This window comes from Ahrensia kielensis DSM 5890 (assembly GCF_000374465.1).
Lineage (GTDB): Bacteria > Pseudomonadota > Alphaproteobacteria > Rhizobiales > Rhizobiaceae > Ahrensia > Ahrensia kielensis.
Map to the genome: position 1 here is coordinate 59,924 of NZ_KB894530.1, position 115,343 is coordinate 175,266.

The 115,343-nt window shown below is 48.5% G+C and carries 111 protein-coding genes, 1 other RNA gene and 1 pseudogene (2 of these 113 running past the window's edge); 64 read left to right on the plus strand and 49 right to left on the minus strand.

Annotated features, from left to right (window positions below):
- The 5 genes from C504_RS0109645 to C504_RS0109665 form a co-directional block, all read right to left on the minus strand.
- Positions 1-408: the 5' portion of a DoxX family protein gene (locus C504_RS0109645; protein WP_018689125.1), read on the minus strand. Its footprint begins 102 nt before the window's first position; the window shows 408 of its 510 coding nt (coding positions 1-408); the start codon lies at positions 406-408; the stop codon falls past the left edge of the window.
- A gap of 15 nt (positions 409-423) precedes the next feature.
- Positions 424-1,203: an HvfC/BufC N-terminal domain-containing protein gene (locus C504_RS0109650; RefSeq protein ID WP_018689126.1), complete on the minus strand. Its 780-nt coding sequence runs from the start codon at positions 1,201-1,203 to the stop codon at positions 424-426.
- A gap of 4 nt (positions 1,204-1,207) precedes the next feature.
- The gene (gene bufB, locus C504_RS0109655; protein ID WP_018689127.1) at positions 1,208-2,179 is read right to left on the minus strand and encodes an MNIO family bufferin maturase; all 972 of its coding nucleotides are present in this window, start codon (positions 2,177-2,179) and stop codon (positions 1,208-1,210) included.
- A gap of 40 nt (positions 2,180-2,219) precedes the next feature.
- Positions 2,220-2,528: a BufA1 family periplasmic bufferin-type metallophore gene (locus C504_RS0109660; RefSeq protein WP_018689128.1), complete on the minus strand. Its 309-nt coding sequence runs from the start codon at positions 2,526-2,528 to the stop codon at positions 2,220-2,222.
- Between the two features lie 172 nt (positions 2,529-2,700).
- Positions 2,701-3,747: a threonine aldolase family protein gene (locus C504_RS0109665; RefSeq protein WP_018689129.1), complete on the minus strand. Its 1,047-nt coding sequence runs from the start codon at positions 3,745-3,747 to the stop codon at positions 2,701-2,703.
- Between the two features lie 518 nt (positions 3,748-4,265).
- Between C504_RS0109665 and gltB the strand changes: the two are divergent.
- The 4 genes and pseudogenes from gltB to C504_RS0109685 all read left to right on the plus strand — a co-directional run.
- Positions 4,266-8,888: pseudogene (gene gltB / locus C504_RS0109670) on the plus strand (glutamate synthase large subunit); the annotation flags it as partial.
- 3 nt (positions 8,889-8,891) lie between these two features.
- The gene (locus tag C504_RS0109675; RefSeq protein ID WP_018689131.1) at positions 8,892-9,221 is read left to right on the plus strand and encodes a heavy metal-binding domain-containing protein; all 330 of its coding nucleotides are present in this window, start codon (positions 8,892-8,894) and stop codon (positions 9,219-9,221) included.
- An 11-nt stretch (positions 9,222-9,232) separates the two neighbouring features.
- Positions 9,233-10,693, plus strand: coding sequence for a glutamate synthase subunit beta (locus tag C504_RS0109680; protein WP_018689132.1), 1,461 nt, complete (start codon positions 9,233-9,235; stop codon positions 10,691-10,693).
- Between the two features lie 148 nt (positions 10,694-10,841).
- Positions 10,842-11,114 carry a DUF2312 domain-containing protein gene (locus C504_RS0109685; RefSeq protein WP_018689133.1) on the plus strand — a complete coding sequence of 91 codons (273 nt, stop codon included), beginning with the start codon at positions 10,842-10,844 and terminating at the stop codon, positions 11,112-11,114.
- Positions 11,115-11,177: 63 nt separating this feature from the next.
- On the opposite strand, the gene C504_RS17565 is transcribed toward C504_RS0109685, so the two are convergent.
- Together C504_RS17565 and C504_RS0109695 are read right to left on the minus strand one after the other, a co-directional pair.
- Positions 11,178-13,088, minus strand: coding sequence for a peptidoglycan L,D-endopeptidase MepK (locus C504_RS17565; RefSeq protein ID WP_018689134.1), 1,911 nt, complete (start codon positions 13,086-13,088; stop codon positions 11,178-11,180).
- Between the two features lie 251 nt (positions 13,089-13,339).
- Positions 13,340-14,869 (minus strand): sigma-54-dependent transcriptional regulator, encoded by a 1,530-nt coding sequence (locus C504_RS0109695; protein WP_018689135.1) that lies wholly within the window; start codon positions 14,867-14,869, stop codon positions 13,340-13,342.
- A gap of 170 nt (positions 14,870-15,039) precedes the next feature.
- Between C504_RS0109695 and C504_RS0109700 the strand changes: the two genes are divergently transcribed.
- The 7 genes from C504_RS0109700 to hemH all read left to right on the plus strand — a co-directional run bounded on the left by C504_RS0109700 (position 15,040) and on the right by hemH (position 24,331).
- Positions 15,040-16,863, plus strand: a complete 1,824-nt coding sequence (locus C504_RS0109700) for a M3 family oligoendopeptidase (RefSeq protein WP_425393377.1) — start codon at positions 15,040-15,042, stop codon at positions 16,861-16,863.
- Positions 16,864-16,877: 14 nt separating this feature from the next.
- Positions 16,878-17,759 carry a heme-dependent oxidative N-demethylase family protein gene (locus C504_RS0109705; protein WP_018689137.1) on the plus strand — a complete coding sequence of 294 codons (882 nt, stop codon included), beginning with the start codon at positions 16,878-16,880 and terminating at the stop codon, positions 17,757-17,759.
- A 76-nt stretch (positions 17,760-17,835) separates the two neighbouring features.
- Positions 17,836-18,930 carry a carboxynorspermidine decarboxylase gene (gene nspC, locus C504_RS0109710; protein ID WP_026317367.1) on the plus strand — a complete coding sequence of 365 codons (1,095 nt, stop codon included), beginning with the start codon at positions 17,836-17,838 and terminating at the stop codon, positions 18,928-18,930.
- A gap of 136 nt (positions 18,931-19,066) precedes the next feature.
- The gene (locus tag C504_RS0109715) at positions 19,067-20,305 is read left to right on the plus strand and encodes a saccharopine dehydrogenase family protein (protein WP_026317368.1); all 1,239 of its coding nucleotides are present in this window, start codon (positions 19,067-19,069) and stop codon (positions 20,303-20,305) included.
- Positions 20,306-20,482: 177 nt separating this feature from the next.
- A complete protein-coding gene (locus tag C504_RS0109720) occupies positions 20,483-20,848 on the plus strand; it encodes an Omp10 family outer membrane lipoprotein (protein WP_156815916.1) in 366 nt (121 codons plus the stop codon).
- A gap of 200 nt (positions 20,849-21,048) precedes the next feature.
- On the plus strand, positions 21,049-23,133 hold the full coding sequence (locus tag C504_RS0109725) for a 5'-nucleotidase C-terminal domain-containing protein (RefSeq protein WP_018689141.1): 2,085 nt from the start codon (positions 21,049-21,051) through the stop codon (positions 23,131-23,133).
- A 139-nt stretch (positions 23,134-23,272) separates the two neighbouring features.
- A complete protein-coding gene (gene hemH, locus C504_RS0109730; protein WP_018689142.1) occupies positions 23,273-24,331 on the plus strand; it encodes a ferrochelatase in 1,059 nt (352 codons plus the stop codon).
- Here hemH and C504_RS0109735 read toward each other — a convergent pair whose 3' ends face one another.
- Positions 24,332-25,312, minus strand: a complete 981-nt coding sequence (locus tag C504_RS0109735) for a KpsF/GutQ family sugar-phosphate isomerase (protein WP_018689143.1) — start codon at positions 25,310-25,312, stop codon at positions 24,332-24,334.
- Positions 25,313-25,496: 184 nt separating this feature from the next.
- On the opposite strand from C504_RS0109735, the gene C504_RS0109740 reads away from it, so the two are divergent.
- The 3 genes from C504_RS0109740 (at position 25,497) to C504_RS0109750 (ending at position 29,559) form a co-directional block, all read left to right on the plus strand.
- Positions 25,497-26,960, plus strand: a complete 1,464-nt coding sequence (locus C504_RS0109740) for an outer membrane beta-barrel protein (protein WP_169385106.1) — start codon at positions 25,497-25,499, stop codon at positions 26,958-26,960.
- A 77-nt stretch (positions 26,961-27,037) separates the two neighbouring features.
- Complete coding sequence (locus tag C504_RS0109745) at positions 27,038-28,252, plus strand: lytic murein transglycosylase (RefSeq protein WP_018689145.1); 1,215 nt, start codon at positions 27,038-27,040, stop codon at positions 28,250-28,252.
- A 74-nt stretch (positions 28,253-28,326) separates the two neighbouring features.
- Positions 28,327-29,559: an SGNH/GDSL hydrolase family protein gene (locus C504_RS0109750; protein WP_018689146.1), complete on the plus strand. Its 1,233-nt coding sequence runs from the start codon at positions 28,327-28,329 to the stop codon at positions 29,557-29,559.
- Here the strand turns inward: C504_RS0109750 and C504_RS0109755 are convergent.
- Positions 29,556-29,864: a DUF1244 domain-containing protein gene (locus C504_RS0109755; protein ID WP_018689147.1), complete on the minus strand. Its 309-nt coding sequence runs from the start codon at positions 29,862-29,864 to the stop codon at positions 29,556-29,558. The genes C504_RS0109750 and C504_RS0109755 overlap by 4 nt on opposite strands.
- 248 nt (positions 29,865-30,112) lie before the next feature.
- Here C504_RS0109755 and C504_RS0109760 point away from each other — a divergent pair, with 248 nt between their 5' ends.
- Positions 30,113-30,556: a DUF1036 domain-containing protein gene (locus C504_RS0109760; protein WP_245555177.1), complete on the plus strand. Its 444-nt coding sequence runs from the start codon at positions 30,113-30,115 to the stop codon at positions 30,554-30,556.
- An 18-nt stretch (positions 30,557-30,574) separates the two neighbouring features.
- Positions 30,575-32,011 carry a pyruvate kinase gene (gene pyk, locus C504_RS0109765; RefSeq protein ID WP_018689149.1) on the plus strand — a complete coding sequence of 479 codons (1,437 nt, stop codon included), beginning with the start codon at positions 30,575-30,577 and terminating at the stop codon, positions 32,009-32,011.
- Positions 32,012-32,042: 31 nt separating this feature from the next.
- Here the strand turns inward: pyk and C504_RS0109770 are convergent, their stop codons facing one another.
- The 6 genes from C504_RS0109770 to C504_RS0109795 form a co-directional block, all read right to left on the minus strand.
- A complete protein-coding gene (locus tag C504_RS0109770) occupies positions 32,043-33,137 on the minus strand; it encodes an alpha/beta fold hydrolase (RefSeq protein ID WP_018689150.1) in 1,095 nt (364 codons plus the stop codon).
- A gap of 69 nt (positions 33,138-33,206) precedes the next feature.
- Positions 33,207-33,890 (minus strand): tetratricopeptide repeat protein, encoded by a 684-nt coding sequence (locus C504_RS17570; RefSeq protein ID WP_018689151.1) that lies wholly within the window; start codon positions 33,888-33,890, stop codon positions 33,207-33,209.
- Between the two features lie 92 nt (positions 33,891-33,982).
- Positions 33,983-34,108, minus strand: coding sequence for a type B 50S ribosomal protein L36 (gene ykgO / locus C504_RS0109780; RefSeq protein WP_018689152.1), 126 nt, complete (start codon positions 34,106-34,108; stop codon positions 33,983-33,985).
- Positions 34,109-34,253: 145 nt separating this feature from the next.
- Positions 34,254-35,339: a 5-(carboxyamino)imidazole ribonucleotide synthase gene (locus C504_RS0109785; RefSeq protein WP_018689153.1), complete on the minus strand. Its 1,086-nt coding sequence runs from the start codon at positions 35,337-35,339 to the stop codon at positions 34,254-34,256.
- 3 nt (positions 35,340-35,342) lie between these two features.
- Positions 35,343-35,834 (minus strand): 5-(carboxyamino)imidazole ribonucleotide mutase, encoded by a 492-nt coding sequence (purE, locus tag C504_RS0109790; protein WP_018689154.1) that lies wholly within the window; start codon positions 35,832-35,834, stop codon positions 35,343-35,345.
- A 20-nt stretch (positions 35,835-35,854) separates the two neighbouring features.
- Entirely contained in the window at positions 35,855-36,058 is a 204-nt protein-coding gene (locus C504_RS0109795) for a YdcH family protein (protein WP_018689155.1), read from the minus strand.
- Between the two features lie 158 nt (positions 36,059-36,216).
- On the opposite strand from C504_RS0109795, the gene C504_RS0109800 reads away from it, so the two are divergent.
- The 7 genes from C504_RS0109800 to C504_RS0109830 all read left to right on the plus strand — a co-directional run bounded on the left by C504_RS0109800 (position 36,217) and on the right by C504_RS0109830 (position 42,171).
- On the plus strand, positions 36,217-36,405 hold the full coding sequence (locus C504_RS0109800; protein WP_018689156.1) for a YdcH family protein: 189 nt from the start codon (positions 36,217-36,219) through the stop codon (positions 36,403-36,405).
- A 351-nt stretch (positions 36,406-36,756) separates the two neighbouring features.
- The gene (locus C504_RS0109805; protein WP_018689158.1) at positions 36,757-37,416 is read left to right on the plus strand and encodes a thiamine phosphate synthase; all 660 of its coding nucleotides are present in this window, start codon (positions 36,757-36,759) and stop codon (positions 37,414-37,416) included.
- On the plus strand, positions 37,416-38,399 hold the full coding sequence (locus C504_RS0109810) for a tetratricopeptide repeat protein (RefSeq protein ID WP_018689159.1): 984 nt from the start codon (positions 37,416-37,418) through the stop codon (positions 38,397-38,399). Before C504_RS0109805 ends, C504_RS0109810 begins: the two co-directional genes overlap by 1 nt.
- A 146-nt stretch (positions 38,400-38,545) precedes the next feature.
- Positions 38,546-39,112, plus strand: coding sequence for an elongation factor P (gene efp / locus C504_RS0109815; protein ID WP_018689160.1), 567 nt, complete (start codon positions 38,546-38,548; stop codon positions 39,110-39,112).
- 71 nt (positions 39,113-39,183) lie between these two features.
- On the plus strand, positions 39,184-39,987 hold the full coding sequence (locus tag C504_RS0109820; RefSeq protein ID WP_018689161.1) for an inositol monophosphatase family protein: 804 nt from the start codon (positions 39,184-39,186) through the stop codon (positions 39,985-39,987).
- 117 nt (positions 39,988-40,104) lie between these two features.
- Positions 40,105-41,139, plus strand: a complete 1,035-nt coding sequence (locus tag C504_RS0109825) for a hypothetical protein (RefSeq protein ID WP_018689162.1) — start codon at positions 40,105-40,107, stop codon at positions 41,137-41,139.
- Positions 41,140-42,171, plus strand: coding sequence for a peptidoglycan -binding protein (locus tag C504_RS0109830; RefSeq protein ID WP_018689163.1), 1,032 nt, complete (start codon positions 41,140-41,142; stop codon positions 42,169-42,171).
- A gap of 82 nt (positions 42,172-42,253) precedes the next feature.
- Here the strand turns inward: C504_RS0109830 and C504_RS0109835 are convergent, their stop codons facing one another.
- Positions 42,254-44,044, minus strand: coding sequence for an ABC transporter transmembrane domain-containing protein (locus C504_RS0109835; RefSeq protein ID WP_018689164.1), 1,791 nt, complete (start codon positions 44,042-44,044; stop codon positions 42,254-42,256).
- A gap of 208 nt (positions 44,045-44,252) precedes the next feature.
- On the opposite strand from C504_RS0109835, the gene rpmE reads away from it, so the two are divergent.
- The gene (rpmE, locus tag C504_RS0109840) at positions 44,253-44,474 is read left to right on the plus strand and encodes a 50S ribosomal protein L31 (protein ID WP_026317374.1); all 222 of its coding nucleotides are present in this window, start codon (positions 44,253-44,255) and stop codon (positions 44,472-44,474) included.
- Positions 44,475-44,581: 107 nt separating this feature from the next.
- On the opposite strand, the gene rcdA is transcribed toward rpmE, so the two are convergent.
- Together rcdA and C504_RS17575 are read right to left on the minus strand one after the other, a co-directional pair.
- The gene (rcdA, locus tag C504_RS0109845; RefSeq protein ID WP_018689166.1) at positions 44,582-45,097 is read right to left on the minus strand and encodes a protease adaptor protein RcdA; all 516 of its coding nucleotides are present in this window, start codon (positions 45,095-45,097) and stop codon (positions 44,582-44,584) included.
- Between the two features lie 370 nt (positions 45,098-45,467).
- Positions 45,468-45,656: a DUF1192 domain-containing protein gene (locus C504_RS17575; RefSeq protein ID WP_018689167.1), complete on the minus strand. Its 189-nt coding sequence runs from the start codon at positions 45,654-45,656 to the stop codon at positions 45,468-45,470.
- Positions 45,657-45,748: 92 nt separating this feature from the next.
- Between C504_RS17575 and C504_RS0109855 the strand changes: the two genes are divergently transcribed.
- Complete coding sequence (locus C504_RS0109855) at positions 45,749-46,747, plus strand: NAD(P)H-quinone oxidoreductase (RefSeq protein ID WP_018689168.1); 999 nt, start codon at positions 45,749-45,751, stop codon at positions 46,745-46,747.
- Positions 46,748-46,800: 53 nt separating this feature from the next.
- On the opposite strand, the gene C504_RS0109860 is transcribed toward C504_RS0109855, so the two are convergent.
- Positions 46,801-49,017: an esterase-like activity of phytase family protein gene (locus C504_RS0109860; RefSeq protein WP_018689169.1), complete on the minus strand. Its 2,217-nt coding sequence runs from the start codon at positions 49,015-49,017 to the stop codon at positions 46,801-46,803.
- Positions 49,018-49,228: 211 nt separating this feature from the next.
- On the opposite strand from C504_RS0109860, the gene C504_RS0109865 reads away from it, so the two are divergent.
- On the plus strand, positions 49,229-49,942 hold the full coding sequence (locus C504_RS0109865; RefSeq protein WP_018689170.1) for a DUF1013 domain-containing protein: 714 nt from the start codon (positions 49,229-49,231) through the stop codon (positions 49,940-49,942).
- Positions 49,943-49,999: 57 nt separating this feature from the next.
- On the opposite strand, the gene C504_RS0109870 is transcribed toward C504_RS0109865, so the two are convergent.
- The 6 genes from C504_RS0109870 to C504_RS0109900 form a co-directional block, all read right to left on the minus strand.
- Positions 50,000-50,710: a helix-turn-helix transcriptional regulator gene (locus C504_RS0109870; protein ID WP_018689171.1), complete on the minus strand. Its 711-nt coding sequence runs from the start codon at positions 50,708-50,710 to the stop codon at positions 50,000-50,002.
- A gap of 12 nt (positions 50,711-50,722) precedes the next feature.
- On the minus strand, positions 50,723-51,121 hold the full coding sequence (locus C504_RS0109875; protein WP_018689172.1) for a VOC family protein: 399 nt from the start codon (positions 51,119-51,121) through the stop codon (positions 50,723-50,725).
- An 84-nt stretch (positions 51,122-51,205) separates the two neighbouring features.
- Positions 51,206-52,021: an SDR family NAD(P)-dependent oxidoreductase gene (locus C504_RS0109880; RefSeq protein ID WP_018689173.1), complete on the minus strand. Its 816-nt coding sequence runs from the start codon at positions 52,019-52,021 to the stop codon at positions 51,206-51,208.
- 164 nt (positions 52,022-52,185) lie between these two features.
- Positions 52,186-52,830, minus strand: coding sequence for a hypothetical protein (locus C504_RS0109885; RefSeq protein ID WP_018689174.1), 645 nt, complete (start codon positions 52,828-52,830; stop codon positions 52,186-52,188).
- A 700-nt stretch (positions 52,831-53,530) separates the two neighbouring features.
- Positions 53,531-54,880, minus strand: a complete 1,350-nt coding sequence (locus C504_RS0109895; protein WP_245555178.1) for a reverse transcriptase domain-containing protein — start codon at positions 54,878-54,880, stop codon at positions 53,531-53,533.
- 1 nt (position 54,881) lies between these two features.
- Complete coding sequence (locus C504_RS0109900; RefSeq protein ID WP_018689177.1) at positions 54,882-55,463, minus strand: SLATT domain-containing protein; 582 nt, start codon at positions 55,461-55,463, stop codon at positions 54,882-54,884.
- 308 nt (positions 55,464-55,771) lie between these two features.
- Here C504_RS0109900 and C504_RS0109905 point away from each other — a divergent pair, with 308 nt between their 5' ends.
- Complete coding sequence (locus C504_RS0109905; protein WP_018689178.1) at positions 55,772-57,160, plus strand: aminotransferase family protein; 1,389 nt, start codon at positions 55,772-55,774, stop codon at positions 57,158-57,160.
- Here C504_RS0109905 and C504_RS0109910 read toward each other — a convergent pair.
- From C504_RS0109910 to tkt, 9 genes are all read right to left on the minus strand, one after another.
- A complete protein-coding gene (locus tag C504_RS0109910; protein ID WP_018689179.1) occupies positions 57,157-57,873 on the minus strand; it encodes an SGNH/GDSL hydrolase family protein in 717 nt (238 codons plus the stop codon). The two genes, C504_RS0109905 and C504_RS0109910, sit on opposite strands and share 4 nt — an antisense overlap.
- A 95-nt stretch (positions 57,874-57,968) precedes the next feature.
- On the minus strand, positions 57,969-58,862 hold the full coding sequence (locus tag C504_RS0109915) for a fructose bisphosphate aldolase (RefSeq protein ID WP_018689180.1): 894 nt from the start codon (positions 58,860-58,862) through the stop codon (positions 57,969-57,971).
- Between the two features lie 281 nt (positions 58,863-59,143).
- Entirely contained in the window at positions 59,144-60,346 is a 1,203-nt protein-coding gene (locus tag C504_RS0109920; protein ID WP_026317377.1) for a phosphoglycerate kinase, read from the minus strand.
- Between the two features lie 69 nt (positions 60,347-60,415).
- A complete protein-coding gene (locus C504_RS0109925; RefSeq protein WP_018689182.1) occupies positions 60,416-61,036 on the minus strand; it encodes a LysE family translocator in 621 nt (206 codons plus the stop codon).
- A gap of 59 nt (positions 61,037-61,095) precedes the next feature.
- Positions 61,096-61,662 carry a DUF924 family protein gene (locus C504_RS0109930; protein ID WP_018689183.1) on the minus strand — a complete coding sequence of 189 codons (567 nt, stop codon included), beginning with the start codon at positions 61,660-61,662 and terminating at the stop codon, positions 61,096-61,098.
- Between the two features lie 330 nt (positions 61,663-61,992).
- On the minus strand, positions 61,993-63,030 hold the full coding sequence (locus C504_RS0109940) for a hypothetical protein (protein WP_156815917.1): 1,038 nt from the start codon (positions 63,028-63,030) through the stop codon (positions 61,993-61,995).
- Positions 63,031-63,482: 452 nt separating this feature from the next.
- Entirely contained in the window at positions 63,483-63,764 is a 282-nt protein-coding gene (locus C504_RS0109945) for a hypothetical protein (RefSeq protein ID WP_018689186.1), read from the minus strand.
- Between the two features lie 286 nt (positions 63,765-64,050).
- Positions 64,051-65,064 (minus strand): type I glyceraldehyde-3-phosphate dehydrogenase, encoded by a 1,014-nt coding sequence (gene gap / locus C504_RS0109950; RefSeq protein WP_018689187.1) that lies wholly within the window; start codon positions 65,062-65,064, stop codon positions 64,051-64,053.
- A gap of 141 nt (positions 65,065-65,205) precedes the next feature.
- Positions 65,206-67,194 (minus strand): transketolase, encoded by a 1,989-nt coding sequence (tkt, locus tag C504_RS0109955; RefSeq protein ID WP_018689188.1) that lies wholly within the window; start codon positions 67,192-67,194, stop codon positions 65,206-65,208.
- A gap of 325 nt (positions 67,195-67,519) precedes the next feature.
- On the opposite strand from tkt, the gene C504_RS0109960 reads away from it, so the two are divergent.
- The 5 genes from C504_RS0109960 (at position 67,520) to C504_RS0109980 (ending at position 71,028) form a co-directional block, all read left to right on the plus strand.
- Positions 67,520-67,792 carry a DUF4164 domain-containing protein gene (locus C504_RS0109960; protein WP_026317379.1) on the plus strand — a complete coding sequence of 91 codons (273 nt, stop codon included), beginning with the start codon at positions 67,520-67,522 and terminating at the stop codon, positions 67,790-67,792.
- Entirely contained in the window at positions 67,792-68,145 is a 354-nt protein-coding gene (locus C504_RS0109965; RefSeq protein WP_018689190.1) for a cell division protein ZapA, read from the plus strand. Before C504_RS0109960 ends, C504_RS0109965 begins: the two co-directional genes overlap by 1 nt.
- 95 nt (positions 68,146-68,240) lie before the next feature.
- Positions 68,241-69,644 carry an HNH endonuclease signature motif containing protein gene (locus C504_RS18325; protein ID WP_018689191.1) on the plus strand — a complete coding sequence of 468 codons (1,404 nt, stop codon included), beginning with the start codon at positions 68,241-68,243 and terminating at the stop codon, positions 69,642-69,644.
- A 225-nt stretch (positions 69,645-69,869) separates the two neighbouring features.
- Complete coding sequence (locus C504_RS0109975) at positions 69,870-70,499, plus strand: TetR/AcrR family transcriptional regulator (RefSeq protein ID WP_018689192.1); 630 nt, start codon at positions 69,870-69,872, stop codon at positions 70,497-70,499.
- 4 nt (positions 70,500-70,503) lie between these two features.
- Positions 70,504-71,028: a GFA family protein gene (locus C504_RS0109980; protein ID WP_018689193.1), complete on the plus strand. Its 525-nt coding sequence runs from the start codon at positions 70,504-70,506 to the stop codon at positions 71,026-71,028.
- 35 nt (positions 71,029-71,063) lie between these two features.
- Here C504_RS0109980 and C504_RS0109985 read toward each other — a convergent pair whose 3' ends face one another.
- Positions 71,064-71,765, minus strand: a complete 702-nt coding sequence (locus C504_RS0109985) for a YoaK family protein (protein ID WP_018689194.1) — start codon at positions 71,763-71,765, stop codon at positions 71,064-71,066.
- Between the two features lie 172 nt (positions 71,766-71,937).
- On the minus strand, positions 71,938-73,911 hold the full coding sequence (locus C504_RS0109990) for a bifunctional 2',3'-cyclic-nucleotide 2'-phosphodiesterase/3'-nucleotidase (protein WP_018689195.1): 1,974 nt from the start codon (positions 73,909-73,911) through the stop codon (positions 71,938-71,940).
- A gap of 158 nt (positions 73,912-74,069) precedes the next feature.
- Here C504_RS0109990 and C504_RS0109995 point away from each other — a divergent pair, with 158 nt between their 5' ends.
- Positions 74,070-74,459, plus strand: a complete 390-nt coding sequence (locus tag C504_RS0109995) for a hypothetical protein (RefSeq protein WP_018689196.1) — start codon at positions 74,070-74,072, stop codon at positions 74,457-74,459.
- Positions 74,459-75,259 carry a class D beta-lactamase gene (blaOXA, locus tag C504_RS0110000; RefSeq protein ID WP_018689197.1) on the plus strand — a complete coding sequence of 267 codons (801 nt, stop codon included), beginning with the start codon at positions 74,459-74,461 and terminating at the stop codon, positions 75,257-75,259. The genes C504_RS0109995 and blaOXA overlap by 1 nt, the downstream gene beginning before the upstream one ends.
- On the opposite strand, the gene C504_RS0110005 is transcribed toward blaOXA, so the two are convergent.
- Together C504_RS0110005 and C504_RS0110010 are read right to left on the minus strand one after the other, a co-directional pair.
- Positions 75,239-75,880, minus strand: coding sequence for a Pr6Pr family membrane protein (locus C504_RS0110005; protein WP_018689198.1), 642 nt, complete (start codon positions 75,878-75,880; stop codon positions 75,239-75,241). The genes blaOXA and C504_RS0110005 overlap by 21 nt on opposite strands.
- Positions 75,880-76,287 carry a hypothetical protein gene (locus C504_RS0110010; protein WP_018689199.1) on the minus strand — a complete coding sequence of 136 codons (408 nt, stop codon included), beginning with the start codon at positions 76,285-76,287 and terminating at the stop codon, positions 75,880-75,882. Before C504_RS0110010 ends, C504_RS0110005 begins: the two co-directional genes overlap by 1 nt.
- A 141-nt stretch (positions 76,288-76,428) precedes the next feature.
- Between C504_RS0110010 and C504_RS0110015 the strand changes: the two genes are divergently transcribed.
- The 4 genes from C504_RS0110015 (at position 76,429) to C504_RS0110025 (ending at position 78,427) form a co-directional block, all read left to right on the plus strand.
- Positions 76,429-76,653 carry a hypothetical protein gene (locus C504_RS0110015; RefSeq protein WP_018689200.1) on the plus strand — a complete coding sequence of 75 codons (225 nt, stop codon included), beginning with the start codon at positions 76,429-76,431 and terminating at the stop codon, positions 76,651-76,653.
- A 132-nt stretch (positions 76,654-76,785) separates the two neighbouring features.
- Positions 76,786-76,943, plus strand: a non-coding RNA gene (gene ssrS, locus C504_RS19100) — 6S RNA.
- Positions 76,944-77,038: 95 nt separating this feature from the next.
- Positions 77,039-77,596, plus strand: a complete 558-nt coding sequence (locus tag C504_RS0110020) for a 5-formyltetrahydrofolate cyclo-ligase (RefSeq protein WP_041951686.1) — start codon at positions 77,039-77,041, stop codon at positions 77,594-77,596.
- Between the two features lie 9 nt (positions 77,597-77,605).
- Positions 77,606-78,427 (plus strand): TIGR00282 family metallophosphoesterase, encoded by an 822-nt coding sequence (locus tag C504_RS0110025; protein WP_018689202.1) that lies wholly within the window; start codon positions 77,606-77,608, stop codon positions 78,425-78,427.
- A gap of 33 nt (positions 78,428-78,460) precedes the next feature.
- Here the strand turns inward: C504_RS0110025 and C504_RS17590 are convergent, their stop codons facing one another.
- The 4 genes from C504_RS17590 to C504_RS0110045 all read right to left on the minus strand — a co-directional run bounded on the left by C504_RS17590 (position 78,461) and on the right by C504_RS0110045 (position 80,212).
- A complete protein-coding gene (locus tag C504_RS17590) occupies positions 78,461-79,258 on the minus strand; it encodes a GGDEF domain-containing protein (RefSeq protein ID WP_018689203.1) in 798 nt (265 codons plus the stop codon).
- A gap of 73 nt (positions 79,259-79,331) precedes the next feature.
- The gene (locus tag C504_RS17595; protein WP_018689204.1) at positions 79,332-79,655 is read right to left on the minus strand and encodes a hypothetical protein; all 324 of its coding nucleotides are present in this window, start codon (positions 79,653-79,655) and stop codon (positions 79,332-79,334) included.
- A gap of 89 nt (positions 79,656-79,744) precedes the next feature.
- Positions 79,745-80,029 (minus strand): hypothetical protein, encoded by a 285-nt coding sequence (locus C504_RS0110040; protein WP_018689205.1) that lies wholly within the window; start codon positions 80,027-80,029, stop codon positions 79,745-79,747.
- Between the two features lie 3 nt (positions 80,030-80,032).
- Complete coding sequence (locus C504_RS0110045; RefSeq protein WP_018689206.1) at positions 80,033-80,212, minus strand: GFA family protein; 180 nt, start codon at positions 80,210-80,212, stop codon at positions 80,033-80,035.
- Positions 80,213-80,332: 120 nt separating this feature from the next.
- Here C504_RS0110045 and C504_RS0110050 point away from each other — a divergent pair, with 120 nt between their 5' ends.
- Together C504_RS0110050 and C504_RS0110055 are read left to right on the plus strand one after the other, a co-directional pair.
- Positions 80,333-81,085 (plus strand): YebC/PmpR family DNA-binding transcriptional regulator, encoded by a 753-nt coding sequence (locus C504_RS0110050; RefSeq protein WP_018689207.1) that lies wholly within the window; start codon positions 80,333-80,335, stop codon positions 81,083-81,085.
- A 134-nt stretch (positions 81,086-81,219) separates the two neighbouring features.
- Positions 81,220-82,710: a methyl-accepting chemotaxis protein gene (locus C504_RS0110055; protein WP_018689208.1), complete on the plus strand. Its 1,491-nt coding sequence runs from the start codon at positions 81,220-81,222 to the stop codon at positions 82,708-82,710.
- Positions 82,711-82,728: 18 nt separating this feature from the next.
- Here C504_RS0110055 and C504_RS17600 read toward each other — a convergent pair whose 3' ends face one another.
- A complete protein-coding gene (locus C504_RS17600; RefSeq protein WP_169385107.1) occupies positions 82,729-83,493 on the minus strand; it encodes a sulfite exporter TauE/SafE family protein in 765 nt (254 codons plus the stop codon).
- A gap of 271 nt (positions 83,494-83,764) precedes the next feature.
- Here C504_RS17600 and ruvC point away from each other — a divergent pair, with 271 nt between their 5' ends.
- The 5 genes from ruvC (at position 83,765) to C504_RS0110090 (ending at position 86,994) form a co-directional block, all read left to right on the plus strand.
- Entirely contained in the window at positions 83,765-84,277 is a 513-nt protein-coding gene (gene ruvC, locus C504_RS0110070; protein WP_018689211.1) for a crossover junction endodeoxyribonuclease RuvC, read from the plus strand.
- Positions 84,274-84,888 (plus strand): Holliday junction branch migration protein RuvA, encoded by a 615-nt coding sequence (gene ruvA, locus C504_RS0110075; RefSeq protein ID WP_018689212.1) that lies wholly within the window; start codon positions 84,274-84,276, stop codon positions 84,886-84,888. The genes ruvC and ruvA overlap by 4 nt, the downstream gene beginning before the upstream one ends.
- 22 nt (positions 84,889-84,910) lie before the next feature.
- Positions 84,911-85,306, plus strand: a complete 396-nt coding sequence (locus C504_RS0110080) for a hypothetical protein (protein WP_018689213.1) — start codon at positions 84,911-84,913, stop codon at positions 85,304-85,306.
- Positions 85,306-86,349, plus strand: a complete 1,044-nt coding sequence (gene ruvB / locus C504_RS0110085) for a Holliday junction branch migration DNA helicase RuvB (RefSeq protein ID WP_018689214.1) — start codon at positions 85,306-85,308, stop codon at positions 86,347-86,349. The genes C504_RS0110080 and ruvB overlap by 1 nt, the downstream gene beginning before the upstream one ends.
- Positions 86,350-86,439: 90 nt before the next feature.
- A complete protein-coding gene (locus C504_RS0110090; RefSeq protein WP_018689215.1) occupies positions 86,440-86,994 on the plus strand; it encodes a peroxiredoxin-like family protein in 555 nt (184 codons plus the stop codon).
- Here C504_RS0110090 and C504_RS0110095 read toward each other — a convergent pair.
- On the minus strand, positions 86,991-88,298 hold the full coding sequence (locus C504_RS0110095) for a glycoside hydrolase family 5 protein (protein ID WP_018689216.1): 1,308 nt from the start codon (positions 88,296-88,298) through the stop codon (positions 86,991-86,993). The genes C504_RS0110090 and C504_RS0110095 overlap by 4 nt on opposite strands.
- On the opposite strand from C504_RS0110095, the gene C504_RS0110100 reads away from it, so the two are divergent.
- The 13 genes from C504_RS0110100 (at position 88,297) to serA (ending at position 103,157) form a co-directional block, all read left to right on the plus strand.
- Positions 88,297-88,779 carry a YbgC/FadM family acyl-CoA thioesterase gene (locus C504_RS0110100; protein ID WP_018689217.1) on the plus strand — a complete coding sequence of 161 codons (483 nt, stop codon included), beginning with the start codon at positions 88,297-88,299 and terminating at the stop codon, positions 88,777-88,779. The genes C504_RS0110095 and C504_RS0110100 overlap by 2 nt on opposite strands.
- Positions 88,780-88,985: 206 nt before the next feature.
- Positions 88,986-89,681 (plus strand): protein TolQ, encoded by a 696-nt coding sequence (gene tolQ / locus C504_RS0110105; RefSeq protein WP_018689218.1) that lies wholly within the window; start codon positions 88,986-88,988, stop codon positions 89,679-89,681.
- Between the two features lie 5 nt (positions 89,682-89,686).
- Positions 89,687-90,133, plus strand: coding sequence for a protein TolR (gene tolR, locus C504_RS0110110; RefSeq protein ID WP_018689219.1), 447 nt, complete (start codon positions 89,687-89,689; stop codon positions 90,131-90,133).
- 4 nt (positions 90,134-90,137) lie between these two features.
- A complete protein-coding gene (locus C504_RS0110115; RefSeq protein WP_018689220.1) occupies positions 90,138-91,208 on the plus strand; it encodes a cell envelope integrity TolA family protein in 1,071 nt (356 codons plus the stop codon).
- A gap of 101 nt (positions 91,209-91,309) precedes the next feature.
- Positions 91,310-92,593, plus strand: a complete 1,284-nt coding sequence (tolB, locus tag C504_RS0110120; RefSeq protein ID WP_245555180.1) for a Tol-Pal system beta propeller repeat protein TolB — start codon at positions 91,310-91,312, stop codon at positions 92,591-92,593.
- Between the two features lie 229 nt (positions 92,594-92,822).
- Entirely contained in the window at positions 92,823-93,302 is a 480-nt protein-coding gene (gene pal, locus C504_RS0110125; RefSeq protein WP_245555181.1) for a peptidoglycan-associated lipoprotein Pal, read from the plus strand.
- 137 nt (positions 93,303-93,439) lie between these two features.
- On the plus strand, positions 93,440-94,315 hold the full coding sequence (ybgF, locus tag C504_RS17605; protein WP_018689223.1) for a tol-pal system protein YbgF: 876 nt from the start codon (positions 93,440-93,442) through the stop codon (positions 94,313-94,315).
- A gap of 51 nt (positions 94,316-94,366) precedes the next feature.
- Positions 94,367-95,431, plus strand: a complete 1,065-nt coding sequence (gene tilS, locus C504_RS17610) for a tRNA lysidine(34) synthetase TilS (RefSeq protein WP_018689224.1) — start codon at positions 94,367-94,369, stop codon at positions 95,429-95,431.
- A gap of 141 nt (positions 95,432-95,572) precedes the next feature.
- Positions 95,573-97,501 carry an ATP-dependent zinc metalloprotease FtsH gene (ftsH, locus tag C504_RS0110140; protein WP_018689225.1) on the plus strand — a complete coding sequence of 643 codons (1,929 nt, stop codon included), beginning with the start codon at positions 95,573-95,575 and terminating at the stop codon, positions 97,499-97,501.
- A gap of 144 nt (positions 97,502-97,645) precedes the next feature.
- Positions 97,646-98,986, plus strand: a complete 1,341-nt coding sequence (glmM, locus tag C504_RS0110145) for a phosphoglucosamine mutase (RefSeq protein ID WP_018689226.1) — start codon at positions 97,646-97,648, stop codon at positions 98,984-98,986.
- 309 nt (positions 98,987-99,295) lie between these two features.
- On the plus strand, positions 99,296-100,138 hold the full coding sequence (locus C504_RS0110150; protein ID WP_018689227.1) for an outer membrane protein: 843 nt from the start codon (positions 99,296-99,298) through the stop codon (positions 100,136-100,138).
- Between the two features lie 181 nt (positions 100,139-100,319).
- Entirely contained in the window at positions 100,320-101,486 is a 1,167-nt protein-coding gene (locus C504_RS0110155) for a phosphoserine transaminase (RefSeq protein WP_018689228.1), read from the plus strand.
- Between the two features lie 75 nt (positions 101,487-101,561).
- Positions 101,562-103,157, plus strand: coding sequence for a phosphoglycerate dehydrogenase (gene serA, locus C504_RS0110160; RefSeq protein ID WP_156815920.1), 1,596 nt, complete (start codon positions 101,562-101,564; stop codon positions 103,155-103,157).
- A gap of 220 nt (positions 103,158-103,377) precedes the next feature.
- Here the strand turns inward: serA and C504_RS0110165 are convergent, their stop codons facing one another.
- The gene (locus C504_RS0110165; protein ID WP_041951668.1) at positions 103,378-104,295 is read right to left on the minus strand and encodes a DMT family transporter; all 918 of its coding nucleotides are present in this window, start codon (positions 104,293-104,295) and stop codon (positions 103,378-103,380) included.
- A gap of 181 nt (positions 104,296-104,476) precedes the next feature.
- Between C504_RS0110165 and C504_RS0110170 the strand changes: the two genes are divergently transcribed.
- Together C504_RS0110170 and C504_RS17615 are read left to right on the plus strand one after the other, a co-directional pair.
- Complete coding sequence (locus C504_RS0110170) at positions 104,477-105,772, plus strand: adenylosuccinate synthase (RefSeq protein ID WP_026317386.1); 1,296 nt, start codon at positions 104,477-104,479, stop codon at positions 105,770-105,772.
- Positions 105,773-105,809: 37 nt separating this feature from the next.
- The gene (locus C504_RS17615) at positions 105,810-108,053 is read left to right on the plus strand and encodes an MSCRAMM family adhesin (RefSeq protein ID WP_018689232.1); all 2,244 of its coding nucleotides are present in this window, start codon (positions 105,810-105,812) and stop codon (positions 108,051-108,053) included.
- A gap of 41 nt (positions 108,054-108,094) precedes the next feature.
- Here C504_RS17615 and map read toward each other — a convergent pair whose 3' ends face one another.
- From map to C504_RS0110195, 4 genes are all read right to left on the minus strand, one after another.
- Positions 108,095-108,862, minus strand: coding sequence for a type I methionyl aminopeptidase (gene map, locus C504_RS0110180; RefSeq protein ID WP_018689233.1), 768 nt, complete (start codon positions 108,860-108,862; stop codon positions 108,095-108,097).
- Positions 108,863-109,069 carry a ParD-like family protein gene (locus C504_RS0110185; RefSeq protein WP_026317387.1) on the minus strand — a complete coding sequence of 69 codons (207 nt, stop codon included), beginning with the start codon at positions 109,067-109,069 and terminating at the stop codon, positions 108,863-108,865.
- Positions 109,070-109,219: 150 nt separating this feature from the next.
- On the minus strand, positions 109,220-110,128 hold the full coding sequence (rpoH, locus tag C504_RS0110190; protein WP_018689235.1) for an RNA polymerase sigma factor RpoH: 909 nt from the start codon (positions 110,126-110,128) through the stop codon (positions 109,220-109,222).
- Positions 110,129-110,291: 163 nt separating this feature from the next.
- The gene (locus tag C504_RS0110195; protein ID WP_018689236.1) at positions 110,292-111,296 is read right to left on the minus strand and encodes an RluA family pseudouridine synthase; all 1,005 of its coding nucleotides are present in this window, start codon (positions 111,294-111,296) and stop codon (positions 110,292-110,294) included.
- 55 nt (positions 111,297-111,351) lie between these two features.
- Between C504_RS0110195 and C504_RS17620 the strand changes: the two genes are divergently transcribed.
- The 4 genes from C504_RS17620 to C504_RS0110215 form a co-directional block, all read left to right on the plus strand.
- Positions 111,352-111,693, plus strand: coding sequence for a hypothetical protein (locus tag C504_RS17620; RefSeq protein ID WP_018689237.1), 342 nt, complete (start codon positions 111,352-111,354; stop codon positions 111,691-111,693).
- Between the two features lie 142 nt (positions 111,694-111,835).
- Positions 111,836-112,930 (plus strand): ABC transporter ATP-binding protein, encoded by a 1,095-nt coding sequence (locus C504_RS0110205; RefSeq protein ID WP_018689238.1) that lies wholly within the window; start codon positions 111,836-111,838, stop codon positions 112,928-112,930.
- 88 nt (positions 112,931-113,018) lie between these two features.
- Positions 113,019-114,155 (plus strand): extracellular solute-binding protein, encoded by a 1,137-nt coding sequence (locus C504_RS0110210; protein WP_018689239.1) that lies wholly within the window; start codon positions 113,019-113,021, stop codon positions 114,153-114,155.
- Positions 114,156-114,247: 92 nt separating this feature from the next.
- A protein-coding gene (locus tag C504_RS0110215; protein WP_018689240.1) for an ABC transporter permease crosses the window boundary here: on the plus strand, positions 114,248-115,343 show its 5' portion. It continues 188 nt past the right edge of the window; 1,096 of the gene's 1,284 nt are visible here — the first part of the coding sequence; the start codon lies at positions 114,248-114,250; its stop codon lies off the right edge, out of view.

Sequence of the window (115,343 nt, forward strand, 5' to 3'; positions counted from 1 at the left end):
GCCGGTTGGAACTGTCAGCTGAATGATGACAGTCATTGCTAAAATGCCAAGGGCTGCAAAGCGCGTGAATATGCCAAGCACGAGCAAAACGGGTAGAATAATCTCTCCAAGGCCGGCACCAAATGCAACGGCATAAGGGAACGGGAATGGATATGTGCTGCCTAAAATGTGCAGCTGAAACTCATTTTCAAACAGGAGCGGTGCAATTTCTGAAAGCTGCAAAAAGCCATCCCACTTCAAATCGCCGGATTTCCAAAATGGAACAGCAACGGCCACACGCAGCACCAGTTGCGTTATATCTTTTTGCGCGATGGTTTGGATCAGGTTCGATGCTTTTCCGATGATGCCTGCTGGTGTGGCATTGTCCATAGCGGCTGATTTTTCTTCATGAGCAGAAATTGTGGTCATTATTCTATCCCTCCATTATATCGCTTGGCCGTCCAAATTTATTTGGATGGTTGCTCCGGATGCCAGAAGCATTTGCAAATTGTGATTAAGATCGAAACTGATGTCAGTTTCGGTTGCTAAAGCGGATGCATCACCCAAAGTTTTGCCTTTGAGAATTGCATCCATGAAAACATGCTCGCCCACGCTCAGAAGTATAAGCCGCGTGTCTGTTTGGGGCCGCGTCAACATAAGCGCTTGCGGGTTGCTCATGTCGACTTTGGCAAGTTCCATGAAACCGCGGTTCATGAGAAAAATATCATGAACCGGAAAATCAGAATTGATGATGTAGCTTGCCGGATGCGGGGTGAAGCTTATGTCCGCCAATCTTTGCGGATCAACCATGCCAAGGCGGGCAGGATCAAGCGGTGCTAAATCTGCGGCGTGATAGGCGGTTAGCCAAGCCCGTTCGATACGGGCAATATCACCAAGATAGGGAAGCGTTTTTGCAGGCTCGAAACGATCAATAAAATCGCCAAAATTTTGGCCATATAAAAAGAGCAGGGGGGACTTTGGTGGATGTGCCCGCACATATTCACGGGCCATGGCACGGAAATATTCTTCGCCGACAATTTTCTGTACGGCTGGATAAATATCTGCAACCGCATTGATAAGGCTTACAGTCACATTGTTGCGGTAAACATTGTAGCGTTTGTCTGCTGCTTTACCGTTTGGGCCGATGATTTCATCGGGCTTTGGCGCAGCAGGGTTGAGCATACCGGCTGCAAAAGCCTTCGTTTCATATGAATTATCAGCCATAGCGTTAAACCGAACTAGCATGGCGTTTTCCAAGCGGTGCCATATCGTGCATTCGCTGCGCGCGTTTTAAAATTGCGTTTGCACTACCAGCTTCAGCGCGCAAAATGGGCCATTCGGGTAATTCAGAATCCCATTCCACAAGCGTTGGAATACATCCGGCAGTCTCTATAACGTCTTCATAGAGCGACCATACGGGATCAGAGACAGGGCGGTTGTGACTATCAATTAGAAGCGTTTGGCCTTCATCATCTTCTTGCTCGGTATGGCCTGCCAAATGAATTTCGCCGACATGCTCAAGCGGAAATGCGTCCAGATATTCAAGAGCGGAAAATTTATGGTTGGTTGCGGATACAAAAACATTATTGATGTCGAGCAACAGGCCGCAGCCAGTACGTTTTACGATCTCGCGCATGAAATCGGTTTCGCTCATGGTCGAGTTTTCAAAGAGAACATAGGTCGCAGGATTTTCAAGAAATATTTGACGCCCCATGACATCCTGCATTTGGCTGACATGCTGCGAAACATGGTCAAGCGTTTGTGCGGTGTATGGCAATGGGAGTAAATCGTTGAGGAAAACATCCTCATGGGTGGACCATGCCAAATGTTCAGAGATCATGGCAGGTTCATAGCGATCAACGAGCATTTTAAAGCGTTGCAAATGATCTTGGCTTAGCGGCTCGGGACCACCGATTGACATGCAAACACCATGTAATGAGATTGGAAAATCTTGTCTTACGCGTTCTAATGTGCGGTGCGGATAGCCGCCATCGCCCATATAGTTTTCTGCGTGAACTTCCAGAAAGCCAACATCGCCTGGATCATTGAGAATAGCCTCAAGGTGATCGTGCTTGAAGCCGACACCGGCTGATGCCGATGCCAGTTTGTTGTTTGGTCTTGCTGCAAACCGTGAGTGTGAAGCATCAGACGATGCTGCTGAAACTTCATCACGATGACGCAGGGGGGGACAAGATGTCATTGTGTGTTCTCCGGTTTGCAACAAGTTATTCGCGATCTGCTTAAGCAGGAACATCGCGTGTGAGCGCTGTCAAAGAGCCAGCTTTGTTGTCGCCAACGCTCATTGTTTCGCATGAACCAGCTTCAACATATTTCCAGGCATTGCCCTGATAATCGATTGTTGATGTGCCTTGGCATGTTGTGCCTGGGCCTGCTGCACAATCGTTCTGGCCTGCAAGTGAAACGCCAAAGCATTTTTCTTTTGCTGCGTGCGCGTCGTTGATTGTGCCAAGGTTTACACCTGCAATTGCTGCTGCAACGGCAGAAGCCATTACGGCTGCTGATACGGTAGATTTAACTGCATTAGACATGAGTAACTTCCTTTTATCGTTTTATAATTGCTGTTTCGTGGACCGTAGCCTCCGCGCCGGTCTTCAACAGAGTTTCAAAAAACGTAATCAAAAGGAAATGAAGAGGATGCGAGAATCCCGCACGTCATCCTCACGAAATGGTGAGCTTATCGATCGTAATTGTGTGAAAAAGCTACATTAGCGCTGCGAATTGCTCAATTTGTGCCGGTGTTGTTGCAAAGCTGGTCACCAAGCGCACGAGATATTCATCGTCTTTAACAAGGTTATCCATGCCATAGGGCGCTGGCCAATCATAAAATTGCGCGCCCGCCGCTTTGGCTTTATCAGCATGGTCTTTCTTCATAATGGCAAACACTTCATTGGCCTGACATGGCCATGCCATGCGCATTGTGGTGCTACTATCTATTTTGTGTGCCAATAGGGCGGCCATTTTATTGGCGTGACCCGCAAGCTCTAACCACAGATTGTCTTCTAAATAAGCATCAAATTGTGAGGCTATGAAACGTGTTTTAGAAAACAATTGCGCCGAACGCTTTTGTAGATATGGCACGTCGCTTGTGTAGGTTTGGTCCATATAAATGAGTGCTTCTGCGCACCAACAACCATTTTTCGTTCCGCCAAACGACAAAATATCAACGCCGCTTTCCCACGTCATTTGTGCTGGTGTGCAGCCAAGCGCTGCAATTGCATTGGCAAAGCGTGCACCATCCATATGCAGCGGCAGGCCATATTGTTTGGCTATTTTTGAAATCTCTTTAATTTCAGCCAATGTATAGAGCGCGCCGACTTCGGTGGCCTGCGTAATCGTAATCGCCATGAGCTGTCCGGCATTTAGTGAGCCTTGGGGAAACTGCTCCAAAGCCTTTGCCAAATTCGCCGGATCGATTTTGCCAAGTGGACCATCAACCGCGCGAAGGCGTGCACCATTTGTGAAAAATTCAGGTGCGCCGCATTCATCTTCCATAATATGGGCTTCGCGGTGGCTAAATGATATGCCGCCCGTTTTGTTCACAGATGCAAGCGCCAGTGAATTGGCCGCTGTGCCTGTGGCGACGAAATAAACATTTACGTCGCGCTCAAACAGTTGATTGAACCTAGCGTTCACTTTGTTATCGACTTCGCTATTGCCGTAAGATGGTTGAAAACTGCCAGCCTGCTTAGCTGTTGCGTTTGCAATTTTCTCATGGGCGCCTGCCCAATTATCCGATGCGAAGAACATAAAACCTGACCTTGAATATGGTGATTATCTATTCGGTACTCCCATAATAACGCTATTAAGACACGCTAAAACTGCTTATATCTGCACTTAATTGGATTTTTTTCGATTGCACCGCAAAAAAGTAGCTATCAATCCAGTTGTGTCGCCTTGTTTTTTTTTAGAAGTCTGCCATAGATCAGGTCAGCAATGCTGTCCTAATTTGGAATTCGTGTGATTGTCTTCGATGATTGCACGTTTTAGTGCCTAAAATTTGGGCATACAAACTCCAACAAGGCGATTGACTTGAGGACGCCGCTGGATATTTCCAGTGACGAGACAGGTTACGCCGCATTGTCATATATAAGTGTGGGTGTTTCTGTTTTTCTAAAGCAGAATATGTCGAACGGTCCAAGCTGGACCATCTTTGTAAATGCCGGAGGGTTATGATGACGAAATTGACGCCATCTTTGAATGCAACTGAACGCGATTTTTCTGCGGACAAACGCACGGCCACGGCACATAAGGATACGATCAATCGCGGTATGCCTGCAGCGCAGGGTCTTTATGATCCGCGCAATGAGCATGATGCCTGCGGTGTTGGCTTTATTGCCAATATGAAAGGCAAAAAGTCTCACGAGATTGTCTCTCAAGGTCTGGCAATGCTGGAAAATCTTGAGCACCGCGGTGCGGTTGGCGCAGACCCACTTATGGGTGACGGCGCTGGCATGCTGGTGCAAATTCCAGATACGTTTTTCCGCGAAGTTTTAGCAGAAGATGATGTCTCGCTTCCTGAAGCGGGCGCTTATGCTGTTGCACATATATTTATGCCGCAAGAAGAAGATCTGCGTGCGCATTGCATGGGTATTATTACCGAATGTGCGATGGCCGAAAATGTTGATCTGATCACTGTACGCGATGTGCCTGTTAACAATGGCATGCTTTCTAAAGCGCCGGAAATTGCAGCCAGTGAGCCTTGGCACATTCAGGTTTTCTTTGCTTGTCCTGAGGGCTTGGACGAAGATGCATTTGAACGCCGTCTTTATGTCTTGCGCAAAGTGATTTCGAACCGGATTTTCCAAGAAACGCAAGGCCGCGACAATGGCTTCTACATTGTTTCAATGTCGTGCCGCACAATTGTTTACAAAGGCATGTTTCTGGCCGATCAGGTTGGGCCTTATTATACAGACTTAACCGATCCGCGTTTTGAAACAGCGGTCGCATTGGTGCACCAGCGCTTTTCAACAAATACATTTCCAAGCTGGAAGCTCGCACACCCTTATCGCATGGTTGCGCATAATGGTGAGATCAACACGTTGCGCGGTAACGTCAACTGGATGGCTGCACGTCAGGCTTCTGTTTCCTCGCCGCTTTTTGGTGATGAGATCGCAAAGCTTTGGCCGATTTCTTATGAAGGCCAGTCTGATACTGCATGTTTCGACAATGCATTAGAATTTCTTGTTCAGGGTGGTTATTCACTAACCCACGCTGTCATGATGCTTATTCCAGAAGCATGGTCGAACAATGATTCAATGGATGAAGGCCGCAAAGCTTTCTACGAATATCACGCTGCATTGATGGAGCCTTGGGATGGGCCAGCTGCGGTTGCCTTTACAGATGGCCGCCAAATCGGTGCGACGCTAGACCGTAATGGTCTGCGACCAGCGCGTTATATCGTGACCAAAGATGATCTTGTTATCATGGCGTCTGAAGCCGGTGTCATTGAAGTTCCAGAAGAGCGTATCGTTACCAAATGGCGTTTGCAGCCTGGTAAAATGCTGCTCATTGATATGGAGCTTGGCAAAATTGTTTCTGATGCTGAAATCAAGCAGCAGATGGCCGATGCTAATCCGTACCAAAAATGGTTGCAGGACACGCAGCTTATTTTGGAAGACTTAAAGCCGGTTGCTGCGCGTGAGCCTAACACCGATGCGTCTTTGCTCGATCGTCAGCAAGCCTTTGGCTATACGCAGGAAGATACAAAAATCCTGATGTCGCCGATGGCAACCACGGGTCAGGAAGCCATTGGTTCTATGGGAACCGACACGCCAATTTCTGCGATGAGCGACAAGTCAAAAATGCTCTACACGTATTTCAAGCAGAACTTTGCGCAGGTTACGAACCCGCCGATTGATCCAATCCGCGAAGAACTGGTGATGAGCCTTGTTTCATTCATCGGTCCGCGTCCTAATCTTTTGGATTTGCAAGGTGCGTCTTCTCACAAGCGCCTAGAGGTTCGCCAGCCGATCCTCACCAATGGTGATTTGGAGAAAATTCGTTCAATCGGTCATACGGAAGATCTGTTTGACACCAAAACGATTGATTATACCTATCCGGCGGCAAACGGTGCCGATGGCATGGAAGCTGCAATCGATCAATTGTGTGAACGCGCTGAAAAGGCGGTTCATAGCGGCTATAATATTATCGTTCTTTCAGACCGTAAAATCGCTGCGGACCGCATTGCAATCCCTGCGCTTTTGGCAACGGCTGCCGTGCATCATCACCTTATCCGCAAAGGGCTTCGCACATCTGTTGGTCTTGTGATTGAGACAGGTGAACCGCGTGAGGTGCATCATTTCTGCTTGCTTGCTGGTTATGGCGCAGAAGCAATCAACCCATATCTGGCTTTCGACACTTTGCTTGATATGCATGAGAAGGGCGAGTTCCCGCCAGAGGTTGATGCGTATGAAGTTGTCACGCGCTATATAAAATCTATCGGCAAGGGTATTTTGAAAGTTATGTCCAAAATGGGCATCTCGACTTATCAATCCTATTGCGGCGCGCAAATTTTTGATGCGGTTGGCCTTCGCCAATCATTTGTTGATCGCTTCTTCTTTGGCACAGCAACAACGATTGAAGGTGTTGGTCTTGCTGAGATTGCAGAAGAGACTTTACGCCGCCATGAGCTCGCATTTTCAAATGACCCTGTCTTGCGCAATGCGCTGGATGTTGGCGGTGAATATGCTTTCCGTATGCGCGGTGAAAACCACACTTGGTCGCCGGATGCGGTTGCGAATTTGCAGCATGCTGTGCGTAAAGATTCCTATAGCACCTATAAGGAATTTGCAGCTGAAGTGAACGCTAAGACCGAGCGTGCGAACACCATTCGCGGCCTGTTTGACATTAAGACGTCTGATAATCCTATTTCAATTGATGAAGTAGAATCGGCAGCCGATATTGTTAAGCGCTTCTCAACTGGTGCGATGAGCTTTGGCTCAATCTCGCGTGAAGCCCACACAACACTTGCACGTGCGATGAACGCCATTGGCGGTAAGTCAAACACGGGTGAGGGCGGCGAAGAGCCAGACCGTTTCATGCCGACACCGGATGGGAAAGCAAACCCTGAGCGCTCTGCGATCAAGCAGGTTGCATCGGGCCGTTTTGGTGTAACGACAGAATATCTTGTCAATGCGGACATGATTCAAATCAAGGTTGCACAGGGTGCAAAGCCAGGTGAAGGCGGCCAGTTGCCGGGTCACAAAGTTGACGCGACAATTGCTAAAACCCGCTATTCAACACCGGGCGTTGGTTTGATTTCACCGCCGCCGCACCACGATATTTATTCAATCGAAGACTTGGCACAGCTGATCTATGATTTGAAAAATGTGAACCCTGCGGCTGATATTTCTGTCAAACTGGTATCAGAAGTTGGTGTTGGCACGGTTGCTGCTGGTGTTGCTAAAGCACGTGCCGACCACGTTACAATTTCCGGTTATGATGGCGGCACGGGCGCGTCACCGCTTACATCGCTTAAACATGCTGGTTCTCCATGGGAAATGGGGCTTGCTGAAACACATCAGACACTTGTGATGAACGGACTTCGTTCGCGCATCGCACTTCAGGTTGATGGTGGTTTGAAAACAGGCCGCGACGTTATTATCGGCGCTCTTCTTGGGGCTGATGAATTTGGTTTCTCAACAGCGCCGCTTATCGCTGCTGGCTGTATCATGATGCGTAAATGTCATCTGAATACATGTCCGGTTGGTGTTGCAACGCAGGACCCTGAATTGCGCAAGCGCTTTAAAGGTGCACCAGAGCATGTGATCAATTACTTCTTCTATGTTGCTGAAGAAGTGCGTGAATGGCTGGCTGCAATGGGCTACCGCAAGCTTGATGACATTATTGGTCAAAGCGAAATGCTAAGCCAAGCGCAATTGATTGAGCATTGGAAAGCCAAGGGTCTTGATTTCACAAAATTGTTCTTCAAGCCAGATGCTGAAAAATCAGAGACTTATTGGACGCAGCGCCAAAAGCATCCGATTGACAAAATCCTTGATCGCAAGCTGATCGAGCAAGCAAAGCCTGCGCTTGAAAACAGGCAAGCTGTGCAAATCGAAACACCGATCCACAATGTTGACCGTTCTGCAGGGGCAATGTTGTCGGGTGCTGTTGCGAAAGCATTTGGTCATAAGGGGCTGCCTGACGACACAATTCATGTGACACTAACGGGTACAGCGGGACAGAGTTTTGCAGCATTCTTGATGAGTGGTGTGACGTTTGACCTTGTTGGCGATGGCAATGACTATGTGGGCAAAGGCCTATGTGGTGGCCGGATTGTTGTGCGTCCGCCAGAAAATTCAAACATCGTTGCGAAAGATAGCATCATTGTGGGTAACACTGTTTTATACGGTGCGATCCAAGGTGAAGCCTATTTCCGCGGTGTGGCAGGCGAGCGCTTTGCTGTTCGTAACTCAGGCGCAGTGACTGTTGTTGAAGGCTGCGGCGACCATGGCTGTGAATATATGACAGGCGGTGTGGTTGTTGTTCTTGGCAATACGGGCCGTAACTTTGCGGCAGGTATGTCTGGCGGCGTTGCTTATGTGCTTGATGAAGATGGCACGTTTGAAAAACGCTGTAACATGGCGATGGTTGAACTTGAGCCAGTGCCGGAAGAAGATGATATTCTTGAGCAGCTTCATCACCATGGCGGCGACTTGGCGCATAAAGGCCGTGTTGATGTTACGGGCGACATGACACGCCACGATGAAGAGCGTCTTTTGCAGCTGATCACGAACCACAAAATGTACAGTGGCTCACTACATGCAGCGCAGATTCTGGATAATTGGGAAGAGTATCGTCCTAAGTTCCGCAAAGTGATGCCGGTAGAATATCGTCGTGCTTTGGAAGAAATGGAAGCAATGCGCGGCATGGTCGCGGCGGAGTAAGTCATGATTATATCAACGACAAACTCTATAGAAGGCGCGCGTATTACTGATTACAAAGGCGTTGTGACTGGGGAAGCAATTCTGGGCACCAACATCTTCCGTGATTTTTTTGCTGGTATTCGCAATATCGTCGGGGGCCGATCTGGCGCCTATGAAAAGGCGCTACGTGAAGCGCGCGAAATCGCTATATCCGAGATGCAAGCTGAAGCACACAATTTGGGTGCTAACGCGGTCATTGGTGTGGATATAGATTATGAGAATATAACAGCGGGTGATAGCGGTTCCATGTTGATGGTGTCCGCAACCGGTACAGCCGTTGTGCTGGCTAGCTAAGGATTTATGATATGGGTAAAGTGACAGGCTTTTTGGAAATCGACCGTCAGACGGCCAAATATGCGCCGGCCTCGGACCGTATCCGCCACTTTAAAGAATTTACAATTCCGCTCAATGATAGCGAAGTTGTCAAACAAGCAACGCGCTGCATGGATTGCGGCGTGCCTTATTGTCATGGACCGACCGGCTGTCCAATTCACAACCAAATTCCCGATTGGAATGATCTGGTTTATAATAAAAACTGGAAAGAAGCTGTTCGCAATTTGCTTTCGACGAACAACTTCCCAGAATTTACGGGTCGTATTTGTCCAGCGCCATGTGAAGAAGCCTGTACGCTTAACCTTGAAAATGCGCCGGTAACAATCAAGACGATTGAACAAACGCTGGCTGACAAGTCAGAAGAATATGGTTTCTTCGAGCCGCAGATTGCGGAAGAAAAAACAGGCAAAAAAGTTGCGATTATTGGCTCCGGTCCTGCGGGTCTGGCAGCAGCTCAGCAGCTTTCGCGTGTTGGTCATGATGTTCATCTTTTTGAACGTGAAGCACGTATCGGCGGCTTGCTGCGATATGGTATTCCAGACTTCAAAATGGAAAAACACCATATTGATCGCCGCGCTAAACAGATGGAAGGCGAGGGCGTAACCTTCCACACCAACGTGAATATTGGTGTCGATAAGACCATTGAAGAATTACAAGCCGAATTTGATGCAATCATTTATTGCGGTGGTTCTGAAGTGCCGCGTGAAGCGGGTATTCCGGGCGATGATTTGTTCGGTGTTCATCCGGCGATGAACTATCTTGTTCAGCAAAACAAACGCGTGGGCAAAGAAACGTCAATTGAAAGCGTTGCTTGGCGTTCAGAGCCTATTTTAGCATCCGGCAAACATGTTGTTGTTGTGGGCGGCGGTGATACTGCATCTGACTGCGTTGGCACGGCATTCCGTCAGGGTGCTGTGAAAGTAACGCAGCTTGATATTCGCCCGCAGCCACCGGAAAAAGAAGATAAGCTTACAGTTTGGCCTTATTGGGCAACAAAGATGCGTACATCTTCTTCGCAGGCCGAAGGCGCAACGCGTGAGTTTCAGGTGGCGACACTCGAATTCATCGGCGAAGAAGGTCAGCTAACGCATGTTAAGTGCTGCGAAGTTGATGAAAAGCGCGAGCCTGTTGCAGGTTCTGAGTTTTATATTCGTGCCGACCTCGCTTTCATCGCGATTGGCTTTGCTGGCCCGCTGGAAGATAGCGGCGTTGTGAGTGAACTTGGTGATGCCATTGAAATGAACACGGACCGCCGTGGTAACCGTTCTGTCAAAGCCAATGACAAAGATTATAAAACATCTGTCGATAAGGTTTTTGTTGCTGGGGATGTGCGCCGCGGCCAATCCTTGGTTGTTTGGGCTATTCGCGAAGGACGCCAAGCAGCGCGTGCTGTGGACGAATTCCTGATGGGATCATCCATCCTACCACGCTAACAGCTTGGCTAAATTGAAGGGCAGCTTCGCGCTGCCCTTTATTTTGCGTTGCGTTTCAATTCAGCTAAATATTTCTTTTGTTTTTGCTTGACCCGTTCGATTCGCTACGGCAATTGAAGCCTTCAATCATTCCAGTGGAGTTTTCAAAATGTCTGATGTTCAGGGTGTAGCAAGTGATCAGCTTCGTGCGTTTGTCGAGCGGATCGAACGTCTTGAAGAAGAAAAGAAAACGATCGCAGACGACATAAAAGAAATTTATGCGGAAGCTAAAGGCAATGGCTTTGACGTCAAAGTTCTTCGCAAAGTTGTAGCGCTTCGTAAGCAAGACATGAATGAGCGTTTGGAGCATGAGGCGGTTCTTGACCTCTATCTACATGCGCTTGGTATGGCGCCAGCAGATACGACGCCTTCTGACGAATAAGGTTTTTACCCGAACCAAAAAAAGGCTGCCAATTGGCAGCCTTTTTTATTGCTTAGATTTTAATTAGTTCGGTACGCGAATTTGAAGCGGTTCACCGCGTCCTTCACCGCCATTACCTTCGAACTTTGCAACAGCAAGAAATGTTACTGCATTGCCGCTGAACGAATTTGTATTCGGCGGCGGGTCTTTAGAGAAGCCAGATGTGTAAACCACATTTGGCACAGCGCGGGTTGCATTTTGAATGAAATCAGGGCGTTCGCTTGCGCGTCCTTCTTGCGTTATCGATGCGCTTGCTGTGGTCCATGATCCAAAGCGTGACTTATCAATCTCTTCAACGGGAATAATCTTTGCCGCTGGTGCAGCCGTGCTAGCAATGTCTTTTGCTGTCGGGCGTGAACCTTTGGCTGTTGAAGATGTTTGATCGGAAACATTAAGCGATGCCACTAATGTTTCGACAGGTTTAGTTGCAACAGGCTCAGCTGCGGGTTTCGTTGGAGCAGGGCTTGCTGCTACAGGCGTTTGAGGCACGGTCGCTGTCGGGATTGTGATGCCTCTGTCTGGCGGTGCATAAGCTGCAATCGTTTCAGTAGGGCTCGTCTCATTGCTTGTCGCGCGCTCTAATGGTTTTGGCGTTGGCAAGCTGGCAAGTTCAACTGTTTCACGCACTGCACGCTGCGGCGCTGGTGTCGGGATCGGAATTGCATAAGCAAGCTCTGTTTGTTCTTGCTCTGGCGTTGCTTCTACATTGCTGTTGATTGCAGCAGCAATTGCAACATTGCCATCAGGTGCTTGTGGCTGGGCCTGCGGCGCTTGGTTTGCACGCGCTAAAGCGTTTTCTAAATCTTGCGCGGATTGCCTATCAACAGGCGGCTCGGCACGCGCGATCAAAACGGTAGGACGGCTTGATGGAACGGGAATTTGATATGTTGGTAGTTCCGGCGCGCTGGCAATTTCAACTTGTGGAACAGGAGTTGGCGCAGGTGCTGGAATAGGTGCAGCAACCGGCGCAGAAATTGCGACAGGTACAGCGCTCTCAGTTGCCCGGTTTCTAGGGGCAGAAGACGGGACTGGCAAAGAACGGGTTGGCAATGACGCAAGAAGCGTTCCTGGCGTGTCTGCTGGTCTTGGCGTTGCTTTTGCACGAGCCGGAGCTTGTGGCGCGGCGACTGTTGTTTCTTCATTGTCTTCTTCTTCGTCACGTCCACCGAAGAGAGCAGTCAAAAGATTGCCACCACTACGCTTTTTATCTTCAATAACAGGTCCGCCGCCATTGCGTTTACCTGCTTTGTAATCAGCAAGGGCTTTGTTGTATCCAGGCAAAGGTTTGCCATCGGGTGGTAAATGCAAAGTACCACCGCGCGGGAAGAGCCTTGTTAATTCGCTGCGGCTCATGCGCGGCCAAGCACGCACATTGCCTGTATCTAAATGAACGAATGGCACGCCTGAACGCGGGTAATAGCCAACGCCGCCGCCGCCGAGTTTAAAGCCAATTTCACGTAGTTTTTTTACTGGTACGCCGGGGATATAAAAATCCATCGCTTTGCCAAGCATGTGCTGGCTTTTGGTCGCTTGTCCGCCGCGCGTTTTACGCAACATCGCGTTGGTTGCAGGTGAACGGTAGGCTGAAACAACGTGAATATATTCACGCGAACCGGATGCACGATATGCTTCCCAGACGAGATCTAAAAGCGCAGGATCCATTTTGGTTGGTTCATTACGGCGCCAATCACGCAGAAAGCGATTGATTTTTGTCAGGCCGCTAGAAACATATCGTCCGTTCTTTTTGAAAACGATGTTTTCTTTTTCTTTTGTATGGATGTAATAAAGCTTGAGCGAGCGGGTTTCAGCCGATGCTTCGACCGCAAAACTGACGCTTGCGAGAACCGAAATGGTGAACACGGCAATAAATCTGGCTAGAAAGCTTCTGCCAGAATTACACGATATTTGGTTTTTAAATTTATTATCAAAAATCAAGGCACGCTGCTCTTAGTTGTTATAAACCAGAACTGAATACATCATTATGGTTAACCGGCTCTTAGCGTTGTGCCATTGTGAGTTTTCAATTGCAAACGCCTTAACTTACATAGAGAGCCTGTGGCCAAAGTCCACCATCAACAGTCCATTTCAATCAATGTAATCAACGCAAAATGCGGTGGAACAATGACGAAAAGGGCTATTGGGGGCCGTATTCGGTTTATGGTTAGCAGATGCTTAACGTTGGATAGCTATTCGACCAGTGTTTCTGGTTCGATCCCAAATTCCTTGAGTTTGCGATAAAGTGTCGAGCGACCAATGCCCAAACGCCGTGCAACTTCACTCATTTGCCCGTTATAATGGGTGATTGCATGTTTTATGGCGAGTCTCTCAATCTCTACAAGAGGGCGTATATGGCCATCATTTTCGAGCATTAAATTGTCTATGCTTGAAAGCTCAGTATCAAAATCTGATGGCGCTATATCAACATCGCTTCGCCCGACTGGATAGTTGGGTGCAAGTTCGGGCGCATTCACGGCCTGAATTTGGCTGTGCTGCTGTGTTGCTGCCGGTAAATCGACTTGCGCTGCGATATGTTGAAAGTCTTGCAGGTCGAGCGTGAGACGATCACATAATACCATTGCACGGAAAATCGTGTTTTCTAGTTGGCGTATGTTGCCCGGCCAATCATAGCGCTCAAGCAAGTGGATGGCTGCATCAGAAATGGCCTGTGCTGCGAAGCCTTGCTGACTGGCATTATGGCGCGCGATAAAATGCTCGGCCAAGCCTCTAATGTCGCCGCGGCGGTTGCGCAGCGGTGGCACCAAGATTGGAAATACATTGAGGCGGTAATAAAGATCTTCGCGGAAACGGTTTTCGCGCACTGCTGCAATAAGATCGCGGTTGGTCGCAGAAATAAGCCTGATATTGACTTTGCGGCTGGTGCTTGAGCCAACCGGTTCGACTTCGCCTTCTTGAATGGCGCGCAGTATTTTAACTTGCGTGCTAAGTGGCAATTCACCGATTTCATCAAGAAACAACGTGCCGCCATTGGCTTCGACAAATTTGCCCGTGTGTTTTTCTGTTGCGCCGGTAAAGGCTCCCTTTTCATGGCCGAACAAAATGCTCTCGACCAAATTTTCTGGGATTGCGCCACAGTTAACAATGACCAGTGGTTTGTTTGCTCTGTCACTGCTGGCTTGAATGGATTTTGCGATTAATTCTTTTCCGGTGCCGGATTCGCCTTCAATCAGGACAGGGATATCGCTGTTTGCAGCACGTTTCACCAGCTCCGCGACACGGTTCATGGTGTCTGTCGACGCAATCATTTTTTGCGTATTGGCACGGTTGAATGTTGCTTCGATGTGCTGCTTCTTTGGTGTGCTTTTAACAGCTTCAATTTTAAGGGCGTCGCACAGTGAGGATTTCAGCCGATCAGGCGATACGGGTTTAATAACGAAATCAAACGCGCCTGCACGCATTGCTTTGACCGCTGTTTCCATGCCGCCTTGTGCCGTTTGAACGATCGTTGGCTTGTTGATCCCGTGCTCGCGCATGAACTTTAGAACGCCGTGACCATCAATGCCTGGCATCATCAAATCCAAAACCATTGCGTCGATATCACAGGAGTGATTGCCGGAAAGCGCATCAATTGCTGCTTCGCCATTTTCGCAGCACCAAGTCTTATAGCCCATATTTTCAATTGCCGCTTGCAAGATGCGGCGTTGCACCGGATCATCGTCGACAATTAAAATCGTAGATTTGTTGACTTGCGCTGACAAATTCTGTCCTTAAGCTTAATAACGAAGTTGAATTTCAAGTTCAGCAACAAACTGGCACAAACGGCTAAATACGGCCCTAACTTAAACGGTAAAATTGCAGCTATCTGTCTGCTAAAGTCCGCAAAATGGGAAATGGTATGTCTCCAATGACTAAAGATGTGATTGAAATAATGAAGCCTCAAAATTGGGCAGCAGTCACTGAAAGCGGTGCTCACACATTAGATGAAACGCGCTTGCCAAAATGGAAGTTGGAAGATTTGTATCCGTCGCTGGATTCAAAAGAATTGGCTGACGATTTTGACAAGGTGAAAGCGGGCAGTGCCGAGTTTGAAGAGGCATGGAAAGGCAAGTTGGCTGTTGCTGTTGCCAATGGAAAGTTAGGCCAGGCGGTCAAGCAATTTGAAGAAATTCAAGAAATCGCAGGTCGCATCGGCTCTTATGCTGGTTTGCTCTATGCTGGTGATACGTCTGATCCAGCGCGCGCGAAATTTTATGGCGATGCACAGCAAAAATTGACCGATGCTGGCTCGCATCTCTTGTTTTTTGGCCTTGAGCTAAATTTGCTTGAAGATGAGCAATTGCAAAAAGCAATTTCAGAAGATGAGTTGGCGGCGCATTACAAGCCGTGGCTTGAAGATTTGCGGAAAGATAAGCCTTACCAGCTGGAAGATCGCATTGAGCAACTCTTCCATGAAAAATCCTTAACCAGCCGCGGGGCGTTTAACCGTCTTTTTGACGAAACGTCTAATGCGATGCGCTTTGAGGTCGATGGCAAGGAACTGCCTTCCGAGCGTGTGTTCAATTTGCTTCAAGAACCGGATGGTGAAATCCGCAAAAAAGCGTTTGAAGCGATTGCGAATAAGTTCGGCAAGGACATTCGCCTTTTCACTTTGATCACGAACACGCTGGCGAAAGACAAGGAAATTTCTGACCGTTGGCGCGGCTTTGAAGATGTGGCCGACAGCCGCCATCTAGATAACCGCGTTGAGCGCGAGGTTGTGGACGCATTGGTTACAGCCGTGCGTGAGAGCTTCCCGCGTATTTCGCACCGCTATTATGCGATGAAAGCAAAATGGCTGGGCATGGAAAAGCTCAATTCATGGGACCGTAATGCACCGCTGCCTGAAACGCCCAATGCTGTTGTTGCGTGGGACGATGCGAAAGAGACCGTCCTTGCTGCCTATAATGGATTTTTGCCTGAAATGGCGGATATCGCGCAATTGTTCTTCGATAATAATTGGATTGATGCACCTGTTCGCGAAGGCAAGGCATCGGGTGCTTTTTCTCACCCATGCGTGCCGTCGGTTCACCCCTATGTATTGCTCAATTATTTGGGCAAGCCGCGCGATGTGATGGTGATGGCGCATGAGCTTGGACATGGCGTGCATCAGGTGCTAGCCGGTGACCAAGGTGCGTTGATGGCATCGACACCGCTTACATTGGCTGAAACGGCTTCTGTGTTCGGCGAGATGCTGACATTCCGCTACATGCTGTCAAAGGTTGAAGATCGGCGTGAACGAAAAGCAATGCTGGCGCAAAAAGCCGAAGACATGATCAATACGGTCGTGCGCCAAATCGCATTTTACATGTTTGAACGTAAAGTCCATGAAGCGCGGCGTGAAGGGGAAATTACCTCTGAACAGCTTGGGCAGTTCTGGATGGAAGTGCAGGCGGAAAGCTTGGGCCCTGCGGTAGAACTCAATGAGGGCTATGAAAATTTCTGGGCCTATATCCCACATTTCATCCATTCGCCGTTTTATGTTTATGCCTATGCATTTGGTGATTGTTTGGTGAACTCGCTCTATGCGGTTTATCAAAATGCCGAGAGCGGATTTCAAGATAAATATATGGATATGTTGCGCGCGGGCGGCACTAAACATCATTCAGAATTGCTTGCTCCGTTTGGCCTTGATGCCTCAGGTCCTGAATTTTGGAAAAAGGGTTTAAGCGTTATTGAAGAGATCATTGATGAGCTTGAAGCGATGGAAGAGTAGGCTCAGCCTTCGTCATGCGTGATCGTTCCTCACAATTGGAAGCTTTGCCTAAAGCATTTGAAATTGGTGTCGCGCCGACAACGCGCGATGCTCAATGGTTGCGACCTTTCGAGGGTATGGGAACTTATCTGACTGAAAAATCGCGCTTGCTGGCATGCGATTTTGATCTGGTGTTCGCCGATATTGGCGGCACAGATGATGGCCAGAGACAGGTACTGGAGCTGGTTAGCGAGCATTTGCTGAAGCAGTTTCCAGAAACATATCTGGCGGCGGGCGATGACATAGTTGTCACGGTCGATGGGGCACAATTTAATGTGCCGATTAAAACGGCTGAAGCGCCGCTTGTAACGGCATCCAAGCTTCTTGCTGATGATCTCGTTATCATGCGCAAAAGTAATGATGGTTGGCAGCTTGCTTGCGGCTGTGTTTGTTTCCCGTCAGCTTGGAATGTCAGGCAAAAAATCGGCAAAATAATGTCGGATGTTCATGCGCCTGTACCAGACTTCGCACAAGGCTCGCGAAAAGCAACAATCATTGAGCGGATGTTTGATGCTTTGCAAATTGGCGCAACTGTTGAGCGCTACAACTGGTCACTTCATTCGGTTGATGATTTGCATTTGCCTGAACCAGAAGACGGCGACTATCTGGATATGGACGATCTGGCGCGTTTGTTTTTTCGCGGTGAGGTGCAAACACTGACCAAGCTACCTTCCGGGTCTGATATTCTTTTTACCATTGGCGTTTATGTCGATCCGCTTGACGTTTTGCGGCGTAACTCTGAACTCATTGGCGATTTAAACATGCAGTTGATGGCCCTTAATGGGGAACAACTTGATTATAAGGGGTTGCGCGGCGTGCGCGATCGCCTACATGGACATCTTAATTCGATGGGCTGACCTAAAAGCCCATTTGTCATAAGATTGTATCATTGATCGCCTCTATGCTGGCGTAAAGCCAAGGGCAAACAGGAACCTGATGGAAACACCTTACTATTTGATCGACCGGTCCAAGCTGGCTGCTAATATGGCAAAGATGGACTATTTGCGCGAAGCTTCTGGCGCCAAATGCTTGCTTGCATTGAAATGTTTTGCCACATGGCCTGTTTTCGATACGATGCGCGATCATATGGATGGCACAACGTCGAGCAGCCTTTATGAGCTAAAGCTTGGCCGTGAGAAATTCGGCAAAGAAACCCATGCCTATTCTGTCGCGTGGGCCGATCATGAAATTGATGAAGCGGTTTCTTACGCCGATAAGATCATCTTTAATTCAGCCAACCAGCTTGAGCGGTTTGATAATAAAACCGCAAATATCAAGCGCGGCTTGCGTTTGAATCCGGGGTTTTCGACCTCTGGTTTTGATTTGGCAGACCCATCGCGCAAGTTCAGCCGTTTGGGTGAATGGGACGTTGAAAAATTGCATCTTTATGCTGATCGCATTTCCGGTGTGATGATCCACTATAATTGCGAAAACGATGATTTTGATAAGTTTTCCAAGCAATTGGAGCGTATTGAGAATGAATTTGGTTCGTTCCTGCAAAAGCTTGAGTGGGTAAGCCTTGGCGGCGGTATTCATTTTACGGGCGAGAATTATCCGCTCGACAAGCTGGCGGCGCGCCTCAAAGCATTTGCCGAAAAGTTTGGTGTGCAAGTCTATCTTGAGCCAGGCGAAGCGGCGATCACCGGAACGGCAAGCTTAGAAGTCACGGTTCTTGATCTTTTGGAGAATGAAAAGAAACTGGCGATCGTTGATAGTTCGGTTGAAGCGCATATGCTGGACTTGCTGATTTACCGCGAAAGCGCGCGCATGGAGAGCGAAGGCGAGCACGCCTATATGATCTGCGGCAAATCATGCTTAGCAGGTGATGTGTTTGGAGAGCGCTCATTTAAAGAGCCGCTTAAAATTGGCGACCGGCTGTCGATTGGCGATGCTGCTGGCTATACACTGGTTAAAAAGAACTGGTTTAACGGCGTAAAAATGCCGTCCATCGTCATCAAGGAACTAGATGGTTCTTTGACTTTGTGCCGTGAATTTGGCTACGACGAATTTGAAAGCAGCCACGGTTAGAGCAAGATGCGAAAAAGCGGGAACTGGTTTTTCGCAAAAATCTTGCGGCAATAATTTTTAGAGCCGCTTTGCGGTTCAACCTGATTACAAAGGCCCCTAAAGGTCGGTTGTAATCCTCAAAAGGAGTATTTGAGCGTTGAAAAAGAACTGTTTGATTGTCGGTGCGGGCGGTGTTGCACAGGTTGTGGCGCATAAATGTGCGCAGAACAATGATGTGCTTGGCGATTTGCATATTGCCAGCCGCACGGTGTCCAAATGCGATGAAATCATTGCATCTGTTCACGAAAAATCAGCAATGAAAGTTGATGGCGTGTTCAAAGCCCATGCGCTGGATGCAACCGATACAGCAGCGGTTGCCGCGCTGATTAAACAAACGGGCTGCGAGATCGTTATCAATGTTGGCTCTCCCTTCGTGAATATGACCGTCTTGCAAGCGTGTATCGACACGGGCGTTGCCTATATGGATACGGCTATCCATGAAGAGCAGGATAAAATCTGCGAAACGCCGCCTTGGTATGGCAATTATGAATGGAAGCGCCGCGATGCTTGTAAAAGCGCCAATGTGACCGCAATTCTTGGCGTTGGTTTTGATCCAGGTGTTGTGAACTCTTACGCGCGTTTGGCTGCCGATGATTACCTTGATGTTGTTGAAAGCATTGATATTGTTGATATTAATGCAGGATCGCACGGCAGATGGTTCTCGACAAACTTTGATCCGGAAATCAATTTCCGTGAATTTACGGGTACTGTTTACAGCTGGCAAAAAGGCGCTTGGCAATCGAACAAAATGTTTGAAGTGGGCCAAGAATATGACCTGCCAGTTGTTGGCAAACAAAAGGCCTATATGACGGGCCACGATGAGGTTCACTCACTTTCAAATCGCTACCCTGAAGCTGATGTACGCTTCTGGATGGGGTTTGGCGATCATTATATCAATGTATTTACGGTGCTGAAAAACCTTGGCCTTTTGTCGGAGCAACCGGTTAAAACGGCCGAAGGGCTGGAAGTTATTCCGCTGAAAGTGGTCAAAGCTGTTCTTCCTGATCCTTCAAGCCTTGCGCCGGATTACACGGGTAAAACCTGTATTGGCGATATTGTTAAAGGCACGAAAGACGGCAAACCTGCGGAAGTTTTCATCTATAATATTTCCGACCATAAAGAAGCTTATAACGAAGTTGGCAGTCAGGGTATTTCCTATACGGCTGGCGTTCCACCTGTTGCTGCTGCGATGTTGATCGCCAATGGTACATGGGATGTGGGCGAAATGGCCAATGTGGAAGACCTTGATCCGAAGCCGTTTTTGAACCTTCTTAATGAGATCGGCTTGCCGACACGCATTAAAGATGCGGATGGTGATCGCGCGCTTACATTCTAGGTGAAAAGTGGGGCGGCGCTTTAGTGTCGCTCACATAATACGCTATAATATCAGGCGAAAATCGACGTGCATACGTTAAATATAAACTTATGTTTCGTAAATTTTGCTGTTGATTTAGTTTAAATTGATTTAAAAGAGTAGCCACAAAGAAAGTTCTAGAAGGTAGAAAAGATGCGGATGATGAAATCGACTGTGGCCATTGCGGTTGCTGGCATTGTGTTGAGTGGCTGTGTCGCGACAGGGCCTTCTGGCCCATCACAGCGCCCTGCACCAGGGCCGACATTTGCTGAAGGTAACTGGAATCAGGGTGGCTTGGCGTCATATGTTTTCGGCAACGGTAGCTTCGTTGGAACAGCTGCTGATACCGGCAATAAAGTTGCTGACGGAACCTATCGCTATGTCAACAATAATACGATCCAGATTTCGTCTTATTCAAGCGTTCAGCAAAAAACGATTGTCGCGAATTGCCTGCTTGTAGCTGGCGGCACGTTGATGAATTGCACAAATGACTCAGGACTGAACTTCTCGCTCACACGCGCATAAGAACGCTCCTAACTGTCTCAAATTGTAACAGTTTGATTTCATTATCCCGTATACGGCGAGTATGCGGGATTTTGTGTGTTTGGATGGCGTTTCTTCGTTGACGAGCGTGCTGATTCATTGCCACATTGATTTACGGTATTTGTCTATCGCGCTGCCAAGATAAGGCGCCGCGATATTTAATAGGCTTAAGGGAGACTATCATGAAGAAGATTGCTGCAATCGCTGCGATGAGTGTTTCAGCATTGGCGCTGAGCACAAGCTTCGCGGCTGCTGATTATGAATTAAACATTTTGCATATTAACGATCTGCATTCGCGTATTGAATCGATCAACAAATATGATTCTACCTGCGGCGCTGAAGATGAAGCCGAAGGCGCTTGCTTTGGCGGTGTTGCCCGTGTGCAAACTAAAATTGATGAGCGACGCGCCGCTTTGAAGAGCGAAGAAAAGAACGTTCTTCTTCTTGATGCTGGCGATCAATTCCAAGGCTCTTTGTACTACACCACTTATAAGGGTGATGCTGCTGCTGAATTCATGAGTGGCATGGGCTTTGATGCGATGGCTGTTGGCAATCATGAATTTGATGATGGTCCAGAAGGTTTGAAAAAGTTTCTAGGCAATGTCAATTTTCCAGTGATTTCTGGCAATACAATGGCTGGCCTAAGCACAGGCATTGAGGGCGGTATTACGCCTTACGTGATTAAGGAACTTGGCGGCGAGAAGGTCGGTATTTTGTCTGTTTTGGCAACTGATACCGATGAAACATCTTCCCCTGGTAAAGATGTTCTTTTCCTTGATGAAGTGCGCTATTTGAAAGGCGCTGTTGCTGCACTTGAAGCGGAAGGCATTAACAAAATTGTGTTGCTTTCTCACGTTGGTTTGACGCGCGATAAAGAGATTGCTGCAGCCGTGGACGGCATTGATGTGATCGTTGGTGGCCACAGCCACACACTTTTGTCCAACACGGATGAAAATGCAGCGGGCACCTATCCGCTGAATGTTAAAAACCCATCTGGCAAAGATGTGCCGATTGTTCAGGCTTATGCCTATTCAAAATATTTGGGCGAGCTGAAAGTTGTTTTCGATGATGAGGGCAATGTTACTTCTGCTAGCGGCGATCCGCATCTCTTGGATGCGTCCGTTGAGCCAAATGCCGATGTTCTTGCACGTGTTAAAGAGCTTGGTGGCCCAATTGAAGAGCTTAAAGTTCAGGTTATCGGTGAAAGCACTGATGTGATCGACGGTAGCCGCGATGTTTGCCGTGCGGGTGAATGTTCAATGGGCACGCTCGTTGCGGACGCTCTGCTTGATCGCACCAAAGACCAAGGCGTTGTTCTTGCCATCACAAATGGCGGCGGTCTTCGCTCGTCAATTGATGCTGGTGAAGTGACAATGGGCGAAGCGCTATCTGTGCTTCCTTTCCAGAACACACTTGCAACATTTGAGACAACAGGGGCTAATCTTCTGGCTGCGCTTGAAAATGGTGTTGGTCAGATCGAGGAGGGTGCTGGACGTTTCCCGCAAGTTGCGGGCATGAAATACACCTTCGATAAGAGTGCTGAACCGGGTAGCCGTATCACCGAAGTTATGGTTGCTGACGCAGAAGGTAATTTCTCTGCACTTGACCCTGACGCGACATATTTGGCTGCAACCAATAATTATGTGCGTAATGGCGGTGACGGATACAGTATGTTTGTTGATGCTGCCAATGCCTATGATTTTGGTCCGGGCTTGGAGCAAGTTCTTGCTGATTATCTAGCCAAAAATAACCCGTACACGCCTTATACGGACGGGCGTATTTCAGAAGCTTCTTCTATGGAAAAAGCTGAAATGGAAAAGCCTGCTGAAGAAGCTGCTGCCGAAACAGAAATGAAGGCAGAAGTTGAAGTGACGGTTCCTGAAACAACTTTGGGTGCTGGTGATTTGTCAGTTTCGAGTCCGGTAATTGAAATTGCGCCACCGGTTGATATGGTCAAAGACGCTGAAGTAGACGTTGCCGTTCCTGAAACAACGCTGGGTGCCGGTGATCTTTCAACTAGTAGCCCCAAAATTGAAGTTGAAGCGCCAAAAGCTGAAATGGCTGAAGGCGAAGAAATGAAGAAAGAGGAAGTGGCTGAAGAGGCTATGGAGATGAAAACCCATACAATCGCAGCTGGTGATACTTTGTGGGATTTGGCCAAAGAATTCTATGGCAAAGGTCAAATGTACACCAAACTTCAAGAAGCAAACCCACAGTTTAAAGCAGGCGACTTGGAAATTGGCGCAACATTGAACGTACCGAAGTAAGTTCTCTTTCTTACTTGTTGCATCCCCGTCAGGCTTAAGCTTGGCGGGGATTTTATTTATCACGCGGACCATTTTGACGCATTGAAACATTGGTCCCGAGGTCTATTTACCGTCTGACCTGAAGCTGCACTGAAATGAAATGTCTATTATGATTGATCCTGATTTGGCTAAAGCCGTCGGTCCGCTCCCTGCGGATCACCCGAGTGTTAAAATCCACAAGGTGGGTGTGCTGCTCGTCAATCTGGGCACGCCAGATGGTACAGACTTTAAGTCGATGCGCCGCTATTTGCAGGAGTTCCTTACCGATAAGCGCGTCATTGAGTGGCCAAAAGCGCTCTGGTATCCAATTTTATATGGTATTGTGCTCAATACGCGGCCCGGTAAAGTCGGCAAGGCTTATGAGACGATCTGGAATAAAGAACTGGATGAAAGCTATTTGCGCACCTATACGCGGTCGCAATCTGACAAATTGTCAGCTGCTTTAAAATCGCATGAAAATGTCATCGTTGATTGGGCAATGCGTTACGGCAAGCCATCGATTGATGAGAAAATCACGGCTTTGCGAGATCAGGGCTGTGACCGGATTGTCGCTTTTCCACTTTATCCGCATTATGCGGCTGCGACGACTGCCACGGTCAATGACAAAGTTTTTGAATCATTGATGAAAACGCGGTTCATGCCAGCTTTGCGTACCGTGCCTTCGTATCATGATGAGCCAATTTTCATTGAGGCAATCGCGCGTTCTATTGAAGAACATTTGGCTGGTCTTGATTGGGAGCCTGAACGCCTCATTGCTTCGTATCACGGCATTCCGATGAGCTATTTCAAAAAAGGCGATCCCTATCATTGCCAGTGCTTGAAAACATCGCGCCTTCTTGAGGAACGTCTTGGCTGGGAAAAGGGTAAATTAATGACGACTTTTCAGTCGCGTTTTGGCCCAGAAGAATGGTTGCAACCCTACTTCGATAAAACGGTAGAAGCATTGCCAAAACAAGGCATTACGAAAATCGCGACGATCAATCCGGGGTTTGTTTCAGACTGTCTTGAAACATTGGAAGAGATCGCCGTAGAGGGCGCAGAAATCTTCGAAGAAAATGGCGGCCATCATTACACGCATATACCGTGCTTAAACGATAGCGAGGGCGGTATGAGCGTTATTGAAGCGATGGTTCGGCGCGAGTTACAGGGCTGGATCTGATCAAGCAACGCCGATACGCAGTAAATCATGCAGATGAAGAATGCCGACAGGTTTTTTGCCGTCCACCACCATCAAGGTTGTGATGCCTGATTCATTGACGATGGTCAGTGCGGTGGCGGCCAAATGATCGGGTGTGATCGTCTTTGGGCTGACGGTCATTACATCATCAACGCACATGGACAGCAGGTCGCCTTCGATGTGACGGCGTAAATCACCATCGGTGATAATGCCTGACAAGCTACCGTCTTTTGCAACAACGCCAGCGCAGCCAAAGCCTTTTTGACTGATTGTGATGATTGCTTCACGCATATGCGTGCCTGCAGCCACCAGCGGCAATTCGTTGCCTGTGTGCATAATTTCTGCAACCCGCTTCAAATTTGCGCCAAGCTGTCCGCCGGGGTGGAATTTTTCAAAGTCGGTTGCTGTAAAGCCGCGCTCTTCCAAAAGTGCAACCGCTACCGCATCACCGAGCGCCATTTGCATGATTGTGGACGTCGTTGGTGCCAATCCATGCGGGCAGGCTTCTTCGCTTTTAGGCAGTGCCAATATGATATCGGCTTCTTTGGCCAAGGTTGAATTAATGCCGGATGTGACGGCGATCAGCGGAATTTCAAAGCGCCGTGAATAATGCAAAATGCCGCCCAGTTCGCGCGACTCGCCTGACCATGACATGGCAATAATCGCATCACCTCTAGCAATCATACCCAAATCGCCGTGGTTGGCTTCAGCAGGATGAACGAAATAAGCAGGCGTGCCGGTTGATGCGAGCGTTGCTGCAATTTTTGAGCCGATATGACCGCTTTTGCCTACGCCTGAAATAATCACGCGGCCTTTGATGTTTTTGAGCAATTCAATTGCTTTTGAAAAAGGTTCACCAAGGCCGTTTTCGAGTGCATTTTTGACAGCATCCAATCCCGCTTTTTCGATATTCAGCGTACGTAGTGCTGAAGCGACGCCGGTTTTTTCGGATGAATGAGCCATGATTTTGCTTTCCCGTTTTTGAGAGGGCTACGTTACACAGAATAATTTGTCCATGCGGCAAGCTGTGACAGACGAAATTCTTCAGATTTTACGTAAATTTGGTGCCGTTTGGCACCTTTATCAACAGTTCATTAACCGCTCTTGTTTACTTCTAATTAAGCAAAGCGAGGTTGTGCACGTCATCATGTCTGCGAAATACAGTGAAAATATCGGTTATGGAATGCGTGGGCGCAATGCCCTGCGTGTTTTGTTGCTCTGTATGCTGTGTTCAACTGCGGTGATTCCAGCTGTCGCTCAAGAAATTGAAGCCGAGGAAGATACGCTGGTCATTGGTGATGCCGGTGAAATCGGTACGCTAATTGAAGATGATGGAAGTGCCGAGGATGTGCTTGCTGAGCCGGTTGATACAACAGGGCGCATTGCGGCTGTTGGCGGTGTCGATCAAGGCACAATGATTGATGAAGGCGATCCTTATGCCGCGCAGGGCATACGGCTTGGGAATTTCACATTCCGACCTTCTGTTGAAATCGGTTATTCGGCGACTAGAACAGTTTCCAGCTTTGATGCGGGCGGCACCATTGGCACGTCGACCAGTACTCAGAGTTCGGTTGAAAGCTCGCTTCGGATGCTTATTAATTCTGATTGGAGCCGCCACGCGCTACAGCTGAATATGGGCGGATCGTTTCCCAAGCAGCTTACAGGCGAGGAACAGGACCCTGTTTATGATGCCAATGGTAGTTTGCGTCTTGATCTGACGAATTCAACGACATTGACGCTTGGCGGACAAATTAACGTATCACGCGATGATCCGCAGTCTGCTGGATACTTCACGGCGACAGATCCTGTGCTTTTTCCAGGAGTTGTTGGTGTTAACGATCCGCAGACCACGGCATATGGCGGTTCTGCTGCTTTAGCGCATGATTTTGGCGGCGTGACCGCTGCATTGACTGCTGCTATACAGCGTTTGGAATATAGTGCTGCACGTTTGAGCGATGGCAGAACGATCTCGCAGTCTGACCTCAATGCGACCAATTATGATATTGCATTGCGCGGCGGTTATGCACTGTCCGGGATTATATCACCATTTGCCGAGGTTAATTACGGGCAAAGAATTATGGATGAAGACCTTGATAGCGCTGGTGTTGATCGCAATGCCGTGCGTTACGGTTTACGTGTTGGCGCTGAAGTTGATATGGGCGAAAAGCTCCAAGGTGAAGTCTCGGTTGGTTATGGCTTGGAAAAGCTTGCTGATCCGCGCTTTGATGCCATTGCCGGTGCAACCGTTGGCACAGAATTTACTTGGTCTCCGCTTCGCGGCACAGATGTAACTTGGGCGACCAACACATCGTACCAGACAAGCGGCGACGAAAATGTTGCAGGGTCAATACTCTATGCAACTGAGCTTGGTCTACAGCACCGTATTTTATCTAATTTGACTGCAACAGCCGCATTGGGTGCAAGTTATGAAACCTTTACGGGTGCGCAGGCCGACGAAAATACACTGAGCGGCCAAGTTGGGTTGGTCTATAATCTGAACCGTTATGTCGCTCTTACAGGCCGTGTGCGGCATGAAGAGACATTCAGTTCAGATGCCACGGCACGCGGAAACACGACCAGTGGTTTTGTTGGTTTGAGATTGCAGCGATAATTCGCTGCCAAAATTTGTCCACTAATGTGCGTAAAATCGAGTTGAGATATATGTTTGATATATCCGGGAGCAAGAAAATGTTAAATCGCCGTAATTTGATGATCGGTGCAGCCGCGACACTCATTAGCGCGGGCACTATGGTTTCAACTCCTGCCTTTGCAGATGCAGGCTTTCAGCAATGGATACGTGATTTTCGCGGTGTCGCTGCTAAAAATGGTGTTTCAACAAAGATCTATGATCGCGCCTTTGCAAATGTGAAAACGCCCGATGAGGAAGTTTTACGCAAAGCGCGCTTTCAGCCAGAGTTTAAAGACGAAGCGTGGCAATATATTGATAGCCGCGTGAATGAGCGCACCGTTGCTACTGGCCAAGAGATGGCGCGTAAATATAAGCGTTTGCTCGATCAAATCGAAAGCCGCATGGGCGTTAGCCGTTATATTGTGCTGGCGATTTGGTCGATGGAATCCAGCTACGGCGAGGCCCTTAAGGACCCTGAGCGTTTGCATTATGTGCCCCGTGCATTGGCAACGCTTGGTTATGCGGACCGCAGACGCGCGAAATTTGCACGCTCACAGCTTATTAGCGCATTGAAGATTGTGCAGAATGGCGATGTTTCACTCAATGGCCTGACCGGATCATGGGCAGGTGCGATGGGCCATACCCAGTTTATTCCAACCAGCTATCAAGCTTTTTCAATGGATGGCGATGGTGATGGCCGCAAAGATATCTGGAACTCGATTCCTGATGCTCTTTATACCGCGGCGAACTTGCTTCGTAAAAACGGTTGGCGGTCAGGTGAGACATGGGGATATGAGGTTTCTCTTCCTTCAGGACGCAAATTCCCGGGCGGTTCGGTCAGCCTTTCTCAATGGGAACAAATGGGCCTTCGACGTCCAAACGGCAAAGGGTTTCCTGCGCCTTCACGCAATGCCGAACTCAAAGTTTTGCAAGGGCGCGATGGACCAGCCTTTTTGATGACAAAGAATTTCTTCGTCATCAAGCGCTACAACAATGCGGATAAATATGCGCTGGGCGTTGGGCTTTTGGCCGATCAAATTGCCGGTTTTGGTGAGCCTAGCAAAGATTGGAAGCGACCTTATACGCGCATTTCTGTCGCTGAGGCTGAAGAACTGCAACAAAGATTGAAGCGCAGCGGTTTTTATGACGGTGCGATTGATGGCAAGCCTGGGCCGCAGACCCGTACAGCGATTAAAGCGTTTCAATCGCGTTATGGATTGGCGCAGGATGGATATCCATCAATGGAAGTGCTAAGTGCATTACGTCGCAGATAGCGGCGTTATCTAACTTAGCGAGTGCTGGTTCATTGGTTCAATTGATGAAGTCGTTAGCGTTGAGCATACGGCATATGGCAAAATTATTATGTGTGTTTGTTTGCGCCGTGGCATTGATGCCGTTTGCGCAAGCAATTGCTCCTGTACCTGCATTTGTTGCGACCAGTTTTGTTCAGCAAGCACAAGCGCAAGAGCGCCCGAAAACACTTTTAGACCTATTGTTTAAGCGGCGAGATAAGCCAGACAAGCGTATTCAAACAGCTCCCAAGGCAAGTAAAAGAAAAGCTGCGCCACGCAAAGCCGCCGTGCCGCGTCAGAAAAAAGCAGTGCGCAGCAGCGCGCAAAAAGCAACTGCGAGTGCGCGTGCGGTATCGACGCCGCAAGTTGAGAAGGCCGAAAATGCGCGCCGCGTTCTGGTGATCGGCGATTTCACGGCTGATGGTATGAGTGATGGCCTGAAAGATGCTTTTGAAGGCGTTGCCAATGTCGTTGTTGAAACACGCACCAATGGCTCATCTGGCCTTGTGCGCGACGACTTTTACAATTGGCCCAAAGAGATACCGGCCATTATTGAGGAAATAAAACCGGTAATCGTTATTGTTATGCTTGGCTCGAATGACCGGCAAATCATGCGCATTGATAATAAGTCTGTGAAGGTTGGTCTACCTGAGTGGGAAGCTGAATATGTTTCGCGTGTGAACTCTTTGATTGGTACAATTCGTGCAACCAATACGCCCGTCATGTGGGTCGGTAGCCCGCCTTTCAGGTTTCGGGCGATGTCTGCTGATATTTTGTTGTTTAATGAAATATACCGTAAAGCTGTTGAAGCAGCTGGCGGGTATTTCGTTGATATTTGGGATGGCTTTGTTGATGAAGCAGGAAACTTCATTGCAACTGGTTCAGACATCAAAGGCCAGCAAGTAAGGCTACGCGCCAGTGATGGAATCAATTTTACTGCGGCAGGCAAGCGTAAAATGGCATTTTATGTCGAGCGCCAACTCAAGCAATTGCTTGGCGATGCTGCATCTCCGCTTTTGACCTCGCTTGCAACAGACAATGTGCCCATGTTGACGCTGCCGCCTTTGCAAAATGAGGCAGATTTAGAGCGCACCAATCCGATTTCTATGGATGACCCTGATTTTGATGGGGGGAGCATTTTGCTTGGGGACGTTTTGCAGATTCGCGAGCCTGTTGTGGACAACCCATTGATTGCCAAATCGGTGCGCCAGAGATTGATTGAAGACGGCGTGCCACCGCCTTCACAGCCAGGCCGTGTTGATGAATTTAAATGGAGCGACGACGGTTAATCGTGCTTTGGCGCGCTTTGTGAAAAGGCCGTTTTTTGCTCTGCCGTTGCTTCTGTTTGATATTTACCGCGCCATTCATCGTAAGGCATTCCGTAAACAATCTCACGCGCTTCCATCTTGCCCAGTTCGATGCCTTGCTCTTCGGCCGCATCCTTATACCAATTGGATAGGCAGTTACGGCAAAATCCCGCAAGATTCATCATATCGATATTTTGCACATCTGTGCGGGTGCGCAGGTGAGACGTTAAACGGCGAAAAGCTGCTGCTTCAAGTTCGGTTTGTTGCTCTTTTGATAGGTCAGCCATAATCAATGCCTTTTTGCTTGCTGCGTACTATATCGACGTCTTTGGGTGCTCATTCAAGGTGATGTTAAGATTCTAAAGTGGGAATTCAGTGAGCGAAGGCACTGAATTGCTAAAATTGCATTGACTTGTCATACAGCCATGCCAAAAACAAATACGATGTCGAACCGGTAGAATTTTGAAATTTTGTCGGTATAAATTGGGTAATGTACGACTTGTTTGGACGATTCCATAGTTTAATACGCAATGCACTGGCCACTTCGGTGGTGCTGGCTGGTTTAACCGTCGGTTTTACCGTCGGTGCAACGACCATTGCTCATGCAGATTTTCGCGTTTGTAATGCAACGCAAGAGCTGGTCGGTGTCTCTATCGGTTACAGAGCGCGAACTGGCTGGATTACAGAAGGCTGGTGGCATGTGGAACCTACAAAATGCAAAACCCTGATTGAGGGACCGCTCGCGTCACGCTATTATTACCTTTATGCGGAAGATGCTTTGCGCGGTGGACGCTGGGATGGTCCAGTTAATATGTGCGTTGCCGAACGAGAATTTAAAATAACTGGCGTGAACGATTGTTATGCGCGTGGTTTTCAAAAATCCGGTTTTCGCGAATATGATACCGGTAATCAGCAAAGCTGGATGGTGCAGCTTATTGATGAAGCGCAATCCAGCGACACGAATACAAACACACAATAACCTTTAAGGGGAATCCCATTGAAACGTGGTCGCAAAGTCAAAATACTTGCCACTCTCGGGCCTGCTTCGAACACCGAAGAGATGATCGAGAAGCTCTACACGGCAGGTGCGGACGTTTTCCGCATCAATATGAGCCACTCCAGCCATGATATGATGCGGGACTTGGTTCAGAAGATTCGGAATGTAGAGAAAAAAGTTAAACGGCCAATTGCTATCCTTGCAGACTTGCAGGGTCCTAAATTGCGTGTTGGCATGTTCAAAGACGGCTCAGTAGAACTTAAGCCGGGCCAGATATTCACAATGGATGACAATCCAGCTGAAGGCGATAATACCCGCGTTCACCTGCCGCACCCTGAAATTCTGGAAGCTGTGCAGCCTGGTCACCGTCTGTTGGTTGATGATGGCCGCTTGAGCCTTATCGCGGAAAGTTCAGATGGAAAATCCATCACTTGTAAAGTTGTTTCCGGCACAAAAATATCAAACAAAAAAGGTGTCAGCCTTCCTGATACGACACTTGCAACAGGTGCGTTGACTGAAAAAGATCATGCCGACCTTGAAGCGGTGCTTAAAGAGCCTGTCGACTGGGTTGCGCTATCGTTCATTCAGCGTCCTGAAGATTTGGCAGAAGTTCGCAAGATTTCTAAAGGCCAAGTAGGGCTTCTTTCTAAAATCGAAAAGCCGCAAGCTGTTGAACGCATTGATGAGATCATCGAGCTTTCGGATGCTGTTATGGTAGCGCGCGGCGACCTTGGTGTTGAACTGCCGTTGGAAGCTGTTCCGGGTATTCAAAAACAGATTACACGTAAAGCCCGTGCCGCAGGCAAGCCTGTTGTTGTTGCAACGCAGATGCTGGAATCAATGATTTCTGCGCCAGTGCCAACACGTGCCGAAGTGTCTGATGTTGCAACGGCTGTTTTTGAAGGGGCCGATGCTGTGATGCTTTCTGCGGAATCTGCAGCTGGTGATTATCCTGTTGAAGCTGTGACGATGATGTCGCAAATCGCTTCAAAAGTTGAAAAAGACCCGACTTATCCAGGTATTCTAAACGGCCAGCGCGCTGCACCAGAGGCAACCGGTTCTGATGCGATTTCTGCTGCATCTCGCCAAATTGCTGAAACGCTCGATTTAAGTGCAATTCTTTGTTTCACTTCATCGGGTACGACTGGACTTCGCGCTGCGCGTGAACGTCCATCAGTGCCTATCATTGCGCTATCGCCAATCGTTGAGACTGCTCGCCGCCTTGCTTTGACTTGGGGTCTTTATTGTGTGGTGACACGTGATGCGACAGACTTGGATGATATGGTCGACCTTGCATGCCGCATTGCTTATGATGAGGAATTTGCCAAACCGGGTGACCGCATTATCATTTCTGCGGGCGTGCCGCTTGGAACACCGGGTTCAACCAATATGCTTCGCATTGCCTATATCGGCTCTGATGGATTGTCCGGTATTTAATTTGAAGATTTAATATAATAACGGTCGCAGACTAACTGTCTGTGACCGTTTTTTGTTCGAGTTCCATACGGACTTTGTCGCGGAACTCTTCATTGTCGAGACAATTTTCGACAGGGCCAAATGCATCATTGGCAACTTTGAGCTCCAGTGCATCGCGCATGGCAAATAGGTCATTTGATGCACCAGCCAGATTTTCCAATGCAGCGACCATGATGTCAGAGGCTATGTAGTCTGATTTGTGCCCGACATTTTTAATCCAAACCAATGTTGAGTTTTCAATGTCAGCATCCAGTCCGCGTGAATGAATTTCAGGTAATACGATTGCGTCTCTGTTCCCTGTGACAATGATAGACGGTGTTTTAATCTCTTTGTAGCGCGGTGAAATTTCGCTGACATAATCATAAAGCCCTGCGACATCGGCCGCGTTATTGCGGAAATGATAGGGCCGTAAAACGAGCCGCACGGCAGTCTTGTTGGTATAATCTGGCGTTGGCTCATTTGGCGCAAACACACAGGCCGTGCCGCCTGCCAATTGGCGTCGTCCGGCAGGCAGGGCCAGTGTTTCGCTAAATATATGCCCGATGATCGGCATTGCTGTTAAATTATAATACCAGCTTACGCCGCCTGGCCATGGATGGCTGACAGGTGACATCAACAATGTGCCAATTGTCTTGTCTGGATGATTAAGCGCAAAGCTGAGCGTGACAATGCTGCCAAAAGAATGACCGGCTATTATCGCCTTTTCAATCCCAAGGCTATCCAGTAATGCTGCAATGGTGGCAGCTTGTCCGTCAGGGCGGTCATTGGTTGAGGGGCCACGCTTTGAGTAGCCGTGGCCGGGGCGATCTATAAAGAGCATCTCGGCGCGGTCTTTAAGAGTGTCGCCATAGATAGACATTTGGTCGCGTAAATTGCCGCTGGCGCCGTGGAGAAAAACAATAGGCGGCATATCTGTACCCGCATCGTTTTTGATGTGAACATAATGCAGCTTCGTGTTGTTGACGGTTTTGAACCTGCCGATGGGCGGGTTAGCGCGTTCGATCTGCCAAACGCCAAATCGCGTTATGCCTGCAGCCAAAAACAAAAGCGCCGCAAGGAAGAATGCGAGGGCGTATATAATATTCATATCAGTCACTTATTTTATGTAAGGGCACAGTGGTTACGCTTAGCGCTGCCAAATAGTTTCTTTATCAGGTTAAGCTGGATCGCCGCTCAGTTCATCATAAAGGCGGATAACGGCATTTTGGCCGGGACGCATGGCTGGGTATATATCAAGCACACGCTGCCAAGCATCAAGCGCGGCTTGTTTGTTGCCTGATTGCTCAAGAATATTAGCCATGCCTGACAGGGCGCCGAAATGGCGTGGTTCCAACGCCAGCACTTTTTGTATGTCAGCCATCGATTTATTGTAGTTTGACATCGCATAGTGCAGCGTTGCGCGCCTGTTCCAGCCTTCTGCATAGTCGGGTTGGCGCGTTATAACTTGGTCAAGGAGGTCGAGCGCAATGTTGAAGTCCTTGCGCTTGGTTGCCTCATCTGACCACTGCATCAGAAGATCAATGCTGGCGCTGCCAGAGCGAAACCATTCTGACCAAATATTGCTGGCCAAACGATTTGCTGCGCCCGGTGTACGCGTCTTTTTCAATTGGGTAAAAAAATCATCTATGCGCTTTTCGCGCTCTGATTTTACCGCTTCGCTAGCAAGGGGAACGTCGTCAACCTGCGGTATGATCGAATCATCGGGTGGCTGAACCGATTCTAACGGTTCATCAAATGGCAGGGTTAGCTCATCATCTAGCGCTTGCGCATAGACAGGGCTGCCGGTGGTTGAAACCAGTGATAAAAAGCAAATCGAAAATGGCAAAGCAAAAAAGCGCATAAAACCAATCTATGGTTTAGATGCGCTTCGTCAAATGCAAATATTTGTGATCGCCGCAAAAGTTGGTACTTTGCGGCAATTAAAATAACAAATTAGCCCTGGCGTGCTTTAAAGCGCGGGTTTTGCTTGTTGATGATGTAAACGCGACCTTTACGACGAACCAGACGGTTGTTGCGGTCACGGCCTTTTAACGCTTTGAGCGAATTTGTAATTTTCATTTTCTTTGCTCTGTCTTGGTTTAGTTGACTTGAGTCAAGCCAAACAAAAACGCGCCATTGGCGCGCAGAATTAAGTTGCTGGTGGATACATATATTTGATGGCACATGTCAACCGGTATCGCTGAAAATATAGCTGAATTTACCGCTATTTATGAGTCAGCAGCCGTGTGAAATGACCCATTTTGCGGCCATCACGTGCTTCAGCCTTGCCATAATTGTGCAAAACAACGTTCGATTCGTTGGCCAATGTGATCAATTTTTCAATGTCGTTGCCAAGTAAATTTTCCATGACGCAATCGCTATGGCGGTGCTGTTTTGCCAGCGGCCAGCCGATACAGCAGCGAATGTGTTGCTCAAATTGGGAAACGCTACAGGCAGCCTCCGTCCAGTGGCCGGAATTATGCACGCGCGGTGCAAATTCGTTCGCAATCAAGCTGCCATCGGCCATGACGAAGAATTCTAGTCCCAGCGTGCCGACATAATCGAGCGCGTTTATCAGGCGCGTTGCTTCACCGATTGCCTCATTCTTTGTGGCTTCTGATACGGAGGCGGGAACGGTGGACGAAAACAGAATACCATTCTTGTGGATGTTTTCTGCCGGTTCAAAACACGTCACGCTGCCATCACGACCACGGCTCGCAATGACAGAAATTTCGCTGGTAAAATCAACAAAACCTTCAAGGATCGCCGGTGCGTCTTTGAAGTCTTCGATCGCTTGGGCGGGTGATAAATCGCTTTTCTCACTTGAAAAGCGGATCTGGCCTTTGCCATCATAGCCGAAACGGCGAGTTTTCAAGATACCGCGTCCACCAAACTCTAACAGTGCAGCTTCAAGTGCATCTGCGTTTTCAATGTCACGATAAGGTGCTGTTTTAAGACCTGATTGTTGTAGAAATTCTTTTTCAACCAGACGGTCTTGGGAAATGCGTAATGCGCGTGCTGCTGGATAAACTGCAATGTTTTTCGCAAGAGCTTCGACAGCGGCAACGTCGATATTTTCAAACTCATAAGTGACTACGTCGCTCATTTCAGCAAGACGTGCTAAACCATCTGCATCATCATAAGTAGCTTGGATATGGGTGTTTGTGACTTGTGAAGCGGGGCAATCTTGCTGCGGCTCGAGCACAACTGTCTTAAATCCAAGGCGTGCTGCTGCTAGTGCCAGCATACGTGCCAATTGACCGCCGCCAATAATACCGATTGTTGAACCGGCGGGGAGGGGCTTTGTCATGATCTAGCTTTCGTTTGATGGATATTGTGAAACACGGGCAGTATTTGCGGCGCGCCAATCATTCAGGCGGTCAGCCAGTTCATCATCCGTGATCGCAAGAACGGCAGTTGCTAATAATGCTGCATTAATAGCGCCAGCTTTGCCGATTGCCAGTGTTCCAACCGGAATGCCGGCCGGCATTTGAACGATAGAGAGGAGCGAATCTTGGCCCGATAGTGCTTTACTTTGAATAGGAACGCCAAACACAGGAAGCGTTGTGAGCGCAGCTGTCATGCCCGGCAAATGCGCAGCGCCGCCTGCACCAGCAATAATAACCGAAAAACCTTCTTCTTTGGCTGTTTTGGCGAATTCATACATGCGCTCAGGTGTGCGATGGGCTGAAATGATGCGTGCTTCATAAGCAACATCCAAATCGTCCAACATATTGGCGGCATGTTCCATGGTTGGCCAATCAGATTGGCTGCCCATAATGATCGCGACTTTGTGTTCAGTCATAAGAGGCGGTCTTTCTGGTTTTAAGCGATGATATCTGGCAGGATTTGGTCTTCCAACTGCTTAAGCTTGTCCTTTATGGCAAGTTTTTTCTTCTTCATGCGTTGGATTTGTAGTGGATTACAGCCTGCAGCCACCATGGCGGTGATAGCAGCATCAAAGTCAGCGTGTTCTGTTTTGAGACGTGCATGAGACAAGCGCAGCTCAGCTTCATCCTGATCTGACATGGTTGTTTTCCTGCTTGGCTTGCTGTGATTCAATAACTGTTAAGCGTCCCTTTATCATAGAATTAGAGAATAGAAAATCCTACTAAGAAGGGTTCGACAAAGTGCGGATTATCTGACAACATTTTAATGTTATCAACGTCACAATTGGAGGTATTTATATGTCTATATCAGGCCATCTTGATTCATTGCAGCGTAAACACGGGGCATTGGAAGCGGAGATTGCAGACATTAGCGCGAGTCCTTTACCGGACCAAACGCGGGTCAGTGCACTGAAAGTGAAAAAACTCCATTTGAAAGAGCAAATCGAAAAACTAAAATCATCACAAATGGATGAAACGAAACACTAATTCCTAAAACATGTAGACCGAACTAGGTCACAAATAACATGCAGCTGCATATATCTGAGATCAATGATTTCATATATGCGGCTGTTTCTCTTTAGATTTATAGATCAAGCAGGGTCTCAAATTTTAAGCGCTGAACCCGCTGGGCATAAATCGCCAATCCTTCAAATATCACCCCAAACCACACCGTGGCGGCTTAATTCATCCATAAAATGAAGCTGATTGGCCGTGCCAGTGGTTACAGTCCATCATTCTAACGTTGCCAAAGCTCTAAATTTGAGCAAAACGTCATCGCGCCGCATTGCGGTCGAGATTGACCTGCAAAATATTGCGTAACAAATTGTGAGATTGACTATGACAGACAGCATCGAAAACCGCCCACGTCTGGTGTTAATTACACCGTCAGATATTGGCGATGATGTATTAATTACACAAATTCAGGCAGCTTTATCGGGCGGTGATGTCGCTTCAATTATCGTGCCTCAATATGAGCTTGATGAAGACCGCTACCAAAATTTGCTCAGCGCGATCGTGCGCGATGGCCAAGCGGAAGGCGTTGCTGTTGTTTCTGCTGGTGACACGCGCATTGCGGGCCGCTGCGAAGTTGATGGTACGCATGTTGTTGGTGGATATTCAGAAGTGCGCACAGCGCTTAAGGAGTTTGGCCATAAGTGGATTGTTGGTTCAGGCGGGGCTGAAACCAAGCATGCCGCTTTGATGATGGGTGAAGAAAATCCCGATTATGTTTTCTTTGGCCGATTTGGGCAGGATACACATAGCGAACCGCATAAGCGCAATTTGGAATTGGCGACATGGTGGTCTTCGGTCGTTGAAGTGCCGTGTATTCTTATGGGCGGCAATGATTTGGCGTCGCTTGAAACGGCTGCGCAAACAGGTACGGATTTCGTTGCGCTTTCGGCAGCCATTCTTGGCGATGGCATTGATGCCAAGGCGGCATGTGCGCAAGCTAATGAAGTTTTACAGACATTTGTTTTTGCTGACGGTGAGGATTAATGATCAAATTGGTTCCAAAGGTTCGTTTGTATCTTGTGGCTTTGTGCCTTGTCGCGCAGCCATCTTTTGCTGCCGAAAACCCTTTTGAACCTGCACCTGTGGGCGTTGAGAATCCTAAGGGCAATGAACCGGCGTTATCGCGGTTTGGTGAAAAACCTGCGGATGAAGCCTACGGCGCTTTTCAGCGCGGATATTATATAACAGCGCGCAATCTTGCGCTTCCGCGCGCTGAAAAAGGCGATGCTGCTGCACAGACACTTCTTGCGGAGATTTATTCGCGCGGTCTTGGTATTCCACGTGATCCAGAATTGGCCGGAGAGTGGTATGAAAAAGCGGCGGCTCAAGGTGTGCCCGAAGCGCAATTTCAATATGCTCTTTTATTGTTGGAACGCGGCGATGCAGATTCAGTACCGCGTGAAGAAGCGGTGCGCCTGATGAAAGCTGCGGCTGATGCTGGTAATGCGATGGCGCAATTCAATTATGCCCAGCTTATTATTGCGCACAGCCCTGGCTTTAAGGGGCAGGTTGATGCGTTTAAATATTACCGCCGTGCTGCAGAGCGCAATGTGCCTGATGCACAATATGCGGTTGCTCAATATTATACAGCTGGAACGGGTGATGTGCAGGTCGATCTTACCGAAGCACGCAAATGGTTGGCACGCGCAGCCGTTCACAATTTCGATTCTGCACAATTAGAACTGGGTAACATGCTGCTGAGCGGCATTGGCGGTGAACGGGACTTGAAAGCTGGTTTTGGCTGGATAAAACGTGCTGCTGTGACCGGAAATGTCGCTGCGCAGGTTGCGTTGGCGAAACTATATTGGGCCGGCATTGGTGTTGAGGCTGATTCAAAAGAAGCAGCAGCATGGTATGTTCTTGCGCGCCGCGCTGGCATGCGCGACCGTGTGTTGGATGATTTTTGGGAAGGCATATCGGGCGAGGTTCAGCAGGCTTCTATCGAACGGGCGAACCGTTTGCGATAAATTCAGGCAACCCAAAAATGCGTGCCCATCTTGCATATTTGCGGCTTTTATGGTCATGAACCGCAAAATGATGTGCTGAAGCACCATTGACCAATTTAACGTAAGAGTGCGCAGCGTCACTCTGCTAATCATAAACGAGATGAGCTATGAAGATTAACGGCAACGAAATTAAGCCGGGCAATGTTATTGAGCACAATAAAAGCCTGTGGGTCGCGGTTAAAACCAATGCGGTGAAACCGGGCAAAGGCGGCGCGTTCAATCAGGTTGAATTGAAAAACCTGATCGATGGCTCAAAACTCAATGAACGTTTTCGCTCTAGTGAAACAGTTGAAAAAGTTCGCCTTGAGCAAAAAGACTATCAGTTTCTTTATGAGCAGGATGGTGCACTGGTTTTCATGGATTCTGAAACCTATGAACAGCTTGAACTTCAACGTGATTTCGTTGGTGACCGCGCAGCATTTTTGCAAGACGGCATGATTGTTACGGTTGAAAGCCACGAAGAAAAGCCAATTGGTATTCAATTGCCGGGTCAAGTGACGCTTGAAATCACTGAGGCTGATCCTGTTGTTAAAGGTCAGACAGTGTCTTCATCATATAAGCCTGCAGTGCTGGAAAATGGTGTGCGTGTTATGGTGCCGCCATTCATTACTGCTGGCGAAAGAATTATCGTGGATACGACGGATGTTACTTATGTAAAGCGTGCTGAAAGTTAAGCTTGCCTGCTGATATCTTTATGCCGGTTACTCGGTGTCCACTTACTTAAAAAACGTTTTAGGAATATAAAATGGCTCGTTCTGCCCTGATGAATGTAATGGTCCAGGCCGCTGTGAAAGCTGGCCGCGGACTGTCACGCGACTTCGGCGAAGTGCAAAATTTGCAAGTGTCCGTGAAGGGACCGGGCGATTTTGTTAGTCAGGCGGATACACGCGCTGAGAAAATTCTTTTTGAAGAATTAGAAAAAGCACGTCCTGCATTTGGTTTTCTTATGGAAGAGGGCGGTGTTAAAGAAGGCACCGATCCTCAAAGCCGTTGGATCATTGACCCGCTCGATGGCACCACTAACTTTTTGCATGGTATTCCGCATTTTGCGATTTCCATTGCGCTAGAGCGGCACGGCGTTATTACAGCTGGCCTTATCTACAATCCCGTTACTGACGAAATGTATACCGCTGAACGTGGGGGCGGGGCATTTTTGAATGACCGCCGTCTTCGCGTTGCCGCACGACGTGAACTAACAGATTGCGTTGTTGCTTGCGGCTTGCCGCATCTTGGACGCGGCGATCACGGAAAATTCTTGATTGAGCTACGCAATGTTATGAACAATTGTGTTGGTGTGCGTCGCGGCGGTGCAGCTTCACTTGATTTGGCTTATGTTGCTGCTGGCCGTTATGATGGCTATTGGGAAAACCATTTAAGTGCTTGGGATATTGCTGCAGGTATTATTCTGGTGCGTGAAGCCGGTGGTTTCGTCTCTGACGTCAATGGTGGGCAAACGATGCTGGATGCAGGCAATATTCTTGCAGGCAATGAATATATTCACAAGCAGCTTGGTGAAACTGTTCGTAAGCCGCTCAAAACAGCAAAATAGTAATTATCGACTTCTCTTGCCATTGACGCTTTCAATTTAGCCATAGTTTCTACTATGGTTGGTTTGTGAATTTGGTGCAGGTGCTTCGGCACCTCTAAGAGTGGGAGACGATGATCGATGGCGATCAATGGTCCTGACGATCAGGTGGCGGCAGATACGCGCCGTAAATTCGATCCGTATAGGCTTTCAAATCCGCAGGTATTCCTGCTTTCGATGGTGATATTCCTCGTTATTGTTGGCTTTTTAGCTGCTATTTTATATCGCCAAATATCGACAGCCTTTGTTACCAATCCCGGCTTGAACGGCCTTATTCTTGGTGTTCTTTTCGTTGGTGTGGTTCTCGCATTTCTTCAAGTTGTCAGGCTTTTCCGTGAGGTTGGCTGGGTCAATTCTTTCAAATCTGGCGATACGGTCAATGCGGCACGCAAAGAGCCTGTGCTCTTAGCGCCTATGCGTTCGTTGCTGAGCCGTCAGCAATCGGTGTCCATCAGCACGGTTTCGATGCGTTCCATTTTGGATTCCATCGGTACGCGCCTTGATGAAAGCCGCGATACCTCACGCTATCTCATTGGCTTGCTCGTGTTCCTCGGCCTTCTGGGCACGTTTTGGGGGCTATTGCAGACCATTGGTTCGATTGGTGCAACCATTCAGTCGCTTGATCCTGGCTCTGGCGATGCCAATGATATTTTGGATGCGCTGAAAGCTGGTCTTGCTTCGCCTTTAGAGGGCATGGGCACAGCGTTTTCTTCATCCTTGTTTGGTCTGTCCGGCTCTTTGGTTCTTGGCTTTCTTGATCTGCAAGCAGGACGCGCACAAAACCGTTTCTACATAGAGCTTGAAAACTGGCTTTCTTCTGTCACGGACCCCGATTCAGGTGCAGCTCTTGCTGTTGCAGGTGGTGATACCTCAAACTTGAAAGCGATTACTGACCGTTTGACTGCAATGCAAAGTGAAAGCGGCGGTGGAAACCAACGCCAGAATGCAGCACTTGGTTCGCTTGCAGAGGGCATACAGGGGCTGGTTAAGTCGATGCGCAGTGAACAGCAAATGATGCGTGATTGGGCTGATGCACAAGCAAAAGAGCAAAAAGCAATTCGCGAAACATTGACTGAATTATCTCAAGCAATTCAGAAGCTGTCAAAGGACAAATAGATGGCTTTGGCACGCAGAAGACGCGGTAACTCTCAGGTCGATTATTGGCCAGGCTTTGTGGATGCTTTATCCACATTGCTGCTTGCGATCATGTTTCTTCTGTCTGTTTTTGTGCTGGCGCAATTTTTACTCAGCCAGGAAATTACCGGAAAAGATGCTGTTCTTAACCGGCTAAACGCCCAAATCAATGAATTGACCAGCTTATTAGCGCTTGAGCGATCTGATCGTCAGGATGTTGAAGATCAATTGCTCAGCTTGCAAAGTTCTTTGCAAACCAATGAAGCAGAGCGCTCGCGCCTACAGCAATTATTGGCTGGCGGTGCAGGTGCAGCACAAGAAGCCAATGAACGCGCCGGGTTGCTATCAGAAGAGCTGGATGACGAGAAACAAATTAGCCAGCGTGCGCTTAGTCAAGTTGAGCTTCTCAATCAGCAAATTTCTGCCTTGCGCAAACAGATTTCTGCGCTGGAAAGTGCGCTTGATATTTCTGAGAAACGTGATGATGCCGCGAACGCCAAAATTGCCGATCTTGGCAAGCGTTTGAACGTTGCTCTGGCCCAGCGGGTGCAGGAGCTTAACCGTTATCGTTCAGACTTTTTTGGACGGCTGCGCGAAATTTTGTCAGACCGCGAAAATATTCGCATTGTTGGCGACCGTTTTGTTTTCCAATCCGAAGTGCTTTTCTCTTCAGGTGGCGCTGAAATCAATGATGCAGGCCGCACAGAAATGGCAAAGCTGGCCGATGCTATCAAACAGCTAGAGACCGAAATTCCCGAAGAGATTAATTGGGTTCTGCGTGTTGATGGTCACACCGATGATGTGCCGTTATCGGGCAATGGGCGTTACCGCGATAACTGGGAGCTTTCATCGGCGCGTGCGACATCTGTTGTCAAATTCTTGATTACGCAAGGTGTGACTCCGCGCCGCTTGGTTGCGGCTGGGTTTGGCGAGTTTCAGCCGCTTGTTGAGGGTGATACGGATAGCGTTCGCAGTCGTAACCGCCGCATTGAGCTTAAACTCACCGAGCGATGAGTTAGCGACAAGGCAGTATTCTATTTGAACGTTTGGGGCCATCGCCGATCAGTCGATTATATATCCGCGCTCCGGTTTTTCATCATGCAGCTTTGCCAGCGTTAAATTGTAACTGTGCTAAACGCGCATAAACGCCATTTTCCTTGGCGGACAGCGTTTCGTGATTGCCGGTTTCAACAATTTGGCCATCATCCATGACAAGAATACGGTCTGCCTTTAGAATTGTTGCCAAACGGTGGGCGATGACCAAAGTTGTCCGCCCTTCCATCAGTTTTTCCAGCGCCTTTTGAACTAGCGTTTCATTTTCAGCGTCCAGCGCTGATGTTGCTTCATCGAGCAGAAGGATAGGCGCATCGCGCAGGATAGCGCGTGCAATGGCAAGGCGCTGTCTTTGGCCGCCAGAAAGCGTTACGCCGCGTTCACCAACTTGCGTGTCATATCCCTCAGGCAGGGCTTCAATGAAGCCTTGGGCCTGTGCTGCGATGGCTGCTGCTTTGATTTCTTCTGCCGTGGCATTCGGCTTACCAAAGGCGATATTTTCCGCCACCGTTCCTGATAGAATTGTCACATCTTGCGGCACAATCGCCATATGTTCACGGGCTTGTTTTAGATCGAGGTCACGCACATCAAGTCCATCAATTTTAATGGTACCTGTTTGCGGATCATATTGGCGCATTAAAAGGCCGAAAAGCGTGCTTTTACCTGCGCCCGACGCACCAACAATTGCAACGCTTTCGCCGGATTTAATATCAAATGATAAGCCTTTTAGCGTTCTATCTTGCGGCCGTGTTGGGTAGGCGAAGGTTACATTTTCAAAGCCGACAGTGCCAAGCGCAGGTTGCGGTAATGGCAATGGAATTTCGGGGCTTTTGATGTCGCTCTGTTCAACAAGCAATTCGCTCAAGCGCTCTGCTGCGCCCGCAGCCAATTGCATTTCGCCCCATATTTCAGACAATGCGCCCAATGCACCTGCTGCAAAAATGGCATAAAGCAAAAACTGGCCAAGGGTTCCGGGCGTCATTTCATCAGAAAGCACGCGGTTTGCACCAATCCACAAAACGGCGACCACGGATGAGAAGACCATGAAAATGGCAAAGGCGGTGAGGATTGATCGTGCGCCAATGGCAGAACGTGCGGCTCTAAAAGCTGTATCAACGGCATCTGAATATTGATTTGAGGCCGCGGTTTCATTGGTAAATGCCTGAAAGCTGCGCACAGCGCCAATTGCTTCGGATGCATAGGCCGAAGCGTTGGCCAAAGTGTCCTGCGCTGTTCGGCTCTTGGTACGTACGCGCCGTCCAAAGGCGATAAGCGGCAGCACGATAAGAGGAATAACACCAACGACGATACCAGCCAGTGACGGGCTTGTGATAACCATCATAATCAATGCGCCAACGCCCAAAATAGTATTGCGCAGAGCAAGCGATGCTGTTGCACCAACGGCGGATTTGATCTGTGTGGTGTCCGCGGTCAGGCGCGAGACAATTTCGCCAGACTGGGCTGTGTCATAAAAAGTGGATGAAAGCGTCATCACATTTTGAAAGACATCGCGGCGCACATCAGAAACAACGCGCTCGCCAAGCGTGATCACAAAGAAATAGCGACATGCGCTTGCGGCAGCTAAAAGCATCGCAATAGCAAGCAGCATGGTAAAATAGCTGTTGACGAGGGCTGCGTCTTCACCGCTAAAACCGTGATCAATCACGCGGCGCACAGCTGTCGGCAATGCCAATGTGGTAATGGCTGCCATGAACAATGAAATAATCGCACCAGCGACCAATTTTTTGTAGCGGGTCAGATATGGCAGTAGAGCAGCAAGAGGGCGAACAGATTTCGATTTGGCACGTTGGCCGCGTTTAACATCGTTACTCATAGTCACTCGCTTGTTTGCTCTATAGACAATTTAAATTCATTGTTATGAATCGCTGCCAACAGTCTTGTGTCAGAATTATCCCTGATGTATAGGCACCTCAACAATTTTCAAAGCCGTGGGCGTTGAGTTCGCGGCTTTTCCTTTGAAACTTTGGTGGGTGCGCGACGAAATGTCCGCAATAGCACTATTAAATATTGGAGTTTTCGACATGAAAGCAGATATCCATCCTGACTACCACATGATCAAAGTGGTCATGACTGACGGTTCAGAATACACGACTTATTCAACGTGGGGTTCTGAAGGCGATACTATGAACCTTGATATTGATCCATCATCACACCCGGCTTGGACCGGTGGTAACCAGTCTATGCTGGACCGTGGTGGCCGCGTTTCTAAGTTCAAGAAGCGTTTCGATGGTCTTGGCCTCTAAGCTTTTACAGCTTTAAAGACATTAAAACCCCGTTGAGCAATCAGCGGGGTTTTTGTTTGTTCTAATGATTTCGATTAAATAGTCGCGCTTTTAAGCGAAATTCGGGTCTAATTAGACCCGAATGCAGTTTTAAGCAGGTTCACCTGATTTAGAACCGGATTGTCTTGGCTGTAGCTTGGATCTTCGGATACATCCTTGCCGTCGTCCATTGTGCGCACGCGCGCTTGGAGCCTCAGCGAACGGCGCACCAAATCAGTAAACTTTTCCGGTAGTTCATTCCAAGCGGTCACGTCTTTATTGCTTGAATTTGTGTCGAGACGGATTTTATCCTTCTCGGACCTGACTTGGTCTTCAGACATTTCGCCTGAGTTCAGTGCGCGTTGCAATAACAGCCATGAGGCAAGTTGCATGAGGCGCGTCGTCAACCGCATTGATTCTGCAGCATAAAGCGTAGCGGCAACGCGGCTAAGTTTTTTGGCCTCTTCACGGCCTTCAGTTTCCAAATAGGCGGCAGTTTCTTCAACAAGCGCCATTCCTTCAGAATAAAGTTTTGTGAAGGCAGGTGACGCAGCCTTGCGGCTCGAAAATTGGATGGTGTTCTTTTGGTCTGCGTTGTTGTTCATTACCTACCCTTAGAATACTTGCAGTTGCTCAATAGCGCTTCGCTGCGCGTGTTGCACGACCACATTCCATATTCCCACAGGATCGCGCAACAACATACTTAATGCAAGGTTAACGGCCGCATGCCTGATAAACAGTGTTCAGCGTGAAAATGGCTGCTTTAAGGGGATTTGCGTTTTAATGTCTGTATTTTAACAGGAATAAACAGCGCAAAAAAAGAGAGCCGCAAAAGCGGCTCTTGAAGATATACAGGGGAGGCGTCAAACAAAGCCAAAGCCTTGATTGAGTTCGAATAAATCCGAACAAAATGGTTAATATCTTATAAGGGTTAATATGGCGTTAGCGCAGGCAATCATTTTTATTTAGGCCCGTTCAGCTTTTGAACAGAGCCTCTGCTGCACCCAAACTTTTATTTTTTGCATCTGCTTCATTTTCAAGACGAGTAATTTCTGCTTTTAGATCGCCGATGAGTTCTTTCAAATCGCCGACGGAAAGCTCATCAATCTTTTGGCCCAGCTGATAAGGCTTTTTTCTCTTAGGTTCGTTTTCGTCGTCAAACATGATGTTATCCTCACTTTTAAAAACTGTCGTAAGATTAAACTCGCCACAATGCGGTGCCAAGTGAATAAGCATGTGACTAAAAGGAAGATGCGATGACCAATACAAAAAAGATGACGGCAGTAGAAATCACTGAGCCGGGTGGTCCAAAAGCGCTGAGTGTTTGCAAACGCGATAAACCGCAGCCTGCATCTCATGAAATATTGATTGAGGTGAGGGCCGCAGGCGTGAACCGGCCTGACGTGTTGCAACGTATGGGGGCTTATCCGCCGCCAAAGGGCGCATCAGACCTTCCGGGCCTAGAGGTCGCAGGTATTGTTGAAGCGGTTGGCGAGGATGTTACGCGCTTTCGTGTGGGTGATTCGGTTTGCGCGCTCACTGCCGGTGGCGGCTATGCTCAATATGTCAGCGTGGATGAGGGTAGCGTTTTGCCTGTGCCTGCGGGTTTAACAATGACGCAGGCCGCTGCTCTGCCTGAAACCTTCTTTACCGTTTGGCACAATGTTTTCGAGCGTGGCGGTTTGCGCAAAGGCGAGGTCTTTCTTGTGCATGGTGGAACCTCTGGCATCGGCACGACCGCTATCCAACTGGCCAAAGCGATTGGCGCGATCGTCATCACGACTGTTGGCTCGGCTGAAAAAGCAGAAGCATGCAAAAAACTTGGTGCTGATCATGTCATTTCATACCGCGACGAAGATTTTGTGTCTGTCGTCAAACAGGTAACGGACGGGCGCGGCGCCGATGTTATTTTGGACATGGTTGGTGGCGATTACATCAACCGCAACTATTCTTGTGCTGCTATGGATGGCCGTATTGTTCAAATCGCATTTTTAAGCGGTGCTAAAACAGAAGCCGACTTCTCAAAACTGATGATGAAGAGATTGATCCATACGGGTTCAACTTTGCGTGCTCGTCCGCTTGAAGTTAAAGCTTTGCTTGCCAAGCAACTTGAAGAACATGTGTGGCCTTTGATTGAAAACGGCCAGATTGCACCTGTGATGGATATGATTTTTCCGCTGGCAGAAGCGTGGCGCGCCCATGACCGAATGGAAGAAGGATCGCATATCGGTAAAATCGTTTTGGACGTTACATAGACCTATCATAAAAGGCGGAGCATAAGCCCCGCCTTTAAGTTCGTATGGTGTAATCAGTTTGTGGAAACTTCCAGTGGGCCTAAATTAAGGAACAATGTTTCGCCATTGGAATCATCGATGCCGTCATTGTCGGTCACTGCAAATGCGTTGCCATTTTTGTCGATTGCAAAACCTTCAATCTTGTCCACGACATAACCGCCTGTTGATTTAAGATCGGGCAGGAAGTCACGCACCAATGTCTTTTCCATAACAGGAAGTTCTTCGCCAAGTTTGGCTGGATTTAGCTGATCAATAGAAACGCTGTAGAGTTTCTTGAGTTTGGCAGCTTCGCCGATTTGGTTGTCACGCTCGACGATATAAACGTGATCACCATATGCTGTGATCTCAGAAAGGCCAACCCAGCCAGCACCTTTTTCATCCAATGGATAGCTGACAGCGCCCCATGTTTTATCGGCAGTGTTATAGGCTACCAACTTAACAAAACCGGCTTTGTCGTCCTGCCATTCGCGCTGTATGGCCACCCATAATGTGTCGCCAATTTTGGTCACGCCTTCTGCGCCAAAACGTTTTTCCACAGCCAGCAATTCAGCTGGGAATACAACTTGCTCTTTAATCTCGCCATCAGCGTTTACATGGTAAAGACCGTGCGGGATCATACGGTCAGTGCGTCCTTCTGATGCGAGCCAGAAACCGCCTTCACCGTCTGTTGTGATGCCTTCTAAATCAAGCAATTGAGCATTTGCACCACCGCGCGTGACACGCGTTGCTTTGGTGATTTTTGCCGGTTTCTGATTGGCATCAATTGTGAAAATTGTCGGCTGCATCGCATAGAAGCTGTCATTGACTGCGTATAAAATGCCTGGTTTTTCAAGGTCTGCGGTTAGGCCTGATAGAGCGCCCCAACCGATTGGTCTGCCTGTATCATCCATGCCTGATACGATCATCGGATAGGATGCTTCGCCTTCAGCATATTCATACAGTGTAACATGGCTGCGCACGCCGCCATCTTCGATTAAATCTGCTTCATTGGCGATGGCCAAAAGATTGCGACCTTTGATCGCGACAGCGCCTTCTGGTGCAAGCGCCGTTGGCAAAAGCTGCGCTAATTCAGGGGCTTTGCCTTCGCCCATATCTTTGTACGCGCCGACGATTGATCCGCGTTCAGACAGAATGAAAATAAATTGCTGGCCGTCAAAAGTGCCGACTTCCAAACCTTCTGGTTCTGCGCCCTTATTGCCTGAGCGTTTTTCAGGATAATGGCCAGCCATTGCAATTTCATATTCGAGCGAAAGGCCGCTGTCGAAAAGAATTTCGCCCGTTTTGCTCATGATTGTGAAGCCGCGCGAGCCGCCTTTATAGTCGCCTTCATTGGCCATAACGAGGCGATTATTATCAAGCCATTTCATTGCATCTGGCTCACGGGGAACATCTTTTAATGTGCCGTCGAAAGTCAGCGCGCCTTCTTCGTCTGTGTCCACGTTTTCAAGGTCGACAGTGCCCGCTGAAAAGTGGGAAATGATGTCGCCGGTAGATCCATTGAATACCACCACATGGTTATTCTCCTGCAATGTGACTGCCACTTCATTGGCGTCATTGATGGTTACAAATTCTGGTTCAGGATCGGTCGGTGCAATTTCTGCCAGACCGGTCATATCGGCCATGACTTTACTGTCGCAATCGACCGCGCCATTGTTCAATTTATACGTCAAAACGAAACCCGCTGGCATTTGCGGGATAATGCCATCGTTCAAATCTTCGTCGCGCTCGTTTTCAATCGCAACGGCGATCAAAGAACCATCTGGCGATATGGCAACTGAATCTGGCTGCCCGCCAAGATCGCAGCTTTGCGCGATCGATTGATCGGCAAGATTGATGCTTAATAATTTGCCGCTTGGCTGCGTAAAGTTCTCAGATGTATTAACCGCGACAAGTGCGTTGCCGCCTTGAACGGCAACTGATGTTGGCTCGCCATCGGTGGCAATAAAGCCTGCTGGCTTTGGCGCTTTAGGGTCGGCAATATCAACCATGCCAATGCCGCCCAGAGGGCTGTCGGAATAAACAAGCATCATGCCGTCTTCGCTCACGTCGATAATTTCGGCAGAGCTCTCAGAAGTCTGTTCCATATTCTCAGGAATATTCGTGTTTACCGGAAATGAAGCGATGCGGTTAAAAACTTTTGCGCTCGTTTCTTCAGCATTAACAGTTGTTGCGGCGGCGCTTGCGACCGCAATAATGGCAACGCTGCTTAATAATTTTCCTAGTTTTGGCATGTTTATCTCCTAGCCCTCATTGTTGCCAAGGCTCTGCCGCAAATCGGTGAATGTTGCATGACACTCCAATGACAGTTTGATGACGGTCCGCAAATGCGTAAATTGGTTGCGCTCGGCGCGCGGTTTTGATATGCGGAAGGCATATTCCGGACATTAGTGGTTTAAACCACGCCCGCGGCACCGGCGCGGACGAACAGGAAAGGTATATCTCATGGCAACTTTGCTAATGCCAAAAGCGACAGCCGTATGGTTGGTCGATAACACTGCACTGACATTCAATCAGATTGCGACGTTCTGTACGTTGCACCCGCTTGAAGTCAAAGCGATTGCCGATGGCGAATCAGCGCAGGGCATTAAAGGTCTTGATCCTATCAATACCGGCCAGTTGACGCGTGATGAGATTGCTCGGGCAGAAGAAAATCCTGACCACGTTTTGAAAATGCAGGAATCAAAAGTGCGCGTTCCTGTGCTCAAGAAAAAAGGCCCGCGTTATACGCCGGTTTCAAAACGTCAGGACCGCCCAAACGCAATTTTGTGGCTGGTTCGTAACCACCCAGAATTGAAAGACTCACAGATTTCTCGTCTTGTTGGCACAACCAAGAATACGATCCAGCAAATTCGTGAGCGTACGCACTGGAACTCATCGAACCTTCAGCCGATTGATCCGGTTGCTCTTGGTCTTTCATCGCAGATCGATCTTGATTTTGAAGTCAATAAAGCTGCTAAAAACCGTCCGGCTGAGCTTGATGTTGAAGTTGCTGGCGATGCATTGTTGCCTGCTTCACATACGGAAGGCATGGCTCTTGAAGATGAATCTCGCAACTACAAACCTGCGAAACCAGAAGAAGATGAAATTGATGCCGATGCAGTTTTTGCAAAACTGAACGCGCTAAAATCCAGCGACGATGATTCATCAGAAGACTAAATCGTCAGTATAGAATATTTAAAAGCCGGGTGGATAAACGCCCGGCTTTTTTGTTGTCTAAAGCTTTCCTTGATCTGGCGGAATATCGCCGCAAGCCTCCATCTTGCTATAAAAGTCGCGCAGCGTTTTGCCGCGTTCTATTTTGAATATGCTTCCAGTGTCGATGAAGTTTGAAATTCTGTCGATACGAAACATACGAAAATCCTCGCGCAATTCGCACCAACCAACAAATGTCCAGCCGCCGCCCCAAAACCAAAGCCCAAGGGGGCGCACGGGACGGGTTGTCTCCTGATTATTTGCATCAGTATAAATAATCTGGATGCGTTGCCGCTTGTCGGCGGCTCTTTCCAGCGCGTCAATCATTTCGCGATCATTTTGCTTCATGCGGTGTGTCGGCGCATGAATTTCGACGGCGTTCAAATTGTTGCGGCGGTCTATCGGCAGAACTGATTCAATTTTGATAAGTGCTTCTTCTGCCGCACGCGCCATCGCCGCGCCGCCCCAAGCTCTGGTCATGCGTGCGCCCGCGACAAGCGCCACGACTTCATCGCGCGTGAACATTAGCGGCGGCAGATCAAAACCTTCGCGCATAATATAGCCAACGCCGGCCTCGCCATCGATTGGCACGCCGGTTGATTGCAGGTCGGCAATATCGCGGTAGATTGTGCGTTCGGAAACTTCCAATCGGTTCGCCAGTTTGGCAGCAGTGACAAGTCTGCCACCGCGCAGGTGCTGTACGATTTGAAATAGGCGATCTGCGCGGCGCATGTCAGTACTCTCTTAATTCACGTTGAACAGGCCGATAGAATTACCGTCTGGATCTGTGATGTACACGAACCGGCCCGCCGGAATTGGGATGATGGGTGAAACGACTTTGCCGCCAGCTTTTTCAACGCGCGGCATTGCATCTTCCAATGTGTCTACGCTGGTTAAATGGATTGTGTTGCCTTCGCCTTCTTTGGCAGGTTTTCCTGGGTAAATATGACCAAATACGCCTTCGGAATCAAAGCTTTTGAACCAAACAACATCGTTTGGTTGATCGTCGCTTTTCTCTGTCTTGAGCATTTTAATGCCGAGAACAGCTTCATAAAATTTCTGGCTGCGGTCTAAATCCGTGGATGGGATTTCAAACCAGCAAGCTTCGCCAGATTTACTCTTTGTGTCAGTTGGGGCGCTCATGTTCATTTCCTTTTTGGTTGATGATGAACGCACATTGGCACAGGGCTCCTGACAACATCATGTCAGGAGGGTTGGGAAATATTTTTAATCCTCGTCGTCATCTGCGGCGGCATCATCATCGGGAATTGGCACGGTATAGTTGAGCGCCATGCGCCCGCCGTCCACATGCACAATTTCTCCGGTCATATAGGATGCCTCGTTTGAGGCTAAAAATGCGACCACAGAAGCGACTTCCGATGCTTTGCCGATACGGCCCAAAGGTGTGCGCGATAAGATGCGGCCGCGCGCTTCAGGATCATTGTTTACCGATGAAAGCATCTTGGTCATGATTGAGCCTGGCCCAACGGCGTTTACCCTGATGCCATGGGGGGCAAGCGAAAGCGCCATGACTTTTGTTAGCTGATTGACCGCGCCTTTGGAGATTGAATAAGGTACCTGATCGGCGAGCGCGAAGTGTCCATTGATCGATGACATGTTGACGATTGCGCCAGCTGGACCACCATTTTTCACTTTGTCGACCATGAATTTTGCAACGCCTTGGCCGCATAAAAATCCACCCTTGATATTGACGCGCATGACGCGGTCGAAATCGTCTTCGGAAACCGTCAGAAAATCTTCGCCATGAACAACGCCCGCATTGTTGACCAGAATATCAATGTCCCCGAATTGCTCGACAACGGCAGCGATCAAATTATGCACATCAAGCCGATTGCCAACATCGGTGTGGATGAAATGCACAGGCCCGAGCGCGGATAATTCATCGACAGCTTTGCGGCCTGCCTGTTTGTCGATATCGGCGATGGCGACTTTTGCGCCATCCAAAAGCAAGCGCTTTGTAATGGCATAGCCGATGCCTTGCGCCCCGCCGGTTACGATTGCGATTTTACCATCAAGTGCCATTTTAATTTCCCTTATTACTGGCTGTGAAACTAAGGGAATGTGGCGGTGGATGGAAGGGCGGCGGCAATGTTTATATTAAGGTGGATTTTGTCTCACATTATGGACATGCGTGTGCGTTCCTGCCCGATAAGAGCAGGTTGCGTTTGCGGAAAATTATCCAACATTTATGGCGGCGCTGCCGGCGCTTGAAGCGCCAGTGCGTGACATTCTTTTAAAATTCTATCGACTTCATGAGCGGGGTTTGACCTATATCCAGGCGGCAGGCCGGGCCGTAGCGGCGGCACGCGCCTTGGCCCAGCGGGGGCAGTCTTTCGTTTATCGAGTTGCCGCGCCAAACGCTTTGCCTGTTTGGGTAAATCGCTCAGCACATCTTGCAGGGCTTTGAGCCGCGCGGTGAGGGCTGCTGCGTTAAGCGAATGATTTTGTGGTCGCGGTGCAAAAGCCGGAATGGACACGCCGATCACGCTTATGCGTGGCAGTGATTTGTTCGGCAGTTTGAACGCTTGCGGGTGGCGCGCGGCAAACCGTTTGCGGGGATCGAACAGTTTAAAGCGCGGCGTGTGCTGCGCGGTGTTTGGTTGAAATTGTGCAAAATTGGGCAGGGTGCCTGTGCTGGCTTTGACCTTGGCGTTGCAAAACCGTGCCGCGATGACGATGAGCCGCCGCGCGGCGCTTTCTGCCGGACGCAGCACGCGCAAAATAGCATTGCGGCTTTGGCGCGATAGGTGCGGCGCGGCGATTGCCACCAGCGCGGCCAGCACACGCAGCAATGCATCACGATTAAGATTGATTGCCGCCTGCCAGTTCATACCGCCCTCATTGTTTGGGTCGCATTATGGGGGCGGGTGTGTGGCGGTGGATAAGTTGGCGTACCTTTTCCTCTCCCGCCAGCGGGAGAGGGATGTGAGGCTTCGCGCATTTGCGCGTTAGCCGCAACTGGGTGAGGGGAATTGGATGCGGCCCCTCATCCGTCTACTCGCTATCGCTCGTATCCACCTTCTCCCGCGAGCGGGAGAAGGGAAGGTGCTAACCGCCTCCTCCCATTTATGGGGGAGGCAAGCGATTGGGTCGCTTGCGGCCCAGAGCTGGTGGGGGTGGAATGCAGTTTGTTTGAATAACCCCCACTCTGTCCCCTTAGAAAGTGGGAGAGAGGTGCGTGTTCGGCCCATCGTCGTCATCCTGTTTGCTTTGTATAAGTGGTTGTGGGGTGGGGAGTGGCCTCTGATCTTCCTTCTCCCGCTTGCGGGAGAAGGTGGCCGAGCGCAGTGAGGTCGGATGAGGGGGAGATAAGTTGCTTAGGGACTTTCCCCTCTCTTGCACATTCTAGCACTTAGATTTCGCGCTGCTCATCTAAGACGCTTAATTTGCGTTCTCTCCCGCAAGGGGAGAGAAAATGAATTCTTGGCGCAGCACAGCAAGCCTTAGAATTCATAAGAGAGGGGTTTGCGTAGCGACGTCGAAGGATCCATTCCGTGAAGGTGAAGAATCTTGCATGGACAGACAGATTTTTTATGAGAATGATTCAAACATGTCACGCTCCAGATCGCGAATTTCATACGCAATTGTTTTATCAAATTGTCGTTTTAATTCTTCAGATGTTAAAGCATCTAAATATTCATTTGTATAAAAATTGGGTTTTAAAATTGCTAACTCAGATTTCATCTGCTCGTCGTCAAATTGGTCAAAATTTGGAAAGTAATTGGACGTCGCGGAATTAAAACGAATTTCTCTATAGCTTTTTTTAAAAGTCTTAATGCGAGGGTCTGGGCTTGCAATTTTAGAGTTTATACTTTGCTTGAGTACGAAAGCATCTAGCTGGTTTAGCTGCTGCCAATTCTGAGTTTGCGAAAAATAGAATAACCAACCAATACGTCTTCCATTATATATACAGCCCGTTATTTTTAAATTTATCGACCAGATCACTCTCGTTTTATTTTGGCTATTTTTCAATTTTGTGAAGACGCCTATAAGTATACGAAACATCTTTTTGAAAGATTCATTGCGTACGCTTATTTCTGTGCGTTTGAATTTATAACCTAAATACTCTACTCCCTCGATGATTGGCACAATCTCGCTTTTGCCGGCGGTACCAATTTCATGAATCTGTAGTTTACGATTAATGAGCAAAGCATTAGATATAGACGAGGCTATTTTATCTGCTTTTTCCGGTGAGCATACAATTAGGATGTCATCAACAAATCTAAAATAGCTATAATCTGGATTGCTCCCAAAATCGTCATCGAGATCTTCTAAGTAAATCGAAGCCAGTATATTTGCTATGCTTAAACCTTGCGGAATGCCTTTTTTGTTTATGATTTCGCTTTTTTTGTTTGCTCCAGTAGGGTTTTTAATTGCTCTATTGATTAACCCAACAATTGCCTTTGACCGACATTTTTTAGCGAGTATTTTGGATAAGATGTCGTGATCTACACTTGGATAAAAGTCTTTGATATCTAAGCGAATATAAACTGAAGTTTCGGGTGAGTTCTCTGATGCTACATGTACCTTTTTAATAATTGAATGAGGAGGGATCGAGCTGTGATTAGGAAAAATTTTTGCTAAGACTAATGATAGCAATTTCAAAACTAGCTTATCACGAACCGTTGGAATTGATATTTGACGAGGGAGCTTGTTTACGCCTTTAGAAAGCAGTTTTTCTCGATAAGGCGAAAATTGAAAAGTTCCAATTTTCAATTTCCTGATAAGGGTGGTTGCCTCCCAATCAAGATTAGTTTTAAATGCTTTCGTGGATTGACCGTCTACTCCAGGCCCTGCTTTTCCATCAATATAGAGTTCAAAAACTTCAAACAAAAAACCTTTGTTTAAATGTGTCTGAAATAATTTTGTTGGGCTCGACACTTTATCCAATGGCAGCCCTTATAAGAAATGGTCCAAATAGAGCAAAGCCAACTACAATTATAATTGCCAGCCACGGCAATAATAGGTTCACCAAGAACATAAAAAGATATGCAAAGTTCCACTTCACGTCATTGTCATTTGTATCAGTCAGTTTCCCGCTACCAAACAGTGTTGTATATATTATTAAACTTGTTCGATCTGATGAAGCGTGGTTTGGATATGACGCTAATATTTCGTGATATTTTGAAACTAATAATGGGGTTTCGATATTGGAGTCAGCTATAGCTTGTAGTTTTAAATAACACTCTCGATGTAATACGGCCTTTTCTCCGAACTTAAAGTTAAGTAAAACTAACGAGAGCACAGTGATGAGCACTGATAAGGTGATTAAATGTTCATCCCGGTGTAAATTGTCGGAAAAGGTATCATTATATAAAGTTAGCCCAATTAAAAGCACTGACACCAATGCCACGCTGATGTGAGCAAGCCTATCGTACGATCTCAGTCTTTTTTCAGATTGCATTCTGATCTTAGAAGTCCACCAAATCCTAGTGAGAATTTTATCTTTTTGGAAATCGCTCATTTTGAAGACCGGACGTATAATTTCAATAGCATTATTTCCTCCGAAGAAGATAAGATAAACCTCAGATAAACCGATTTTCTAAGTTGAGCCGAATTTTTAATCAGCTAGCGAAAAAATCGCTCCGTCCTTTCTTCACTTTATACTTAAATCATAGATTTTCTAGGTGTGAATTGATTACTAACAGCTTACTCCCCCCATCTGGTCCCTATTCATAAAATATCTGGACCTAAACCTTTTGCTTGTTTTAACGTGATGCTTCAGTATCAATTTAAGTCGCGAGCGCAGGGCCGCGTAATCGGGAGATCACAATGAATAAGCCAACCAATATCAACGATTACACATCTGTCGTTGAGGCTGACAAAGCCCATATCTGGCATCACCTTAGCCAGCACAAGAAGTTTGAAACCGTTGACCCGCTGATGATTATTGAGGGCAAGGGCCTGCGGGTGTGGAACCAAGCGGGGCGCGAGCACCTTGATGCCGTATCGGGCGGCGTGTGGACCGTGAATGTGGGCTATGGCCGCGAAACCATTGCCGATGCGGTGCGCGACCAGCTTGTTAAAATGAATTTCTTTGGCGGCACAACCGGCTCTATTCCGGGGGCGAATTTTGCTGAAATGCTGATTGCCAAAATGCCGGGCATGAGCCGCGTTTATTATTCAAACTCTGGTTCTGAAGCCAATGAGAAAGCCTATAAATTTGTGCGCCAAATCGCGCATCAAAAATATGGCGGCAAAAAGCATAAGATTCTTTATCGCGAGCGCGATTATCACGGCACGACCATTACCGCGCTATCATCGGGCGGGCAGGACGAGCGCCGCGACCTTTACGGCCCTTACACGCCAGGTTTTGTGCCTGTGCCGCATTGTCTTGAATATCGCTCGCAGTGGGGCGATGTGGACGATTATGGCATTCGCGCCGCCAATGCGATTGAAGAAGTGATCTTGCGCGAAGGCGCGGACACTGTGGGCGGGCTTATTCTTGAGCCAGTGACAGCGGGCGGCGGCGTGATTGTGCCACCGCAAGGCTATTGGGACCGTGTGCAGGAAATCTGCAAGAAATATGATGTGCTGCTGATCATCGACGAAGTGGTTTGCGGCATGGGCCGCACGGGCACATGGTTTGGCTATCAGCACTATGGTGTGAAGCCTGACATTGTGACGATGGCGAAGGGGGTTGCTTCTGGCTATGCGGCGATTTCTTGTACCGTGACAACCGAAGAAGTGTTTAACGAGTTTAAGTCTGATGCTGCTGATCCGCTGAACTATTTCCGCGATATTTCCACCTTTGGCGGCTGTACGGCTGGCCCTGCGGCGGCGATTGAAAATATGCGTATTCTGGAAGACGAGAACCTTTTGGAAAACACCACCAAGATGGGCGAATATATGCTGGAAAGGCTCGAAGAGCTGAAAGCCAAGCATGTGCTGATCGGTGATGTGCGCGGCAAGGGGCTGTTTGTTGGCGCCGAACTTGTGAGCGACCGCGACACCAAAGAACCCGTGCCGGAAAGCGTGGCGCAGGCCGTTGTTGCTGATTGCATGAAGGAAAATGCGGTTATCATTGGCGCGACGAACCGTTCGCTCAAAGGCTTTAACAATACGCTGTGTTTCTCACCGGCGCTGATTGCCACCAAGTCAGATATTGACGAGATTATTCATGCGGTTGATGGCGCGTTGACGCGCGTTGCGGCTGGCTAGTCTTTTACAATATAGCGGCTTAAATGCTCGCCCCAGATGCGATAACCATCGGGGCCAGCATGAAAGCCATCACGGGCAAAGCCGCTTACATCTTCAATCGGGATAGGCTCTGAATAGAGCGCGCCTCGCTCCTCGCATAATTGTTTGCCCTTGGCGTTAATCAGCGCTGCGCGGTAGCTCAGCACTTTTGCAAGGCCGCTTGGTAGCGAGGGAAATTTCGTCATGTCGGCAACGGGCGTCCAGATGATTTGCGCCTGCGGAAAGCGCGTGCGCACGGCATAGAGCAATGTGCCAAAGCTTTTCTTGAAGGTCGGTATGGCGTGGAAATTCTTCATATCGTTGGTGCCAACGGCGATAATCACATGGGTGAAATCACGCTCTTCAATATGCGGCAAAATATAATCGCGCACCAGATCTGCGGTTGCAGAATTGCCGCCAGCCGAGCGCCAAGCGACGCTTTTTCCAGTCTTGTCATGAACCGCTTTTGCAATGTTGAAGGTGAGGGTGTGTTCCAGCTCTTCCATGCCGACACTGGCAACGGTGCTGTCGCCAAGGGTGAGGATTTTGAACGCTGGATCACCGTCGCCCAATTGACCGCTATGGGGCAGAAAAGCCGGCAGCAAGCGCTCGATGCGCCTGCGCAATTGAATGCCCTGCCAAGCATAGACCGGAAACATGAGCCAGCTGAGAAGTGATGATCTGGTGTTCGACATGGGAGTTCCGACAGGTTGCTTGTAGATAAATGCCCATAAAGCAAAAAGCCCGCAGCAATGCTACGGGCCTTTTGTCACAATTTTGTCAGTTACACTTATGCAGCTTTAGAAGCTGAAAAAATGCTGTCGATTGTTTCAGCCAGTGCGCCATCAAAATCAGGGTCAGGCTGATGGGCGGACAGACCTTCTGTCAATGCGCGTGAGAAGCTGGCGATCATGCCCACATTGAGGCTCAGAAGGCTGTTGGCCTCGTTGCGTGAATAGCCGCCGGAAAGTGCGACAACGCGCATGACGCGTGGATCATTGATCAAAGGGCGGTAAATATTGGCTTTTGTTGGCAATGAGAGCTTTAGCATAACTTGTTGGCCAAGCGGCACGCTATCAAGTTGCTTGGCGATTTGCTCAAGCAGGATTTCTTCAGCTTGGGCTTTGTCAGCAATCGAGATTGTGATTTCTGGCTCAATGATTGGCACAAGACCATGGTCAAGGATTTGACGGCCAACTTCAAACTGCTGGGCGACATTGGCCGCGATGCCTGTTTCATTGGCCCCATTAATGACCGAGCGCATTTTTGTGCCGAAAACATTTTTAGACGCAGCGCGTTTAAGAAGCGTGCCTAAATCATCCATCGGCTTCATCAGCTGAACGCCGTTTTCTTCAGCCATCAAGCCTTTGTCGACTTTCAGGAATGGCACGACATTACAATCTTGCCAAAGGTAATCGGCTGTAGGTTTGCCGTCGACATCGCCGTCCATTGTGCGCTCAAAAAGGATCGCGCCAATAACTTTGTCGCCGTTAAAGGCAGGAGATTTCACAATGCGGCTGCGCATTTGGTGAATGAGCGCGAACATTTCGTTTTCATCGCGGTAGGCGTTTTCTTCAATGCCGTAAAGCTTGAGCGCTTTGGGCGTTGAGCCGCCTGACTGGTCAAGCGCAGCAATAAAACCATCATTCTTGGCGATTTTTTGAGCCATCAAATTATCAGACATGCGATTTTCCCTATCGTGACATCAACATTAGTGTTGCTCAAAATGAGCTGTTGGAACGCCATAACAGTGGATTTCAAAAATTTAAACAGGCTTTAAAATACTTAAAACGATTAAATTTTATTCAATCGTTTTAAGTGCTTAGAATTTTTCAAGTAAGGTTAAGAAGGCTTGGATATGTCCACAGAAATTCTGTGCATCGATGCAGCTTATTGCCGAATCGAAACGGCCACCATGAATGACAAATCCATGATGGCCGCAAAATTGGTAAAACTGAGTAGGGCTTAGCCGAGCGCTTTAACGCCTGGCAATTCTTTGCCTTCCATCCATTCAAGAAACGCACCGCCTGCGGTGGAGATGTAGGTAAAGTCGCCTGCAACGCCAGCCTGATTGAGTGCGGACACGGTATCGCCGCCACCAGCAACGGAAATCAAACGGCCGGACTTTGTTAATGCGGCCGCAGCTTTCGCCGTTGCCATTGTTGCTGTGTCGAAAGGCGGCATTTCAAACACGCCAAACGGGCCATTCCAGATGAGCGTGTTGAGCTTGTCGAATTCAGCGATTACGTTTTTGACCGCTTCGTCGCCTGCATCAAGTGACATTTGGTCGTCGCGCAGTTTTGTTTCGCTATCAAAGGTGATGCTTTCCGTTGGTGCATTGGGCGCGAATTCTGTTGTTACGCGGCCATCAACGGGCAGCACGATGCGGCAGCCGCTTTTTTCTGCTGCGGCCATGATCGCTTTGGCTTTGTCATGCATATCGGCCTCTTGCAGCGAGGCACCCATTTCAGCGCCATTCGCAGCGATGAAAGTGTTGGCCATGCCGCCGCCGATGATGAGCACATCCAGCTTGCCGACGAGGTTTTCTAAAAGGTCGATCTTGGTTGAAACCTTTGCGCCGCCAACAACGGCACCAAGCGGACGCTTTGGATCGCCAAGGGCTTTGTTCAGTGCGTTAAGTTCGGCTTCCATTGTGCGGCCAGCAAAGGCCGGTAGCAAATGGGCAAGGCCTTCGGTTGAGGCATGGGCGCGGTGTGCTGCAGAAAAGGCATCATTGATATAGATATCGCCGTTTTCAGCCAATGCTTTGGCAAATGCCGCATCGTTTTTTTCTTCGCCATCGTGGAAGCGTGTGTTCTCTAACAGAACAATATCGCCGCCTGTCATTTCGCCAACTTCTTTGGCAGCTTCTGCGCCAATGCAATTGTGAGCAAAATCAACACGGTGGTCCAGCACTTCTTCCAGCGCTTGCGCGATGGGGCGAAGGCTCATCTCTTCAACCACTTTGCCCTTTGGACGGCCAAAATGGGCAAGAAGAACAACTTTGACGCCTTTGCGTGACAGTTCTTCAATTGTTGGCGCAATGCGCTGAAGGCGGGTTCTATCAGAAACCGCACCGTCGACGATGGGCACATTCAAATCGACGCGGACGAGGGCGCGTTTTCCGGCAATATCGTTTGGAAGATCGTCTAGCGTTTTGAAGGTCATGTTGTGTCCGTTAAAGCGTTTCGCGTTAAATGATTCTTTTTGTACCATGTTAAACGCGAAAAGCTCTCGTTAGCGCGTTGAACTTGTTGTCAATGCTATACCGATACCAAAGGCTGCCAGCAACACACCGAGGCTTTGTTCAAGTGACTTTTTAATTTTAAGAAAAGCTTCGCGTATTGGTGTGAACGTAAAAAACATCGTGACCAGAACGAACCATAAAAACACGCCGCCTGCCATGATGAAGCCATAACCGACTTGTGTGAGGAGCGGAGTGGCGGGCGATGTGACCTGCACAAAAACCGACAGCGCAAACATTGTCGCTTTGGGATTGGTTACATTTGTTAAAAACCCCCAGCGCAAAGCGCGCCAGGGCGAAATGGCAGCTTTTGTTTCAACATCGTCCATTTTAGACGAGGCGGTGCGATACATGGTGATGCCTAAGAATATTAAATAGGCAGCACCAATGAGCTTAAGTGTGTTGAACAAAAAGATAGATTGAGACACGAGCAGGCCAATGCCTGCCAAGGCATAAGTGACATGTACGCCAAGGGCCAGTGCGATGCCCAGTGCTGTCATAATGCCAGAAAGGCGCCCGCCCATCAGCGCGTTGCGCACCACAACCACAAAGTCTGGGCCCGGCACAATGGCAACGATTATGGTGATTGAGATAACAGTGAAAAGTTCAAGCATGGCAGCGATTCCTAAAAGGTCAGCTATATTGACCTAAATGGAATCGCTGTTGCTTGCAATTAAAACATCGAGTCGCCGCGTTCATTCATATAGGCCACTTCATCGGGTGTTGATGCACGGCCAAGGGCGGCGTTGCGCTTAGGAAAGCGGCCAAAACGTTCGATGACTTTGGTATGGTTTAGCTGAAACTCATAAAGGTCATCACTAAGCTTGCGGAAAAGATTGAGCCCTTCATTTTGAATGGCAAGGCTTTCGGCATGCATATAGGGCATGTAGAGGAATTGCTGCTCTTTTTCATTCAGCTTCATGTCGAGGCCCTGCGAGATCGTTTCTTGCGCCAGTGCGAGGGCCAAAGAATCGTTTTTAAAGGCATCGGCATGGCCGCGGTATAGCTGGCGTGAAAACTGGTCGAGCGCGATAATTTCAGCCAAGCGGCCCTGCGGCGTGTCGCGCCATTCAAACAATTCGCAGCGTTCGGCCTTTTTCAAGGTGAGCATGAAACGGCTGGAGACTTCCGCATCAAATTCCGCCTTGCCACCGAACCAGTCTTTGCCATCATGTTCTTTGAACCAGAAATCAAGAAGCGCTTGCGCGTCTGAATTCGTTGCAATGTCTTCAGGTCTCATAGTCCATCTCCATCAAAATCATCATCGCGCCGATTAGCTTGGCCGATCCAATGTGTGCCGCGTTCATGCGAGCCGGGCATTTGCCGCCTTGCTGCCTTTCGCACAAGCCACGATATAAGCAACATAGCAACCGCAAGTGCGATCGCAATTATAATAAAAAGAAGAGGGCCATTTTGCATGGGGTTGAGGATAGTGTGGGAAGAGGTGAGGGGCAAATGGAAAGCGCGGCAACAGGTGTGGTTTTTGCAGCGGTAAAATGAATGGCGGCAATGTGGGCGAGGCGATACTTCGCCGCGCTTGCTTTCTATTCTGCTTTAACCTCAACCACATCTAGTCAATACCGTATATCATTGCCGCATACTCGCGAACCTCATCTGGTGTCTGGTCTTCTATTTCCCGTAAATATCCCAAGAATTCGTCGGGGTCACTCAGAGAGAATATACGGGCCTTGTACTCCAACTCAGTCCCAAGTGGCTCTTCCTTCAATAGCGCAGCGCAGCGCTTGTCGATGAAGAGCGCATCCACGTAAGGCGCGTACGTCGAGATTGTCCTCACATCTTTCATAAGTCCACGATCAACTATTCTCTTCTCGCCCATTACGACACGCCTAGCAACAGCGGCAAATAAGTATGATGAAATCCTTTGATGTGGTATTTCCCTTTGCTGTTCCCAATGCCAAAACTTCATGATTTCAATCGCCTGCTTATCTTCATCAACTCCCCGATCATCAAGAAGGTGGCAAAGCTCTTTATACTCACGATATATAGGCCTGCCAGAACTCTCTAATAATGCCAGAGGGTCATTTGGATCAGGATTTGAGACTTCCTCAAACCACTTCGCAAAGGCCTGCTTCTTTGTTGGCCCAATTGCTGAAAACTCACTTTCGAGAACACCCGCGAAAGATGCCTTCTTCTTAAGCCACGTGTCCGCGAGTTGTTTCAATGCATTATGCACTTCGCCTCTCACGGTTCGAATGTGATCTGCGAATTGGCTGTAGTCAGCCTGCACGTCAACGTGCATATCGGGCAGCCATTCATTTCTTCGGCTGTCCGTAATCTCATCTACATCAAGAGAAACCTCAGGCTCTTTGCCATCAAAGTATGCCTTTGCAAACTGGATGTCCTGCAAAAGCTCCACATCGTGAGAATCCATTACGGAAACATCACCACCGAAGAACTCATATAAGCCGCGCAGTTCTTTAGAACTGTGGAAGACCGTCGTCTCATCGTGGTGGATGTCGGAGTGAGGCAAGAAGACTTGCTGTAGAAGAACGCACCGTCTTAGCAGGGCGTAAACTTCTTTTGCAAAGGCTTCATGTCCCTTTGGCAGGTTCCCTTCGTTCTTGACGTTGTAGATCATGCTGAACATGAACTGGTCCAGATAGATCGCCTTTTTGCTTAATTCGGGTAGAGCTAGTTGCACCGTCCTTCGGCAGTTGGTGCAGCGTTTGGTCAACAATTGCCCGCCGGAAGAAAGTATGCCCATTGTCGTTTGACCGCACTTGGCGCATCGTGTGAACGGCCCGCGTTCCCATGTAAATCTGCTCAATGTGTAACACCACTTGCAAGAAAGTCGATTTGACCACGCTCCCTAAAGCGGACCTTTGCGCACTTCTCAGCAATGGTCAATTTGGACTCCTTGCGACTATTTACAGTCAAAGTCGCATAACCGGACTGCTGGCATATGCAACCAGAGAAATTCCATTGAAACGCTCGCAAACTGGTTTTGCCAAGTTGTGCGAGCGATCATAAAGGCGGATAGGCTTCAGTTTTCACGCCATGGGCGATCTTCGGTCAGAGTTCAGCTATCTATCATTCACTTTAAAAATCATAACGATTGGCACTTGGGTCCGTGTTTTTAAGTTTTTCACCAGTCTTACTGTTCAAGCAATTTTTATCACTGGCAGCGCAAGGTTTTTTAGCCGGATCTTTAACCCCAAGTGCAGCGCCCGCAACTGGCGTAAATCCATCGCGTTTGCCCGCTTTCTGCTTTTCGATAGAGGCGCTTTCTTTGGTCGCTTTTTGATCGGCTAAAACTTGCGTTGGTAGAAATAGACCCGCAACGATAATCGCAGTGGCGATCGTTTTTACTTTTTTGAACATTGTGATTTCCCCATGATATAAAATATTTCGTATTTGATACGTTCGTTTTAATTTGGCTGTGCTGAACGTAAACTGAACAGCTCAATACTTGGTGTTTGTGCTGCCTAGAGCGTTAGCAGGTGAGTGGATCGACGCACATCAACAAAAAAGCCGCCTGATTGCTCAAGCGGCTTTTTGAATTATTTATTGTCGCAATTCCGGACGCAAAACCGCTTCCCGTTTCGCAGGGAAACCATTCGCCGGATGGTTTCCTTTTCCGCTCAACTTGCTGGAATTGCTTGGTTGTTTAAATCAACTTGCCCATTGCAATGGCAGTGTCGCCCATGCGGTTTGAGAAGCCCCATTCATTGTCATACCAAGTCAAGATAGACACCATATTGCCATCCATTACAGATGTTTTTTCCGCATGGAAAATCGATGAATGCGGATCATGGTTGAAGTCGGAAGACACAAGCTTTTCATCCGTATAGCCCAAAATACCTTTGAGCGCGCCTTCAGATGCTTTCTTGATAACCGCGTTGACTTCTTCGGCTGTCGTGTCGCGCTTAGCGATGAACTTGAGGTCAACCAAAGAAACGTTTGGTGTTGGTACGCGGATTGAAATGCCGTCCAGCTTGCCGTTTAGTTCTGGCAAAACAAGGCCAACAGCTTTGGCTGCGCCTGTTGATGTTGGGATCATGGAAAGCGCTGCTGCGCGGCCACGATACAAATCATTGTGCATTGTATCGAGCGTTGGCTGGTCACCCGTATAAGAGTGAATGGTTGTCATCATGCCTTTTTCGATGCCGATCTCATTGTTGAGAACATAGGCAACTGGTGACAGGCAGTTTGTTGTACATGATGCGTTTGAAACGATGAGATCGTCTTTGGTCAACGTATCATGGTTCACACCATAAACGATGGTTTTGTCTGCACCTGATGCTGGCGCTGAAACAAGAACGCGCTTTGCACCAGCTTCTAAATGGAATGAGGCTTTTTCTTTTGATGTGAAAATGCCGGTACATTCCATAACAACATCAATGTCCAATTCCTTCCATGGGAGGTTTTTCGGATCACGTTCGGCAAGAACTTTAAAGCTATCATCGCCGACTTTGATGGTGTCGCCTTCAACTGTGATGACGCCCGGGAAGCGGCCATGGACTGAATCATAACGCATCAAATGAGCGTTTGTCTCAACAGGACCAAGATCGTTGATCGCAACGATATCGATGTCTGTGCGGCCTGATTCATAAATGGCACGCGCGACATTGCGCCCGATGCGGCCAAAACCGTTAATGGCAATTCGAAGTTTCTTAGACATAAAGCCTCCATAAGTGTGGGAGTCACGCATGGTGGCGAAACCACCATTTTAGGAATTCAATCGATTAGTAAACTTAGTCGCAGAAAAAGCCAACTGTCGGGGGAGAATTATCTTGTCCCCCGATCAATGTATTAGTCGAAATTATGCTTCTTTTTTATGAAGCTTTGCTTCAGCTGCCGCCACAACTGCGTCTGCTGTGATGCCGAAGTGATTATAGAGATCATCAATCGGGGCAGATGCGCCGAATGAGTTCATGCCGATGAAATCACCGTCCCAGCCGATAAAGCGATCCCAGCTTTGGCGGATAGCCGCTTCAACCGCGATGCGAACCTGCGCTTGCCCGATAATCGCTTTTTGGTAATCAGCAGACTGTTTTTCAAACAGTTCCATACATGGCACAGAGATAACCCGTGTTGGATGACCCATTGCTTCAAGCTTTTCGCGGGCAGCCAAGACGATTTCGACTTCTGAACCAGAGGCAAACAATGTCACAACCGCATCATCAGATGCTGTTGCCAATTCATAAGCGCCATAAGCACACATGTTTTCTTCATTGTATTCTTTGCGAACCGCTGGAAGGCCCTGACGTGTGAGCGCCAATGTGGACGGTGTCTTTTCGCTTTCCAATGCAATCTGCCAGCATTCAGCTGTTTCAGTTACATCGGCAGGGCGGAACACATTGTGGTTTGGAATAGCGCGTAGCGACGCCAATTGCTCCACCGGCTGGTGGGTTGGGCCATCTTCGCCAAGACCAATTGAATCATGTGTCATGACGAAAATATTGCGGATTTCCATCAAGGATGCGAGGCGCATAGACGGGCGGCAATAATCTGAGAAGATCAAGAATGCGCCGCCATAAGGAATGATGCCGCCATGCAATGACATGCCGTTCATTGCCGCTGCCATGCCATGTTCGCGAATACCGTAATAGATATAGCGACCGGAGAAATCGTCCGGCGTGATTGGCGTCATTTGCGGTGTTTTGGTGTTGTTAGAGCCTGTCAAATCGGCAGAGCCGCCAATGGTTTCTGGCAAGGCTGCATTGATGACATTAAGCGCCATTTCAGAAGCTTTACGTGTCGCCACTTTTGGCAAATCTTTAACAAGCTGCTTTTTGTAATCTGCAATCGCAGAGACAAAACCAGTTGGTAATTCACCGCGCATACGGCGTTCAAATTCAGCCTTTTGGCTTGAGCCAGCAAGGCGTTTTTCCCAAGTGACACGTTCTTTGGCAGCGTTAAGGCCAACCAAGCGCCAATCATCAAGAATTTCTGACGGTACTTCAAACGGTTCTGCTGACCAGCCAAGCGCTGCGCGTGTGCCTGCGATTTCATCAGGGCCGAGCGGCGAGCCGTGTGCGCCAGATGTGCCAGCTTTGGTTGGGGCACCAAAACCGATTGTCGTGGCGCAAGCAATCATTGTTGGCTTGTCCGATGATTTTGCCTTTTCAATTGCCGCAGCAATCGCATCAGGGTCGTGACCATCAACAGCTTCGGTTGCCCAGCCAGAGGCTTCAAAGCGCGCGCGCTGATCGGTTGAATCTGACAATGAAACAGCACCGTCGATGGTGATTTTGTTGTCGTCCCATAAAACGATCAATTTGTTGAGCTTGAGGTGTCCTGCAAGGGAAATCGCCTCTTGGCTGATACCTTCCATAAGGCAGCCATCGCCCACCAATGCATATGTGTAATGGTCAACAAGGTCGCCGGTGAACTCATCGGCAAGCTTGCGCTCTGCAATCGCCATGCCCACAGCATTGGCAACGCCTTGGCCAAGCGGGCCAGTTGTTGTTTCAATACCAGCAGCGTGGCCATATTCAGGGTGGCCGGCTGTTTTTGCGCCGAGTTGGCGGAAATTCTTGATCTCATCAATCGTGATGTCTTCATAGCCTGTCAGATAGAGCAGGGAATAAAGCAGCATTGAGCCGTGACCCGCAGAAAGCACGAAACGGTCGCGGTCTGCCCATTTTGGGTTGGTTGGGTCAAATTTTAAAAACTTGGAGAAAAGGACAGTCGCAACGTCGGCTGCGCCCATCGGCAATCCTGGGTGCCCAGAGTTTGCTGCCTGTACAGCATCCATAGACAAAAAGCGGATTGCATTGGCCATCCGGTCATGTTTTTCACGTGTCATTTTTTAGGTCCATTTTCAGTGGGGGCGGCAAGTTTAAGGCTGCCTACTCAAATTTCGTGCGAGACATAGCAGGTGGGGTGTTTGAGTCAACAAATGCGTGTTGCGACGCATCATATTGGCTGTGAAGTCTTCATATAGTATTGATTTATAAAACCACAAAAATTGTTGATCAAGCCAATGATAGCTTGAAATTTGCGTCGATCAAAGGCTAGTTGAAGTTCTGTGTTATGGGACCATGCTAAGGCCTTATTGCCATTCAAGAAACATGGATGCCCAGCACCGACTATCTGCTGACGTTACGCCGAAGGGATATGATCGTTCGACAATGGCTGCGCCTCAAACATTAACCCAAGCGCTCAACCGCTTGGACAAAGCTCTGGCTAAATTAGAAGATGCGGTAGACCGCAATGTCGAAGTGCGCGCTGAATTCAAGGACGCAGAAGAAGAAGTGCAACGTCTGAATTCCGACCGTGCACGCTTGGCTGGCGAGCTTGATATATCAGAGGGCCGAGGCGAGCGCCTTGAAGAAGTCAATAAGGAAGTGTCGCGCCGTCTGGTTACGGCGATGGAAACAATCCGCGCGGTATTGGATAAATAATGGCACAGGTTAATGTTACCATTGATGGCAAAAGCTACCGAATGGCCTGCGATCCGGGGCAAGAAGAGCATCTTGAAGCGCTGGCGGCCAAGTTCGACAAATATGTCGGCCATTTAAAATCATCCTTTGGCGAAATTGGCGACCAACGGCTCACCGTTATGGCGGGCATTATGGTGATGGATGAACTCACCGAACTGCAAAAGCGCGTTAAAGGCATTGAAACCGAAATGGAATCGCTGCGCCGCACCCGCGACGATGCGCTGAGCAAAGCTGACAAACGCGATGAAACGCTCGTTGAGCGCCTAACAACTGCCGCCGATAAAATCGACGAGATTGCGGGCAAGTTGGTTTAGGGGGGCTGGCGGTGGTCTTGAGCTTTCCCCTTGAATGTCTGACGCGTTTTAGAGTGGTTCACTCAAGTGGTTGAGTGAAATTTGGAGAGATCGCTATGTTGTCAATTGATGAATTTATGTCTTCTCTAGCAAAGCGCCACCCTGTATTTATTTCCCGTGGTCACAAGAAGCATGTTGCCGAAACAATAAAGGCTATTTGGCCATCAGCAACATTGGAAGAAGATTACAAGGGGCCTGAAACGGCCGGCCCAAAAGTACATTTTTTTATTCGTGATGGCGCAACAAAGATTGCAATTAATTTTCGATACAAGACCAGCAAGTTTGAGCTGGATGACGAAGGTATCGAGTTAAAAGATCATAATGCATTAGATCATGGGCGCTATGACTTCGTTTCCGATCTAGCTAGCATGGAACAATTAATAAACGAGGTAGAACAGACCGTTGGTTGGGCTATTATTCTAACGAATGATGACAGATATTGGAAAGTTCCAGATAGGGATTTTTCACACCGGTTTGATCGAGACTTCAGGATTTCAGAAAATATTGTTCTTAAAGGTAAGTTTGAATGGTTGCCAGCTGCCAGCGATGGAACGAAGAATAATCGAGACAGGCCAGCCTTTCTAAATGGTGCATATAAATGTGAGTGGAAGAATTATTCGTCATTTTCTGATGACAAAAACGGAGCTTTTAGATATTTGGGATTGTCAACTTCAACAACCAGTAGTGGCTTAGATGTAGCTGAAGCTGAAAAAAGACTTCATACAAAACAGCAGCAAAAAGACCTTGAAAACTGCTCAATGGAGGATTTTAGAAAAGCTGTCAGTGAGACAGAGAACAAAGGCGAGAAATGGCTTTATAAAATAACAGAATCATTGCCTGCTAAATCTGAATTTCTTAAAATTGGTGAGGGTCTATTTCCCCTGAAGGCAATCTGTAAGCGCACTATACAGATTTATCGAGAGAGAGATCAAAGTGAGCGGCGTCTATATTCTGACTTTTATGCCACATCCAATGAATTGAAGAGTTCCTTGAAAAAAACGCAGTTCTTTTCTGTAGCTGATTTTATTTCATTATCTAACGAAAGTGCTGATAATAAAAAACGAGTGGATGCTACTGAAATCAACGAGTTTTGGAAGAAGGTTCCGCCGCCACGTCATGGGCAGAGTAAGTTTAGAGCAGGTTTGTTAGGTGCTTATGGTAACCAATGCTGTATAACAGGCTCAACAGTTGGCTGTGTTATACAAGCTGCACACATCGACCCCTACGATAGAGCTCAAGAAGTTGAGGTTGGTAATGGTCTTCTGATGCGTGCTGACGTGCATTTATTGTTTGATTCGGGCCTTCTAAGTATTTGCCCCAAAACATATAAAGCTTTCTTTCACATGGAAGTTAAATCTGAGTACGCTGAATTTCATGAGCAACCGCTAAAATATGAAGTCAAGATAAGTGAACTTGGGAATAATGGACTTCTAAAGCGCTGGAGATATCGGCGTATATGAAATTTCTCACCTCGTTTTGAATTTTTAGAGATTATACGTAGATAGGCGGAACAGTTCCACCCACTCACTGCCATCTGCGGCGGGCACGTATTGCTTCGGGTAATGCAAGCAGCACCATCGATGCGACCATAACAAGGAATAGTCAATAATAGTGTGAAGGGCATGCATTTGCATGCCTTCTAAAATTTCTTGACATACATACCTGTCGATCGGTATGTAAACTTCATGTCAAGACCAACCAAATATCAGCCGGAACGAGGTGAGGCGAAAACACGCTTATTAGAGGCGGCGCTTTTGCTTATCCGATCGAAAGGTTATTCAGCCACATCGGTGGCTGATCTGTGCGAAGAAGCAGGTGTTACGAAAGGCGCGTTCTTTCATTGTTTTGAAAACAAAGAAGCGCTTGGTGTGGCTGCAGCAAATTTTTGGGCTGAAAACACCGGTGCGTTTTTTGCCGATGCACCTTATCACCAGCATGATGATCCGCTTGAACGTATACTTGCCTATGTAGCTTTTCGCAAAGCCATTATCGATGGTGATATTTCTGAATTTACTTGTTTGGTCGGCACGATGGTGCAGGAAGTTTATGCGATATCACCAGCCATTCGCGATGCGTGCGCGAATAGTATTTTTGGTCATGCTCACACGCTTGAAGCTGATATTGCCGATGCCATGAAAGTGCACAAGTTGGATAGTGTCTGGACAGCTGAAAGTTTGGCACGGCACACACAAACCGTTATTCAGGGTGCTTTTGTTTTAGCCAAGGCGGGTAATGACCCTTCCTTAGCGACTGAAAGCCTCGACCATCTTGATCGATATATCCGCCTTATTTTCAACCCTTCAAAAGGGAGCTAATTCGATGACGAAAATTCTATGCAAATGTGGAACGACAGCGCTTGAAGTAACCAAAGAGCCCATTATGAGCGTGGAATGTCTGTGCGATAGTTGCTCAAAGGCAGCTTCCAAATTCGAGACATTAAGGGGCGCTCAATCCATTGTGACCAAACTGGGTGGAACACATTTTGTGTTGTATCGCAAAGATCGTTTTTCTTGCGTTGCAGGTGCTGAAAACCTGAAAGAGTTTCGCCTTTCGCCTGATGCTAAGACCCGCCGTGTGGTTGCGACATGCTGCAATACGCCAATGTTCTTAGAGTTTGAGCAGGGGCATTGGGTGAGCATTTATGCTAATTTGTGGAATAATGAAAACCGCCCGGCGATAGAAATGCGCACGATGACAAAAGATGCCGTTGGTGTAACGCCGCCCGATGATGTGCCAAACCCCAAAACGCATACGCTGGGATTTATGGGCAAGCTACTGTCTGCTTGGGTCGCAATGGGATTTCGCAATCCGAAAATTGCAGTCAATGGCCCGCTGGATATTTGATGTAGATAGTTATTGCGCCTATTCAACGCATCCACTCACCGCCTATTGCGGCGGGCACGTATTGCTTCGGGTAATGCGATGAACAGCAGCATCATTGCGGCGATGACAAACAGCCAATAGTCAATAAGGCCGAACAGAAGCACGCCGCAAATACCGCCAATGGTAAAGCAGGCGAGGGTTAAGCTGTGTAGTTTGAGCTTTGGCACGGCCTCGCGTTTTAACTGGTCGCTTCCTGCGAGCGCGGCGAGTTCGATGCCGATATCGGTTGCCATTCCTGATACGTGGGTCGTTCGCACGCGTGCCTGCGTTATCATCGTGGTGACTGCGTTTTGAAGGCCCATCACAAAGCTCAAAATGATGAGCAGAAACATTTCCGGTGTTTTGTCTGCCAGCAAGATGAAGATAGCGCTCAAGCCCAAAAGAATAATAGCCTCGGCCGCAATCGCTAAGGCGAATATAGATTTGAGCTGGGAACGCTCGCCCGTTTGTATGGCAAGCGCGGTTATGCCTGCGCCGCAAATGAAGGCTAATGTTAATCCTGCAAAAGACAGCGCAATCATGACCGAGCCATGTGCGAGATAGTCTGCAAAGGCAGATATGTTGCCTGTCATATTTGCCGTGAATGATCCGGCAACCATGAAACCTACCGCGTTTAGCGCGCCTGCAATGGAGGAAAGAAGGCCTGCTAAAAGCAGGTCAACACTCGCGGTTCGTTCATCACCAACGCTGATTAGCATTACGTGGCCTTTTCAATTTCTATCAGCAAAGTGTTAGAACTCCGCGATAGGCTTTGTAAAGCTGTGCGGCGGTGACAAGCGTGTGCTGCAAAAATAAAACACCCCCGCAGAATTTTGCGAGGGTGTTTATGGGATGTTTTTAGCGGGGCCATTGCTGACCCCGCTTTTTGTTTTAAAGGTTGATGCGGAAGCGGGCGAAACCGTCTGCGCCATCGCCTGCTTCTTCGATTTTCACGCCTTTGACATTGGCGGCATATTGTTTGGCTTTCGGGCCTGTATCGAACACAACCGATGTGCCTTCCAGTTCTTTGAATGTCCAATTGCCGTCTGCGCTTGGGCTGATCGTGCCTTGCTCGACAATATAGCGCACGATCACATCGCGGTTGGTGTCTGGGCCTTCAAAGATGATTGTATCGCCCAATGCGCCTGGAAACTGGCCGCCGCCGCTGGCACGGTAATTGTTGGTTGCCACCACAAAGCGCGCTTCTGGATCAATCGGCTTACCGTCAAATTGCAAATCGACAATGCGGTTTGCATCTGGATTAACCGCAACGCCATCACCATCAAATTTTGATGGTTGTGACAGATCGATCTTATAGGTCACGCCGTCCATCACATCGAAATTATAAGATGGGAATTCAGGGTTGAGCAGTTCTTGATCTGCTTTGCCAAGTTCTACCTGATTGAACATGCCTGCTGAACGCTCCAGCCAGTCTTTGACCTCAGCGCCAGAAACTTCGACCGCGCGAACCGTGTTTGGATAAAGATAAAGGTCGGCCACGTTTTTAATCGCCACATCGCCTTTAGCAACATCGGTATAATAATCAGCGCCGCCGCGGCCTCCGGCTTTAAACGGTGCTGCTGCCGATAGAATTGGCAGGCCTTCCCATTTGGTGCCTTGCATCATTTCAGCAATATACCATTGCTGTGCTTGGCTGACGATTTGCACCGATGGATCATCGGCAACCAGCGCAAAGTAAGAATAGAGCGGCGCATCGGTTTTGCCGACAGAGCGGCGCACATAACTCAGTGTCTCGTCATGTTCTTTTTGCACGCTGGCGAGCACATCTTCTTGGCTTTCAACGAGGGCTGTTACTTTGCGATCATCGCCGCGCATGGAGATTGGGCGCGCTTCGGTGGTGCTGGTGACGACTTTCCACTCATTGCCGTCTTTCTCTAACATCAGATCAATCAGGCCAAGGTGCGAACCCCAGAAGCCGCCCATCGCGGCAGGCTTGCCGTGAATGGTGCCTTTGGCAACGTCCACACCAGCAAAGTCGCTGAACTTTTCGCTCGGGAATACGAGGTGGTTATGGCCCGTCATCAGCGCGTCAATGCCTTTGACTTCTGCCAGTGGAACAGAGGCGTTTTCCATGCCGTCGGTGTGTTTTGCATCGCCAATACCAGAGTGCGAAAGCGCGATGATAATGTCTGCGCCAGCTTCTTTCATCTCTGGCACATAGGCTTCAGCTGATTCCACAATGTCGCGGGCCTGAACTTTGCCTTCTAAATGTTTGCGGTCCCAGTTCATCACTTGCGGCGGCACAAAACCGATAAGGCCGATTTTAATGGCGTGCTCATTGCCCGCGCCGTCTTTGACCATTTTGTCGAGGATTACATAGGGCTTAAGCAGCGTTTTGTCGGCGCGTGGATTAGCGCCCATTTCCTTGGCGATATTGGCCGACACAACAGGGAAATTGGCACCAGCCAGCGCTTTCATCAAAAAGTCGAGGCCATAGTTGAACTCATGATTGCCAAGCGTTGAGGCTTCATAGCCAAGCGTGTTCATGGCCTGAATGACCGGATGCATGTCGCCTTCTTTCATACCGCGCTCATAGGCGATGTAGTCCCCCATCGGATTGCCTTGCAGAAAATCGCCATTATCGACCAGCATTGAGTTGGTGGATTCGGCGCGAATTTCCTTGATGATGGAAGCGGTGCGCGCAAGGCCAACGGTGTCTGTTGGCATGTCGCTATAATAATCATACGGGAAAACATGGACGTGAAGATCGGTTGTTTCCATAAAGCGCAAATGCACCTGATTTGCTGAAGCTTTGGCGGAAAACGGGTGCAACACGGCAAGCGCTGTCACGGCAGCAGCGCCGCCTAAAAACTGGCGACGTTTCATGAGCATGATTTGGGACATAGTGTTCTCCTGATGAGTGTTTTGCTGGTGCAAGTTGGGCACGGCATTCTTGATGTTGTCAATCGCCTAAGCAAATTGTGTGACAGGTGTATTACAAGCAGCAAAGTGAAAAAGGGCGATTACATAATTCCGACATAAGTTCTGTTTAGCGCAGCTTTATGCGTGTTTTATCTGCCATTAAATTTGTGAAGCCCTTCGCGGGGCTTGTTGTCTTAGCGTCGATTTTTCCGCTAATTTCCCCGCCGCTTGCTCATGGGCAGGCACTTTCTTGGAAGCAAGAAAAGTGCGTGCGTTATTCGGATGCGTGGGACAAGGCGATTACGCTTTACGATAAAGACAAAATGAGTGCGGATTTTGTAGCCGAACATGAGCGCTTCATTAAAGCGAATTGCGACCATGATATTCGCGTTTGTCCGGTGTCAGATTATGATTTAGAAGTTGCCAATGCGATGGTTGTCGCCTCCATGAATGCGGGAACGGCAAGCACGTTTCCGCCTTTTACGTGCCGCGATGAGAACAAAGAACTTCCCAATTTTAAGGGCAAATAATGAGCAGGTTAGCGCTTCTTTTTACAGTCATCATTTTTGCGGCTGTGCCACATACAGCAAGCGCAAAGACGATTTGCACCATTGTGATCGATGCTGCTTCATCTGATGTTTTGCATGAAGAAGGCAAATGCGACACCCGCGCTACGCCTGCTTCAACATTCAAAGTTGCTCTTGCCTTGATTGGTTTTGATGCAGACTATTTGAAATCTGCGCAATCACCCGTTTTGCCATTTAAAGAAGGCTATGCGGATTGGGGCGTTAAGGCATGGCAGCAGGATACGACGCCGGAGCGTTGGATGCGCTATTCAGTTGTTTGGTATTCACAGCAGATTACCAATGCTTTGGGCGCTCAACGTATAAGTGATTATTTGCAGAATATCGGCTTCGGCAATGCCAATTTTTCAGGCGATAAGGGCTTTAACAATGGTTTAGAGCGGGCATGGATTGCCTCGTCGCTTGAGATTTCACCGCGCGAACAAGTGCACTATTTATCGCGCATGCTGAACCATGAATTACCGGTGAGCGCCAAGGCTGTGGAACTGACGAAAAGCATTGTGCAGATCGATCAGGCGCAGAGTGGCTGGACAGTTCACGGCAAGACAGGCCTTGCCTTTCCGCGTAATGCAGATCGCAGCTTTAACCGCTCACGCGGTTTTGGCTGGTACGTCGGCTGGGCCGAAAAGGATGGCAGGCGAGTTGTGTTTGCACGATTGCTTCAAGATGAAAAACGCCAGAAGGAAACGCCTTCAACACGTGCGAAAGCCGGCTTGCTCAATGATTTATCCGCGCTGATCGAGTGATTGCCGCCGCGCCAACCATTTGTCCAAGGCAATGAGTGCAAGTGCAAACAGGCAAAAAGCAAATGCGATGAGTAGCGTGTTGCGGATGAATTCGAAGGTCGAAAGCTGGGTTAAATCCAAGAACCAATAGGCATACCATCCGTCGAGCGCGCCGCGCGTTACCGCATATAAAAGATAAGCCATTGGGGCTGCGACAGCCAAAATTGCATCACGCCAAACAAGTTTTCCATGATGGCTAAGATACCACGCCAATAAGAACATGATGGGGGATACATCATGCAAGCCGCGGTCTACAACCAACTGCCATCCGGTGGGTGACCAGACCGAGCGCAAGGCGACCGAATAGACAAAGCCGACCAATGCGATTGAAGCGGCGGTGATCATTCTGGCGCGTGCATTGTTTAAAAAGGAAGGCTTTGAAAACACCATGGCAGTGGCAACAAGTGCGACAGCAATATTGGTTAGGATGGTGAAAAATCCGAAATATCGCCAAACGGCTTCAAGAACAGTGGCACCTTCGCCAGTCATTTGATTGATAATCAGAACAAGCTGTACGCCGAGGCAAAACCAGACGACTATTGCCGTCATGGCTGGTACGGATTTTTCCAAAGGCATACGCATTAGCATTCAACCTTGTTGAGCGTTCTGTTCAAGCCCAGCTCTGGTGCACCGCCTTTAACCGTTGCATCCTTATCCGTAAGGGCAATGGTGAGATCAACCGATTGGCTTTGGCCTTCTTGATTGAAATTGTAGGTGGCTGTGATTGTTTGCTCAGAAACGGTGCCTTCGATGCTTCCTTTGCGTTGATCTTTAAATTGCGGAAGCCAATTATAGCTGCCTTTTGCCGCTTTGCCGTCGATTGAAATCAGCAATTCTTCCATATCGGTGGTGTCGCCATTGGTGAAAATGTTGCGGTAGCAATAATCTCCACTTTCAAGCGCAGCGCTGCCTGATGACGGATTTGCGACCTCCTGACAGGCTGATAAGAGTAATGATAAAGCAATAAGCGTTGTTTTTTTAAAGTACATTTTTACTTTTACTTCTCGAATTATTGTTCTTTATTAAATTTTTATTTGAAGTATATTAATCGTTATCCATGAATATATGTTGTGTAAAATTTAACTCTCGTTGCATATTTTAATTGTTTGAACTGTGATTGTGAGATGATTATGAAAATTGCAAACTCAACGACTTATATTTTCGCGGCTGTTCTCATTGTTACTATTGCAGCGCTCTGTATTGTACAAACCGAATTTATCGGTGTTTTTTTCAAAGGTTCAATTCCCGTTTTGACCATTTTGATTGGGTTTTTATATCTTTCTTGTGCTGCCGTAATTTGTTGGTTCATTTATAAAACACGATCCGGCTTTTCAGGCCGCCCATCGATTTATTAAATCTATTTTGGGCACTAGCGATTAAGCCTAAATATCGTGTCTTTAATCCTGTGGATTTGATAGCATCATAAATTCGTTCATTTGTCGCCTGTTTGCTCTTTCATAAGGCCACAAATATCCCTATATCTGTTACGCTGACTGCGCTTTGCGGCAGAAGACAAAATTCTCGGGACCTTACGCATTCTAAGGGAGCTGGCGCTGATTAGGCTCGTGGGCTTTTTCAACTGGCACCCACCTACACAGTTAGGTTCACCGGGATGCATCTCTTCACCGATTGTTGTGGTTGGCATTTTCGTCCGGTATGGGTGCAGTATCTGTGCTTATTCTAACCATATTATCAGGGCGTTCTAAGGTGGCAGTCAATCAACCACTTACCAAAAATGAAATGCGAAAAGCGGCCTTAGCTGCGCGTGATGCAATGCTTAATGCTGAACGCATTGAAGCCGGGTTAGCGCTCACAATCTATAGCGATGCGCTGGGCATTGAAGCTGGCCAGATTGTTTCTGGCTTTTTTCCTATACGATCAGAGATTGATATTCGCCCTTTAATGGCTGAGTTGGCGACAAGGTTTAACGCCAAGCTTTGTCTTCCTGTTGTGATTGATCAACAGACGATAGAATTTCGCCATTATTTGCACGGTGCTGAATTGGTGCCGACGGGTTTTGGAACCTATGGGCCAAGCGAAGAAGCAGACGTGCTTGATCCTGATGTTTTGCTGATCCCGCTAGCGGCGGTTGATCGTCAGGGCAACCGGATTGGCTATGGCGGGGGATATTATGACCGCGCCATTGAAAAGCTGCACATTAAAGGCAAAACGCCCAAACTGATTGGTGTTGCGTTTGAAAGCCAGCGTGTCGTCAAGATTGACGCTGAAGCCCATGATATTGCGCTGCATGCTGTGCTGACAGAAAATGGGTTGCAAGTTATCAGCACTGCCAAGTAGAACGCTCAAATGCGTATTTTATTTCTAGGCGATATGGTTGGCCGATCTGGCCGCACAGCGGTTTTTGATCAGCTTCCTGGTTTGATTTCGGACCATAAACTCGATTTTGTGATTGTGAACGGTGAAAACGCCGCCGCAGGGTTTGGTATTACCGGTGCTATTTTTCAGGCAACGATTGATGCTGGTGCCGATGTGGTGACGACCGGCAATCATGTGTGGGACCAGAAGGAAGCTTTGGGTGTTGCGGCGCGTGAAGACCGTTTTCTGCGCCCTGGAAACTACCCACCTGGCACGCCGGGGCGCGGTATGGGCGTTTATGAAGCGCGCAATGGCGCACGCGTTATGGTGTCCAACATCATGGGCCGCGTGTTCATGCATCCTGATCTTGATGATCCCTTTGCGTGTGCTTCGGCGCAGCTTGAAGGCGGTGCATTGGGCTCAGTTTTTGATGCGGTGGTGTTTGATTTTCATGCAGAAGCCACATCTGAAAAGATGTGTTTTGGACATTTTGTCGATGGGCAGGCGAGCCTAGTTGTTGGCACGCACACACATATGCCAACGGCTGACCACCATATTATGGAAGGTGGCACGGCCTATATGAGTGATGCTGGCATGTGCGGCGATTATAATTCGTCGCTCGGCATGGACAAAGAAGAGCCGCTTAATCGGTTTTTGACGAAAGTGCCAAAAGGCCGGTTTGAGGCTGCTGATGGGCCTGCAACGCTATGCGGTGTCTGTGTGGAAACATCAGACCGCACGGGCTTGGCAGAAAAAATTGCGCCACTGCGGATTGGACCGCGTTTAAGCGAGACAATGCCAGAATGGTGGTAAAGGGAAGGGTGTATTGCGTGTGGCGCGGTGAATTTAGGCGCTTAATGCAATAAGTTTGACAGCTCTTTTGCCTGACCGCGTTATGGCATCAAATACAACGCGGTTACGGCCTCTGTGTTTGGCATGATAAAGATTTTTGTCTGCGTGTTTCATGATCTCTGAAACATTTTGCTCTTTGGCAGCAAACACTGCACCAATAGACACGGTGAAGTTAAAAGGTTTATCGGCACCCACATCAATCGGTGATTTAGCAACTTTTTCGCGAATGCGCTCTGCAATTTCATAGGCCTGTCTTTTGTTGAGCAGGCGCAGGTAAATACCAAATTCTTCGCCGCCCAATCGGCCAACGAAGTCATCTTCTCTAATCGTGTCGCGAATAACATTGGTGATCGTCATTAGCGCGGCGTCGCCAATATCATGGCCATATGTGTCGTTTATTTTCTTGAAATTGTCTGCATCCAACATCAGAAAATAGCCTTCCTGCACTTCTTCTTGGCGGCAAGATTCGACATTGCGAACGAAATGCACACGGTTGAGGACACGTGTCATCGGGTCAATTGAAGCCTCATAGCGGGCGATTGCAGTCTCGCGTTCTAAGTTTTCATTGGTCGATAATAGTTGGAGATTTGCGTTGTTCAGCCGTTCATTTTGCTTGAAAAATACAAATCCAAGAGGGATAGCAACAATCGTAGATATGATTGGGGCAAGCATAATTGCGGGTTCTAACATGTGCGGCATAAGTGCCTGAACAATAGCATAGGTGACGACCTGTGCACCGACTACTGCCCATCCCATAACGAGAAGCATTTGTTTTGTAAGACTAAACATCATTCACCCTCTTTAGAGTGAACGTAACGTAAGGTCTTGAATATCAGTTTAATCAATAAGGTAAATTATTTGCTACTTAATCAAAGAAGTCGATGATCGGTTCATAGGTTTTACAAAGTCGGACGTGGCAGTTGGCGCGATCCTTTGACGGCACGAGAGCAGGTTCAGCTCTTTCGTCCCTTTTGCAAAATCGATCGCCCGAAACATAGCGATCATAGAGCGTATAATTTGCAACGCGTTTTGACGGATAGCGCAGAATAGCTGCACCATCACGGTTTAGAATGTTTTGAATATTCGCACATGTCGTTTGGGGCGTGTCGACGCGCTCAATTGCAAATGCAGGCGTCGTTAATGCCAACGCCGTTATTGTGAGTGCTATACGGCTTATCGTGTTACTCATTATCAACCTCCTCAATCCATGCTGCATAAAGCCGCGTTTTTGAGGCGAAATAATGTTATGCAAAGGCTGGGCGCAACGATGTGCAGAAACTAATGTTTCATGCCTTTTTTACGCGCTGCTGCAATGAGCTTCATCTGCTTGCCGCCATAGTTTTTATCAAGATAATCCATTGTGCTATGAATGATCACCGGTGGAATCTGGTCAAACGGTGCACTGGAAGCATGATTGGCTTCATCTTTGGTTTTTCCGCTCTCCAAAGCGGTCAGAAAAATATAACCGCGTATAGTGATATGGCCGCGGCGGGTGTTTTCTTTTAAAAACCACCAGATGCAGATGCCGATAACAATTATTGTTAGGGCGATTTTTGAAAGCATAATTTAAGTCCGCTGGTAGGCGCAAATGAGCGCATCATAATTTTCAGGCTGGCCTTCATAGGTCAAATCGCCTTGCGGCAGAACAACCCAATCTTGCTTGGATTTGATCCATATATGACCAGCAGGTTTTATCCAAGATGCTACTAAAGCTGTTTTTTGAACGCGTGACACACCGCGCCACATTGGCAGTCTCATACCTTTATAAAAAGGCTCACTTTAAAATCCTCGTTTGGACGCTGGACGTTTCGCTTGTTCTTTTCTACAAGCAAGCATCAAAACCAATCGCTAAAATAAGAGACTTTTATGGCTGGTCATTCGAAATTTAAAAATATTCAACACCGTAAGGGCCGTCAGGATAAACTGCGCTCTAAGATTTTCTCGCGTCTTTCCAAGGAAATCACGGTTGCTGTGAAAATGGGCGGCGGTACTGTCGATCCGGATATGAACCCACGTTTGCGTCTGGCTATCCAGAACGCCAAGGGCCAATCCATGCCCAAGGACAATATCGCCCGTGCGATCAACAAGGGTTCTGGCGGCGATGCTGAGGACTATAAAGAAATGCGCTATGAGGGCTATGGCCCGGGCGGTGTTGCCATTGTTGTTGAAGCGCTCACAGACAATATCAATCGTTCAGCCTCTAACATTCGCTCAGCTTTTGCTAAAAACGGTGGTGCACTTGGCGAGACAGGTTCTGTTTCGTTCATGTTCGACCGTGTTGGCGAAATCACCTATAAGCCAGAAGCTGGCGATGTTGATGCTGTGATGGAAGCTGCCATCGAAGCTGGCGCCGAAGACGTTGTTTCTGAAGAAGAAGGCCACACGATTACATGTGCCTTTGAGGATCTGGGTTCAGTTTCAAAGGCGCTTGAAGCAGCGCTTGGCGAAGCAGAATCTGTCAACATTATCTGGCGTCCGCAAAACCAAACGCCTGTTGATGAAGAGAAAGCCGCGACATTGATGCGTCTGCTTGATGTTCTTGATGAAGATGATGATGTTCAGAATGTTTTCTCAAACGAAGATATTGCTGAAGACGTTCTGGCAAAACTCGACGCATAGGTTTCACGCCTTACAGTGTGATTTCGAACATTGTACTACTAAAGTACAATGTTCCGCTACGTCATATGGCAAGCCTCACGCAATCGTTCGCATATAGTTTCTAACTTATGCGACGTTGCGGGGAGGCAATTGCGATGATTGAACCAATGCTGAAGGCCGAGGAAGCGGAGGACGCTTACCTCGATTTGGATGCTGAACAGCTTGCTGAAAATCTAAATCCCGAAGGTATGGCCGATGTGATTGCCCATGTTGGCGGGCAGATCAGCACTTTGGCGGTGAATATTGCCGATACTTCCGGTATTGTGGGCGATGTTGCCAGTGCAATGGCCAAGCAATCCGATGCTTTTGCTGATGTTTATTCCTCCGCCGAAGAAATTGCCGTTGCCAATGTTCAATTGTCTGACGTTTTGAGCCAAGCTACGAGTATTGCTGATGGTGTGCAGCAGGGTTTAAAAACAACGACAGAGTCAGTCGAAGAGATTTTCACCGCCGCTTCAAGTGATATCACAGCGATGGCTCAATCGGCCGATACGGTCACGAACGAGTTTTCTGGCGTTAAAGAGAAAATTTCAGAAGTCTATAATTACTCAGAATCAATTCAGAAAATTGCAAGCGAAACACAAATGCTTGCGATCAATGCAGGCATTATTGCCACCAGAGCCGGTGATGCGGGCAAAGGGTTTTCGATTATTGCGAGTTCCGTGCGCGAATTGGCGGTGCAAACATCGGAAGTTTCAAAAAACATTACGGCCCGTTTGAACGCGCTTGAAGCGACCGTTAGCGAACTTGTGAAACATGGTGAAACCAGCCGCAAACTGGCCGCCGAAGCCATGGTGCGTTCTGAGAAAATTGACGCAGAATTTGGACGGTTTCGAGAGTTTGGCGATCAGGTTGATACATTGACGGCTTCAATTGGCGAGATTGTTGGTCCCGTGGACCGCAATTCAGAGCTTTGTGGCCGTATCATTGATACGATGGGCACGCTCAATGGTGAAGTAAAGGTCAATAGCGCGGCGCTGAGCGATACATCCAACAAGTTCGACACATTGGTTAGCTTTACCGAAGAAATGATCTTGTTGATTGAGCAAAGCGGTGTAGAAACCGAAGATTCGCAGATCATACGCCACTGTGTTGATGCAGCAGAGCGAACAGCTGCGCTATTTGAACAAGCTGTAGCGGCGGGGACAATGAGTATCTCCGCGCTGTTTGATGAAAATTATCAACCGATCCCGAATAGTAATCCGCAACAAGTCCGCACGCAGTTCACTGATTTTACCGACCGTGTGATGCCAGATATTCAAGAGCCGTTTTTAGAACTTGATACGCGTATTGCGTTTTGCGCTGCGATTGACCGTAACGGTTATCTGCCAACGCATAATAATATTTATTCCAAGCCACAATCGAACGATCCGATTTGGAATGCTGCCAATTGCCGAAATCGGCGCATATTTAATGATCGAACCGGACTGGCAGCGGGACGCAATACAAAGCCGTTTCTAATGCAGACCTATCGCCGCGATATGGGGGGCGGTGTTTTTTCACTTATGAAAGATTTGTCCGCACCGATCTTTGTTCAAGGCAGGCATTGGGGCGCGATTAGAGTGGGATGCAAGATTGCGAACTAAGCGCTAAAAACAAGTTTGTTAGCGCAGAACATTGTCGAGCAATGGCAATGCCAAAATGGAAGCGGCTAAAATCAGAGAAAAAGCAACGCGCTTATACAACACTTCGCTGGCGCCAATAAAAAATTTTGCGCCAATATGAAGGCCGATAAAATAAGGTAGCATGGCCAATATGCCAAGCGCTATCGCTTCAGCTGTGAAGATTTGTCCGAAGTAATAACCGATCAAAATAATGATATCTGTCAGGAACAGATAGAAAATCATATTGGCGCGCACTTGTGCCGCTTTGTTATCGCCCGCCATCCAATAGAGCAGGGCAGGTGGGCCGGGTAGTCCTGCGGCAGCCCCCATAAAACCACTGGTTGCACCAACGCTAACGGACACCGATTTGCTGCGTGGACCGCGATATTTAAAACCGCCCCACAAAAGAGTAACAGCCAGCATTATGGAAATACAAATGAACCAGCGCATTGCGATTGGTTCGGCTGTTTTTAACACGTAAATGCCGAGCGGCATCAAAACCAAGTAACCAAGAACCAGTGGCAGCACTTCGCGCCATTGTGTTTTGTGGCGCGCTGACCAAGCAAGCGCTATTGCTGGCACGCTATCAATGATCGCGATAAGCGCTAGTGCAATTTTAGGCGTGAAGAGTGCGGCTGTGACAGGGCCGACAAGCATGCCAGTTCCAAAACCTGAAAAGCCGCGCACAATGCCCGTTATGAACACAACACATAGAACAATCTGGCTAGCGGGATTGTTTAGGTGCGCATAAATCAGTTCGATCAAATCATTGCTTTCCAAATTCTGTCGGCAATCATGATATTGAGATACGCGCCGCTGCCATTTTTGAAGATTATGATATGATCTTTAAACAATATGCCACTGTTGTTTGGTGCCAGATTATAAAAATCTTCAAGCATAGAAGCCGTGGTCTGCATCGGTTGACTTGATTATGCGAATGCCCATGCGCTGGGTGTCTTGTGTAAGTCTGTAAAATGTTTCTGGTTTGTTCACTTTTGCCGATTATTGCGGTAAAGAGAATAAAACAGGTTTGAGCATGACAGAAGCGATTCGCATTATCGGCATTGACCCCGGGCTTCAGCGCACCGGTTGGGGGATTATTGAATCTCTTGGCAATTCATTGAAGTTTATCGATTCTGGAACTGTTACTTCGACCGCAAAGTTCGATTTGGCCTCGCGTTTGCGCGAATTGCACGATGGGTTGGTTGAAGTCATTCACACCAATATGCCGCAAGAGGCGGCGGTGGAAAACACATTTTCGAATGCCAATCCAGCATCCACGTTGAAGCTTGGCCAAGCACGGGGCATTGCGATGCTGGTGCCAGCATTATCGGGGTTGCCGGTTGAGGAATATGCACCGAACCAAGTCAAAAAATCGGTTATTGGTGTCGGCCACGGCGATAAAAAGCAGATTGCTATGATGGTGAAAGTATTGATGCCGCGCGCGCAGTTTTCAACCGAAGATGCTGCCGACGCATTGGCGATTGCAATATGTCATGCGCATATGCGTAAAGCACGACGTTTGGAAAAAAGGTTTGCATCGGCATGATCGGAAAACTCAAAGGCACGGTTGATGAAATTGACGAAGACCACATTATTTTAGATGTGCACGGCGTTGGTTATGTCGCATTTTGTTCAGCGCGCACGCTCTCAAAAATGACGGCGGGCGAAGCGGCGGTGTTGCACATAGAAACCTATGTGCGCGAAGATCAGCTCAAGCTTTTTGGCTTTTCAACGGTTTTGGAGCGCGATTGGTTTCGCTTGTTGCAATCTGTGCAAGGCGTTGGCGCAAAGGTGGCGCTGGCTATTTTGTCGACGCTGACGCCATCTGATCTGGCAAACGCCATCGCGCTGCAAGACAAAGTCATGGTGGCACGTGCGCCCGGCATTGGACCAAAGGTTGCGCAGCGCATTGTCACCGAGCTTAAAAACAAGGCTCCTGCTTTTTCTGGCGAAGCGGCTGGCACGATGGGTTTAAAACAAGACCTTGGCGAAGGTGTCGCTTCCAGCGCTGTAACTGATGCGGTGTCGGCGCTTTCCAATCTTGGTTATTCACGCGAGCAGGCAGCCAATGCTGTTGGCGCAGCGTTGCGTGATGCAGGTGAAGATGCTGATAGCGCAAAGCTTATTAGGCTTGGCTTGAAGGAATTGGCGCGGTGATTGTTTTTTCAGCTATCGTAAAATGATGACATTTTCAGAAAAAGTTAGATGCGTTCTGGTCGCGGGCTTTTTAGGTCCGCTTATTGGCACTTTTATATATAACGTCATCTATGTTGACTTTATCGCGTTTCATTTTGTGTACTTTTTATCGCTCATCTATTTAGCCGTGTGGTTTGTGCCAAGTGGATTAATCGGTGGATTTATTATGGTTGAATGGCGCAGGCGCTCGGGTTCAATGGACGTTATAAGAGCCGTTATCAGTGGCTTTTTAGGTGGTTTTATACCCGCAGTACTTATTGTCGGCTTGGTTTTGCCGGAAGCTTTCTGGTCAGGAACACTGATGATTAGCAGCTTGGGTGCCGTGACAGCGTTTATCCTATGGTGTAGCCGTGGCATGTTCGGATTAAAGGGACTTTGATGAACGACGCTGACCGTATTATCGATGCCGAGAAAAAGGGCGAAGATTTTGACACTTCGCTACGGCCGCAAACGCTTGATGATTTTACAGGTCAGAAAGCTGCGCGCGAAAATCTAAAAGTATTTATCGAAGCGGCCAAGAACCGCGGCGAAGCGCTAGACCATGTGCTTTTTGTTGGCCCTCCTGGGCTTGGCAAAACAACGCTTGCGCAAATTATGGCCAAGGAATTGGGTGTCAATTTCCGCTCCACATCTGGTCCGGTGATTGCCAAGGCGGGCGACCTTGCTGCGCTTTTGACAAACCTTGAAGAGCGCGATGTCTTGTTCATTGATGAGATACACCGGCTTAATCCAGCGGTTGAAGAAATTCTCTATCCAGCGATGGAAGATTATCAACTTGATCTGATTATCGGCGAGGGGCCTGCGGCGCGTTCAGTCAAAATTGATCTATCGAAATTTACACTTGTTGCGGCAACAACACGGCTTGGGCTTTTAACCACGCCTTTGCGCGATCGTTTCGGCATACCTGTGCGGCTTGAATTTTATACCGCCCAAGAGCTTGAGAAAATCGTGCGGCGCGGCGCGCGGATTATGGGCCTCAATATTGATGATGAGGGCGCGATGGAAATTGCCAAGCGCTCGCGAGGCACACCGCGTATTGCTGGGCGCTTGCTGCGCCGTGTGCGCGATTTTGCCGATGTTGCTAAATCCGGCGTTGTGACCAAAGATATTGCCGATAAGGCGCTTTCACGGCTCGAAGTTGATACGATTGGGCTGGATTCGCTTGACCGACGCTATCTCAATCAGATCGCTCGCAATTTTGGCGGCGGTCCGGTTGGTATTGAAACGATTGCCGCTGCGCTTTCAGAACCGCGTGATGCGATTGAAGATATTATCGAGCCTTATCTTATTCAGCAGGGCTTTATTCAGCGCACGCCGCGCGGCCGCGTTATGACACCGCGCGCTTGGGACCATATGGGGCTGAAAGCGCCGTCTGATATGGCGGCAGTGCAGACGGGCTTGTTTGATGATGGTGATGCGTAATCAGCATCATTTGCGAACACAAGTTTTTGTGATTGGCTCTTGTGGATCAATTTCCGCAAAAGAGAGTTAGCTTGGGCAAAGGAGAAAGCCATGCAGAACGATATTCAAACGCTGATTCCGCGCCAACCGGTTCCGGATCTTACATTGCCGCTTGTTGGAGGCGGTGAGTGGAGCCTTACGAATGAAGCGCCTGATACATTTTCAATTTTGATTTTTTATCGCGGATGGCACTGTCCTGTTTGCCGCAAACAGCTTGAAGAAGCCGAAGCGCTGGTTGAACAATTCGAGCAAAAGGGCGCAAAGCTAACTGCGATTTCGGTTGATGGAGAAGACCGCGCCAAGGAAATGCACGCCTCCGCCAAGCTTGATAAGTTGAAGCTTGCCTATGGTTTGACATTGGAACAAGCGCGCCAGTGGGGCTTATTCATTTCGACAAGCCGCGGTTTGACATCTGTGAATGTTGAAGAGCCGATTAAATTTGCTGAACCGGGATTTTTCCTGATTAAGCCGGACAACACATTGTTCTATTCCAGTGTGCAAAGTGCACCATGGGGTCGTCCGGCGCTTGAACCATTCCTCAATACGATCGATTTCATTGTTAATAAGAACTATCCTGCGCGCGGTGAAATTATCACGCTGGACTAATTGTTTTTAGGTAAATCGAGTTCTTTTATAAGATCGCCCGGCATGGTCTGCCCGCCAAAGGTTTGTACCATGCCGAAGGCACCGCCAAACGACCACATTGACCAGCCAAATTCATATTTGTCTGCCAATGCGATCATGTCTTTTAGATAGGCAATGCGCCATTCAGACGGGATTTTGAAATCCTTGCCATATTCCTGCGCGATAAAACCAAACTCGCCTAGGAATATTTCGTCTGGCGCAATGTCATGACGGGCAGCCCATGTGGCAACTTTCTCAAATGGTTCTTCGAGCAATTCGACGAGGTCTTCGTCGCTGCCCCATTCTTCTAATTCATTGCGGATATACCAGCCAGCATTACTGCGCTCATCACCGCTCAATGTGCTGTCGATGTAGCGATCATTGTCATCTGGCAATGTGCGAATGGCCGGAGAGCTAAGCTGTGAAGGTGGATAGGGCAGGTTTTTAAATGCACTGACCGGTTTGCTGACCCAGCCTGCGCTTTGGTGGGTTAAGATAAACGGATCATAGGAATGAAAAGTCCAGATGATGTTTTTATCGCCAAACGCTTTAGGGTCAAGATTGATCAGCCCTTGGGCAGAGGCATAACAGGCACCGGGAACGACCAAGGTAATTGTGTCGTTGGCTTTGCGCGCAGCATCATGAAGCTGAGTTGCTTGGGCCTGCCAAATTTTCATGTCGTCTGATGAACCACAATCATATTGCGGTTCATTGATGATTTCGAGCGCGACTTTTTCCGCGTCATAATCAGATAAGGTTTCAGCGATTGAGGCAACCAGTTCTTTGTATTTCACAAAAATTAGGTCGTCATTCAAAATTTTACTCAGGCCAATTATCTCTACGTCCGGCCCATAAGTGATGGTGTGTAGATCGACGATGACTTTGAGGTCAGCATCTAAGATACGATCAATAGCGCGGTGCATGTTTTTGAGCAGCGTTTCGCGCCGGTTTTGATCTTCATCATGCAAGAAAATTGCTGGGTCGATGGGCATGCGAATTGTTGATAGGCCATCGCTACGGAGCGTTTGTATCGCCTCGTCAGAGACAAATTGCTGCCATTCGGGGAAGTTTGTGAGAACATCGTCATCGTTCCAGCGGCTTTCATTGGGCCATGTAACCCATTGATCCATGCTAATGCCGCGGCCAGCCTTAAAGGTGGCTGCATAAGTCGGTGTGACATTGAATATCAATGTTACAGCGAGCACCGCAGCAATAAATCTTGCAATTAATATCTGTTTAAAGTCAATCATGACGGGTAAATACCACGCGAAACTGGATGCTGACATGACAAACTCTCAAAATGGTGAACGCGGCGAAGCTGTCTCGCTTTGCGGCATCATCGACGAAAAAACGCATCGGCTGATCGCGCGGGTATATTTTGCCGACACAGATTTTTCAGGCGCAGTGTATCACGGGCGATATCTTGAGTTTCTGGAGCGGGGGCGTTCTGATTTTTTGCGCTGCATTGGTGTGCATCACAGCGATCTGTTGAACAATGATGAGGGCGCTTTGTTTTGGGTCGTGCGGCGCATGGAGCTTGATTTTAAAGCAAGCGCTTCCATCGACGATATTTTGCAGATTGAAACGCAGCTGACATTTGTTGGCGGTGCGCGCTGTATGATGTCGCAAAAGATTTTGCGCGGTGATGATGTGCTGATTGAGGCTGAAGTAACCGCCGCTCTGATTAATAATGAGGGCAAGCCACGGCGTTTTCCGCAAGACTGGAAAGAAACCTTTGGCGCGCTTGTGGTGAGTGATTCTGATTGAATAAGTTAGAATCCTAAGACTCTTTTAAGGATAATGAGTTATTAATGCGCCTGAATGAGGCTGTGTCACGCTTGTGCCATTGTTTCACCTAATTTGTGCTCGAAGTGCCTGCTCATAATAAAGCTTAGGCGACTTACTTCACACAGCGCGCAATTTGCCGCCCGGTGACGTTAAACGCCGGGCGTTTCGATTCGAAGGACTTTGAAATGGAACACGACGTCTCGATTCTAGGCCTATTTCTACAGGCTGGCTTGATCGTGAAGATGGTGATGATCGGTTTGCTGGGGGCCTCTATTTGGACCTGGGCGATTGTTATTGATAAATCGATAGCCTTTAAGCGTATGCGCTCACAGCTCAACCGCTTTGAGGAAACCTTTTGGTCTGGTCAATCACTGGAAGAGCTTTACCGCACACTTGCGGACCGTAAAACGTCGGGCATGGGGTCTTTATTTGTTGCTGCAATGCGCGAATGGAAAAAATCCTATGAGCGCGGCGCACGTTCGCCGATTAGCCTGCAAAGCCGTATTGACCGCGCAATGGATGTCGCATTGATGCGCGAGATGGACAAGCTTGAGGCACGCCTTGGCTTTTTGGCTTCTGTTGGCTCGATTGCTGTGTATGTCGGTCTTTTCGGTACGGTTATCGGTATTATGACATCGTTCCAAGCGATTGCGGGTTCTGATTCAACCAACCTTGCTGTCGTGGCACCTGGTATCGCAGAAGCGCTATTGGCAACGGCTATTGGTCTGTTGGCCGCTATTCCAGCACTGCTTGCTTATAACAAGCTGACAACTGATGCCGGTAAGATCGGTTCGCGCTTAGAAGCTTTTGCCGATGAATTTTCAGGCATCTTATCACGCCAGATTGATGAGCGTGCATCACAGCGAACAGCTGCGGAGTAATTTTTATGGCTGGTTCTGCCGGATACGTATCTCGCCGCAAACGCAACCGCCGCTCAGCAGGCGCGCGCCCGATTGCGGAAATTAACGTAACGCCTTTCGTGGACGTTATGCTGGTGCTGCTTATCATCTTTATGGTGGCTGCACCTTTGCTAACTGTTGGCGTGCCTATTGATTTGCCTGAAACACAGGCAAAAGCACTTAATTCTGACACACAGCCGATTACAATTTCGGTTAATCAAAGCGGCGAAATCTTTCTACAAGAAACAGCGATTGCGATTGAGGAAGTTGTGCCCAAACTCGAAGCGATTGCTGAAACCGGTTATGATGAGCGTATTTATATTCGCGGTGATCAATCAGCTGACTATGGCACGATCATGAAAGTTATGGGCCGTATTAATCAAGCAGGGTACAAAAATATTGGCCTTGTGACGCTTCAGGAAAGCGACGGGTAATAAGATGCGCGCGGGTCTAGCCTCATCGGTTACACTACACGTACTGGTTCTTGGATGGGGGCTGGTCAGCCTCAGTGCGCCTGCATCATTTGAAGTAGATGATGTTGAAGCATTGCCGATTGAACTGGTTACGATTCAGGAATTAACGCAGATTCAGGAAGGTGCGCAGGATGCGCCTAAAGATGGGCCAGCTTCGCTTGCGCCAACTGAACCGCCAAAACCTGACCCTGATGCTGTGAATACGGGCAATCAGGAAAAAGATCAGTCAACGCCTGAAACTGAAACGCAAAAAGCAGTGGAAGTCGAAGAGGCGCGTTTGCCAGACCCGTCGCAGGTTCCTGTGCCGCGTCCTGCACCGCGCGAAGAACCAAAGCCGGTTGTTGAAGAAAAACCTGAGCCGGTGGCGACACCTGCCACTGAAGTTGCACCAAAACCTGAACCAAAAGAAGAAGTGGTCGAAGACGCGGTTGAAGAATTAATCGCGAAAGCTGAACCGCAGCCTGTGCCAGATGAAGCGCCGAAAAGCGTGCAATTGCCAGATCAATTGCCAACACCGGCTGCTCGTCCAGAAAAACCGCAAGCGCAAACAGCTAAAACACCCGAGCGCAAAAAAGAAGAAACGCAACAAGCGCAATCTTCGACAACAAAAGAAAAAACAGAAGAAAAGTCTGATGAAGTGGCATCACTCTTGAACCGTGAAAAAGGTTCAGGCGGTGGTTCGAAAGCCAATAATCAAAAAGCTTCTGCTGGCGGCAAGAAAACCACAAGCGGCAATACGTTGACGCAAAGCGAGATGGATTCTCTGCGCGGTCAGATTCAATCATGCTGGAGCATTCCAGCCAGTGCGCAGGGCGAAGTGGGCTTGAAAGTTTCCGTTCAGTTCCAACTTAACCAATCAGCGCAACTTGAAGGCAAACCACGGGTGACGACATCATCTGGCAACCGCCAACTTGATGACAGTGCCGTGCGCGCTGTGGCACGTTGTGGTAGTAAAGGTTTTCAGTTGCCTAGCGATAAATATGACAGCTGGCGCGATGTGGTCGTGAACTTTGACCCATCCGAGATGTTTAGATGACACAATTGACCGCTACAAAAATCAAAATGCGTGATAAAACGCTTGGTCTAAAGAGGAATAGTTTAATGTTGAAGACAGCATCGATCCGTTTGCTACGCCCGATGGTTATGACCATCGCCGCGATCATTATGCTTACGCTCCCAGCACGCGCGCTGGTCGAGATCGACATCAATAAGGGTAATATCGAACCGCTACCGATAGCGATTACCGATTTTATTTCTGGTGATGGTATTGGCGCAAAGATTAGCCAAGTGGTAGAAGCCGACCTTCGGCGTTCGGGGCTTTTTGCACCGATTGATAAGGCGGCTTTTATTGAAAAAGTCAGCAATCCTGATGCTGCGCCACGCTTTGAAGACTGGAAAGTTATCAATGCGCAGGCGCTTGTTACTGGCCGTGTGACCGATGAAGGGGGCCGTTTGAAAGCGGAATTCCGCCTTTGGGATACATTTGTTGGTGAACAAATGGCAGGCGAGCAGTTTTTTACAACCGGTGAAAACTGGCGCCGTGTGGCCCATATTATTGCAGATGCGATTTATGAACGGCTAACGGGGGAAAAAGGTTATTTTGACTCGCGTGTTGTGTTCGTTAGCGAATCTGGCCCGAAAACCAACCGCGTTAAAAAATTGGCTATTATGGATCAAGATGGTGCCAATGTGCGCAATCTGACCAATGGCGGCGATCTTGTTTTAACACCGCGCTTTTCACCATCACGCCAAGAAATCACCTATATGGATTTTGCTGGTGGTCAGCCTAAAGTTTATTTGTTGCAATTGGAAACCGGCCAGCGCGAGCTTGTGGGTGATTTTCCAGGCATGACATTTAGCCCGCGGTTTTCTCCTGATGGTTCAAAAGTAATAATGAGCTTGCAGCAGGAAGATGGTAACGCGAATATCTATTCCATGGATTTGGGCTCGCGCAATACAACGCGTCTGACGAACTCACCATCGATTGATACATCACCTTCTTATTCGCCAGATGGTAGCCAGATTGTGTTTGAATCTGACCGTGGCGGCCGTCAGCAGCTCTATGTTATGGGCGCAGGCGGGGGCGGCGGTGCAACGCGCATATCGTTTGGTAATGGTTCTTATTCCACACCAGTATGGTCACCGCGCGGCGATCTGATTGCCTTTACCAAACAGTCCGGCGGCCAGTTTTCTATCGGGGTTATGCGTCCTGATGGTTCAGGTGAGCGCATTTTGACAACTGGCTTTCACAATGAGGGACCGACATGGGCACCCAATGGCCGTGTGTTGATGTTCTTCCGCCAAGGTTCGGGCTCTGCAGGGCCGCAGCTTTATTCAATTGATCTGACTGGCCGTAATGAACAGAAGATCGAAACACCGAATTACGGCTCTGATCCGGCATGGTCGCCTTTACTTGATTGAGGCAAAAATTTGCCTTGTGCCGTTAATTTGCCGCATTTCTCGCACAGGGGCATGCGGCAACAGCGGTTCTTGGCTGATTTACTTAATTTCTCGGTAACCATCTCTCTTGAGTGGCCGTTAACGCAAATAAGGTTATCAAAAGATAACCCAAACCAATAAGATTGAAGAGGAAAAGGCCATGCGCCTGACCCAGACACAACAATTCTCGACATCATCTGCAGTGCGCACAATGGCACTGGTTCTTATGACAACACTCGCTCTTGCTGGCTGTGCAAAGAAAAACACTTTGCCAAACAATGCTGGCGATCTTGGTCTTGGTGCTAATGGTGGCGCACAGCCGGGCACGACACAAGATTTCACCGTGAATGTTGGCGACCGCATTTTCTTTGACACGGATTCATCGTCTATTCGCGGTGATGCACAGCAAACATTGGCGCGTCAGGCACAGTGGCTCGGTCGTTACCCTAACTACCAGATCACAGTTGAAGGCCATGCCGATGAACGCGGCACACGCGAATACAACTTGGCATTGGGCGCACGCCGCGCTGCTGCTACGCGTGATTATCTTGTATCGCAAGGTGTTGCACGCAACCGCATCAAAACGCTTTCCTTCGGTAAGGAACGTCCAGTTGCCGTGTGTGATGACATCTCCTGCTGGTCACAGAATAGACGAGCGGTTACCAATTTGGGTGGCCCAAGCGGAACTTAATTATCAAAAATTATCGAAAAAGCGGCTTAGGCCGCTTTTTTTATTTATGCTGACGGAAAAAATGACATAGTTTTGCCGTGGTAGCGGCGTTCACTTTCGAACGTCAGTTAAGGGATGAAATTGAGGGTTAGTATTTAATGTATCGCGTTTTTTTAATTCTAAAATTGACAATGTTCGCAACATTGTTTGCAAGTGGGCCATCACTTGCACAGATGGGTGACCCGCGTGTCACTGAACTTCAAGAGCAAATTCGTCAATTGAACGGGCAGATTGAAGAACTTAACTTCCAGATTTTGCAAATGCAGGAAAATGTGCGCAAGCAACAGGAAGATATGGAATTCCGTATTCAGGATCTTGAAGATCAAAAGCAGGGTTCTGTACAGCCTTCTGCTGATGAAAAAACCACAGATGTTGCGCAGGCTGCTCAGACTACTCAGCCAACACTTACAACGAACACAGAACCGCGCCTTGGCGGTTCTTCGGTTGCGGATGCTGGTGCGCCGCCACGCAATTTAGGCGCGATTACGCTTGATGAGAGCGGCAATGTGGTGGGTACGTCCATTGATTTTTCGGCAAAGAGTGTCGAAAGATCAGTTGACGGGACTCAGGTTGCCAGCGTTTCAGGTGAGATGAATGCCGAAGACCTTTATAAAGCAGGTTACGGCTATATCTTGTCGGGCGATTATAAGCTGGCAGAAGGCGTGTTTTCGACATTTTCAAGTACGTATCCAAATGACCCATTGATTGCCGATGCTCGGTTCTGGCTTGGCGAAAGCCTGCTTGCGCAAGGTAAATATGAAGATGCGGCGGATGAATTTATCGAAGTGCGCTCGCTTTATCCCAATGCCTCCAAAGCACCCGAAACGATGTATAAGATCGGCACGATCATGGCCGCTTTGGGTAACCGCGAAGTTGCCTGTGTGACATTTACCGATGCACTTCAAACGCATACAGATATGTCACAGCCATTGCGCAACAAGATCGATGAGGAACGCGCGAAGGCCAAATGTTAGAGGCCAAGTGCTGGTGATCAAGTGTTAGAGGCGCGTGCGCAACAAGAGAGCATGAAACATCTGGATGCACTTTATGCCCAGTTTGAGCGTTTTCGGTTTGCCGATTTTAAGAAAATTATTGTTGGGCTTTCGGGCGGCAGTGACAGCCTTGCACTAACGCTGGCAGCACATTCTTACTTGGATGAACATTACCCCCAGTGCGAACTGATTGCGGTGACTGTCGATCATGGTTTGCGCGCAGAATCCCACCAAGAAGCGCAGCATGTCGGGCAAATTTGCAAGACTTACGGCATTGCCCATGAGATTGCCCGTTGGGAGGACGAAAAACCCAAGACAGGCATCCAGCAGAAGGCACGCGAAGCGCGCTACCGATTGCTGAGCGAAGCGGCACAGCGCCATAATACGTCATTGGTGCTTATCGCCCATAATAAAGGCGATGACATTGAGACCAAAACAATGCGCGCTCAACGACACGGCGGGACCGCGCATGGTATCAGCGAGGCCACGCTTTATGATTGTCGCACGTGGTTTGCGCGGCCTTTTTTAAGTTTAGAGAAGTCTCAGCTTCAAGCGTTTTTGCAAGCCAATGCGGTGACATGGGTTGAAGACCCATCCAATAAGGATCGCCGTTTTGAGCGTGTGCGCACACGCCAAGATTTAAGCGAGGCGGCGTCCCGCGCGGTAGAAACAGAGGCAGATTTAACGTCAGAACATGCGGTCGCTGTGTTTCTGGCTGATGCGGATAATGTTTCTATTTTTGAGAATGGCGGGGGTGCGATCATACATAATGCTGGCCCGCGCGATGCGGTGTATCATGAAGCGCTGCGCGTTTTATTGGCTATGGTTGGTGCAACTGCTTATCTGCCCTCTCCAAGTGCTGTGCATGAAGCGCTGAGCAATCTTTATCAGTTTACGGATAATGGCCGTAAATTCACCTTAAACGGGTGCTTACTTACGAAGAACAAGGATGGCGTAATTATCGAACCAGAACAACGTAATCGTGGCGAAAACCGGTTTGGTTTTGATCATATTTTGCCAAGTTATAACTATAAAATCGCATCGGTTTTGCGTGAGCGCCGCGGATTATCGCTCCTGCCGCCTTTACCAATGCGCTAACCATTGAGCCGTTTTCCTGCGACGCGTTGACCAATATCGTGTATTTTGTGGTCTCAACGCTTGGCAAAGCGGCTTCTGGCTCCTATCTTGATGTAAACAATGAAGTTCAAGTGCGCGCGTGCGTGCAAGTCTGGAAAAGCAATGAACCCCAACTACCGTAATTTTGCATTATGGGCCGTAATCGCAATTATGCTGATCGCCCTGTTTAACATGTTCCAATCGCCTAGTGAGACGACTGCAACACGTGACGTCTCCTACACCCAATTTTTGGAAGATGTTTCTACGGGTCGCGTGAAATCTGTGACGATTACCGGCGAGCGTATCGTTGGTACTTACGGCGATACCAATATTACTTTCCAGACCTATTCGCCTGGCGATACGGGCCTTGTGCAGCGTTTGGAAGATCGCGGCGTAGAAATACGTGCGCGGCCTGAGAACGATGGTTCGGGCTCATTCACAAGCATCCTATTGTCTTGGTTGCCGATGATTGTCATCCTAGGTGTTTGGATTTTCTTCATGCGCCAGATGCAAGGCGGCGGTTCAAAAGCGATGGGCTTTGGTAAATCTAAGGCCAAATTGCTAACCGAAGCGCATGGCCGCATCACATTTGCTGATGTTGCTGGTGTTGATGAAGCCAAGCAGGACCTTGAGGAAATTGTAGAATTTTTGCGCGATCCGCAAAAGTTCCAGCGCCTTGGCGGTAAAATCCCACGTGGCTGTTTGCTCGTTGGCCCTCCAGGTACTGGTAAAACTTTGCTTGCACGTTCTGTTGCCGGTGAGGCGGAAGTGCCGTTCTTTACGATTTCAGGTTCTGACTTTGTTGAAATGTTTGTCGGCGTTGGTGCAAGCCGCGTGCGTGACATGTTTGAACAAGCCAAAAAGAATGCGCCATGTATCATTTTCATCGATGAGATTGATGCGGTTGGCCGTCATCGTGGTGCCGGTCTTGGCGGTGGTAATGATGAGCGTGAACAAACGCTCAACCAATTGCTTGTTGAGATGGATGGTTTTGAAGCCAATGAATCGGTTATTCTGATTGCTGCGACTAACCGTCCAGACGTTCTTGACCCTGCGCTTATGCGTCCGGGCCGTTTTGACCGTCAGGTTGTTGTGCCTAATCCAGATGTTGAAGGCCGCGAGAAAATCTTGAAAGTGCATGTACGCAATGTGCCGCTTGCGCCGAATGTTGATTTGAAAGTGATTGCACGTGGCACCCCGGGCTTTTCGGGTGCTGATCTGATGAACCTCGTCAATGAATCTGCTTTGCTTGCAGCGCGCCGTAACAAGCGTCTTGTGACAATGCAGGAATTTGAGGACGCTAAAGATAAGATCATGATGGGTGCGGAACGCCGCTCCAACGCGATGACAGAAGAAGAAAAAACACTCACAGCTTATCATGAAGCTGGTCATGCGATTACGGCAGTAAAAGTGCCGTCTGCTGATCCGCTGCACAAAGCAACAATCATTCCGCGCGGCCGTGCGCTCGGCATGGTGATGCAATTGCCTGAAGGCGATAAATATTCGATGAGCTACAAATATATGATCTCACGTTTGATCATTTTGATGGGTGGCCGTGTTGCTGAAGAAATTAAATTCGGCAAAGAGAATATTACATCTGGCGCATCATCAGATATCGAGCAGGCAACCAAACTTGCGCGTGCCATGGTTACGCAATGGGGCTTTTCTGACCAGCTGGGTCAAGTTGCTTACGGCGAAAACCAGCAGGAAGTGTTCTTGGGCCATTCTGTTGCACAAACTAAAAATGTGTCTGAATCAACGGCTCAGATTATTGATAGTGAAGTGCGCCGCCTTGTGGATGATGCTTATGCAGAAGCGCGCCGGATTCTCACTGATCATAAAGATGAGTGGATCGCGATTGCCGAAGGTCTGCTTGAGTATGAAACGCTAACCGGTGCTGAGATTAAGCAAATCATGGCTGGTGAAAAGCCTTCACGTGACCAAGGTGATGATTCACCACCGTCGCGCGGGTCTGCTGTTCCTAAAGCTGGTAAGGGCCGCCGCAAAGGTGATGAGCCTGATGCAGGCCTTGAGCCACAGCCGCAAAGCTAAGAATGATTACATATTGTAATTGATGTTTACCTTGTTGATTGAATTAGGCCGCGAAAGCGGCCTTTTTCATATATACTGACCGAACTTGATTTTTTGGTGCGATCTCTCGTATAGCAAAAACTTAAAAGCACTTTGGGGATGTATATGTCGCGCAAATATTTTGGTACGGATGGTATTCGTGGCAGGGCCAATACTTTTCCCATGACTGCTGAAGTTGCGATGAAGGTCGGTATGGCCGCTGGCGTTGCTTTTCAGCGCGGCAAATACCGCCACCGTGTTGTTATCGGTAAAGATACGCGCCGTTCCGGCTATATGATCGAGAATGCTTTGGTTGCTGGTTTTACCGCAGCAGGCATGGATGTTTTTCTGCTCGGGCCTGTGCCGACACCGGCTGTTGCGATGCTAACGCGAAGCCTGCGTGCAGACATTGGCGTGATGATTTCAGCTTCTCACAATTCCTATGAAGACAATGGTATCAAGCTTTTTGGTCCTGACGGCTATAAACTCTCGGATGAGTTGGAGTTAAAAATCGAGCAATTGCTTGATGATGATCTTTCTAGCCAAATGAAAGAGTGCGGCGATATTGGCCGTGCGCAACGCGTTGAGGGTGACCTTTACCGTTATATTGAATTTGCCAAGCGCACATTCCCGCGCAAAATGACACTCGCTGGCATGCGCGTTGTTATCGACTGTGCCAATGGTGCTGCTTATAAGGCGGCACCTGCTGCACTATGGGAGCTGGGCGCAGAAGTTGTGTCGATTGGCGTTACGCCGAATGGTGTTAACATCAATGAGGATTGCGGCTCCACAAAACCAGCAGCTCTTTCGCGCAAGGTGACAGAAGTTCGTGCCGATCTTGGTATCGCGCTTGACGGCGATGCGGACCGCCTTGTTCTGGTTGATGAAAAGGGTGCTGTTATTGACGGTGATCAGGTTATGGCCACGATCGGCCAAAGCTGGCATAAAGCCGACCGACTTCAAGGCGGCGGCATTGTGGCGACTGTCATGTCTAATCTTGGTCTAGAGCGTTTCTTGAAAGACGAAGGCATGAGCCTTGCGCGCACCAAAGTGGGCGACCGCTTCGTGGTTAGCCATATGCGTGAGAACGGCTATAATGTTGGCGGCGAGCAGTCTGGCCATATCGTTCTAACGGATTATGCGACGACCGGTGACGGCCTTATTGCTGGGTTGCAGATGCTGGCCTGTTTAAAAAATTCCGATAAGCCAGCAAGCGAAGCTTTCCGAAAATTCGAACCGGTGCCACAACTTCTCAAGAGCGTGCGCTTTAATGGTGGTAAGCCACTTGAAGATAAAGTGGTCATGGATGCGATTGAAACTGCCAAATCTGAACTGGGTAATTCTGGCCGATTGGTCATCAGAGCATCGGGAACAGAGCCGCTGATCCGTGTTATGGCGGAAGGTGATAACCGTTCTTTGGTCAATAAAGTTGTCACGGATTTGGCCGATTTAATCGGTGAATCTTAAGTTAGCGACCTAATTTTTCTCTGTTCTAAATCGAGACTGATGGTGCGTTTAACATTGCGCAGCATGAGTTTTGGGTGCTGTTCGTTCAATTTTTCAGTTTTCTGCCTCTATCAAACGCTTGTTTTTCTTTTTTCAAGTTCCTGTAATTACAGGAAAAAATTGATATTGGATTATAAATAGAAAACAAACGTGGTGAAGATATACGGTAAAAAAACACGGTTAAGTGCGTTTTAACCATTCCCCATCATTATAGCCTCAAGCGCAGCTATTTGCCCATTTGTAGAGTTTAGGGCTTTTGAGGAATTGATTATGAAAAACGCAGTAAAATTACTGACCGCAGGCTCAGCCATTGCAATGGTTATGACAGCTTCTGCATTTGCAGCGGACCTTTATGAGCCGCAAGTTATTGAAACACCGGTTTACCAAGTGCCAGAAAGTGTGCCTGCAGCCGTATCCGGTTGGTACATTCGCGGTGATGTTGGCTATTCATGGAGTGAGTATCGTGGTGCGATCTATGGCACACCAGGCGGAACTAACAAACTGTTTGGCGATGTTGATGAAGCATTCTTCGTTGGCGGTGGTCTTGGTTACCAGATCAACAACTTCTTACGTACTGATGTAACGCTCGATTATGATTTTGACTCTGATTTTACAGGTGTAACACGTGGGCCATGCGGTATTGGTTCTGGTGCCTGTGTATCAACAGATTCATCTAGCTTTTCAGCTTTAACTGTCATGGCTAACGCTTATGTTGACCTTGGTACATATGCAGGCTTTACCCCTTATGTTGGTGCCGGTATCGGTGGCGCTCATGTAAAGTGGAAATCTTTAAACAACACGCAATGTGATGTAGCCAATTCTGCAATTTGTGATCCAACCGTCACGCATGATGGCCGATCAAATTGGCGGTTTGCTTATGCTTTGATGGCCGGTTTCTCATATGACATCTCACATAAACTCGCTCTCGATCTTGGTTATCGCTATAAGCGGACTGCAGGTGGCGGCCAGTTTGCTTTCGCTAATAGCACAGGCCCTGGCTACGATCATGGCTTTGAACAGCATCAGGTTCGTGCCGGTCTTCGCTATAAATTTGGTGGCTCTAGCTACCAAGAGCCGATTCCGGATTATCAGCCTGCGCCGATTTACAAATAATAACGTTACTGTTTGACGTGGAAAGCCGGCCTCATGGGCTGGCTTTTTTCGTTTTATGCATGCGACAAAATCTTTTCTGAATAATTCAAAAAGTCATCTTGACGGCGCTTGTGTTTTCGCAGTATCGCAAGGGCAGGCCACCTCTCCCTAACGAGAGGCTTACTATCTGGAAGGATAGAAGATGACAAATACGACGACACCGGACATCCGTCCGGCTAACCCTAATTTTTCTTCAGGACCGTGCTCTAAGCGTCCTGGTTGGTCAGCTGCAGAACTTGATGCGCAGGCCCTTGGAAGATCCCACCGCTCTAAAATTGGTAAGACAAAGCTCGCTCAGGCCATCGATCTGACGCGCGAGGTTTTGCAAGTACCTGATGATTATCGCATCGGCATCGTTCCAGCATCTGATACAGGTGCTGTTGAAATGGCCATGTGGTCAATGCTCGGCGAACGCGGCGTTGATATGGTTGCGTGGGAAAGCTTTGGTTCTGGCTGGGTAACCGATGTTGTTAAACAGCTAAAGCTTGATAATTGCCGCAAGATTGAAGCTGGTTACGGCGAATTGCCGGACCTTAGCCAAATTAATTTTGACAATGATGTGGTGTTTACTTGGAACGGCACAACGTCTGGCGTGCGTGTTCCCAACGCAGATTTCATTCCTGCTGACCGCAAAGGCTTGACGATTTGCGATGCAACGTCTGCTGCATTTGCGCAGGATCTAGCTTTTGATAAGCTCGACGTTATCACATTTTCTTGGCAAAAAGCGCTTGGCGGCGAGGGTGCGCATGGCGTGCTAATCTTGTCACCGCGCGCTGTTGAACGGCTTGAAAATTATACACCTGCATGGCCGCTGCCTAAAATCTTCCGCATGACGAAAGGCGGTAAGCTAATTGAAGGTATCTTCAAAGGCGAGACCATCAACACACCTTCTATGCTGGCCGTGGAAGACGCGATTGACGCGCTTGAATGGGCAAAGTCCATTGGTGGCCTTAAAGGCATGATGGGCCGCGCAGATGCAAATTTTGCCGCTATCCAAAACTATGTCGACAATGTCTATTGGCTCGAAAATCTTGCGGTTGATCCTGCAACGCGCTCGAACACATCAGTCTGTTTGAAAATTACTGATCCTGCGGTTCAGGCACTTCCTGCCGATGAACAGGCAGCTTTTGCCAAAGCAATTGTTTCTGCGCTGGATAAAGAAGGCGTTGCCTATGACATCGGTGCTTACCGCGATGCGCCTTCGGGTCTTCGTATTTGGGCTGGTGCAACGGTAGAAACCGCTGACCTTGAAGCGTTGATGCCATGGATTGGTTATGCGTTTGAAGCTCAAAAAGCCCAGCTTGCTTAAGCTTTGTAATTACTGCGGTGGCTGAGAGGCCGCCGTTTTTCTCCCAAGATTAATTTTGTAATGGAGGCCAAAACAATGGCTGCACCTAAAGTACTCGTATCTGACAAATTGTCTGAAACTGCCGTCCAGATTTTCCGTGATCGCGGAATTGATGTTGATTTTATGCCAGAGCTTGGCAAAGACAAAGAAAAGCTACTGAGCATTATCGATCAGTATGATGGTTTGGCAATCCGTTCGGCGACAAAAGCAACTGAAAAGCTGATTGAAGCTGCAGCGAAGCTTAAAGTCATCGGCCGTGCTGGTATCGGTGTTGATAATGTCGATATTCCGGCTGCATCACGCAAAGGTATTATCGTGATGAATACGCCGTTCGGCAACTCAATCACGACTGCTGAACATGCGATTGCGCTGATTTTTGCGGTTGCGCGTGAACTGCCTGCTGCCGATACATCAACGCGTGCTGGTAAATGGGAAAAATCCAAATTTATGGGTGTTGAGATCACCGGCAAAACGCTTGGCGTTATTGGCTGTGGCAACATCGGTGCTGTTGTTGCAAGCCGCGCTATCGGTCTTAAAATGAATGTCGTTGCTTTCGATCCGTTCCTTTCTGAAGAACGCGCTGTAAAGCTTGGCGTTGAAAAAGTTGATCTGGACACGCTTCTGGCCCGTGCTGATTTTATTACTTTGCATACGCCAATGACCGACAAAACACGCGGCATTATCAATGCCGCAGCCTTTGCTAAAATGAAAACTGGCGTTCGCATTGTTAACTGTGCACGTGGCGGTTTGATCGTTGAGGCTGATTTGGTTGAAGCTTTGAAATCAGGCAAAGTCGCTGGTGCAGGCATTGACGTGTTTGAAACAGAACCAGCAACAGAAAACCCACTCTTTGACATGCCGAACGTTGTTTGTACGCCGCATTTGGGCGCTTCAACTTCTGAGGCTCAAGAAAATGTTGCCGTGCAAGTTGCAGAACAAATGTCTGACTATCTGCTGAAAGGTGCGGTATCTAACGCGATCAACATGCCGTCGATTACTGCTGAAGAAGCGCCGGTTCTCAAGCCATTTGTTAAACTGGCTGAAATGCTTGGTGCATTTGTTGGGCAGGCGACTGAAAGCGCGATTCAGGAAGTTGAAATCCTGTTTGATGGTTCGGTTTCCGAGATGAACACACGCGCACTTATCAGCGCAACATTGGCTGGCTTGATCCGTCCGCAGGTTGCCGATGTGAACATGGTGTCAGCACCGATCATGGTCAAAGAGCGTGGTATTCAGGTATCTGAAGTCAAGCGTGATAAATCCGGCGTTTTTGATGGTTATATCAAGCTGACTGTTAAAACCGCGAACCAAACGCGTTCAGTTGCTGGAACATGTTTTGTCGACGGTAAACCGCGCTTTATCCAGATCAAGGACATCAACCTCGATGCTGAAATTGGCCGTCACATGATCTATTTAACCAACAAGGACACACCGGGTACCATCGGTATGCTCGGCACGGTGTTTGGTAAAAATGGCGTCAACATCGCCAACTTCCAGCTTGGCCGTAAAGATCAAGGCGGCGATGCCATTGCATTGCTCTATGTGGATGGTCCTGTTCCAGAAGCCGTGCTCGATGAAGTGCGCTCACATGACCAGATTACATCTGCAAAAGCATTGCAATTTGATATTTAAACGCTGCTGACTTCGCACTGCAGCAAAAAAGTGATCGGCGCTCCTATGTTAGGGGCGCCTTTTTTATGCTATGTTTAATGTGCTTGGTGGTTGCCCGGACGCAAAATAAAATGGGCATAATATACTACCTCAGTTTGCGGTCTGACGTCAGCCGCCAAGCTCTAGCTTCATGAAATAATGACTGCGCTTAACGCTGCATTACATCTGTTACTTTCACAAATTACCGCGGTACATCCGGCGCATTTCTATGTGCTTTGCGCCCACTGCTTTCAGCAATCCAAATGCCGCCAACGACCAAGGCCATTGCGATGCCATGGTAAAGGCCAAAGACTTCACCAAGAATGATAACAGCTAATATTGTTCCGATAATAGGAACGAGATTGATGAACACGCCTGCGCGGTTTGCGCCGATAAGATCAATGCCTTTTATCCAAAGCACTTGCGCGATAATGGCGGGGAAAATTGCTGTATAAAAACCAATCGCCCAGCCTTGCGCGTCCGGCAATATAGCATTTGGGCCTTTGAGTTCGAAATAGGCAAAGGGCAAGGACACGATGAAAGCCGCGATCGCCATTGTGGTCATGAGCGATTTCCAATGTAGATCGGGTTTGTAACGCAAGATGACGGAATAGGCGGCATAGGCCAAAACGCCAATGCCCATGAACATGTCGCCCTTGTTTATTTCAAGCGCTGCAAGGCGTTCTAAACTGCCGTGAGAAGCAACGACAGCAACGCCAATGAGCGATAGCGAAAAGCCAAAGATTTGCAGTGCGCTTACGCGCATACGAAACAGGATAAAATTACCGATAAAAATGACCGCAGGCACCGCAGCCTGCTCAATGGCGACATTGATGGCTGAGGTATGATTGAGTGCGGAATACATCGTCACGTTAAACACCGCAAAACCTAAACCGCCATAAATGAAAAGCAGGGGCAAATGCGGCTTGATAATCGCGCGGTCTTGCCAAAATTGCTTGCCGCCAATCAACAATAATAAAGAGACAGCGACACCCCAGCGTATGGATGTGAGCATCATAGGGGACACATGACCCACAGCCAGTTTGCCCGCAACGGCATTGCCGCCCCAAAATAGTGTTGTCAAAAACAGGAAAATATAAGCGTTTTTGTTGTTCTGCACGGTGCGACCTTGGGTGAATTGGGGGCTGTAAGCGAATTAAATGTTGTTTATGCCTGTTTTTGCCAGAAAAAACAGTGTTGAAAGTGACAGAACGTGCGCATTGGTCTTACGCTTTGCGTCAATGAAAGCTATAGACCGCGCGTTAAGCTTTTTTACTAGAATTCTTACGCCGGAGTTTTTGATGGCAAATGTTGTAGTGGTTGGCTCCCAATGGGGTGATGAAGGCAAAGGCAAGATCGTCGATTGGCTTTCTGAACGTGCCGATGTTGTGGTGCGTTTTCAAGGTGGTCATAATGCCGGCCATACTCTTGTTGTGAATGGCAACGTCTATAAGCTCTCACTCTTGCCTTCTGGTGTTGTGCGCGGAAAATTATCCGTAATTGGCAATGGTGTGGTTTTTGACCCGCATGCCTTTGTGGCCGAAGTAACGCGTTTGTCTGAGCAGGGCGTCAAGATCACACCTGAGGTCTTGAAGATTGCCGAAAACACACCGCTCATTTTGTCACTGCACCGCGAGCTGGATGGTTTCCGCGAAGATGCTGCGTCAAATTCGGGCACGAAAATTGGTACAACGCGCCGAGGCATTGGCCCTGCTTATGAAGATAAGGTTGGCCGCCGTGCGATCCGCGTGATGGACCTTGCCAATCAGGACACATTGCCTGCCAAAGTGGATCGTCTGTTGACGCACCACAATGCGCTGCGCCGTGGTCTTGGTCATCCTGAAGTGACGCATGAAACGATTTTAGAAGAGCTGACATCTATTGCTGACCAGATTTTGCCTTATATGGATAAGGTCTGGAAGGTGCTTGACGATAAGCGCCGCGCAGGAAAACGCATATTGTTTGAAGGTGCACAGGGCACATTGCTTGATGTTGATCATGGTACTTACCCATTTGTTACATCATCGAATGTTGTTGCTGGTCAGGCCGCTGCTGGTTCTGGCATGGGGCCAGGTGCAATCAACTATGTGCTTGGTATTACAAAAGCCTATACGACCCGTGTGGGCGAGGGGCCTTTCCCAACAGAGCAGCTGAACGACGTTGGCGAGCATCTTGGCACTAAGGGCCACGAATGGGGCACGGTTACAGCACGCAAGCGTCGCTGTGGCTGGTTTGATGCGGTGCTTGTGCGTCAGGCATGTGCGGTCAATGGCATAACAGGCATTGCGCTGACCAAACTTGATGTTCTTGATGGTATGGACGAAATTAAAGTCTGTGTTGGTTATGAGCTTGACGGCGAACGCATTGACTATCTACCAGCCAGCCAAGGCGCACAGGCGCGTGTTGTGCCGATTTATGAAACGCTGGAAGGCTGGAGCGGTACGACGGCTGGTGCGCGTTCATGGAACGATTTACCTGCGCAAGCGGTTAAATATGTGCGTCACATCGAAGAATTAATCGGTGCGCCGGTCGCTTTGTTGTCAACTAGCCCAGAACGCGACGACACAATACTTGTTACGGACCCGTTTCAGGATTAAGTTCTCCTTGTGAACGTAAATATACCGGATTGAATTTATGGCAGATTTTGCAGCAGTAATCAGAAAAACACTCAGCAATATGAGTGAGGCGACACCTGAATTGCGTGCAAAAGTCTATGACAAAGCGCGCGCGACGGTCAAAAAACAAATCGATGCGATGGAGAATAGACCTCCGCAAGCCGCGATTGACCGCCAATTTGCCAAGCTTGAAGATGCGATTAATTCTGTTGAGGTAGAATATTCTGCCGAGCCGGTCAGTACGCCTGAGGTAGCGGCACCTGTTGCGCCGCCGCCAGAGCCTGAAGTGCCTGCTGCGCCAGAAGCACCAGAAGTGCCAAGTGCTCCAGAACCTGCGCCAGCAGAGCCTGAACCAGAATTACCGAAACCTGCTCCAACGCAGCCAGAAGTACCAGATGTGCCTGTTGTGCCTGCGCCAGAAATTCCGGCCGAGCCCGAGCCAGAGGTGCCAAGCGTACCAGAGCCTGCGCCAATTGCCCCTGAGCCAGAATTGCCAAAACCGGCTGAGCCAGAGCCTGAGGTAACGCCGCCTTTCGATCCTGCACCGGATAGTGATGTCGATGCGCCTTTGCCTGCAAGTTTGGACGTGGACGAGGCAGATAATCAGGTTTCTTCGGCGCCTGTTGCAGCTGATGTTTTGGATGAACCCGTCGCTGAGCCGACGCCGGTTGAAGATATTGCCGTTGAGCCACCAAAGTTTGAACAGCCTGTAGATGCTGTTGAAGCCGTTGATGATGTTTCTGACGGGATAATTGTTGCTGATGGTGCGCTGAGCGCAGAAAAAGCAAATGATGATGCGTCATCTGCACCGATTGAAGCATCATTTTCTGACGCTGTCTCATATGTCGAAACGCCATCTGTTGACGCTTCTGTCGATGATGAGCCTTCGATTGATGATATCAATAAAACAATTGGTGAACTGTTTGGTGACAAAGACAATGAACCTGCGGCAGAGATGCCAGCGGCAAACAATGACCCGCTAGCTGATTTCTTAAAAGAGCAAGAAAGCAATCTTGCTGAGCGTGAGCAGAATTTTGAAGTTTCAACAGCTGAAAAAGCTGATGATGTTTTGGATGATGTGACTTCGGGTATTGAGGCTGTTCCAGCATCAGTGGGCGCTGATATTGGCGCTGTTGAAGGTGAACGCCGTGATAGTTCCGTCGGTATTCCGCCATTGGTTTCTTCTGATGAAGAAACAAAAAGTGGCGGCGGCGCTAAGAAAGCAATTATTGCTGTTGCAGTGCTGGCCTTGCTGGGCGGTGGTGCATATGCTGCTTATGAAAAGAAAGACCAGTTAGGCGCGTTTTATAGCGAAACAGCAGTGCCTTGGTGGCAAGGTTTAACGGGCGGCGATACGGTTGTCAGTGAAGAGGGCGGTGTTCCAGTTCGCACTGTGACAAGCACGTCCGTTACCAATGATGATCAAGCATCTGAGGAAGAGGTTGCTGCTGCTGAAAATGAAGTGACGCCTTCATTGGTTGAAGATGTCAGCAATGCTGAAGAAGCACCCAATAAATTTACGCAGCGTCTGAATGAAGACGGAACCGAAATTGATGAAGGCCCGATTGAAGGGGCTGATGCTGGCGCGAATGAGGGAAGTTCTGTTTCACCTCAAACTGCTGGCACGCGCAATGATGAGCCACAGACCGCAGAAGATACAGCTGCTGCCGATACAGGCGATGCGACTGCGGAAACGCCAGCAACGCTCGTTGGCCAACGCGCAATCTTTTATGAAGAGCGCACAGGCACACAAGACGGCACTGCGCTGACAGGTGCAACGGTTTGGACCGTGGTGAATGAATCACCGGGCGGTGAACTGCCTGTAGAGCCTGCCATTCGCGCAGAAACATCGATCCCTGAACTTGGGTTGAAGATGGAAATGACGATCCGCCGCAATGGCGATAGTACGTTTCCGGCAAGTCACATTATTGAACTTTTCTTCCGCGTGCCGGAGAACTTTGATGGGCGCGGCATTGCTGATGTTCAGCGCGTGACCTTCAAAACCAATGAGCAAGACGCAGGTAACGCACTGATTGCTGTGCCTGCGCCGCTGGATCAAAACATCTTCCTGATTGCGCTAACCGATGCAAAAACAGCGGTAGAAACCAATGTGCAATTAATGACACGGGAAAACTGGATTGATATTCCAATGCAGTACACCAATGGTCGCCGCGCATTGATTACGCTGGAAAAAGGTATTCCGGGCGAGCGTGTCTTTAAAGATGTGTTTGCCGCTTGGGATGCCGCGCCGATTAATAATTAAGCTTGGGGATTGCCGCCGCAAGTCGGCGGCCTCCATGCGAATTAGAGCGCTAATTGTTCGTTTTTGCGAAGTGTTAGAACCTCAACGCCTTTTGCTGTGACCGCGACGGTATGTTCAAACTGCGCTGATAGTTTGTTATCATTGGTGGTGACTTTCCAACCATCGCTTTGTGTGGACACATTGCGTGTGCCCTGATTGAGCATAGGCTCGACAGTAAAGACCATGCCTTCACGCAGTTTTGCGCCTGTGCCGCGCCGCCCGAAATTCATCACTTGTGGGTCTTCGTGCATATCTCTGCCTATGCCGTGGCCGCAATATTCACGCACGACAGAATAGCCGTTTTTCTTAGCAAAGCGCTCGATTGCAAAGCCTATATCGCCGACATGGGCACCGGGGCGCACCTGCTTAATGCCTTGCCACATGGCGGCTTCAGCCGTGCGCACCAATTTTCTTGCGGCAGGCGCAGCGTTACCGATGATATAGGTTTTGCTGGAATCTGCGATAAAGCCGTTCTTTTCCAGCGTGATATCAAGATTGATAATATCACCATCGCGGATAATTTCATCGGCGCTTGGTATGCCGTGACAGACTACATGGTTGATTGAACTGTTAAGAACGAAAGCATAGCCATATTGGCCTTTGCTTGCCGGTCTGGCACTTAAATCCTTCGTTATGAAGTCTTCGACAAGATCATTGACCTGCAATGTCGACATGCCGACCATTTGCTGCATGTCCAGCATATCAAAAACAGATGCCAGTAATTTGCCTGACACGCGCATCAGCGCAAGTTCATCGGGTGTTTTGACCATTTAAGCGGCTGCTAAATCTGAAGAAGGACGACTGGCTGCTTCCAGCTGCATTTTGACAATGTCATTAAACGATAAGGCTGGATTGGCTTCGGCTAACATACCGATTTTCATCCAAAATTCGGCCTGTGCGTTGATTGAGCGGCACATGACCGTGCTGGCGCATCGTATTTGTTCGTGCAGTTCGTCGTCTATTTTTACAATGCCCATAAGTCACTTAGCCTATCATATTTGCAGATTGGTCGATATATGAAACGTATACGATTCATATATCGAAATCAATATGGCTGCTTGTTCCAAATACAAAAAAGCCCCGCATGATGTAAATCAGCAGGGCTTTGATTTGTTTAGAGGTAGGTTTTAATGTGCTTCAAGTTGCTTTTGCGGCGCTGCTAATTCTGCTGCTGCGGCAACCATTGCTTCTTGAACTTTTTCAAAAGCGCGTACCTCGATCTGGCGAACCCGTTCGCGTGAAATGTTGAACTCTTGGCTCAAATCTTCAAGTGTCATCGGGTCTTCCGACAGGCGGCGTGCACGGAAAATGCGCTGCTCACGTTCGTTCAGCACTTCGATAGAATCGTTGAGCATTGAACGGCGGTGATCGAGTTCATCTTCTTCGACAAGCATTGTTTCTGCGCTGTCTGATTCATCAACTAACCAGTCCTGCCATTGACCGCTCTCGCCATCCGCATTGCGGATAGGCGCGTTGAGCGATGCATCGCCAGAAAGGCGCTGGTTCATGGACAGCACTTCTGCTTCGGACACTTTCAGATCTGTCGCGATTTTCTGAACTTGTTCTTCGTTCAGATCATGCTCGCCAAGTGCCTGAATACGGTTTTTCGCTTTGCGTAGATTAAAGAACAGCCGCTTTTGATTGGCGGTTGTGCCCATTTTCACAAGGCTCCAAGAGCGCAGCACATATTCCTGAATAGAGGCTTTGATCCACCACATTGCATAAGTGGCAAGTCTAAACCCGCGTTCTGGGTCGAATTTTTTCACAGCCTGCATAAGGCCGACATTGCCTTCGGACACAACTTCGCCGATTGGCAAACCATAGCCGCGATAACCCATCGCGATCTTGGCAACCAAGCGCAAATGGCTCGTCACCATGCGGTGCGCGGCTTCTGTGTCGTCATGTTCATGATATCGTTTTGCCAGCATATATTCTTCGTCTGGCTGCAGCATAGGAAATCTGCGGATTTCCTCCATATAACGGGACAAGCCGTCTGCGCCGCCTGAAAGGCTGGGTAAAGTGTTTTGTTGGGCCATTGCAGCACCCCTTTTCTTCTCTTCTGCTTCCGCCCAATTGCGGCAAGCGTCGGTTCGTTGCGTCTGTCAAAGCCCGCTGAACCTGCAAAATGTTTATAACCACATTTTGTTCATTTTGAGATGTAATATCTCGTGAACACTGTTTCAACATTCTGTGAACTGTTTAGTTCCAACTGTTTGAAAATGCTTTCATGACTTCCTGCATGTCTTGCGGCGGTTCGCTTTCAAGTGTCAGTATTTCACCTGTTTTTGGGTGTTTGAAGGCTAAAAGTCGCGCGTGAAGGGACTGTCTGCGGAATTTATTTGCGGCAGATTGGGCGGGTTCAGGTAAAATATTCGCCTTGGTGCGAAAGCCTGCTCCATAGACATCATCGCCGATCAGCGGATAGCCGATATGAGCCATGTGGACACGAATTTGGTGTGTTCGGCCAGTTTCCAGCTCGCAATTAACAAGGCTTGCAACTTGGTCCGTGCCGTCATTGGGACCGTAGCGCTCTATGACTTGAACATGGGTGACGGCATGGCGTGCACCGGGCCTTTTTTCATTGACCACAGCTTGCTTGGTGCGGTCACCATCGCCGCGACCTAGAAAATTCTCGATGCGCAGCTTTTGCTGCTGCGGCGCGCCCCAGATAATCGCTGTGTAAACACGGCGCATGGCGCCTGTGCGTCCATGATCTGCAAATTGTGATGATAGGTGGCGGTGCGCGAAATCATTTTTGGCAACGACCATGACACCGCTGGTTTGCTTATCAAGGCGGTGAACGATACCTGGCCGTTTGACGCCGCCAATGCCAGACAGCGTATCGCCGCAATGGTGAATAAGCGCGTTGACCAATGTGCCGTTGAGATTGCCTGCACCTGGGTGCACAACCAAGCCTGCGGGCTTGTCGATGACAATCAGATCTTCGTCCTCATAGAGGACATCAAGCGGAATATCTTCTGCCTCAGGATCAGGATCACCTGCTTCTGGAACAACGAAAAGCGCTTTGTCGCCCACCGTAATTTTCTTTTTTGGCTGCTTGATGGTCTCGCCGTTAAGCTGGACGTGACCGTCTTCAATAATAGCTTTGATGCGGTTGCGTGAGATATCCTCATGGGTCACAGCCGAAAGCCACTGATCCAGCCGCAAGCCATTATGTATATCTTCGGCGATGAACTCTTCCATTTTATTCCAACCCTGTTAAGTCAGCGTTGTTATATCGAAAAAGTGACATAGGGCTATGGCTGAAATTAAATTGGACAAAGAAGAAGAAAAACCACTTGATCCAGCGGCCGAACGGTTGCGGCGCAAAATGGTGCGTCTGATGGCTATTTCCATCGGCACATTGTTCATTGCGGTTTTTGCCGTGCTGTCTGCAATTATTTACAAGATGAATAATGCACCTGATACCAAAAGAATGATTGAAGCCGACATCAATTTACCTGAAACTTTCGTCGTAGAGAGCGTGGATGTCGATGGCGAAAACATCGTTATTTACGGTAAAACAGCTGGAAATGGCGCAAAAATACTGTTTTTTGACAAGTTTTCAGGTTCTGCCCGTGGAAAATTAAATCTCCACTAGACATCTGAAATTCATGCTCTACGTTGTCCGTGAGGGCGAGAGAATGCGTGGGCCGTTTGGTTTCTATGCTTCTATCGATTTTGTGGATAACAAAAAAATCCCACAAAGGCAGTAAGAGTTTTTACTGCGGGAATGGAGAAGAATGTCAAACACTCGAGGTGCGTCAGTTGTCTTTGACGGCGTCCAAAAAAGTTATGACGGCGAAAATCTCGTCGTAAAAAATCTTAATCTTGATATCGCCCATGGCGAATTCCTTACGATGCTAGGGCCATCAGGTTCCGGCAAAACGACCTGCCTGATGATGCTCGCAGGGTTCGAACCTGCCACCCACGGCGAAATCTATCTCAATGGAAACCCGATTAATAATGTACCGCCGCATAAGCGTGGCATTGGTATGGTTTTCCAAAATTATGCGCTCTTTCCGCATATGTCTGTTGCCGAGAACTTGGCGTTTCCGCTTAAAGTGCGCGGCATGGGCAAAGCTGAAAGCGAAGAGCGTATCAACCGTGCGCTTGATATGGTTGAGCTTGGTGCTTTTGGCTCACGCCGTCCGGCACAATTGTCAGGCGGTCAGCAGCAACGTGTTGCTGTAGCCCGCGCATTGGTTTTTGACCCTGAATTGGTGTTGATGGATGAGCCTTTGGGTGCGCTTGATAAGCAGTTGCGTGAACAAATGCAGTATGAAATCAAGCATATTCATGACAATCTGGGTGTGACTGTTGTTTATGTTACGCATGACCAAACAGAAGCCCTGACCATGTCTGACCGTGTGGCCGTGTTTAATGATGGCATCATTCAGCAATTATCACCGCCGGATGTTCTTTATGAAAGCCCGGACAATTCTTTTGTTGCGCAGTTCATTGGTGAGAATAACAAACTTGCTGGCTCCGTTGTGGAGATTGGAAAAGGCGTTTGCACGGTAAAACTTGACGACGGAACCATAGTTCAGGCCGATCCTGTTAATGTGCATAATGTTGGCGATAGAACATCTGTATCATTGCGCCCTGAGCGCATTGAAGTTGCGCCGGATAATTCTCCGGACAACCTCGTTGACGGTAAAATTGAAGAGATGATCTATCTCGGCGACCACATTCGTGTGCGCATGAATGTTGCTGGCAATAATGAATTCATCGTCAAAGTGAGAAACCGCCGTGACAAACGGCCGATCTCAGCAGGCGATGTTGTGAAGGTTGGCTGGGATGCCGCCGACGCAAAAGCCCTAGACGAAGCAATCTAAGGCCAAACAAAACCTGTTTGCGGCAAGATTGCCGCAATCAATAATCTACAGGTATAATTTCAAACGAAAGAAACTTTGGGAGAATTTGATGAAACATAAATCATTACTACTTGCAGCTGCTGCTTCAACAGCACTGTTTTCAACGACAGCGATTGCACAAAACGAAGATCTAGCTGCCGCACCATGTGAAGGTTGTGCGGAAGAAATGACAATTGTTTCTTGGGGCGGTGCCTACCAAGAATCACAGCTTAAAGCATATGTAGAGCCATATGTTGCCGCGACTGGCGTTAAAGTCTCTTTTGATGAATCTTCAGCTGAAGCGACTGCAAAATTGCGTGCGATGAATGAAGCTGGCAATGTGACTTGGGACGTTGTGGATGTTGTTGCATCTGATGCGATCCGTCTTTGCGATGAAGGTCTTGCGGCTGAACTTGATCCAGCAACTGATTTGGCAAATGCGCCAGACGGCACATCTGCTGAAGACGATTTCGGCAATCTTCGTGTGAACGAATGTTTTGTACCGCAGATCGTTTACTCAACAACAATCGGTTACCGCACAGATAAAGTTGGCGACACGCCACCAACTGAAATTTGCGATATCTTCGATACAACAAAATTCCCTGGCAAACGTGCCCTTCAGAAACGTCCAATCGATAACCTTGAGTGGGCAACTTACTGTAACGGTACAGCTAAAGACAAAATCTATGAAGTGTTGAGCACAGAAGAAGGCGTTCAGGCTGCTTTCGACAAGCTTTCAACAATCAAGGATGATGTTGTTTGGTGGACAGCTGGTGCGGAAACACCGCAGCTTCTTGCTGATGGCGAAGTTGTGATGGGTTCAACATTTAACGGCCGTCTTTTCTCTGCAATCGTTGAGCAAGATCAGCCAATCGACATGATGTGGGACATGCAGTCATTTGACCTTGATGGTTGGATTCTTCCTGCCGGTCTTGATGAAGCCCGCATGAAACGTGCGAAACACTTCCTCAAATTTGCGACAGACACACAGCGTCTTGCAGATCAGGCGAAGTACATTTCTTACGGCCCAGCACGTAAATCTTCTGCACCGCTCGTTGGCAAGCATGAGGCACTGGGCATCGACATGGCGCCGCATATGCCAACTGATCCGGCAAACGCAGGTAACGTCCACAACTATGACTACACATGGTGGGCTGACAACCGTGACGATTTGGATGCAAAATTCCAATCGTGGCTTGCACAGTAAGCTGACTTAACATTGAGGGATGCGGCGCTTGCGCCGCATCCTAAACACCAACGTAATCTAAAATAAGGTATTCCATGAGCAGCTCAGAAACCATGAGTGTCGAAGAACAGCTGGCCGCAGGCCAAACTGAGGACGGTATTGTACGGGCTGCTGATGGAACACCTTTGAAGGCTCGACTGGCAAAAGCATTGCGCCGCGAAAAGCTGCGTTCGTTTTTGATGATTTCGCCGCTTCTACTTTTTATTGTTTTAAGCTTTTTGATGCCGATTGGCGACATGCTGTTGCGCTCGGTTGAAAACAAGATCGTTCAAAATACGTTGCCGACGGTCGTTCAGGAACTCGAACGGTGGGATCCAGCGTCTGAGGAATTGCCCGACGAAGCGACATTTGCGGCATTGGCGACTGACCTCAAAATTGCGGTCAAAGAACGTATTCACACCCGCTTGGGCAGCAGGCTGAATTATGAACAGTCCGGTTTTTCCGGTCTTTTCCGCTCGACAGGGCGTGCTGTGCGCAAAATGGAAGAAGGCCCGTATAAAGAGCAGTTTATTAAAGCCGATGAGGACTGGGGTAAGCTGCAAACGTGGGTTGTTCTGGACAGCTTCAAAGCACCTTATACGGCGGGCTATTTTCTAAACGCTGTTGACGCAGAAAACACTGTTGATGGTGTGCAGATGAAGGCGGAGAATGAGCGAATATACATTCAGTTGTTTATTCGCACGATGTGGATGTCGCTTGCCATTACATTCATGTGTTTGCTGCTTGGTTATCCTGTAGCTTATCTGCTTGCGCATTTGCCAGCGCGCACATCCAACATGTTGATGATCCTTGTTCTCTTGCCATTCTGGACATCGCTGCTGGTGCGTACATCCGCCTGGAAAGTGTTGCTTCAAGGGCAGGGCGTTATCAATGATTTATTGGTGTGGGTTGGCTTTGTGGATGATGCGGACCGTCTGGTTCTGATCAACAACCAAACCGGCACCATTATCGCGATGACACATATATTGCTGCCATTTATGATTTTGCCGCTTTACTCGGTGATGAAAACTATTTCGCCAACCTATGTTCGTGCTGCAAAAAGCATGGGCGCTAATGACTGGACTTCGTTCTGGAAGGTTTACTTTCCGCAATCTGTGCCGGGCATTGGTGCAGGGGCGATCCTCGTGTTCATTTTGGCAATTGGCTACT

What these genes read in the sequence shown, in the direction of transcription:
- C504_RS0109650 (WP_018689126.1), bottom strand. Translation starts at nt 1,203, where the DNA reads ATGGCTGATAATTCATATGAAACGAAGGCTTTTGCAGCCGGTATGCTC.
- bufB (WP_018689127.1), bottom strand. Translation starts at nt 2,179, where the DNA reads ATGACATCTTGTCCCCCCCTGCGTCATCGTGATGAAGTTTCAGCAGCA.
- C504_RS0109660 (WP_018689128.1), bottom strand. Translation starts at nt 2,528, where the DNA reads ATGTCTAATGCAGTTAAATCTACCGTATCAGCAGCCGTAATGGCTTCT.
- C504_RS0109665 (WP_018689129.1), bottom strand. Translation starts at nt 3,747, where the DNA reads ATGTTCTTCGCATCGGATAATTGGGCAGGCGCCCATGAGAAAATTGCA.
- C504_RS0109675 (WP_018689131.1), top strand. Translation starts at nt 8,892, where the DNA reads ATGATTATATCAACGACAAACTCTATAGAAGGCGCGCGTATTACTGAT.
- C504_RS0109680 (WP_018689132.1), top strand. Translation starts at nt 9,233, where the DNA reads ATGGGTAAAGTGACAGGCTTTTTGGAAATCGACCGTCAGACGGCCAAA.
- C504_RS0109685 (WP_018689133.1), top strand. Translation starts at nt 10,842, where the DNA reads ATGTCTGATGTTCAGGGTGTAGCAAGTGATCAGCTTCGTGCGTTTGTC.
- C504_RS0109700 (WP_425393377.1), top strand. Translation starts at nt 15,040, where the DNA reads ATGAAGCCTCAAAATTGGGCAGCAGTCACTGAAAGCGGTGCTCACACA.
- C504_RS0109705 (WP_018689137.1), top strand. Translation starts at nt 16,878, where the DNA reads ATGCGTGATCGTTCCTCACAATTGGAAGCTTTGCCTAAAGCATTTGAA.
- C504_RS0109720 (WP_156815916.1), top strand. Translation starts at nt 20,483, where the DNA reads ATGATGAAATCGACTGTGGCCATTGCGGTTGCTGGCATTGTGTTGAGT.
- C504_RS0109725 (WP_018689141.1), top strand. Translation starts at nt 21,049, where the DNA reads ATGAAGAAGATTGCTGCAATCGCTGCGATGAGTGTTTCAGCATTGGCG.
- hemH (WP_018689142.1), top strand. Translation starts at nt 23,273, where the DNA reads ATGTCTATTATGATTGATCCTGATTTGGCTAAAGCCGTCGGTCCGCTC.
- C504_RS0109735 (WP_018689143.1), bottom strand. Translation starts at nt 25,312, where the DNA reads ATGGCTCATTCATCCGAAAAAACCGGCGTCGCTTCAGCACTACGTACG.
- C504_RS0109740 (WP_169385106.1), top strand. Translation starts at nt 25,497, where the DNA reads ATGTCTGCGAAATACAGTGAAAATATCGGTTATGGAATGCGTGGGCGC.
- C504_RS0109745 (WP_018689145.1), top strand. Translation starts at nt 27,038, where the DNA reads ATGTTAAATCGCCGTAATTTGATGATCGGTGCAGCCGCGACACTCATT.
- C504_RS0109750 (WP_018689146.1), top strand. Translation starts at nt 28,327, where the DNA reads ATGGCAAAATTATTATGTGTGTTTGTTTGCGCCGTGGCATTGATGCCG.
- C504_RS0109755 (WP_018689147.1), bottom strand. Translation starts at nt 29,864, where the DNA reads ATGGCTGACCTATCAAAAGAGCAACAAACCGAACTTGAAGCAGCAGCT.
- C504_RS0109770 (WP_018689150.1), bottom strand. Translation starts at nt 33,137, where the DNA reads ATGAATATTATATACGCCCTCGCATTCTTCCTTGCGGCGCTTTTGTTT.
- C504_RS17570 (WP_018689151.1), bottom strand. Translation starts at nt 33,890, where the DNA reads ATGCGCTTTTTTGCTTTGCCATTTTCGATTTGCTTTTTATCACTGGTT.
- ykgO (WP_018689152.1), bottom strand. Translation starts at nt 34,108, where the DNA reads ATGAAAATTACAAATTCGCTCAAAGCGTTAAAAGGCCGTGACCGCAAC.
- C504_RS0109785 (WP_018689153.1), bottom strand. Translation starts at nt 35,339, where the DNA reads ATGACAAAGCCCCTCCCCGCCGGTTCAACAATCGGTATTATTGGCGGC.
- purE (WP_018689154.1), bottom strand. Translation starts at nt 35,834, where the DNA reads ATGACTGAACACAAAGTCGCGATCATTATGGGCAGCCAATCTGATTGG.
- C504_RS0109795 (WP_018689155.1), bottom strand. Translation starts at nt 36,058, where the DNA reads ATGTCAGATCAGGATGAAGCTGAGCTGCGCTTGTCTCATGCACGTCTC.
- C504_RS0109800 (WP_018689156.1), top strand. Translation starts at nt 36,217, where the DNA reads ATGTCTATATCAGGCCATCTTGATTCATTGCAGCGTAAACACGGGGCA.
- C504_RS0109805 (WP_018689158.1), top strand. Translation starts at nt 36,757, where the DNA reads ATGACAGACAGCATCGAAAACCGCCCACGTCTGGTGTTAATTACACCG.
- C504_RS0109810 (WP_018689159.1), top strand. Translation starts at nt 37,416, where the DNA reads ATGATCAAATTGGTTCCAAAGGTTCGTTTGTATCTTGTGGCTTTGTGC.
- efp (WP_018689160.1), top strand. Translation starts at nt 38,546, where the DNA reads ATGAAGATTAACGGCAACGAAATTAAGCCGGGCAATGTTATTGAGCAC.
- C504_RS0109820 (WP_018689161.1), top strand. Translation starts at nt 39,184, where the DNA reads ATGGCTCGTTCTGCCCTGATGAATGTAATGGTCCAGGCCGCTGTGAAA.
- C504_RS0109825 (WP_018689162.1), top strand. Translation starts at nt 40,105, where the DNA reads ATGGCGATCAATGGTCCTGACGATCAGGTGGCGGCAGATACGCGCCGT.
- C504_RS0109830 (WP_018689163.1), top strand. Translation starts at nt 41,140, where the DNA reads ATGGCTTTGGCACGCAGAAGACGCGGTAACTCTCAGGTCGATTATTGG.
- C504_RS0109835 (WP_018689164.1), bottom strand. Translation starts at nt 44,044, where the DNA reads ATGAGTAACGATGTTAAACGCGGCCAACGTGCCAAATCGAAATCTGTT.
- rpmE (WP_026317374.1), top strand. Translation starts at nt 44,253, where the DNA reads ATGAAAGCAGATATCCATCCTGACTACCACATGATCAAAGTGGTCATG.
- rcdA (WP_018689166.1), bottom strand. Translation starts at nt 45,097, where the DNA reads ATGAACAACAACGCAGACCAAAAGAACACCATCCAATTTTCGAGCCGC.
- C504_RS17575 (WP_018689167.1), bottom strand. Translation starts at nt 45,656, where the DNA reads ATGTTTGACGACGAAAACGAACCTAAGAGAAAAAAGCCTTATCAGCTG.
- C504_RS0109855 (WP_018689168.1), top strand. Translation starts at nt 45,749, where the DNA reads ATGACCAATACAAAAAAGATGACGGCAGTAGAAATCACTGAGCCGGGT.
- C504_RS0109860 (WP_018689169.1), bottom strand. Translation starts at nt 49,017, where the DNA reads ATGCCAAAACTAGGAAAATTATTAAGCAGCGTTGCCATTATTGCGGTC.
- C504_RS0109865 (WP_018689170.1), top strand. Translation starts at nt 49,229, where the DNA reads ATGGCAACTTTGCTAATGCCAAAAGCGACAGCCGTATGGTTGGTCGAT.
- C504_RS0109870 (WP_018689171.1), bottom strand. Translation starts at nt 50,710, where the DNA reads ATGCGCCGCGCAGATCGCCTATTTCAAATCGTACAGCACCTGCGCGGT.
- C504_RS0109875 (WP_018689172.1), bottom strand. Translation starts at nt 51,121, where the DNA reads ATGAGCGCCCCAACTGACACAAAGAGTAAATCTGGCGAAGCTTGCTGG.
- C504_RS0109880 (WP_018689173.1), bottom strand. Translation starts at nt 52,021, where the DNA reads ATGGCACTTGATGGTAAAATCGCAATCGTAACCGGCGGGGCGCAAGGC.
- C504_RS0109885 (WP_018689174.1), bottom strand. Translation starts at nt 52,830, where the DNA reads ATGAACTGGCAGGCGGCAATCAATCTTAATCGTGATGCATTGCTGCGT.
- C504_RS0109900 (WP_018689177.1), bottom strand. Translation starts at nt 55,463, where the DNA reads ATGAGCGATTTCCAAAAAGATAAAATTCTCACTAGGATTTGGTGGACT.
- C504_RS0109905 (WP_018689178.1), top strand. Translation starts at nt 55,772, where the DNA reads ATGAATAAGCCAACCAATATCAACGATTACACATCTGTCGTTGAGGCT.
- C504_RS0109910 (WP_018689179.1), bottom strand. Translation starts at nt 57,873, where the DNA reads ATGTCGAACACCAGATCATCACTTCTCAGCTGGCTCATGTTTCCGGTC.
- C504_RS0109915 (WP_018689180.1), bottom strand. Translation starts at nt 58,862, where the DNA reads ATGTCTGATAATTTGATGGCTCAAAAAATCGCCAAGAATGATGGTTTT.
- C504_RS0109920 (WP_026317377.1), bottom strand. Translation starts at nt 60,346, where the DNA reads ATGACCTTCAAAACGCTAGACGATCTTCCAAACGATATTGCCGGAAAA.
- C504_RS0109925 (WP_018689182.1), bottom strand. Translation starts at nt 61,036, where the DNA reads ATGCTTGAACTTTTCACTGTTATCTCAATCACCATAATCGTTGCCATT.
- C504_RS0109930 (WP_018689183.1), bottom strand. Translation starts at nt 61,662, where the DNA reads ATGAGACCTGAAGACATTGCAACGAATTCAGACGCGCAAGCGCTTCTT.
- C504_RS0109940 (WP_156815917.1), bottom strand. Translation starts at nt 63,030, where the DNA reads ATGTTCAGCATGATCTACAACGTCAAGAACGAAGGGAACCTGCCAAAG.
- C504_RS0109945 (WP_018689186.1), bottom strand. Translation starts at nt 63,764, where the DNA reads ATGTTCAAAAAAGTAAAAACGATCGCCACTGCGATTATCGTTGCGGGT.
- gap (WP_018689187.1), bottom strand. Translation starts at nt 65,064, where the DNA reads ATGTCTAAGAAACTTCGAATTGCCATTAACGGTTTTGGCCGCATCGGG.
- tkt (WP_018689188.1), bottom strand. Translation starts at nt 67,194, where the DNA reads ATGACACGTGAAAAACATGACCGGATGGCCAATGCAATCCGCTTTTTG.
- C504_RS0109960 (WP_026317379.1), top strand. Translation starts at nt 67,520, where the DNA reads ATGGCTGCGCCTCAAACATTAACCCAAGCGCTCAACCGCTTGGACAAA.
- C504_RS0109965 (WP_018689190.1), top strand. Translation starts at nt 67,792, where the DNA reads ATGGCACAGGTTAATGTTACCATTGATGGCAAAAGCTACCGAATGGCC.
- C504_RS18325 (WP_018689191.1), top strand. Translation starts at nt 68,241, where the DNA reads ATGTTGTCAATTGATGAATTTATGTCTTCTCTAGCAAAGCGCCACCCT.
- C504_RS0109975 (WP_018689192.1), top strand. Translation starts at nt 69,870, where the DNA reads ATGTCAAGACCAACCAAATATCAGCCGGAACGAGGTGAGGCGAAAACA.
- C504_RS0109980 (WP_018689193.1), top strand. Translation starts at nt 70,504, where the DNA reads ATGACGAAAATTCTATGCAAATGTGGAACGACAGCGCTTGAAGTAACC.
- C504_RS0109985 (WP_018689194.1), bottom strand. Translation starts at nt 71,765, where the DNA reads ATGCTAATCAGCGTTGGTGATGAACGAACCGCGAGTGTTGACCTGCTT.
- C504_RS0109990 (WP_018689195.1), bottom strand. Translation starts at nt 73,911, where the DNA reads ATGTCCCAAATCATGCTCATGAAACGTCGCCAGTTTTTAGGCGGCGCT.
- C504_RS0109995 (WP_018689196.1), top strand. Translation starts at nt 74,070, where the DNA reads ATGCGTGTTTTATCTGCCATTAAATTTGTGAAGCCCTTCGCGGGGCTT.
- blaOXA (WP_018689197.1), top strand. Translation starts at nt 74,459, where the DNA reads ATGAGCAGGTTAGCGCTTCTTTTTACAGTCATCATTTTTGCGGCTGTG.
- C504_RS0110005 (WP_018689198.1), bottom strand. Translation starts at nt 75,880, where the DNA reads ATGCGTATGCCTTTGGAAAAATCCGTACCAGCCATGACGGCAATAGTC.
- C504_RS0110010 (WP_018689199.1), bottom strand. Translation starts at nt 76,287, where the DNA reads ATGTACTTTAAAAAAACAACGCTTATTGCTTTATCATTACTCTTATCA.
- C504_RS0110015 (WP_018689200.1), top strand. Translation starts at nt 76,429, where the DNA reads ATGAAAATTGCAAACTCAACGACTTATATTTTCGCGGCTGTTCTCATT.
- C504_RS0110020 (WP_041951686.1), top strand. Translation starts at nt 77,039, where the DNA reads ATGCGAAAAGCGGCCTTAGCTGCGCGTGATGCAATGCTTAATGCTGAA.
- C504_RS0110025 (WP_018689202.1), top strand. Translation starts at nt 77,606, where the DNA reads ATGCGTATTTTATTTCTAGGCGATATGGTTGGCCGATCTGGCCGCACA.
- C504_RS17590 (WP_018689203.1), bottom strand. Translation starts at nt 79,258, where the DNA reads ATGATGTTTAGTCTTACAAAACAAATGCTTCTCGTTATGGGATGGGCA.
- C504_RS17595 (WP_018689204.1), bottom strand. Translation starts at nt 79,655, where the DNA reads ATGAGTAACACGATAAGCCGTATAGCACTCACAATAACGGCGTTGGCA.
- C504_RS0110040 (WP_018689205.1), bottom strand. Translation starts at nt 80,029, where the DNA reads ATGCTTTCAAAAATCGCCCTAACAATAATTGTTATCGGCATCTGCATC.
- C504_RS0110045 (WP_018689206.1), bottom strand. Translation starts at nt 80,212, where the DNA reads ATGTGGCGCGGTGTGTCACGCGTTCAAAAAACAGCTTTAGTAGCATCT.
- C504_RS0110050 (WP_018689207.1), top strand. Translation starts at nt 80,333, where the DNA reads ATGGCTGGTCATTCGAAATTTAAAAATATTCAACACCGTAAGGGCCGT.
- C504_RS0110055 (WP_018689208.1), top strand. Translation starts at nt 81,220, where the DNA reads ATGATTGAACCAATGCTGAAGGCCGAGGAAGCGGAGGACGCTTACCTC.
- ruvC (WP_018689211.1), top strand. Translation starts at nt 83,765, where the DNA reads ATGACAGAAGCGATTCGCATTATCGGCATTGACCCCGGGCTTCAGCGC.
- ruvA (WP_018689212.1), top strand. Translation starts at nt 84,274, where the DNA reads ATGATCGGAAAACTCAAAGGCACGGTTGATGAAATTGACGAAGACCAC.
- C504_RS0110080 (WP_018689213.1), top strand. Translation starts at nt 84,911, where the DNA reads ATGATGACATTTTCAGAAAAAGTTAGATGCGTTCTGGTCGCGGGCTTT.
- ruvB (WP_018689214.1), top strand. Translation starts at nt 85,306, where the DNA reads ATGAACGACGCTGACCGTATTATCGATGCCGAGAAAAAGGGCGAAGAT.
- C504_RS0110090 (WP_018689215.1), top strand. Translation starts at nt 86,440, where the DNA reads ATGCAGAACGATATTCAAACGCTGATTCCGCGCCAACCGGTTCCGGAT.
- C504_RS0110100 (WP_018689217.1), top strand. Translation starts at nt 88,297, where the DNA reads ATGACAAACTCTCAAAATGGTGAACGCGGCGAAGCTGTCTCGCTTTGC.
- C504_RS0110095 (WP_018689216.1), bottom strand. Translation starts at nt 88,298, where the DNA reads ATGTCAGCATCCAGTTTCGCGTGGTATTTACCCGTCATGATTGACTTT.
- tolQ (WP_018689218.1), top strand. Translation starts at nt 88,986, where the DNA reads ATGGAACACGACGTCTCGATTCTAGGCCTATTTCTACAGGCTGGCTTG.
- tolR (WP_018689219.1), top strand. Translation starts at nt 89,687, where the DNA reads ATGGCTGGTTCTGCCGGATACGTATCTCGCCGCAAACGCAACCGCCGC.
- C504_RS0110115 (WP_018689220.1), top strand. Translation starts at nt 90,138, where the DNA reads ATGCGCGCGGGTCTAGCCTCATCGGTTACACTACACGTACTGGTTCTT.
- tolB (WP_245555180.1), top strand. Translation starts at nt 91,310, where the DNA reads ATGGTTATGACCATCGCCGCGATCATTATGCTTACGCTCCCAGCACGC.
- pal (WP_245555181.1), top strand. Translation starts at nt 92,823, where the DNA reads ATGGCACTGGTTCTTATGACAACACTCGCTCTTGCTGGCTGTGCAAAG.
- ybgF (WP_018689223.1), top strand. Translation starts at nt 93,440, where the DNA reads ATGTATCGCGTTTTTTTAATTCTAAAATTGACAATGTTCGCAACATTG.
- tilS (WP_018689224.1), top strand. Translation starts at nt 94,367, where the DNA reads ATGAAACATCTGGATGCACTTTATGCCCAGTTTGAGCGTTTTCGGTTT.
- ftsH (WP_018689225.1), top strand. Translation starts at nt 95,573, where the DNA reads ATGAACCCCAACTACCGTAATTTTGCATTATGGGCCGTAATCGCAATT.
- glmM (WP_018689226.1), top strand. Translation starts at nt 97,646, where the DNA reads ATGTCGCGCAAATATTTTGGTACGGATGGTATTCGTGGCAGGGCCAAT.
- C504_RS0110150 (WP_018689227.1), top strand. Translation starts at nt 99,296, where the DNA reads ATGAAAAACGCAGTAAAATTACTGACCGCAGGCTCAGCCATTGCAATG.
- C504_RS0110155 (WP_018689228.1), top strand. Translation starts at nt 100,320, where the DNA reads ATGACAAATACGACGACACCGGACATCCGTCCGGCTAACCCTAATTTT.
- serA (WP_156815920.1), top strand. Translation starts at nt 101,562, where the DNA reads ATGGCTGCACCTAAAGTACTCGTATCTGACAAATTGTCTGAAACTGCC.
- C504_RS0110170 (WP_026317386.1), top strand. Translation starts at nt 104,477, where the DNA reads ATGGCAAATGTTGTAGTGGTTGGCTCCCAATGGGGTGATGAAGGCAAA.
- C504_RS17615 (WP_018689232.1), top strand. Translation starts at nt 105,810, where the DNA reads ATGGCAGATTTTGCAGCAGTAATCAGAAAAACACTCAGCAATATGAGT.
- map (WP_018689233.1), bottom strand. Translation starts at nt 108,862, where the DNA reads ATGGTCAAAACACCCGATGAACTTGCGCTGATGCGCGTGTCAGGCAAA.
- C504_RS0110185 (WP_026317387.1), bottom strand. Translation starts at nt 109,069, where the DNA reads ATGGGCATTGTAAAAATAGACGACGAACTGCACGAACAAATACGATGC.
- rpoH (WP_018689235.1), bottom strand. Translation starts at nt 110,128, where the DNA reads ATGGCCCAACAAAACACTTTACCCAGCCTTTCAGGCGGCGCAGACGGC.
- C504_RS0110195 (WP_018689236.1), bottom strand. Translation starts at nt 111,296, where the DNA reads ATGGAAGAGTTCATCGCCGAAGATATACATAATGGCTTGCGGCTGGAT.
- C504_RS17620 (WP_018689237.1), top strand. Translation starts at nt 111,352, where the DNA reads ATGGCTGAAATTAAATTGGACAAAGAAGAAGAAAAACCACTTGATCCA.
- C504_RS0110205 (WP_018689238.1), top strand. Translation starts at nt 111,836, where the DNA reads ATGTCAAACACTCGAGGTGCGTCAGTTGTCTTTGACGGCGTCCAAAAA.
- C504_RS0110210 (WP_018689239.1), top strand. Translation starts at nt 113,019, where the DNA reads ATGAAACATAAATCATTACTACTTGCAGCTGCTGCTTCAACAGCACTG.